Source organism: Bacillus sp. TL12 (genome assembly GCF_022625245.1).
Taxonomy (GTDB): domain Bacteria; phylum Bacillota; class Bacilli; order Bacillales; family Bacillaceae_G; genus Bacillus_A.
The window spans coordinates 1-84,159 of record NZ_JAJJBY010000020.1 but is presented as its reverse complement, the minus strand read 5'-3'; the positions used below and the strand labels follow the sequence as shown (position 1 = coordinate 84,159).

Here is an 84,159-nt window from a genome sequence, read left to right as displayed (position 1 = left end):
CGCAACAACAGTAATAATGGAACCAACGCCGATAATAATTCCGAGCATCGTAAGCGCTGAGCGCAGTTTATGAGCTAGAATAGAAGATAGGGCAATTTTCATACTATCTAGTAAACTCATACCGCACACCTTCTATCTTCTGTAATTTTCCCGTCTCTTAGAACGATGCGGCGCGAAGAATACGCAGCAACTTCCTCTTCATGCGTAACCATAACAATCGTCGTGCCTTCTTCATTTAACTTTGTGAAAATGTCCATAACTTGCTGTCCAGACTTCGTATCAAGGGCACCAGTTGGCTCATCGGCCATAATAAACGTTGGATCATTCGCGATAGAGCGAGCGATAGCCACACGCTGCTTTTGCCCACCTGAAAGTTCACTTGGCAAATGATGCACGCGGTCAGATAATCCAACCTTCCCAAGGGCTTCAAGAGCTCTTTGGCGGCGCTCTGCTTTCTTCACACCGCCATAAATAAGTGGAAGTTCAACGTTTTCCACCGCTGATAAACGTGGTAGTAAATTAAAATGCTGGAATACAAAACCGATATATTCATTACGAATAAGAGCTAGTTTTGCCTCGTCTGCTGTTAAGATATTCACGTCATTTAACATATATTCGCCTTCTGTCGGACGATCTAAACAACCGATAATATTCATAAGCGTTGATTTCCCCGAACCAGATGGTCCCATAATTGAAACAAACTCACCGCTTTGAATCGTTAAACTAATACCATGTAAAATCGGTACCGCGAGTTTCCCTTGATAATATGTTTTATGAATATTGTTTAACGTAATCATTTTTCTTTCACTTCCATTCCGTCATATACATTGTCGGAAGGATTTTTAACCACCTTTTGCCCCACTGTTACGCCTTCAAGAACTTCTGTCCAGTCTCCATCAGTAGAACCTTTTTTCACATTTTGTTTACGCAGTTTTCCTTTTTCTTCTACATAAACAAATGGTTCGCCATCTTTTTCTACAATGCTCTTACTAGGAACAGCAATCATCTTCTTATTTTCTAAGTTTACTTGCAGTGATACATGATAGCCTGGTGATAAACCTTCCTGTCCATCAAGACTTGCTTTATATGTATACTGAGACATGTTTTGTGTTCCCTCAGCACCAGCTCCTTGTGCCATCTCTGCACTTGTCGGGAATTCACTTATTTCTGTAATTTTCCCTGTCCATTTCTTCTTACTATTTGCTTTTGCTGTTGCAGTAAATGTTTGATCCTTTTGAATTTGTGATTTTTGAAGTTCTGTTAATGTCCCTTGAATTTGGAACGGATCTTTAGATGCGATTTGTAAAAATGATTTTCCTTGTCCACCCATTGCTTGCGCTGAACTTTGTGCTGCATCTTTATCTAGCTTTTGTACAACACCAGCGAAATTACTATAAATTGTGAGTTCACCTTGTTTTTTCTGTAACTCTTGGGATTGTAATTGTCCTTTTTCTTTCTCAAGATCAATTGTTTTTTGTCCCATTTCTAATTCACTTACTTGCTCTTCCATAGGATCTGTTACTTCTTTGCCAGCACCACTATCTTTTGCTTTCTTAATCTCTTTCTTTAATGAATCTATTTTCTTTTTCCCTTGATCATAGCGCATAGTTGCCATTTTTTGATCAAGCTCAGCTTGCTTCAGCTGTAAGTTAATTTCTTCATTATCATAAGAGAATAATTTCGTTCCTTTTTCTACCTCTTGCCCTTCTTTTACCGCAATATCCTTCACTTTTCCTTTGGTCGGATCTGCGTAGAAGCTCTCAATATTTCCAGGTTTTACTTGTCCGGAAATCAACTTCGTATTATTGAGTGTACGTTCTGTTACTTTTTCAAAACTAACAGCGTCTCCTTTTGCCGCGCCCTGTTTCTTCCCTTGCACTAAAAAGATATTGACGGCCGCAACAATGACAATTAATGCAATAACCCCAATGATGATCCATTTCTTCTTTTTGTTTGGAGTACGAACGGTATTTGGTAACATATTCTCGCTCCTTTTATATCTTAATATAGTAATTATAGAATTATATAAAACTTTCAGAAAACGATAACTATATAGATCCAAATTAAAAACCGACATAAACCCTTTCTTTTTAGGAGGGAGAGAGCATCCGGACATGCATAGAAGCAATCAGCTCCTTTTTTGTTTTCATAGCCGCAACTAATATGTGGAAAAATCAAAATGGATTTATATATTTTTACATTATTACGCTTTCTTTACAAAGTTTTACACCATCACTTATATTGTAACAAAAATTCCAATGTTTAGAAATATAATGACTTATATTTTAAGCAAGTTTTAAGAAACACAAAAACACACTCATCTCACTAAAAAACCGCCCTACATAAGGCGGTTTCAGTGTTTCTTCCAAGTGCTCAATTTCGTTTCGTCCAAATCATACTCTAACGGAAGAGTTGTGACGTCCTTTCTCATCTCACGCGGAATATTCTTTTCTACCATTTGAAACGCCTCATACTCATCAGTTCGCATTGCTCTTTGAACGATGCCTTCTTGGTTATCACCTTGCTTATCCAACATCCAGCCTGTTTCACTATTTAACTGTTTGCGAAATTCCTCTTTTGCTTCCTCATCTGGAAACATGCTTCCATTCACTTTCAAATATGTCTCCACTCTCATCGGAAGCCACTCTACTTCATAACCATCTACTAAACATATCCCAATCCCTATCGGCGTACTACGAACGACAAAATCAAATGTACAATCTTGCTGTGTGACTGTTGCGGAACAGAATAAAAACGTTTCTACTTCTGATACAAAAATCCCCACTTTCCAGCATCTCCTTTATACATATTAATTTGCCTTGCTCATTTCTGCTGAATTTTAACATTTGTTTTTGAAGATATTGTAAAATAATTGTTAAATTTCTATATATAATGGATCAATAATGCCATTTTCCTTTTTAAACAAACGTTTGATTAAAAAAGAGAACCTATCAATTGATAGATTCTCCTTCCATAAACGATTATGCAATTTTACCTTCAGGACCTTTTCTCTCATGTCCACGTTGAACAATTAATAAGAATAATGTTGATAAAATACCGCCTGCTAATAGTAAGATGAAGCAACCGTCCCACCCAGAGCTATCAACGATAAATCCAATGACTAGGTTTGCTACAAGACTCCCGCCACTGATTAAAGTTTCACTTTATTAGATCACTCCAAAATTTTCATAGAAAATGCGTATTATGCTCCTTTTTCTGCATGTAGATGTGCAGTTTCTTTTTCGTCAAATAGATGCTGAATCACTAGGTTTGATTTGTTTGCTGTTTTCTTCACGAATAAAGGATTGAGAATAACAAGAGATAGAACGTTTGCAGTTAATCCCCAAAAACCTTCATAGACTCCGAAAGAATACCCCGTTGCATATACGGTAAAAGTAGTAACTAAACCGATGATGAGCCCGATAATAGTTGCTTCTTTTGATTGGTTTCTCCAAAACAAACTAATAACGATGGCTGGAAAAATTTGTACCATACCAGATACGCCTAAAAGTTGCAGTGATACAAGGGCAGTTGGGAACAATAATCCAAATAGCAAAGCAAGTCCGATGACAACAAACACCATCAGCCGGTTCACAAGTGTTAAACGACTACCATCTACCTTTGGATTCATAAGATCCCGATAAATGTTATTTGCAAACAAATTGGAAGCACCAATTGCCATGATGGAACAAGGAATTAAAGAAGCTAAAGCAATTGTCGAGTATGCTAATCCTTGCGCTACCCCGCCATAAGAAGTTTGAATGAGATGTAATAAAGCAAAACGTGGGTTTGTATCTTCTGGCAGTACAAGAAATGCAATAAAACCAAGAAAAATAACGAGTATTAATACGATATTGTATAAAGGTAGATACATCGAATTTTTTCGAATGGCATCAGCACTTTTAGCGGTAAATACACCTGTTGCTGCATGTGCCCACATAAATAATGCAAGAGCTGATACGAGAGATGCTGTTATAAACCATACAATCCCTTTTGGTCCTGCATCTGGAATCGTTAACAGTTGTGGTGCCTCAGTGGCAAGTGTATGTATCATAGGATTCCAACCGCCAAAATGGATAATAGGAAGTGAAACAACCATAAATAACATAATGGCCCAAACGAGAATATCTTTAATAATTGCAGTATATGCCGGTCCTTTAATACCGCTAAAGAATGTATAAAGGGCAACAAGAAGAAAAGAAATAATGACGACTACCTTTACATTAATATAACCTGCACCAGCTACTTGAAGCGTATCTTGAATGCCGCTTAATTGTAAATCAATATAAGGAATTAGCATACATACACCGATAATAGCAATGAGTGAAGAGAGAAACTTACTATTAAAGCGTTCTCTCGCATAATCTGCAAGAGTCGTTAATTTATGTACACTTGCAACTTTCCAGAGCTTTGGAAGGAAAAAATAAGCGATAAAATAGGCTAAAACAGAATAAGGAATCGCAAAGAAAGCGATACTGCCACCTTTATATGCAGTACTCGTTAATCCTAAAAATGTATAAGCGGTATATAAATCTGCACCAACTAAAAACCAGACAAGCAGTCCGCCAAATCGTCTGCCTCCCACAGACCATTCTTCTACAGAACTTCGTGCGGATTTATTCCGCCCTGCTAAAAAACCAATTAGAACGACAGTTAGTACAATGAAAGCAGTGATACTTAATGCTGTTATGTTTCCTTTCATTACAGAGAACCTCCTTGTGACTTATGTAGAGAATAAATACCAAATGTACATAATGGTGTTAACACAATCCATAAAAATAACCAAAAGTGCAAAAAAGGCAAGCCAATTATAAATGGCTCAATTCGATTAGCGAAAGGTAATAATACCAACTGTAGAAAAGGAATCGAGAAAAGAATGAAAATTGCGAACTTTTTCAATGTAATAAACCCCCTTTCTTAAAATAATGAATCTAAAAATGAATTTAATGGTCATTATAGCAGTATTAAATTATTAGAACAAGATAAAATTTTAGAATTAACAGAATTTTCTTTATAAAATATTAAAAATGTTATTATATAAAGTGAAACTTTAATCAGTGGGATTTTCTTCATCCCCCACTGATTCTCAGCCCTCACCAATCGGGCTTTTACGGGCAGTTTATCTCCCACCTAACTTCTTTGCTCCCGCCGAATTTTGAGGTGGGAGTATTACTGCCCGTTAATGCGGGATAAAACTGATAGGGATACGTATGAAGCAAAAAATCGCATCGGAATTAGTACGAATGGAGAGGGAGAACAAATTCGAATTTCATCTTATATTATGAAGTGATCAGCTACTAAAATTTTAAACAAACGTTTGATTAAAAAAGAGAACCTATCAATTGATAGATTCTCCTTCTATAGACTATTATGCAATTTTACCTTCAGGACCTTTTCTCTCATGTCCACGTTGAACGATCAATAGGAATAATGTCGATAAAATACCGCCTGCTAATAGTAAGATGAAGCAACCATCCCAACCAGAGCTATCAACGATAAATCCAATAACTAGGTTTGCTGTAAGACTTCCTCCTACATAAGCGAATAGACCACACATACCAACTGTTGTACCTACTGCAAATTTCGGCACTAATTCCATTGCACTTAAACCAATTAGGAACTGAGGTACATAAATTAAACAGCCAATGATAGAAACCGCAATACTCACAACAAGTACGCTAGATGCTTGCCAATATACAAACGTTCCAATAACAACACCTATCATACTAATAACACATAGTGGCATACGTTTTCCCTTAAATAATTTATCACTTAAGAAACCAACGATTAATGAACTTGGAATCGCCATTCCTTCAAAAATAGAGTACGCTGCATGTGACTGTGCTTGCGTAAATCCTTTAACTGTTGTTAAGTAAATCGGTACCCAGTTAATAACACCGAAACGAATTAAGTAAACGAATGCGTTCGCAATACATAAGTACCAAACAAATTTGTTTTTCACTACATATTTCATCAAGATCTCTTTTGGCGACATCTTGTTAGCATTATCTGCTTTTTCAAGATTTTCATAGTCATTACGATATTCATCGATTGGAGGAAGACCAGCTGATTCTGGTGTATCCTTCGCATTAATCCAAACAAGAACAGCAATGACCATCGCAATAATCGCCGGGAAGATAAATACGCCGCCTTGCCAATGGCTTTCACCGAAAATACCTACACCGATACCAACAAGTGGTGGTACAAGCATTCCGCCGACATTATGTGAAATATTCCAAATACCTGTTTTTGTACCGCGTTCTTTCTTCGAGAACCACTTTGTCATAACAATACTACAAGGTGGTGCCCCCATACCTTGTACAATACCGTTCAGTACAAGTAATGTGATAATCATTCCAAATGAATGAGCAAAACCAAAGCATAAGTTTACAAGTCCTGATAAGAATAAACCGACCGCTATAAAGCGCTGGGCGAACGCTTTATCGGATAAATTCCCCATAAAGAATTTACTAAATCCATAAACAATTGCCATTACCGATCCTAGTAATCCAATTTGAGAAGCACTAAAACCGTATTCTTTCATTAAATACGTACTTGATAAAGTAAAGTTACTACGAACTAAATAATACGCTGCATATCCAACCGAAATACCGATTAACACACGAAGACGCAGTAGTCTGTATACTTTATCAATCATATTCGCTGGTAATCTTTCTACCATTGGTGCTGGTTTCAACCAATTAAACATACCATCTCTTCTCCTTTTCTCATTTCTGAGAGAGACGTTGTCTATTCCATATCTCGATGACCCCACTATTTGATATATCCTTATTTGTTCTTCTAACAGGCTGACCTTCTATTTCTTTCTCGTTCTTCGCAAGCATCGTTGGTACGCCAAACGAAACCTTTTCTAAAATATGCCCCGCTTCTTCTGATAAACAATAATTAATAAATAAATCCGCTATAATACCACTCGGTGCATGTTTTAATTTCGAAATCGCATTAACAGATAATCCTGTCTGCGCTGGAACTTTGCTTACAATCGGAAAGCCTTGTTTTTGAAGCATCCGTTGATCTCCCATAAAATTAATACCAATCATATATTCACCGCTTGCAACATACTCTACCGGCATGTAACCATTCATCGTTACTTCTGCCACTTGCCCAGCAAGACTCTTTACATAACCTTTCGCCTCTTCTTCGCCGAACATATCAATAAGCGATTCGAAAAATGTATATGCTGTTCCTGATATATTCGGGTCAGGCATGACAATCTTTCCAGCATACGCAGGGTGTAATAAGTCTTTCCACTCTGATGGATAAAAAAGACCAAGCGGCTCTATCTCCTGCTTCCACCGCTCTTTATTTATAGCGATGGCAAGCTGCTCTACTTCATAGCCATACCAAAAACTATCCCTATCTTTAACAGTTTTTGAAATGCTAGTTGCATGCTTACTTGTAACAGAAATCGATAAGTCCTTTTGCTTCATCATCCGATGTGCATCTACTGTGCCGCCAATGATGATATCCGCCTTCGGGTTTCCCGCTTCCGCTTCTACTCTCCTAAGAATCTCTTCAGTAGAAAGACGAATAAATTCATACGTGCACCCGCGTGGTTTACAAAATGATGATAGAAGTGCTTCACCGACTTCTTCACGCGCTGCTACGTATGCAACAAGATGACGATCTTTTAAATTTGGAAGACCATTTTTATTATATTGAATAGAGGTAGTATCTCGAGAGCAACTAGACATCGCTCCTCCAATTACTAGAAAAAAGAAGAAAAAGGCTATCTTTCTCATGAAACATTCTCCTTTACAAATAACGTTGCTAGGGAGCCTTTCATATACATCACATTCCCATTATTATCGCCAAGATATTGAACGACAAAGTAAGAAGGATATACAGAAATCGTTAAAATATCCTCGCGTTCATTCTTTACATGTTTACCATTTTGATAAGCAGTAATATAAGCGATTGGATTCTTCTGTGATTGCAGCAATTTCTGAATTTCTCCATAGTCCGTAATTTGCTTCGCTTGCCGAATAGAATCAAGTATTGGCGCAAGATTCGTAGTACGCACTACATCGCCTTCTCGCAAGACAACTTCCTTTGCTGATGCAAAGAAATCGCTAATACGCTCTGGCGTATAATATAAGCCCAGCAAATACGTTTGAAATGCGGAAATCATTGGATCCATACCTTGCTTTCCGTATACGTTTGTCCCGTACTGGAACAAGTCACCTACTGCAAAAGTACGCCTATGCCCATTCAAGTACGTTACTTCTCCAGTAAATACTTGTTCGCGTTCCTTCGCTTCTGTTCGCTCTATTCGAATCTTGTCAAAGAATGAAACAATCGCATGTAGACGAACTTCATCTGTTACAACCACTTCTCCCCACTTCTCATGTCTTACTCTCACTTCAGTAGGAAGAGATTCACTTGCTCTTTCTAAAACAACCTGCTTGTCATCCAGAATTGTAACGCGGTTATACAATTGCTTCTCTATTACATAAAACAAAATAAGAGCAGCAATCATACAGAAGACAAACAAGAGAATTTGAAATGATAGCCTTTTCATTTCTGCCTACCTCCACAATAAGAAAACGTTGTTTCGAAAATACCGCATAATTGTTTCATAAATGTATCATTTAACCGCTTTCAAGTTTTTTATATCTTCCATGCGTCTTGGCAGCAAAAATGTAATAGCAATCATCGTTCCCATTTCTTCACTACTTTCAATTCGCATGCTTCCGCCTTGCTTGTTCATAATCTCCTGACAAATAAACAAACCGTATCCATTTCCATAACTAGAAGAGAGTACTTTTCCCTTCGGAGAACGATTCCATTCTGCAAGTATCGCTTCATCCATACCAATCCCATCATCATGGATGAGAACTTTTGCTTCCTCTCCATTTACAACAACATTCATCCTCATTTGCGTCGCATCACTATATTTAATCGCATTATCAAACACATTTAAGAAAATCTGCTTTGTCTTATCAAAATCAGCAACAACATGTGTCTCTGTTAATTCATTCATAACTTCTATCTCATATTGCTGAAGACGAGGCTTCACAATAGAAATTGCTTCTTCCGCAATTTGCTTTATATCTACAATCGTCGGAGAAACTTCAAACGTACTCGTTCCATACTTCGAAGATTGTAACAATTCCTCAACGAGTGATAATAGACGATAACTTTCAATTGAAACATAATGAAGACTTTCCTCTACATCCCGCGAAGACTCCAGTTTCGGAATTAAATCTACATATCCAATAATCGCAGTAAGCGGTGTTTTCAGCTCATGTGTAATGCGGTCTAAGAAATCCTTTTGCTTCTCTTTCTCTTCCTTTAACTGCGTGATATGCAGTTAAATCGCATCAGCCATCGCATTGAAAGACGCTGATAACTGGGCAATTTCGACATACTCATTTAGCTCAATTTTACTTTTATAATCCCCATTTGCGAGCCTTTTTGCCATTTGTCTTAACTGATCAATTGGCTTATGAAGAGATTTCGCTAAACGGATTGCAAAGAAAATCCCGCCCGCTGCTAAACAAATTGATGTTATGAGAAATGTCCAGCTCACATTCATTAAAACTTCTTTCTCATCTTGCAATTCATTAATAAAGCGGATGGCTCCGATGACATCGCTTCCATAATAAACCGGACTCGAAAATAAAAGAAGTGGCGCTGGATCACCATTTTCAAACACATATGCCTTCTTTCCACGTAGTGACTGATCAATATCTACATTCTTATGAAGCAAGGATCCTTTTTCTGTATCAGCAACGACATCCCCATTCTTTCCAATCATCTGCACACGAATATCCATCCGTTTTGCTAAATAAGAAGCAATTAAGAGTGAGTTCGGTCCGAGCGTCTCCATATTCGCTTCCTTCTCTAAATAGTTCATCGTATAAATTTGCGCTTCTACGCTTAACTTCTCTAAAGAACCTGCCGCATTATGATACATATTTTTTTCTAGTGTAATGTAAATTACCGTATAAAGAAGAAACAAAATCGGGATTAATAACCCTACTATACCAAATACCATATTTCGTTTTAACGACATCTTATCACCTTTTAACACTCTAACTTATATCCAACGCCATATATCGTCTTAATACTTTCACCACTTGCCCCAAGCTTCTTCCGAAGGCGCTGCACCATAATATCCACCGCTCTCGTATTTCCCGTGTACTCAAAACCCCACACTTTCTCTAATAGCTCATCACGCATAAACACACGCTGCGGATGTGAAGCAAACAACTGGCATAAATTAAACTCACGATACGTTAAATCAATTTCTTCCCCGTTCACATGCACTTTCCGCTCATTCGGATAAATGACGAGCTCACCAGCCCGAATGATCTTATTATCCTTAGGCACCCCCTGTTTCATTACGCGCCGTGCCATATTCTTCACCCGAAGAATCAGCTCTGCATGATTGAACGGCTTCGTCACATAATCATCCGCACCAAGCTGAAGGCCAAGTAACTTATCATTCATTTGACTCTTCGCTGTTAACATAAGTACAGGAATATCTCGGTCCTTCTCCCTGAATACGCGAAGCAATTCATAACCATCCGTATCCGGAAGCATCACATCTAAAATCAATACATCCGGCTCCTCGGCCCACCTTTGCAAAGCTTCATTCCCATCAGCTGCAGTAAGTACTTCATATCCTTCCATCTCCAGCTGCATACAAATCAAATTTCGAATGCTCGATTCATCATCAACAACAAGTATCTTCATATATACCCTCCTTTCGCAGTACATTTTAGTATAGCAAATATCTCATACAAAAAGAGAGTGTATTGTCGAACATATGTTGAACGACAATACACTCTCTTTTATCAATCATTTTTACTTATCATATCCTTGTGGCTTGCTTTGATGCCAATTCCACGCATGTTCAATAATTGTTTTCACATCTGTATACTCTGGACTCCAGCCTAGCTTTTCTTTTGCTTTTTGAGAAGATGCAACAAGGCGCGCTGGATCTCCCGCTCTTCTTGGCGCAACTTCTGCTGGAATGTCATGATTTGTTACTTCACGAACTGCTTCAACAATTTCTTTTACACTAAATCCGTTACCGTTTCCTAAGTTATAAAAGTCACTGTCCCCGCCATTTTGTAAATCTTTCAGTCCAAGGAAGTGAGCCGCTACTAAATCATCAACATGGATATAGTCACGAATACATGTACCATCTGGTGTATTGTAATCATCACCAAACATCATGATTTTCTCACGTTGTCCTAAAGCAACTTGCAGAACAAGCGGAATTAAATGTGTTTCCGGACGATGATCTTCACCGATAATACCGCTTGGCGTTGCACCAGCTACGTTAAAGTATCTAAAAATCTTATATTTTAAATGAGACGCTTGGCTATACCAATGCAACATTTTTTCAATCGCTAATTTTGTTTCACCATATGTGTTCGTAGGATTTGTTGGTGTTTCTTCTGAAATTAACGCAACATCTACATCTCCATATGTTGCCGCAGTTGATGAGAAGATAAATTTATCAATCTTGAACTCATCCATTACCTCTAGTAAACATAGTGCACCATATACGTTGTTATTATAGTATTGAAGCGGTTTTTCCATGCTCACGCCAACTAAAGAATCCGCTGCAAAATGCATCACCGCGTCAATTGTTTCTTGCTGGAATACGTCTCTTAAGAAACCTTTATCGCGAAGATCGCCTTTATAAAATTTCACGCCTTCTGCAATTGCATCTTCATGACCTGTTTGTAGGTTGTCTACTACGATGACAGATTGTCCTTCATCAACTAACTTTTTCACAGCGTGAGAACCAATATAACCAGCTCCGCCACAAACTAAAATAGAACCCATATTTTCCACCCAACTTTTCATTTTTTTAACCTATAGAATATAGCTTAGCTAGTTTCATTTTATATGGCAAGGAAAATTCCAATTATTTCATGAAACCATCAACAATTGTTATTTCGCTAAAACGGCTAACTTTTCTTCTACCTTCTTCAAGTCCTCGACCGAATCAATTTCAAAACTATCATTGCTATCGATTTCGTACAAATGAACATTTAAATCTTGAATGTTGTCTTTTACAATATTGTCCCAGTATAGTTCAGTGAAATCTTCTTGATTTACTACTTCTTCTAGCTTTTTCACAATATGGACGCCATCTTCTTTCGACCAATACGAAATACCGCATAAGATGTAGTCATCATCACCGTCACCGATTTCAATATCATATACTTTACGATTTTCATCATGCTTAATGATCCATTCATTACGGAAACCTTCTTTCTTCGCACTAAAGTATAAAGATGACTCCGGGTTCTCGATAAAGATATTACGGTGTAAATAAACATCCGCATCCATTACATATGCATCTTGTAAGTATTCGCGAACTAAATACATTGTATAAATGTTGTTATACACATTATATTTGTCATTGTGCACAAGCTTCACATTATACTTATCAATAAGATAATCGAATTTCTCCGCTAAGTAGCCTGTTACGACAATAATTTCTTCCACGCCGACTTCTTGTAAATATTCAATTTGACGCTCTAGCATCGGCTTGCCGTTTACCTCTACTAATGATTTTGGAGTCGTTAACGTTAATGGACGTAAACGAGTTCCCATACCTGCTGCTAATAAAATCGCTCTCACGTTACTTCACCTCTATATTTTTTCGCTTTCATAAACTCAGTTATATCTGCAACTGTTAATATAGCTCCTACAAGGATCGCAATACAACAAATAATTAACTTCCATGAGAAAGGTGCTCCTAATGCTAACATAGAAATGACAACCGCCCATGCCGAATACGTAATGTTAAGCGCCATTGCTTTTGTCGGTCCAATTTCATGAATTGCCTTATAGTAGAACACATAAGAAGCTGTTCCAACTAATGCAACAACGATAATTAAAATAAACTCGCTGCTCATCACAACTTCTCTCGTTAAGGAATGCCCTCGGGCTATAGGTAAAATAACAAGTCCATATGTGACTGCTGAAACAAGCTGGCGAATTTGAAGTGCCTCTTCCGGCGATACTTCTTCATCTTTCATACCGTACGCACAGATTACACATTCTAAGCCCCATCCAACGATACAAATTAGAACGAAAATAAATCCTAACATATAGTTTTCAGATGCGAATCCATCACCTGTAAATCCAAGTACGATAATAAACGCAATACTAATTACAAGTCCAAGCCAATTCCACGAACGAAGGCGGTCTTTCAAAAACACAAATGCAAAAAACGCACCAACCGCTGGATATACAGCTGAAATCGCTGCTGTATAAGAAGCCCCGATATACTTTACAGCTAATACATAAAACGTCATCCCGATCGGTCCACCCATAAGTGCTCCTAATATGACAAACAGTCCACTTCTTGTCTTCAGCTTAGAAAGGGCTGTTTTCAACTGCCCTTTGATTCCCATATATACCATCATCCACAGCGAGGACATAAAGTCATGTAAAAACGTACTTACAAGCGGTGCAAGAAACACAACTTGTTCTGTTGCTAACATCAGTTGCGAAGATAGGATAATTCCAATCAATACCGTATCTACAGCCCAAGCAAAACCAGAAAAGATTCCATAAAATATGCCTTTACTTTGCACTTTTCTCATTGTAATATCCCCCATTACACCTCTAAGAAGAGCTGTAAATTTCCCTTCGCACGATTATAACGATCCAGTCCATATGTCCCAAAGTCGCTTCCTGTAGCTTCTTTAATCTTTGTCCAAGTACTCCATAAGAAATCTTGGAAAATTTTATTTATCAATATTCTTTCCTTATAGGATTCATCTACTTGTCCATTAAAATAGTAATTTAAAAATAACTCCTCATCTTCTGAAGAAAAACCACACTCTAAGCTATGTGCTGCGATATCCCACATCGGATCGTTCATACCGCCATATTCCCAGTCGATTAGGTATATTCTGTCTTCCCCACTCTTAACAAAGTTTTCAGGAACCGTATCATTATGACAAGGAACAAGCGTAACATCCATTGCCTCATACATATCCTTTAATCGCATTACTTTTTCCTTCACTTCTGCATAATCATCAAAGTTAGATCCGTTTACTTTATTTAATAGCCCTTCATAATGCTCTATTTTTTCAAACACATTGAAGGTATTATTCATCTTAGCACCCGAATTGTGTAATTCCTTTAATACATCTGTGGTTAACTTCATATTGTCGATACGTTTTGCCGTTTTCGGATTTAATGTTTCTGCATTTGGAATTAATTCTGCTAATTTCACACCTGTTTCTTCATTAAAGTATAAAAGTTCAGCATCAATTCCTAATTCGCTTGCTAAATTAGCAGTTACCCTTTCATCACGGCGACTAATCATCTCTTCTGTACCACTTCCTGGAATACGCAACACATATTCTGATGTTCCAACACTTACTTTGAAATTCGTATTCGTCATGCCACCAAATGGCTGAATATCTGTAATTTCATCTTTTGAAATAGAAAGTGCTTCTGAAACATATTTTTTAATTTGTCGTTCTTTAAATTCTGCTTCTTTTTTCACTAAGCGAGGATATATTTTATTTTTCACCACTTCATATTGCTTCGGTGTATCAATCTCTGCCCATACAACATCTGGTAACTTTGCATAACCGACATCATACAACCTTGCAGCATCCAGAAGTAAATATTCATAGTTCACATATGGGTTTTGATTATGACGGAACGTCGCTAACATGTTCATGAACACGTCATACGAGATTTTAGAAATCCCAACCATCTCACCATCAATACGGTTTAACTGATGAATGTCTTTTGAAATTTTATAAAGATAGCCATCTTGAATCTCAACAAACGCTTCATCACCAGATCCACTCTCATTTGTAATTAATACACAGTCTGGTTCTGGATGATGTAACACTTGAATAAGAGCCTTCTCTTCGATTAAAATATCATCTTCAATTAATAAGAAATCATCTGTAATAAGCTCCTGAACCTCTGCCAGCGATGCCATTGATCCCGTCCACTTATATTTCGGATTTTCCACAAAGTGCACGTTATGACGGCCTGTCCAACCTTCAAACTGCTCCTTCTTGTAACCAACAACTACCACGATCTTTTCAATCCCATTATTTTTAAGGATTTCTAAACTACGATCTAACAAAAGCTTTTCCCCAACTGTTAACAAACCAGATGGCTTCCCAAACTCATGACGTTTCCCAGCCGCAAGAACAACAGCTTGCGTAACTTTCTTGCTCTCTTTGCGATGAATGCGAAGCTTCTTCCCTTGATACGCAGCTAACTCCTGCTGCATATAATCAAAGCCTTTCTTATACAAATAATAATTCATGTACTTTCCTGACTTTTCGCTATAGATATACTGATTCTTCGTTAAATCATTCATAATATAATTCACTTTACCAACAGATATATTGCACTTCTCCGCAATCTTTTTTTGGTTCATCTGCGGGTTTTGATTGATAACCTCTAACACATTTAAAACTTGTTGCATAGCGTTTCCCTCCATAACCCAATTCATCCGTTCATTTTTTGAACACGTCATCATTTTATCACTTATAGGCGCTAACGTAAATATTTTGTAAACTTAATGTGTACTTTGTAAAGAACATCCCTTATAAATAATATTACGAAAAAACAACATCAATAAACGTATAAGGGACAATATATAAAAAGACGGTGGTTGCGTATCAATTTAGCACTGATGTATACTTATTTATGATGTCAGAATTTGTCGTATTGATTAAAAAAATGGAGGAACTTGATTTGAATGCAACACAATTATCGCCGTTAGAGCAAGCTCAAAAAGTAATGCTGCATATGCTTATAACGATTCATAAAATTTGTAAAGAACATGATATTAAATTTTGGATCACAGACGGTACTTTACTAGGGTCTGTTAGACATAAAGGATTTATCCCCTGGGATGACGATGCAGACCTTGCGATGCTAAGAGAAGACTACGAGAGATTTTTGCACATTATTCCAAACCATCTACCTGAGCCGTATAAACTAGAAACTGAAAAAGTGAACACGCACGGCAAACATAACTGGACAAAAATTCTCTACTTAGATGACTTTGAGTGGGAAGAAAGCGATGGTACACAAAGAAAAGGAATATCAATTGATATTTTCCCATTTGACTACGTTTCTGAATCGGCAACGCCGTTAGAAAAAATTGTACGCAAACTTGCCGCAATCAATTATCCTTCAAAAATAAACGGCCCTGCAGATCTAGCGAGAAGAATTCTAAACAAATCGAAATTCTTTAAACTATATGCAAAAGGCCTAAAAAAAACAGACGCTGTAACATACGGACTGGAAACTGGCTATTACAGATGGCATAACTTCGAGCTTAGTGAAATCTTCCCATTAAAAGAAGGTATTTTCGATGGACACATGTTCCCTGTTCCAAACGATGCAGATCGCTACTTATCGGGAATGTATGGAGACTACATGCAAATACCAGAAGAAAGTAAACAACAAGCTCATATGCAAAATTTAAAGGTGACGAAGAAAAGCATATAAAAGCAGTACAAAAATAAGGCGCTACGTAAAGTATACGTAGCGCCTATTATTTACTATATAAATACCAATATAAAACCCTTCTTTTTAGGTAGGAAAGAGCAGTCAGACCCTTTTCCTGCCCCATGCCATGGAAAAACAAAGAGAGAAAACGAGTAGCAGGTTACCTTTTGTTCTTCTTAGCAACTTATATGTGAAAAATCAAAATGGATTTATGTAAATAACATCAAAGAAGCCTAATTTCCCAAAACAGGGTCATTAGGCTTCTTATTATACTAACTGCTATTTTGTTAACTCTAAATGAGCTTTTAACTTATTAGACAAGTCTTGACGATCTTTATCTGATACAAAGTAGTACCAAACGCCACCTTGCTTACGACCATCACCAGGAATTTGAATCTCTTCTTTCTTATTCATCGCAGCTTTATAATTGCTTTGAAGATCCCACATTTGATCCTGATTTAAATTTGTCTTTACGTTTTGCTCAACTGCTCCTAACATCGTGCCAAGCTTTGTAACGGACGATATATTCGCCCCTTTACTAATAACCGCTTCTAGTACTTGACGCTGACGCATTTGACGACCGAAATCGCCGCGCGGGTCTTCCTTACGCATACGTGTATACTTCAGTGCTTGCTCGCCATTTAAATGGATATTCCCTTTCTCAAATGACATCCCTTCAAGGGTAAATGCTATATCATTATACACATCGATTCCACCAACAGCGTCAACAATATCCTTAAAACCTTCCATATTTACTTCAATATAATAATCCACCGGAATATCTAAGAAATTTTCAACCGTCTTCACAGACATATCAATGCCGCCAAATGCATACGCATGGTTGATTTTATCCTTCTTCCCTTTCCCAACAATCTCCGTATATGTATCACGAGGAATACTTACAATTTTCATCGAACTATCTTTCGGATTTAATGTCAACAACATAATCGAATCCGAACGCCCCTTATCTGCCCCGCGCTCGTCTGCGCCTAATAATAAAATAGACACAGGCTCTTTATTTCCTAACTTCACATCAGTAGATCGTTTCGTAGAATGATCTCGTTCAAGCGGCTTATACACTTTATCGAGTGTTCCCGTAACAGATGAGTACATATAATACGCATAACCGCCTCCCGCGATTAGAAGAACAACAATAATACCAAGTATCCAAAACAGAATTTTCTTCATTATGTAACCTTCTTTCTTGAATCGGCTTTATAGTTTTTTGAGGAATAAAATACTAATTTCATTATACACAGAAACCGCTTTTGAAACCAAATGGTGTATAGAGTAGGATATTCTTTTTACCCAACACAAATAAAGCCCAGTTGCTATATAGACAACCGGACTTTATTTCCTTACCTGTGAATTTCGCCCAAATTAATTCAAACAACATTTTCATTTAAACTACCCAATGTATTGTTCTATGCAAATACTAACAAATATGTAACATTCGCCATATAAAGGTAATATATGGGTGTAATTGGTTTAACCAGTTGATATATCACACATCATTCTGTATGTTTATAATATCTTATTCATAAAAATGTTTCCATAATAAATTCCAATTCTATTTTTCAACAGCGTTTTTAGACTTTAAGTTGAGAAAGTTTCTCCAAAAATCTTCTATATTTTTTAATCAAATGTTTGTTTAAAAAAGAGAATCCATTTATCGACAGATTTACCTTTTTAACAACATAACAGCAAAGTTTCAATTAATTGTTTTATAAATACTATCCAAATACTGTTCATTTCCCTTCTATCATTCTTTCAAAAAAGAAACCAACTGTTTTTATCAACAATTGGCTTCCCTTTGAAATATTAATTTCCTTTTAATTCAAGGTGTTCTCTTAGCTTATTCGATAAGTCTTTACGATCTTGTTCAGACACAAAGTAATACCAAACACCATCTTCTGCTTTGTGCCCATCACCTTTAATTTGAATTTCTTCTTTATTTTGCATTGCGTCTTTATAATTCTTTTGCATATCAAACATTTGATCTTGTGTTAAGTTTGTTTTCACGTTTTTCTCAACCGCCTTTAACACATCACCATAGTTTGCAAGAGAGGAGAAATTCGCTCCTTTACTAATAACAGCTTGTAGTACTTGGCGTTGACGCATTTGACGACCAAAATCTCCACGTGGGTCTTGCTTTCTCATACGTGTATATTTTAGTGCATCTTCACCTGTTAAATGGATATTACCTTTTGCAAAATGTGTACGATCTTGTGTGAATTCTAAATCATTGTTTACATCTACACCACCGACCACATCAACAATGTCCTTAAACCCTTCCATATTTACTTCAATATAATAATCAATTGGCATATTCAAAAAGTTTTCTACTGTATCAACAGACATATTAATACCACCAAATGCATACGCATGGTTAATCTTATCTTTTTTCCCTTTACCAACGATCTCTGTATATGTATCGCGAGGAATGCTTAACAGTTTCATTGATTGTTGTTTCGGATTTAAAGTAATTACCATTAGCGAGTCAGAACGCCCTTGGTCACCTGCACGCTCATCTGCACCCATTAATAGGATGGATACCGGTTTTGAATCTGCTACTTTTACTTCTTCTGTACGTTTCTTCGAATGGTCACGATCTAACGGCTTATGAACTTTATCTAATGTACTTGAGACAGATGAATAAACACTATATGCATAAATACCTGTACCAATTATAAGTACACCTACAATTCCTAAAATCCAAAGTAGGATCTTCTTTTTCATCTCTTCAACCCTCTTTCTATTTATTACACGAGCGATTTTATTGTGAAAAGAAACACTCTATGCATTTCCCCACCTTTTATTGACCCAAAACCATTATACGATATATTTTGATTTTTACTAGTTATCCCCTTAATCTTGTTGTTAATAAAAAGAGACAAATAGTAAGGATTAAAAATAATCCTTGCCATTTGTCCCCTTGAAGTAACATCCTTTTAGTAGATACTGCTTATTCTTTCTTATCACCCAGTGCAAATGTAATTTCAGCTTCACATGCAATTTCACCGTTTACAGTTGCAACTGCTTTTCCTTTTCCGATTGGTCCACGTACACGTGTCATTTCCACTTCTAGGCGAAGCTGATCACCTGGACGAACTTGACGTTTGAAACGGCAATTGTCAATGCCGGCAAAGAATGCAAGGCGACCACGATTTTCCTCTTTCTTAAGTACTGCAACAGCACCAACCTGTGCTAATGCTTCTACAATTAAAACACCTGGCATTACAGGATAATCAGGAAAATGCCCGTTGAAGTACTCTTCGTTTGCCGTTACATTTTTAATTCCAACCGCACGCTTTCCTTCTTCTACCTCTAGAATTTGATCAACAAGTAAAAATGGATAACGATGCGGAATAATTTCTTTTATTTGTTGTATATCTAACATACTATTCTCTCCTTACACGCTAAATTGGTCATACCACTTAGGTTCATGATTTTATTATCCCATTTTGTCTATTATTTGTCATTATAAAAAAACGAAGCATTATTTCTGCTTCGTAACGTTTTTAAAAAATGTATACACTCTTTTCGGCATAATAAAATATTATTATTGCTGACACGGAGGTTGAAAAGAGTGTATACCCAAGTTAGGGAAAGGCAATTAGTATAAAACATTGTTTGCCTTAAGTGTCGTATTCACGACTTATTATAAAGGAGAGAAATAAGAAAGAAAAACCTAATATTTTCCCTTTTTTCTCGTTATTCTTCATAATTACTATCAATTTCTCTTTTTAGCTTACATTATCTTAAATGTTATATTTAGAAATTAAAATTAACAGCACACACAAATACGGCATTCTAAAAGAAAAGCTTCTTTCTACAAGATAAACTGTAATTCAAAAAGGATTAAACTTTAATAAAGAGGAAAATCTTTAAAAGTATATACCTTTTATTTTTTCTTCACAATCGATAAGGATTGAATTTCTGCATGTGTTTGATCAGAACGTGCTGCAATATAATAACTTTTTGATTCATAGAAGTAGTTTTTCTCTGAATCATTACTTATATTTTCTTTACCAAGTAATTCATGCAACTTAGCAATAGACATTGAAATATCTTCGAATACAACTTCTATTACTTTGTCTTGAGAAATAACAAATTTAATATTTCCATCCTTATAAGTTGTTTTCTCCCCTATACTTTGTGATGAAGTCAATGACCGAGGGTATTCTGCCTTGAGTTCATTTAACGTCTTTCCAAAGTATGTAGGAGCTTTTACAAATTCCAATCCGTATACACGCTTTAATAAGGCTGTTACATCATCTAATTTTTCATCAACTATTGCATCATTGCTCGGTGTAAATGGTACGACATACTGTGTATTCATCCATCCAGCTTCACCTGTTGGTAATGCGACTTGTACCCACTCACTACCAGTCTCAGTATTCTTTTTACTATTAGACGCGGTAAAGATTTCTCCAAAGTTAGCTACCGCTAGACGCTCACTGCTTGTACTTGGTTCTTTCCGAATGCTAATACTATTGCTATTTACTATATATTTCTTATCCTTAGACGAATCTTCTTTAGCTTGCTTACTCTCAGTATTACCTTTACTTTGAACAGACTTTTCTATAGTATCATTTCCTTTTTTCATCGGAAGCAATTCTTTATAATAAAATCCTGTTGTGATTATCCCAGCCATAAGAGCTAAGCAAATCCCCATTATTACACCGCTTTTCTTTTTGAACTTGCGACGGTGTGTTTTGAACTCAGAATGGTTCTTTTGAACTTTTGTTGGTTGCTCTTGCAATAAACCATGTTGAAACTGTGAAGTTTGTTCTTCACGCAGCTGCTTTCTCTCTTCAGCAGTCATTTGATTATACTGTTTTAAGAAATCACCATAATGTGTAACTACTTCTTTTATATCTCCATACTCTTTCACTTGACCATAGTGTAGCCAAAGGGCCTTTGTACAAAAACTTTGTACTTGGGACAAAGAATGACTAATAAAGAAAATTGTTTTTCCTTTTTCTTTAAATTCATTCATTTTATCTAAGCATTTTTTTGTAAAAGTTTGATCACCAACAGAAAGTGCTTCATCGATCACCAAAATGTCTGGGTCAATATGAACTGAAATTGCAAATCCAATTCTTGATTTCATTCCGCTTGAATATGTTTTAACAGGCTGATACATAAACTTTCCAATATCAGCAAATTCAATAACCTTAGGCGTAATTTCCTGAATCTGTTCTTTCGTAAGCCCCATCATTAAACCTTTTAGCTCGATATTTTCAATTCCTGTTAATTGGTTATTTAGCCCTGAAGAAATCGCAATTAATGCTGCAGAACCTTTAACATTCACTTTCCCTTTATTAGGAATTGTTACACCTGCAATTAAATTGGATAACGTACTCTTTCCCGAACCATTTAAACCTACAATTCCAACAATTTCTCCTTCTGGCACTTCAAATGATATATTGTTTAAAGCATAATGGTACTCACCATCTTCACTCTTAAAAAATAAATCCTTTAATTTATCAGAAGGCTTGTTGTACATCTTATATTTTTTTGTAACATGCTCGAACTTCACTTTATAATTCATTGAATCATTCACCTTTTATAAGTAGTCAACAAACTGCTTGCGGAACCTTATATGAAACATTGATCCAATCACAAACAAGATAATCGCGATTCCCCAGAAGTATAATGTATATGGTGACCATATAAAGCTAATATCACCGTGCAATAAGGAAAGCCTATACCCTTCTACTACATAGTAAAATGGGTTTACCTTCATTAAGAATGCAAAAATACCACTCATATGCTCACTTGGTTTCCACAATACTGGTGTTAAATAGAATAACATCCTTGTAATGGATTGAATAAATAAATGTATATCTCTTGAAATAGTAGAGATTGTAGAAGTAATAAAAGCCAATGCAATTAAGAAACAAAAAGTAGAAACTATACAATATATCAATCCAACTATACTAAGAAAACTTAGCCCTTTAATAAATAATATAATAATTATTAACACGGCAAGTAAAATTATGTGTGTATATAATTGCGACAATATGACATACGTTGGAATTACACTTAATGGGAAATTCATCTTAGAAACCGTGCTAAGCTTAGCATAAATAGAATTTGACCCCTGTATAATTGAACCGTTAATAAAAAACCACGGGATAATACCACATATCATCCAAACAAAGAAAGGCACCCCCTCTACAGGTGCTCCACCTCGAATACCTAGACCAAATACTAACCAGTAAACTAAGATTTGTGTTAATGGATTTAAAAATACCCATATAACCCCTAACGTACTTGATGCATATTGTTGCTTAATCTCATACGAAGAAAGTCTTCCCATTAAATATAGATTATCTAATTGTTCACGAAAAACACTCTTTATTGCTTTCATACGGTAACCTCATTTTCCTGTAACACCTTGTATAGATTCCCAAAATGAATAATCTTCATACTACTTTTCGGATTTTCTTTTATACAATTACGAGTATCAAAAAGAAATGGCTGTCTCATTTTAGAAGCTAATTTGTTATAATCCATACCGCTAAACTCACTATGATCTGCTAATACAAGAAGTAAATCGGCTGCTTCCACCGCTTCTTCTGCTGGTAATGTTTTAAAGAAATTCGCTTGAATGTATGGATCATGAATTGCAACCGTGTATCCTTGTTCATGCAGTAAATCTAGAATTTCTAGGGCTGGACTTCCCCTCATATCATCTGTGTTTCCTTTATAAGTCACGCCAAACACAGCAACTTTTGGTTTCTCAATTCCTTTAAGTAATTTTCTAACATTCTCTACAACATAGGGGGGCATAGAAATGTTTGTATCTCGGGACATTTGAATAATATTTGTCAGTTCTGGCGCCTTTGCCACAATAAAATATGGATCAACAGCTAAGCAATGACCTCCTACACCCGGGCCTGGCTGATTTAGGTTTACACGGGGATGTTTGTTTGCCATTTCAATAACATCCAATACATTGATTTCGAGTTTATTACATACCTTTGCTAATTCATTTGACAATGCAATATTAACATCTCGAAACGTATTTTCCATTAACTTAGACATCTCTGCTGTTTTTGCATCTGTCTCAACTATTTCACCTTGTACAAACGTTTCATATACCTTTGCACCCATTCGGGCACAATTGGGCGTTATTCCACCTACAATTCTATTATTAAAAACAATTTCCTCCATAATTTTCCCTGGAAGTACTCTTTCTGGACAATGCACTAAATATATATCTTTACCAACTGTAAAACCAGCCTCTTCAACTAAAGGCTTTACATAATCATCCATACTTCGTGGAGCAATTGTTGATTCTACTATTAATACGTTCCCTGGTTTAACGTGAGGAAGAATTTTCTTTACTGCCATCAATACACCAGTCAAATCACATGACTTATACTGATCTTCGTAATTTGGAGTTGGAACAGAAACAATAAAAACATCTGCCGCTTCTGGTGTAAGCGAAGCACGTAGCGTCCCTGCATTTACTGCTTCTTTCACAGCCTCTCCAAGTCCCGGCTCTTCAATATGAATTTCTCCTCGGTTTAATTTGTCTACAACACCTGGATTAATATCAACCCCCACTACTTCAGCGCCATGTTTTGCAAACATGGCGGAAGTAGGGAGACCGATATAACCTAGGCCTATTACGCAGATTTTCACAAATCATCGACTCCCACTAGCAAATTTCACAAGTCTATCACAGTTGCGCCCATCATCATATTTAATATAATGCTTCTTATTAATTTTCTTAAGTCGTCTTTGTTTTACTAAATATGATTCCACAGCATGGATTACATCATCTTCTGAATAAGACACATATCCTGGTAATACATTTTTAATATTTTCTTCAGAAATTGGCGTATTATTTTGGAACAAGTAATTAATAATTGGTTTCTCAAGGTATACAAAATCAAAAGAAATACTTGAATAGTCCGTCAACATCATAGAACTTCTTTCAATTAATTCCCTTACATTTGCTTTATTGAAATCATGAATTTCAATATTTGGTGATGTTTTCAAGCTATTTAAGATACCTGAATTATCCTCTTCTAAAAGTTGACACGTTCTTGGATGTAAACATACATCTAGTATAATATTATTTCTTTCTAACGTTTTTATAAACTTACTATTATGCAATAATGATTGAATTGCTGTAAAATACTTACTTTCCATTAATTGCTCTAGATTTTGGATATTTTTACGCCAAGTAAATGTCATCATGATACGTTTTTCTCTCTCTTTATTTTGTAACGTATCAAATCTAGGAAGCCCACAATTCCAAATCTCTTCACTATTGTAGCCAAAATGATTTTTAATTATTTGTGTTTCTAGATTACTACTTGTCAAAATGTAGTCTGCCAAATCTTTATTGGAATGATATACATTCTCTACTCGTCCAGGGAGAATGATACCATGTTGGATAAATACACGTGTAGCTTTTCTTAAATGCTTAATATTAGATGGTAATAGTATATTTACATTGTCACTACTAAATACATATTTAGCATTCATAGAATAAATAATATGTTTTAAACTATAAAACGGAACAACGCGTCCTAGCTTTTTAACCTTAGCATAATCAGGAGATTTTTTATCGATTAAATAGTATACATTTTTGCTAGGATACTTTTCCCTACAATGCTTGAAGAACCAATATCCAGTATCACCTGCAGAATCCCCTAATTTTTCTCCTACTAACCAAATTTCTTTTTTATGAAGCAATAGGTGTGAAATATCTTCTGTTACTACTCCTAAAAAGAGTTTTAATTTCTTAGATTTACTAATATAATTATTGTTTTTAATTTGCTTCATTGAATACTGCTTTTTTCGCATATTAGAAACTACTCTTCTTTTTAAATACTCCCACTTGCTATTAAATTTTTTGTAATTCAAAGCCAACTTACTTCTGGTCTTAACAATAGGAATAACCTCGAATCTTCCCTTGTCACTTTCCATGAAGTAATTATTTGCTTTATAAATGAATTTATTATTCATACCTCCAAGTGCTATACTCTTTTGAACACCTAAAAAGTCAGTCTCAATAAAAAAGTCATATCCACCAGGTTCAATATTTCCATCAAATTGAATGATAACCTCATATCCACCATGACCATACTTAAAACGAGAAGAAGAAAATTTATTATTATATGCATAGTCTGGTGTAAAACGATATTCTATTTCATTTTTTCGATGTTTCATTACAATAGTATGTTTAATGTCTTTTTTATTCGTTATTGAAATATTGTTAAAATAAGCCAAGCCTCTTAAAACCATTTGGTTATCCATAAATTTGATATCAAGTAAACGATTAACTAGTTTAGTAGATTCAAAAACGTGTGTAATATCAACTAAAATCTCTTTCTTCTTATACATGAAAGAAAAATAAAGATTATCGTTACGCTTTAGAGTTTTAAAAGGAAATTGATCTACATAATCATACATCGTAACCTTATTAAGTAATTGAGATAAGGTTATTAGCTCTCCGTATTTTTCAGTAATTAGAAGTGATAATTTAACATAATTCATAATAGAAAAGATTTTTATTTTTTCTTGATCAAAGCCTTTACTAAATAAAGTATCTTTAATTATTTTCAATGCTTGAACTTGCTCATTTTCCGGATAATCGAGAATATTAGCGATATGCTGGTTTGCTTCCAGCATTCTATAATATTGAATATCATTATGGAACTTTTCTAACCTAGCGATAGAAAAAACATTTTTATTGATAATCTTGTCTACCGCCCCCAATGCTATTTGCAAATCTGATAAATTTTTAAGTGTTTTTTGTTGAGTTGTGGACTCATTATCTGTTTCACGTCTACCACGATAATAGTACACGAAATCCTCAATCAAAATCGTCTTTCTAGAATCAAAAAAGCTTTCAACTGCAAATAAGAAATCTTCTCCATATTTAATATGCTTATTAAAACGAGTTCTTTGAATTAATTCTGATTTATAAAATTTAGCACATGAACTTGGGAATAAATATAAAATTGGATTATGTTTAATATGGGTTTCTTTATACCCCTCAATACTACTTTCATATTTATATCTTTCAGCAAACCTTGGATTTACTTTAGAAGACTCAAAGAATGATTCACCTACAAAAGACATCATTTTACCTACAACTAAATCAGCCTGTTGTTCTTCCGCATATGAATACATTTTCTCACAAGCGTCAAGCCCTAAATAATCATCTCCATCTAAAAATGTAATGTATTTTGCATCAGCTAGACTTATACCTACATTTCTTGGTTCTGATGGACTTCCTGTGTTCTCTAAAAATTGATATGTTATATTTGTATGCTTGCTAGCCATATCTCTAATAATATTTTGTGTCTTATCCTTTGATCCGTCATCTACCACTACAACTTGTACATTTTCTAATGTTTGTTTTAGTACAGATTGAATTGCTTCCTCAATGTAGTTTTCAACATTGTAACTTGCAATAACAACTGCAGCGTTGTAAGTATATTCCTTATCTTGATGTAAACTTTGGATTTCTTCTACAAGCTGTTCAATATACTGCTCATTCTTTTTTGCAGGATTTAAAACCTTGATTAAAGATAGATCAGAATAGTTATTTTTTTCAATACTAATTACTTTAGCATTTGGAACATGTTCTTTTAAATATTTGTAATATTGTCTGAGTTGCCCATTCCACGCTCTAATTTCATTGATATTTCTAAATTCTGTGAATTCCCCATCTTTTAAATATTGTTCTGATAGGTACATTTCATGAATAATTACTCTATTAGCAAAGTAAGTATTTAAAAGTTTTATAAACTCATCACATTGTTTTTGCCAAAGGTTAAAATCAACATTCGAAATAACACTAGAACTACCTTTTATCTCTGAGTATAAATTACTATCTTTTAATAGCCAACTATCTAAAATCATAGTATCTTTATATTTTAACAAATTATATCTTTCATCTAATAAATCTATAATAATATAATCTTTTTTTCTTCCTAGCTCTTCGATATCTTTTACAATTCTTTTATTTAGCTCATTAGCTAAAATAACTTGCTTATTATATACTGCTGGTTGTATTAATTTAGGATTAATATTTAACGCTGGAGACATTACACTTATAACAGAACCTAGTGTATAGTCAATATCCACATAAAACTTTTCATTAGAAGTCATACTTAATATCGTGCCTGTTTCATAACCTAAAGAGATTATATTCATTCCACTCACCTTTCTATCCTTGCTTAACCTATAATTTCTCTCATTTGTTTTTCTAACTCTAAATAATATCTATCATTAAAGTGATACGGAAAGCATCCCCATAAATGTTTTGCATCACAGTAAAAATAACTTTTATCTTTTGGTCTAATTACATTTATTCCTTCAAAGTTTTCTTTGAAATATTGATTATAATGAGCCACTACTTTATTGAAATTACAAATATATTCTTGATTTTCAAACAAATGCATCTGACCGTCTTTAAAATAAGAATTTACCATTTGAACATCATTTAAAATAATTTGCTCTGGACGAAAATACCTTTTCAGTTCCTCGATAAATCTAAGGCAATTTTCTTCCCAAACCTTTGTTAAAGTTGAATCAAATCGGTCTAATACTGTAGCATTAAATTCGTTTTGTAAATTTGATTCCCTATATTCCCAACTCCTTGTAAGATACGTATCGTTATATTTTAAAATATCAAACCGCTCTTCCATGAAATCTATTACTAAATAATCGACTTTCTTAGCTATTTCTTTTAAATCCTTCACAAAAGTTTTATCTAAATCTCTATATAACGACTTTCTTCTAAAGTTACTAGTCAAAGATATCTGTTCTTCTTTATAGGGTAATGATTTCGCTATTAAACTAATAACGCTACTTCTAGCATAATAGTCTATTATTTCATATTTCGGATACCCCTTATGTTCCTCATATACTCTAAAAATATCTCTAGAATCACAGCTACCCAATATGAACATTTTTACCTTTGAATAGGGATTACTATATTGTTCTCGTTTCATAGTAAGGTTATTACACAGGATGTCATGCAAACATTCGTAATAACTAGTACTTAACAGATGCGGTCTTAATAAATATTTATGGTTAGCATCTGCATAGTTCTGATCTATATTTATAACATTAATCCCTTCAAAATTTTCTTTAAAAAATTCATATTTCCCCTTTAAAATTTTATTAAGTTTTCTAATCTCTTCTACATTAGAAAACTCTAATAATCCCCCGTCTTTTTTGTACTTTTCTGCTAAATACATTTCATGAAGGATAATCTTTTTATTAGAAATTAGCTTTTTTAACTCATCTATTAATAATAAGCATGTACTATACCATTCTTCATTAAGCTCATTTGGATAAATTTCATTATCTTTTAAAACTTTCATTAATGAACTATTTTGAACATCATAATTTAAAGTAATAAAACTTCCATCTTCCTTTACCGAACTATACATTTCATCCAAAAAATCTATAATGATATAGTCACTCTCTTTTGCCTTTTGAGATAACCGTTTAAAATATCCTTTTTGCAATTGTTCTAATGCATAGCGATTTAATTCTACTGTAGTTTGCTGCTGTAATCCTTTGATTGGTTTAGACATTAAACTCATTACATTTGTTTTATATATACTATCAATTAAAGATATACCTGGCTTGTTACATAAATCGAATAACAACTGACTTCCTGTTCCAATAGTAATAACTTTCATAATTTTTTTTCCTCTAATCTAGATATTTTTTTTAATATTGCCTCACAATGTAAACGTGTATCTTGTACTAAGTATTTTTTTCTTTTACTTTGGAAGGTGCAAAATGAATTTTCCTCATTAAAATATTGTAATGTGCTTTGAAGAACCATATCTAAATCCATCACCACAGGACCAAATAAATCTTGCTTATGGTCAATCGGCCCTTCATTATAATGCCTAGAATAAAACTCATCATAATCAAACTGATAGAAAATAACGGGTTTATTCATATAAGCAAAATCAAACGAAACAGTAGAATAATCTGTAATTAATAATCGATGTCTTTTTAATAGACTTTGTACTGTTTCTTCCCCTTGCTTAACAACTTTAATTTTTTCATGAAATACAGGCATTTCTGCACCAAATTTTTGAGTCTGGTAATGCGGAAAAAACGTCAATGTCAAATCTTGTTCTTCTAATATTTGATGAAGTTGTTTACTTTGTAAAAATGATATATATGTTTTCCAATACTTAGATTCCATTAATTGTTCTTTCGTTTTAATCCAGCTTCTCCAAGTTGGCATGAGTAAAATTTCATTTCCTTTACTCTCATCTTGCAATGCATCCCAGCGTGCAAGTCCCGTTACAATCACTTCGTCTTCTGCATAACCAAATTCTTTTACAATATGATCCTTTTCAAATTGGGAAGATACAACAAACAAAGAATATCCCATCCTGTTTTTATTTAATACATGATTTACTCGGCTTACGCCTATTACTCCATGTTGAATAAAGATTTTCTTATTTTGCTGCCATTCTGGATAGTACTTTAAAATATGTTTATAAGCATCTGTATACATATTTGCTGTTTCCGAATAACTGTTAATTGTCTTATTACAAACCAGCAAATAGAATGTATGTTTAAAACTCCCAAACTGAATAATATTACCTAGTTCTTTAATGTTTTGATAATCATTACATTGCTTATCAATAATATAAAAGATCGGAATCTCAGGATGTTCTTTTCGAATATAACTAAACAAGTGATACGAGTTGTCTTGTGCCGTATCCTGCCTTTCACCAATTAACCATATTTTCTTTTTACGAAAATATGAACCGAACAATTTATAGGCCATGATTGCAAAGAATGTTGTATAATTCTTTCGTTTAAATAAACCTATATCATAGCGCATTGCGCGTTTTATTTCGCGATATTTATTCATTATTCGCTGTCTATAATTACACTTACGAATGTGAATGGTAGCTTCACTATTTTTATATAGCATTCTAATTTCTAATGGATTTATATTTTGATGCTTTGTATTATTGCGTAACTGTGCTAATAGAACCTTCATTGGTTCTTCAACAACAGTATTCCCTATGCTGAGGCGTATAGATATTTTCCATTCTCCCTCTTCTAACAAATCTTTCACATTGACTTCTATTGTTTCAAACCCCGCATCATTATAATCAATTGTATTGTTAGAAAATAGATATGTTATATCGGTACGTAAGGAGCTTTTTAGTTGAATTATTTTAGTAGTTCCTTTTTTACGAAATACCAATTCTTTTTTTATTCTCTTTGTCGACATATTTTCAATAAAGGCATATCCACTAAGTGTTAGAATTTCTTTACGAAGTTTTATACCCTCGATTCGATGATTCAATATTAACTTACTGACTCGCAACAACGCCTTATATTGAGGGAAGAATTGGTAAAGATAATAATAATAATAATATTGTTCATTTTCATAAACATGTTCTTTACAAATCGATTCATCTTGAATAATAACTAGTAACTTTTCTAATGATACACAGTCATTCTGCTTAATCATTTCTGTCACTAATTGATCACGTATATTTAAATTCTCTGTAATATTTGAAACGCATACGTTTGATAAAAATTCATTTCCCAGCTGAATAACTTGAGAGAGCTGTTCTTTTGAAAAGCTCGAACCTTTTAAAATAATAGAATCAACAAAGAATTTCCATTGTCTTCTCTCAATGAACTGAATATACGAGGTTTTCTGAAGCGTCTCATACAAATTTGTCAGCTTTTTTTGTAATGTAACTAGTTGTTTAAAAAATGAAATGCGTGCTTGCTTAGAAAGATTATTCCCGCCATCTAGCACTCTATAATTAAGAAAAGGAATATCTTTTACAGCGACCTTTTCTGCCACAAGTAAACACCTTTGTGTAAATAATAGATCTTCCCCTACCCATAAATCTTCATCAAAATAGGCCTTATGTTGTCTACACAACTCTCTTTTGAAGATTTTATTGCTAGCAGATGGAGTAAAATGTAATTCTGGGTTCGTTGTAATTTGTCTGATAACCGGCAGCTTTTTATCCAATACTTTTTTCATATATGAAAGCGGCCAACGTCTATACTCATTAAAACAAGTAATATTTGCGATGGCCATATCTGCTTTTTCCTGATTGGCCAGCTCCCATAACTTTTGATACGCTGTTGGATCGACATAATCGTCCGCATCTAAGAATGTAACATATTCCCCTTTCGCTTGTTGAAGCCCAACATTTCGCGCAGCACTTACCCCTGTATTCTTCTGCGTATAGACGGTTAAATGATTATGTTGTTTTTCATACTGCTGTAAAACTGTCACACTACTATCCGTTGATCCATCATCTACAACAATAATCTCAATGTTCTTCAATGTTTGGTCGATAACAGATTCCAGACACTGTTCTAAATACTGTTCTTTATTATAATTCGTAATTACAACACTTAATTTCGTCTCTATCAACAATCATCAACCCCATTTTCTAAACCGTACAATAACGTAAAGAATAGAAGAGCACCTTCTATATCTTTACGTTATTGCAAACTCTTATATATATCTACGAAAATCTTTTTTTCATTTTCCCAATTATAATTTTCACGTGCGGTAAAACAATTTCGTCTCATTTTTTCACGTTCTTCTGGATGATTAAGTAAATAGTTCACACCTTCAGCAATAGAAGCTGGATCATGCGAATCTACACAAATGCCTGTATATTCTTTTTCTACAACCCTTTGAATTTCAGGAAAACTACAAGCAATAACAGGTACTCCGCTCATCATGTACTCAAATAATTTATTAGATGAGGCTGAATAATGATTAAAGCAAACATTATTTAACACCTGAAAACCTAGATAAGCATTTTTAGTATAGTGTAGTAATTCATTGACAGGTACCTTTGGCATAAATTTTACCTTGTTTTCTAACCCTAATTCCATGACCATTTTTTGCAAGTCAGGTTTAATACGTCCATCACCAATAAATACAACAGTCCCCCTTTTAAACATCGGCACTGCTTGTATTAATTTATCTAATCCTCTTCCTGTTTGAATACCACCTTGATATAAAAGTATTGGCTCTCCTACTGGAAGGCCTAACATTTTATGCAAATTAACCGAATCGTTTTGTTCTGGTTGCGTAACGAAAGGATAATTATGGATGACTTTTGGATAAAATCCATACAAATCCTCTGCATATTTTGCACGTGTATGATTTTCCATAATCATTACATCAGTATATTTTAAATAGAATTTTTCCATAATCCCATAAATTTTACTGTTATATCCTGTACGACTTGTCTGCACTTCATGTGAATCATAAATTAGTTTTTTCTTTCTAAATACTTTTGCACACAACCATCCTTGTGGCAACGTATTCAGGTCATTGGAATGATATAAATCATATTTCTTTTTCAAACCATTTTTCACCATTTGACTCAAAATATATGAACGAATAATTAAAGTTCTTATTTTTTTTGCGGAAAATAAAATGGCAAATAACAATAAAACTGATGTAACTATCGGAAACTTCCATAATGCAAAAGCAGCACCTGCAGCAAATAGTAACTTTGTAATCACATTTTTCATAGCAAACTGCTTCACACGATTGACTGCCCCAAACACTTTCTGTAAAGGCAGAAGGCGATTATTTACACGTGTAACTGTAAATCCTTCTTTTCGCATTTCCCACTTCGGCAGGTCACGTTGTTTCCAATCATGAATACATATTAAATCTACTTCATATCCAGCTTCAGCTAATGCAGTACATTCTCTTAAAACACGTGCATCATTTGTGAAGTGGTTCCATACGAACATACAAACTTTCTGCTGTGACATCCTGTTCCTCCATTAAGCTAGTTAGTACTTTGATGTTGTTTTTCCACCTTAAATGTTGAAAAGCATAACCGTGTCCATTCTTTCCTTTCCTTCTTCTCACCACTTCGTTTTCAGCTAAAGTTAAAATATGTTTTCCTAATTCTTCAACTGTACGATCATGTGAGATAATGCCACACTCTGCTTCTGTAATAACTTTCTTTGCATAGCCAGACACGTCTCCAACAATAGGTTTCTGCATACACATATAGTCAATTATTTTTCCTGGTAATACTGTTTGAAATACTTTTTCATCTACTAAGCTAACATACGCAATATGCGCCTTCGCAACTTCTTTCAAAGTGGCACTACGACTTTTTGCCTTAACAATTTCTATGTTAGAAAGGCTTTTTCTCTTAATAACTTCTGCTACTTCATAGCTTTTAAATCCATAACCAATAATTTTGAATTTAATATGCTTGTAATTCTCCAAATGCTCTGCAACGTCAATTAATTTTCTAATATCTTGCGCTAAGCCAATGTTCCCCGTATAAATCACTGTAATGTCCTCTTGCTTCTTATCGTCCATTTCCAGCTGATGTGTTACCATCTTTAATTCTTTCTCTGTTAGTGAATTGGGCATAAAAGATATAATATTCCTTGGAATTCCTTTCAACTCGATATATGGAATAAATCCTTCACTATTTACAATAATTTGATCCGCTGAACGATATAAAAACTTCTCTAAACCGTAAGCAATAGATAACACAAAACGATTTGAGAAAACTCCTACCCCTAACAAAGATTCCGGCCATAAGTCTCGAACATCTAAAATAAGATTAGCCTTTAACCTTTTTTTCGCGAATATACCTGCTAAGCCTATAAAAATAGGGGGTGTTGAAACAAATACATAATCATATTTTTCTTTCATTCCAAAGATAACCATAATAAACCGAAAAGTAATTTCTAAATATAAAAGTAGTCTTCTAATCATGTTATTCGTATACTTTCGTGTTTTCGGCTTAACACGAATTATTTTTTCATTGTCTAAGAACTCCTCATCCCAAAACTCCTGGTTCTTATATAAATTTTGATTTGGATATCGAGGATCCGTTGTAAGAATCGTGACATCATATCCTTCTTCAGTTAGTTCTGAATATATATTTTTAATACGATTCGCAGCACTCCCAATTTCTGGATAGAAATTTTGCGCCACTATCAAAACTTTCTTCATCTTTTCCCCCTTTTCTCCCCGCACCAACTATATACTCTATTCCTAATTAGAAAAATTTGTTAATTTTGTTAATTATATACCGAAAATAATTTGAATCAAATTCACAAACTTAACTTAAAGTTTACAAAGTTAATTTGAAATTTACAAATACTAGAATATCATTAAATCTGACAAATTTGAACTATTATGTCTAATAAATCTACTATTTTTCGACTTAAATAATCCACTTTCTACATTCCTGCATACTAAAATAAAAAAAATAATGGATCATAATGTCGAGACATATCGACTAATTGGATCCATTATTTTCATATTTAAGCTTAATTGCTATTCAAAAATAATCATAACAAAAAATTGTATTTCTAGGGGTATTTCATACGCAACAGAAATATTTTCCAAATAAAATAAAGAGGCCTCCAAAATATGTTACTTCTGGATAACCTCTTCAAATGGTTTTCTATAACTACTTCAACAAACGCTTCGGCAATTTATCAATATTCTCTAACATAATGCCTGTACCAACAGCAACACAATGCATTGGGTTTTCAGCAATTAGTACTGGTACTTTTAATTCTTCTGCTAGAAGCATGTCGATACCGTGTAGTAATGCGCCGCCGCCTGTTAGGATAACGCCGCGGTCAATGATGTCTGCAGATAGTTCTGGTGGCGTACGTTCTAATACACCTTTTGCAGCTTGTACAATGATAGAAGCGTTTTCTTTTAATGCTTCTGTAATTTCTTCTGAACATACTGTGATTGTACGTGGTAAGCCCGTTACCATGTCACGTCCCCGAATTTCAAGTTCTTCACTACGTGCACCTGGGAATACTGTACCGACTTTAATTTTAATGTCTTCTGATGTACGTTCCCCGATTAATAGCTTGTACTTGCGTTTAATATAGTTTAAGATTTCCATATCAAACTTGTCGCCGGCCATTTTGATAGAGGAGGAGGTAACAATATCACCCATTGAAAGTACGGCAATATCTGTTGTACCTCCGCCAATATCAACAACCATATTTCCGCTTGGTTGGAAGATTTCCATACCAGCACCAACAGCAGCTACTTTTGGTTCTTCTTCTAAGAATACTGTTTTACCACCTGAACGTTCAGCGGCTTCACGAATTGCTTTTTGTTCGACAGATGTGATGTTTGTTGGACAACAAATTAAAATGCGAGGTTTTGAAAAGAAGCTCTTCACGTCCAGTTTGTTAATGAAATACTTTAACATTGCTTCTGTAATTTCGAAATCTGCAATTACACCATCTTTAAGCGGACGAATCGCTACAATATTACCAGGTGTACGTCCTACCATACTTCTTGCCTCTTCACCTACCGCTAATACTTTTCCAGTATTGCGATCAATTGCTACAACAGACGGTTCGTTTAAAACGATCCCTTTACCCTTTACATGAATTAATACGTTAGCCGTGCCTAGGTCAATTCCGATATCTCTCGCAAACATTCCTGCTTTTTCCTCCTTGATATTCAAAATCAGGTTGTACCCGAATTCTTTTACACCTAATTCCTGATTTTATCATAATTTTAACGGAAACGTAATATTTGAAAAAATAATTCTTCTGAAAAATGTTCCGTAATGATCAAGGAATGTTTGCCGTATACTGAATTATTGCCGCACGATTTTTTCTATATCTTCTTTTCGATACTTTTGCTTCGTCGCTTCCCCGCCTCTTAGGTGACGAATCGACTTATGATAATCAAGAATTTCTTTCACTTCATTTGCGAGCTCTGCATTAATTTCTGGTAAGCGCTCTGTCAAATCTTTATGAACTGTACTTTTTGATACCCCAAACTCTTTCGCAATTACACGAACTGTTTTTCTTGTCTCCACGATATACTTGCCAATCTTGATAGTTCTCTCTTTGATGTAATCGTGCACACCACTCGCCTCCCTAAATTGGATGTGAGAAGTGTGAAATGAGACTCGCTGCATATGACTAAGAAGTAAATTCGAGTGCTGTTTGTAAGCGTTAAACATTCTGGAATTTATAATGAAATGATTCACGATTTCTCACCTCAAACACTCTCTTTGCATTGGTTTATACCATTGTATTGCCCACATTACTGATATATGCTATAAGTTCGGTATTTTTGCGGACTAAGTTAAGAAAAATTACAATTTTGTGTGAGAAACTATAAAAAAAGAGTGCATAAGAATGATTTCCCAATCATCTCTATACACTCCTTCACTTACAAACATTATTTAATTAACGCTATCTTATTTTTTTACTTCCTCATACTTACCTGAAACTATATCAGCAAATATATCCATATTCATTTGTGGATTCATTACAAAGCTGTTAACTTCCAAGGGTTTACTATCTGGTCTAGCATAACCAGCATTTGTAGTAAATGCTAAATGAAAACCTAATTCTTTTAATAACTTAATTGAATTCTCATCATACGCTCCAAACGGGTAGCAAAAATATTTTGTATTTAAAGCATTTTTACTTAATTCAATATCTTTTTTTACATCAGCGATTGGTTTAGTTACAAAATCAACCTTTCCCTTACTAATTTCATTATGAAGATTATGTGAATGACTCCCAAATTCAAAAGTATCTTTCATCTTCTTAATATCCAATTTGCTAAGAAACTGTAATTGTTTCGCATCAAACTTTTCTTCTTCATTTTTTAATTTAGATGTAATTGGGAATGACGCTGCATGCATTTTATATTTTTTTAGAATTGGATATGCATACACATAATTTGATTTCCAACCATCATCAAAAATGATTAAAACACTTTTATCAGGTAATTTTTTCTTATGTTTTACAAATCCCTCAAATTCTTCTAATGTCAATGTTTTATAACCATTATCGGCTAAATATTTCATTTGTTTTTCAAATGTTTCTACCGATAAAATTGAATCCATATTCTTAAATTTCGGATTTTCATTTTTTTCTTTTTCTTTAAGTAAATGATGGTACATCAAAACAGGTACTTTCTCTTCTTTAGTACCTTTGCTAAAAACAGCAAATACGATTCCACCAATCAACACAATTGCTGCAGCGATAAAAAGAAACAGCTTTTTTGAATTCTTACTCTCTCTAGCTTTCAATCTAAAACTCCTCCTCAAACACAACAAAAAAACGCAGTACTTTCAACATCATACTGCACCTCAAGATTGCTTTTTTATGTAAAAAAAATCACAATTAACATTATACGTGTAAAAATTAGAAATTCCAATAGTTGTATAAAAAGAAAAACACCCCTGCTTTAGGAGCGTCATTCTTCTTGATCACATTCTTCTTCTAACAATTGATGGTGGGGAACTTCTTTCTTACTAGCGATGTAATAATATAAAGTAAATAAAATGAACAACAAAATAAGAGCAATCGACAGAACAAATAAAAACGACATAGAATCCCCTCCTTTTCTTAATATATATTCGAGAATTCTGTCCAATTTCCTTGTTATTGCTATATTTCCTCGAAAAATCAATCATTTTTATATAATAATAAAAAAATCAGTTCCCCTAGTGAGAACTGATTTTTTCATTTTATTATTCTTGTGTAGAAGAAGAGTCGCTAGATGATTCCGTAGAACCATTTGTTGATTTTTCTTCTTTTTGCTGCTTTTCGTCAGCTGGGCTATTTGTTGATTTCTCTTCTTTTTGCTGTTTTTCATCAGCCGAGCTATTTGTCGATTTCTCTTCTTTTTGCTGCTTTTCGTCAGTTGAACCGCTTGTTGATTTCTCTTCTTTTTTACCTTTTTCATCAGCTGAAGTTGATTTTTCTTCTTTTTGTGATTTTTCTTCCGTTTTACCATTTGTTGCTTTTTCATCAACAGAGCCATTTGTCGCTTTCGCTGCTCCTGCCTCTGCTTTTACATCTGTTGCAAGTTTGTTAAGGTAACGCTCTGGATTAACAGCTACATTATCTTTACGTACTTCAAAGTGTACATGGGAACCTGCTTCCTTATTCATTGCGCTTAAACCGGATTTTCCTAATACTTCACCTTGTGCAACCTTTGCACCTTTTTCTACTTTTACACTGCCTAAGCTTTGATAAGTTGTTGCAAGACCATTTCCGTTATCAACTGTTATTACATAACCGAGAAGCGAATCTTTTTCCGCTTTTGTTACTGTACCGCTTAAAGCAGCTGTAACATCGAATTCCTTCCCGTTTTTCGCAGCAATATCAATTCCTTTGTTAGGAGAATATGTGTTGTTATAAAAGACAAGTGCTTGTTCTTGCTCCTCCTCTGTTGCTGCATCCTCATAAAACTTCTTATTCACAACAACATCTACATTCTTTGCAACTGGCATTTTCACAACTTCTGAAGATTTTGTTACAGGTACTGCTGGATTGTCCGTTTGACCATACGGCGTTGCTTGCTCTTTATTAGGCGCTTTCTTTGGATTCGCTGCCTGGAACCATAGAGCAACTGACAAGATTACCGCTGCACATGCAATATATAGTGCAGGAAATACCCACCGTTTTTGAAATAAATGAACTACCTTCCGCGACTTTTTATTATTCCTTCCTCGCATTCTATCATCACCTCAGCAATCATTTTGAACAATATTCATTCATCCTATACAACCTATAACTAATTACTTTTCGACAAAATCTGTAAAAATATGTATAGGAATTGCAAAATTTCCGAGGAAATGATAGAAAAAAGAAAAAACTGAGCGGATTGGCTCAGTTTTTTAGTCTAGTTGTTTCTTTTTGTAGACGAAGAGGCAAACAATAATTGAAATGACTAACCAAATAGAGACATTGATTAGATCTGCCGCAAATGCAGAGAAGCCTTTCCCCTCTACAATACTTACGAACGCTTCAAAAATATGATTAGTCGGTAAATACGATAGTATGTTTTTCAAAATGTCATTTTTTATAACATTACTTAAAACTGGAGTCATGAGCAAAACCATTGCAACCGGTGATGCAATAACAGAAACTTGCACTAAATTTTTAGCTAAAAGAGCAATAATTGTCCCAAATATGATAAACACTAATGTTCCTAATAACATTAACAGAAACATGAACAACATATTCCCTTGTAAAACATCTAATATAAATAAATTAAGAAAACTTATAGCAAACGTTAAAACAATGATTGGTAGTGCTTTTCCAATAATGATTTCAAATGGAGAGGCAGGAGATAGCATAAGCACTCGTAACGTATGTTTCTCCTTCTCTTCCGCAATAAGAGTTGCCTGTGAGATTGTTGTAACCATACATAATATCATGACAATTACAAAGCCTCCCATAAACTCCTTCCCTTGTCCCATTTGCTTATAAAACAACGCCAATCCAAGTGGTAAAATCGCCATTAATAATATTTGTGCGTTATTCTTCAAATCCTGTACCTCTTTCCGTAAAATCGCCGATACACGTCTCATTGAAAATGTCATTATAATCCCCTCCCAGTTACTTCAATAAAGATATCCCCTAAAGTTGGCTCATGCGAATGAATGGATAAAAGCTCACCTTTTCTCATCCATTCTGAAATCCGTTTTGCTCCTAACTCATCTTTTTGCACTGTTTCTTTTTTCTTATTTGTTAAAACCACTTCAATTTTGTCTTTCGCATATTGAAGTCTTAAGTTCTCCGGTGTATCAAGCGCCACAATTTCTCCGCCGCATAAGAAAGCAATACGGTCACAAAGCGTCTCTGCTTCATCCATGTTGTGCGTCGTTAAGAAAATAGTTGTTCCTTCTCTATTTAAGTCTTTTAAGATGTTATGAATGTTTTGGACGTTTACTGGATCAAGCGCTGATGTTGGTTCATCTAAGAAGAGGATATCTGGTTTATGCAGAATTGCTCGTGCTAGTGTAACGCGCTGCTTCATCCCTTTTGATAATTTCTTAACTGGTGTTTTTTTATCATCTAATAAATTCACTTGCGATAGCACTTCATCAATTCGTTCTTTTGGACAATCGTATAAATCGCAAAATAATAGTAAGTTATCATAAATGCTAAGCCTTTCATATAAGCCGCTGTTATCTGTTAAAATACCGATTCGTTTATAATCAATGCTGCCTGGTCCTATAATATCTTTTCCTAGTACCCTTACTCTTCCCACACTATGAAGCAATTGGGAAGTTAAAATTTTCACTGTTGTTGTTTTCCCTGATCCACTCGGCCCAAGAAACCCGAAGATTTCTCCTTGCTTCACCTCAATATTTACATTTCGAAGTGCTGCTTTTTCATGAAAGGTTTTCATTACATCCTTCATTTCGATTGCCAATGTCATTTCGTCATCCCCTTTGTTTTTCTTTTATAGATAAAGTTGGCTTTAGCGACTCGTTTGTCGCCTCCACTTGTTGTGTTCGCTTTTCTTGATTCAATCATATGAAAAACAAAGAGGTTACGCAGTAAAATACCGGTAAAAGGAGTATTTTTACCGGTGAATGAATCCTATTTTCAGCTTAATGAAACATAATTTATAGTCCAATCACGCCTTTTAATTCATCCATTCGACCTTTCGAAAGTGGAATTGAACTTTTTCGTTCATCATCCAAAATTAAGCTAAAGCTATTACGAGTCCAGGTGATTACTTCTCGTACTCGCTGTAAGTTAACAAGGTAAGAACGATGACATCTGAAGAATCCGAATCCTTTTAACCTTTCTTCTAACTCACTTAATGTTAACGCGCATACAAAGTCTCCTTCGCGAACATGAATATGCGTCGTCCCATTTTGCGTTTCAATAAAATGAATTTCCATTGGATCAAGCAAAATGATTTTATCGTTCACTTTCGCCGGAATTCTTTCAAGCTTCATTTGCGGAATCATTTGAACGACGTTTTCTGAATCTATCTCTTCCTCTTCTTCCTGCTCGATTTCTACTTTTTTAACGCCATCTGGATTTAATATATACACATCTTCTGTTAAAGAAAGTGCATCTGATAAAAAGAATGATGTAATAAAGATTGCCTTCCCTTGTTCTTTCATCTTCATAATTGCTTTTCGAATGATAATTGTGCTCTCTATATCTACATTTTGTTCCGGCTCTTCTAAAATAATTAAATCTGGATTATGAATCATGACCCGACCAATATGAAGACGGCGTTTTTCAGAAAAGGATAGCTTTTCGATTTTAACGCTCATTTTATCTAGTAAACCAACATACTGGGCAATTTCTTCTATGCTAATATTCGAGTCATACAATCCGGATAAAAAAGCGAAATATTCTTTCACTTTCAAGCGATTGTACGCTTCATCTTTTAAAAAGCAAAAACCAATACGCGAGTAAACTTGCTTTTGAATCGGCTCCCCATCAAATAAGACGCTTCCTGTCGACGCCTCTTCTTCACCGATTATAATGCGGTGCAAAATTTTCGCCGTATGATTGTTACATTGCAGCACAACACATTGCCCTTTTTCAATTTCGAGCTGAATCGTTTGCAACTGGTTCGTCTTCCCCAATTGTTTTAGCTCCAATAACGCCATGCTTTTTCCTCCAGGTGAGTTTTTTATCTTATTATACCAAACAATTAATGGAAAATTATGATATTTATTCCGAAAATAAAAAGGAGCTAATTTAGCTCCTTTTTGATCAGTTTATATAATGTATTTTATCGAGGTACCGATATGCTACTCCAAACGAGCGGCACACTAAAACAATTTACTTCTGCTTCACCATATAACTTTTCAGCTGATCACGAAGCGCCCTTTTCAGGAATTTCCCGACGGATGTTTTTGGAATCTCTTCCACGAATAAAATGTCATCCGGCATCCACCATTTCGGGAACTGGTCTTCTAATAATGCATAGAGCTCTTCTTGTTCTACTGCTTGTCCTTCTTTTAAGACAACGCAGGCAACAGGACGTTCTTGCCACTTCTCATGCGGAACGGCAACGACAGATGCTTCTAGTACTTTATCATGTGCCATTAAAGCATTTTCTAAATCAACGGAGGAAATCCATTCGCCGCCGCTTTTAATTAAGTCTTTCGTCCGGTCGGCAATTTTGATAAACCCTTCAGGATCGACTGTGACAATATCCCCAGTATGGAGCCAACCGTCTTTCATCGATTCTTCTGTGCGTTCGTCTTTATAATAACTACCGGCAATCCATGGTCCGCGTAGGCACAACTCTCCCATTTCTTCACCGTCCCACTTAATCTCCCCTTCTTGACCAATCACCTTCATTTCAAGACCTGGGAATAAGTAACCTTGTCGGGAGCGTAACTCGTAATATTCTTCTTTCGGTAAATCACGCTGATATGATTTTGGACAGTTAATGACAACAGCTGGGCTCGTTTCGGTCATTCCATATATTTGTCTAAAAGCAATTCCGTAGTTCTCCTCATATGTGCGAATCATACTTCTCGGTGCTGCTGATCCACCTGACCAAATCGTACGAATACTACTAATATCATACGGGTACTTTTCAAGTTCCTGTAATAGACCAATCCAAATTGTTGGTACACCAGCAGTAATTGTCACCTTCTCACGTTCAATAAGCTGTGCCAAAATTTCTGGTGTAAAGTGCGGTCCTGGTAAAACGAGTTTTGTACCGAACCATGTACCAGCAAAAGGAAGTCCCCACGCATTAACATGGAACATCGGAACAACTGGCATACAAGTGTCTACTTCTGATATATTCCCGCCGTCCACAAGTCCGAGCGTATAACTATGAAGTGCAATACTACGGTGTGTATAGACAACGCCTTTCGGTTTTCCTGTCGTTGCGGAAGTGTAGCACATACCTGCAGGTTCTTTTTCATCTAATTCTTTTATGAATGGGAATGTCTCATCACCGTCTTCGAGTAGTTTGTCGTAATGATATACTGGTAATAATGTTGTGTGAGGTAGTTCGTGATCATCTGTCATAATAATAAATGCTTTCACATGAGGAATTTCGTGTTGAATACTCTCTAATACAGGAACCATATCTTCATCAACGAGGATGATTTTATCTTCGGCGTGGTTAATGATATAAGAAATGTGATCTGCTGAAAGCCTTAAGTTAATCGTATGTAACACCGCTCCAAGTCCTGGAATCGCAAAATATGCTTCCAAATGGCGGTGATGGTTCCAAGCGATTGTCCCCACTTTATCTCCCTTTTCAATTCCCATTTTACTTAATACACTAGCTAATCGCCTTGTCCGCTTCGCAACCATTCCGTATGTTAATGTTTGAATACGCGATGCAGTACGCGAAACGACTTCCTTTTTTGAAAAGTACTTCTCTGCTCTCTCCATCATTGCTGGAATGAGGAGTGGTACATCCATCATCATATTTCATGCCCCCTGTAATTATTTTACATATACCTCTGTATTATAACACAGCACAACTAGACAAAAGCCGGTAACATTTCTTTCGTTTTCTACAAAAAATGACATCTTATTATCTAACTTTCTTCCCTTCAAAAAACAAGGAGATATCCAAAAGTAGCTGAATAGCTACTTTTGGATATCTCCCTCTTTCGACTTGAACTACCTTAATAATTGTGTATTAAAATCCTAATCTCCTCTACTATACGTAAACACATCCACAAGCAATATTTTACCGCATGAATTATTTATTACTTGATTTATAATTCATTATGCAAAATTGCATTTTAAAACACATTGATAAAATCGAAAACGCTTACTATAATCAAAGTATCAAGATTTTAAATATTTTAATATTCCAACAAACAGGAGGTAATCGTATGGAAATCGCAATGGCTGTATTAAAGTTTATCGGTGGCGTAATCCCATTAGTACAAGAACTTTTAAAAGCACTAATGTAGTTTAATGACCCTGCAATTATTTGTATGAACAAAATTCAGTAAAGAAAAAAGTCCATCTAGTATGATGGACTTGGTACTACGTCTTATTTTAGTTCCTCGCCATTAACTTTCCTTCATAGTCGTTTAGCGTTTTAATTTCGATACCTTTATAGTAATGAGCAACAATATCTGTATACCCTTTCCCCTCTTTCGCCATTCCATTGGCACCATACTGACTCATGCCAACGCCATGACCGAAACCTTTCGTTGTAACAACAATATTCTGCCCTTGCTGTTTCCACGTAAAGTCTGAAGAACGTAAATCTAATTTTTCCCGCACTTCTTTTCCTGTTAACGTTTTCCCTTGAAACTCTACATCCTTCACCCTTTTTCCTTCTGTACGTTCTTTAATGTTACCGACTTTTCCGTTTTCCAGCACCTTTACGCCAAGACGCTTTTGAAAATCAGCTACAGTAAAAGTTTGCTCCCTCGCAAATTTCGGAGAAGCTTGATCCCAAGGACTGTCTACACTTTTCAAATATGGTAAGTCCTTTCCCCAGTAGTCTGCAGCGTTTTCCGTATAACCATTGCTTGTTGAGAAGAACTGCGCTGTAATTGGATTCCCTTCGTACGTTAAAACTTGTCCGGCTGTTTTAGACACAGCCTCTTCAATCTTCTTCAAATTCTTCTCATAATCCTTGCCCCATGTCTTCTTCAACTCTTCTTTACTTTTATACACTTGATCACGAACCGTATCTGTCACATCTGCATTATTTTTCTTACTTCCGCTTAACATACGCTGCACAATAAACGTCCTCGCCGCCAATGCCTGCGCCTTTAATGCTTCTACTTCAAAGCTCGCATTCATCTCAGAGGCTACTACACCTGTAACATACTCTTCCATCGGCATTGTTTCTATCTTCTTTTGCTGATTACGATATACAGCAACTTGCACAGCGGTATGTACCTTTTTAGGAGCTGGCACATTTTGCACGGCTGGAGGATTTTTGGGCGGCTGACCGACCTTCTCTTTCGCATACGGAATAACAAGTACGGTCGGTACAATAATGACGAGCGCCACTAAGAGCGCCATTGTAATGAAAAGTGGCTTTGATATTTTCATCTTTTTCCCCCGATATGAAATTGGACTCATTTCATTCTTATGGAGAATAGCGAACTTTTAGAACAAACACGGGGACCTCTTCTCAAACAAATGAATTTTCCAAATATTTTTGAAGAAATAGGCATAAGTCACGAATTTTTTGACTATAACAGTAATAGAAAAAAAATCGCCCCTATGTCCAAAGACATAGAGACGATTTCAATTAAGCGTGAAGATCAGAAATTTGTTGTTCTTTCACTTCTTCTACTTTTTCGTTTACACGTTCAATTGTTGCACCTAATGCAGCTAGTTTCTCATGGAAGTTTACATATCCACGATCAAGGTGTTTTAATTCTGTTACACGTGTGTAACCGTCTGATACTAAACCAGCTAGAATTAATGCTGCTGCAGCACGTAAGTCAGTCGCTGCTACTTCTGCACCTTGTAAGTTATTAGGTCCATTCATAATAACAGAACGGCCTTCAATTTTGATGTCTGCGTTCATACGACGGAATTCTTCAACATGCATGAAGCGGTTTTCAAATACCGTTTCTGTGATCATGCTCGTTCCATCAGCATGTAATAACAATGCCATCATTTGTGATTGCATGTCTGTTGGGAAACCAGGATGAGGCATTGTTTTAATATCAACGGCTTTTAGTTTACTTGGGCCGATAACACGTACACCTTCATTTTCCTCGATAACCTTAACACCCATTTCTTCCATCTTCGCTGTAATAGAGCGTAAATGTTCTGGTACAGCATTTTCAATTAAGATGTCTCCACCAGTAATTGCTGCTGCAACCATAAATGTTCCTGCTTCAATGCGGTCAGGAATAATAGAATGGTGTGCACCATATAATTTATCAACGCCTTCGATACGAATCGTTCCAGTTCCAGCTCCGCGTACTTTCGCTCCCATTGCATTTAAGAAGTTAGCTAAGTCAACGATTTCTGGTTCTTTCGCTGCGTTTTCCAGGATTGTTGTCCCTTTTGCTAATGTAGCAGCAGACATAATGTTTTCTGTTGCACCTACGCTTGGGAAGTCTAAGTAAATTTTCGCGCCTTGCAATTGTCCATCTACATAAGCTTCAACAAATCCATTACCAACTTTTACTTTCGCTCCCATTGCTTCAAAGCCTTTTAAATGTTGGTCAATTGGACGTGAACCAATTGCACATCCACCAGGAAGTGCAATACGAGCACGACCATTACGTGCTAATAGTGGTCCCATTACTTGAACGGACGCACGCATTTTTCGTACATATTCAAATGGTGCTTCAATATTTAAATCCTTTGAAGCATCGATTGTTACTTGGTTATTTTCAAATACGACTTCAGCATTTAAATGACGTAATACCTCATTAATTGTGTATACATCAGACAAAACTGGTACTTCAGATAGTACATTCTTTCCATCACTCGCTAATAGGGCTGCAGCGATTATTGGTAATACAGCATTTTTCGCGCCCTCAACACGCACTGTGCCGTTCAACCGCTTTCCGCCACGGACGATGATTTTTTCCAATTTATTCCCCTCCGTGTCCTTTTTTCAATATCTATTCAATACTCAGAAGTTATGATCGGTGTGCCAACCACAATTGTATCTTTGTTGTCTGTAGAACGTATTGCTATTTGCACATTGATTTTCTCTCTATTTGTTGAAAGAGCGTCATTCCACTTTTTATTATATGCCGAGACTGACACAAATGCTCTTTCTTCTATCTCTTCGATCGCTCTTGCTGAAAGATCTTTCAAAACCTGATTGGTTTTATTTTGCAAAACACCTTCAATCTTATCATTCAGTACACCTTGAACACAAGTGTAAATTGTAGGTTTTGTACTAAAAATTTTATCCATTTTTTGAATATTTTTAGGGTCCCATTTCGACCCACTTACTTCAAAGATAATAAAAGTGTTTTCTTTAGTATTTTTCTTACTCCAAGTTACTACTATTCGTTCTTCATGGGAAGAAAATTTTTGGTATGCTGTTGCTTTATATCCGTCATGAGATTGTTCTAATTCCCATTTCTGAATATTCGCTTTTTCTTTCACTTCATTTAACAATTTTTGAAACGTATGTATAGTAGGAATGGTTTTGGTTTCTCGTGCTAACCATGACCACCGCTCTATCTCTGTTCCATTGTTTTCAAGAGCCGCGATCATACTCTCCATCTTCTCTTCGTCACTTACGGGCTTTATCTGTTTATACCCGACCAAGAATACGACAATACTTACGACAACAATAAGAATTGTTTTCAAACTTTTCAAGTTTCATCCCCTCCTATCCCCATTGTTAACGGAGATATGAGGTTCTATACACTTACTTTACTAAATACGTTAAACTCTTCGAATACCCTAAATAATCAAGGAAAAAGTTGCTGACAGATGTCCCGATTGCAATCGTAACCAGAATGAGCAAAATTCTCGTCTGCAATACCTTCCCAGATTTCATCAGGCGTTCGATATGGATACCTTGTAAGGCCCACCACGTAATGGTAATAAACAATAAATGCGAGACAATCGCAATCAGTGCTTGTTGCCCTAAAAGTTGCGCCAAAAAAATCGACTCCTTTTGTTTGGCTTACCATCACTTAGGATGCAAAACGATCCCATATAAATGGAAACCACACTTTTCCACGCCTAAAATAGGCGGTATAAAGTTCTCCCTTCGAAAGAAGCTGAAGAAGGGGGCACTACCGCGGAAACATCTCTATCTTACTAGATCTGCTCCACAATAAAAAGCGTAGAGCGGTGACCCTACACTTTTTATTTTCACTATTGTACCACGTTCCCCGTAAAGAAGAAATCTTTCATGAGTGGAAAATATTCATAAAAGAAATTGTAGCCGATCGCCGGCAAAATCCCGAGTAATACGATTGCAATTGCACAAAAACTAATAACAACTTTCAAATTCATTGGTACGTATACCTGATCTTCTTCACTGCTCTTTCGAAAGAACATTTGCTGCAAAATACGGAAATAATATACAAATGAGATAACGGTTGTGCCCATCATGATTGATGCTAGCACGTAATGAGCTGGGCTAGCTGTAAAGGCACTTAAAAAAATGTTAACCTTTCCGATAAAACCAGCGGTCCCTGGAATTCCCGCTAGAGATAGAATAAAAATGGTCATCGCCGCCGAGAGGAACGGAGAGCGTTTGTATAAACCAGAGAAAATTGTTATATTTTCCTTTCCACTTTGTAAGATTAATCCGTGGATAACTGCAAAAGCTCCTATATTCATCAGCACGTATGCCAACATATAAAACCACATACTATCCATCGTAAATGGCGATAACGCTACAAGTGGAACGAGTAAATATCCAGCATGCGCTATGCCAGAATAGGCAAACAAACGCTTCACGCTGTGTTGCTTTAACGCCACAACATTACCGATAATCATTGTAATTCCAGCTAAAATCGCAATATATACGCTCATATTACTAAATACGGATTGCTCACTTCCATGAATCGGTATACCACCGAATACCATAAGGAACAATCTTATCATCATAATAAATCCGGCGATTTTAGAGATTGTCCCGAGGAAAGCCGTGACAGGTGTCGCGGCACCCTCATATACATCTGGCGCCCACATATGAAACGGAACTGTCGCAATTTTAAAGGATAAACCAACAAACAGAAGCAAGAAAGCAAGTGATACCAAAAGCCTGATGCTTCCATCTACACCTTGCATCAAAACTTCCTGCATCGTAATTATATTAGTCGCACCCGTAATCCCATATAAATAGCTCATTCCAAAGAGCGTAATGGCCGTTCCAATCCCGCCATTAATGACATATTTCATCGCCGCTTCATTCGAAGCACGATTTTTCTTTCGAATCCCTACTAAAATGTACGAAGACAGTGATAACAACTCTAAGCCAATAAAGAGCGTAATAAAATCGACGCTAGACGCCATGAACATCGCCCCGAGAACTGCCATTAAAAATAAGTAATAGTACTCTCCTTTATCTTGAATCGGCTCTTTTTTATCATCGCTCATCGCCATACATAAAACGAGAACAGCTCCAATTAATAGCAACGTTTTAAATCCTTTTGAAAATCCATCTAATACAAACGAACCGCTTAAAATATCACCAGCTGGTTCACTATATAGTGTAATTAACGCGATAAGTGATAACACCGCACTACCAATCGCACCAATCCCTAAATACTTACGATCAAACTTCAGAAATAAATCAAGAAGCGAGAGAAGGATGGCCGCCCCAAGAATGATAAACTCCGGTACCATAAGATGCCAAGATAAGCTAAGTAATGTATTCATATCCATCCTATCTCACCCCCAGTATTTTCACTGTGTATTGTAGTGGCGCCCCTAAAAGTTCTGGCATAACACCGATTGCGATAATACACGTTAGTAAGAGTACAACCGGAACGTATTCCCAGCCGCGGACATCCGGCTTTGTTTCCAATTCCCTCTTTCCAAATGTCACTTGAAGCGTCGCCCTTAAGACATATACCGCGGTTAAAATGATACCGAGTACACCAACTACTGCGATGATCGGCTCCCGTTGAAATAGTCCAAGGAAGGCAAGAAATTCACTAACAAACCCAGACATTCCTGGGAGGCCAAGCGAAGCCATACCTCCTGCTAATAAGAAGCCGCTTAACACCGGAACTTGTTTGGCGAGGCCACCGAGCTTCGTAATATCAGAAGTGTCGAAGCGCCGTTCAATCATACCGAGCAGGAAGAAGAGTAACGCTGCAATTAGGCCGTGGGATACGACTTGAAATAGTGCTCCCTTTATGCCGGGGGCGTTAAGTGCTGCAAGTCCCATTAGCACGATTCCCATATGCGAAATACTTGAGTAAGCAAGTACCTTTCGGAAATCCGTTTGAATCATCGCTAGGAAAGCACCGTACAGTAAATTGATTACTCCTAAAATTGCCATAAACGTTGCAAAGTCGTGAAACTGCTCCGGGAATAGCCCTTTTCCAAAGCGAACGATGCCGTATGCCCCGATTTTGAGCAGAACACCTGCATGGAGCATTACCACCGCAGGATGGGCCTCAACATGCACATTTACCATCCAGCGATGCAAAGGGAATACCGGTAGCTTTATAGCAAAGGCAATCATAAGGGCAATGAATAATCCAATTTGCAATGAATTTGAAATATCGCCTAGGAGCGATGTTTCCGCCCCAGTCAAAATATCTTTTAACGCTGTAATATTTGTTGTACCTGTTTTTGCAAAGAGGATAGAGAAAACGATAAGTAAAATCGCTGATCCAATGCCGTTATAAATCAAATAACTATAGGAAGCTTTTTCACTGTTCAATTTCCCCCACTTTCCGATTAGCAAGAACATCGGTGGTAATGTAATTTCAAAGAAGACAAAGAATAGAAGTAAATTTTCTGCTGCAAAGACGCCGAGCATCCCAATCTCAAGTATTAATAAAAGCATGTAAAAACCTTTTATATTCTTTTGAATGGAGAAGGCAGCAATCGCCGCAAGTGTTGCTAAAAGTGCCGTCAATATCATCATTACAAGAGAAAAACCATCGATGCCAAGCTCGTAATAAATAGAAAACAACTTTTCATCTACGTTCAAAAAGCTTCCAAATTGAATCCACTTCACCTTTTCAGCAAAAATTGTTAAGCTCTTTCCGGAAGCATATGTACCAGCTAAAACAATCGCGATTCCAAGCGGCAGAATTGTTCCGAATAAACCGAGGCCTCGCACTGCACGCACTTCCGTTTTCGGTGTTAACATAAGTAAGAGAATCCCGAGAAGCGGGGAGAAAATGAAGAACGATAATAAGAATGCATTCATTGCCAATACCCCCCTGTATATAACAGAATGACAACTAATGCTGCCAAAGAAACAGCCACCGCAGTTCCGTATACTTGTACGTTTCCGTTTTGAAGTTTAGAACCAGCAGCACTTGCTCCCCTCACAATACCCGCGATTAACTGGGCAATCCCTTCGACAATATATACTTCAAATAAGCGAAGCACATAAGCGATTCCTTTTACGAGCGGGAGCACAGTCACATTATATATTTCATCTACATAATATTTTTCCTTTAAGAGGCTATATAAGACTGTTTCTCTTCCGCCAGCCCAGTCTCTAGAGATAGAGCGTTTCCCATAGATGAGATATGCTAAGAAAATGCCTGCAAAGGAAACGAGTGTCGCAACAATCATAATCCACACCGGACCATGACTTTGCTCTACTTGAAACGGGACATCCTTTGTAAGCCAGTCTCCAAGGAATGTTCCAAACCACGGCGTATTGATGTAGCCCGCCAAAACCGCGAAAACACCCAGGACAATCATTGGAAATGTCATGACGCGAGGAGATTCATGCACATCCTCTTCTTTCTTCGCTTCTCCTGTAAAAACGAGAAAGTATAACCGGAACATGTAGAACGCCGTTAGGAATGCCGCAAGAACCGCAAGGACAAACAACACATAATTGCCGTGCATCCACGCCGCCGCCAAAATTTCATCCTTACTAAAAAACCCTGAAAAAAGCGGAACCCCACTAATCGCTAGCGTACCGATTAAGAAGAGTAGCCCCGTCACTTTCATTTTCTTCTGCAATCCGCCCATTTCATTAATGTTTTGCGTATGCACTGCATGAATCACGCTTCCTGCCGCTAAGAAAAGCAATGCTTTAAAGAAAGCATGTGTCGTTAAATGAAAGACGCCAGCCACGTACCCTGCCGAACCAAGCGCGAGCATCATATAACCGAGCTGACTGACTGTTGAATAGGCAAGAACTCTTTTGATATCCGTTTGTACGAGGCCAATGGACGCGGCAAAGATTGCAGTAAAGGCACCGATAACCGCCACTGTTTGCATCGCCACAGGACTTGCTGAAAATAGCGGAAACATCGTTGCCACTAAGTACACGCCTGCTGCAACCATTGTTGCCGCGTGAATAAGTGCCGACACAGGCGTTGGTCCTTCCATCGCATCTGGTAACCATGTATGAAGCGGAAACTGACCTGATTTCCCCATCGCACCAATAAAGATTAAAATTGCCGTGAGTGTAATCATGCCAGGGGATATATCCCCTGTGTGCATTGCCTTAAAAATAGCACTATACTCAAAACTACCAGCCTGCCAGAAGAGTAAAATCATCCCGATAAATAAACCTACATCTCCAATACGCGTCATAATAAACGCCTTTTTCGCAGCAGCCTTCGCTTCTGCTTTAAAGAAATAAAACCCAATTAGTAAAAATGAACCAAGTCCAACTAATTCCCAAAATATATAGAGCTGTAATAAATTCGTTGAGATAACAAGCCCCAGCATCGCAAATGTAAAGAGCCCTAAATATGCATAAAAGGTGGGAAATCTCTCATCGCCATGCATATACCCTTTTGAATACACGTGCACAAGGAGACTAACGAGTGTCACAATAAAAAGCATTAAAGCATTTAATGCGTTAATCTCAAAACCAAACGAAAGATCTACATCTCCTACCCTCAGCCATAACCACTGATGCTTTACGGTTTCTGATGAAAATCGTTCTATTAATACTACCGCGGCACCCACAAAGGAGAGAAATGTAAGGAAGATTCCAAGTAAGCTACTTCCTTCCCTCAACTTTCCTCCAAACATAATGAGCAAAAAAAACGAGGCAAGTGGGAAAAGCGGTATGAGCCATGCATAATCGATCATTGTTTCCTTCCCCCTTTTCGGTCACAATTAACCTTTCAGCGAATCCATTTCATCTACGTTAACTGTTGCACGCTTGCGATATAACGCAATTAAGATTGCAAGTCCAACTGCCGCTTCAGCTGCCGCAACGGACATCGTAAACAGTGAAAAGATTTGTCCTGTTAAATTCGGAAAAAAGCCTAATTTACTAAAAGCGACTAAATTTAAGTTCGCCGCATTTAACATCAGTTCTATACAAACTAAGACAATGACCGTATTCCGCTTTGTCAAAGCCCCAAATAAACCGATGCAAAACAGAATAATGGCAAGAGCTAAGTAGGCGGAAGCTGGAACACTATTCATCGGAATCCCCCTCCTTCTCATCTTTCTTCGCAAGTACAATCGCCCCAACAAGCGCAACAAGTAAAATAACCGACGTTAATTCAAATGGAATAACATATTTCGAATACAAGAGTGTACCAATTTGAAGTGTATTCTGTTCATGAAGTGGTAAGCTTCCTTGCACATTTCGATTTGTAAAATCTATATTATTAACAGCAAAGTACATCACTGCGCCAAACGCGACTACTGCGAGAAAGATAAGCCATTTCCGAAAACTAAAACTAGATTCATTTTCAGCGTCATGTTTCGTTAACATAATGCCAAAAATCATAATAATCGTAATGGCCCCGGAATAAATTAAAATTTGCGCGACCCCAACAAACTCTGCCGATAAGAGAAAGTACAATCCCGCTATGCTAAGAAACGTAAACACAAGAGCGAGCATCATGTGCATGACTTTCGTTAAGTTCAGCATCAGAATACCGCCGGTAATTGCGGTTAAGGACAATATAAAAAATGCTATCAACTCACCATTCATGCTTTATTCTCCTTTCTGACGTTCTCATCATTTTCATCGAGCCACTGCAAATTTTTAAACAAATCATCACGCGTATACTCCGCCAACTCAAAATTATTTGTCATAACGATTGCCTCGGTTGGACAAACCTCTGTACATAAATCGCAAAGAATACAAATTTCAAAGTTAATATCGTACGTATCAATGATTTTTCCTTTTTTCGTAGGGTCTGGATGCTTCTTCCCAGTTAATTGAATACAGTCAGTGGGGCAAATGTTAGCACATTGGTTACAAACAATACATTTTTCTGGATAAAATTTTTGAATTCCTCGGAAGCGATCTGGGAGTGGTAATGGTTGATTCGGATAATCGTACGTTACTTTTTTCTTACTTAAGTTACTAAGTGTATACTTTAATCCTTTAAATAGTCCTTTCATATCTTACGGGCACCCCTCTCATAGATTAGAAGAATAACTCCTTAATCAATGCCGTTAAGAAAATGTTCGCAAGTGCAATTGGCAATAATACCTTCCAGCCAAACTCCATTAATTGGTCGCCCCTGATACGTGGGAATGTAACGCGGAACCAAATTAAGAGAAAGACTACCACACTAAATTTTAAGGAAAACCATACAGCGCCAGGAATAAAACCAAGGAATATAACTGGATTCCATCCTCCTAGGAAGAGCACCGTAATGAGCGAAGCCATCCCAAAGAAGTACACGTATTCAGAAAGCATAAAGAACGCCCAACGAAACCCTGAATATTCCGTATGATATCCAGAGACGAGTTCTGATTCTGCTTCCGGTAAATCAAACGGTGTCCGGTTGAGCTCGGCAACTGCTGCGATTAAGAAAATAACAAAACCGATTGGCTGCGCGAAAATGTACCAAACCTTTTCTTGCGCCGCTACGATCTCATTTAAATTAAGACTGCCAGCTAATAAAACAACTCCAATCACGCTCATCACAAGCGGAATTTCATAGGAAATCATTTGCGCCGCCGCACGCATCCCACCTAAAAGTGAATATTTATTGTTTGATGCCCATCCCCCGGTCACAACACCAATCGTCGTAATCCCTGATACCGCAATATAGTAAAGGAGCCCTACTCCGATATCCGCAAACTGAAATTTATCCGTAAACGGAATGACCGCGAGTACCATAAAAGCCGGTGCAAATGCAATGATAGGTGCCAATATAAACAGTGGCTTATCTGCGGCCTTTGGAATGCTATCTTCTTTTAATAAAAGCTTTAAAACGTCAGCAACTGTTTGCAGTAAACCGAATCTACCGCCAACCTGGTTGGGACCAATTCGCCCTTGCATAAATCCCATCACTTTTCGCTCTGCTAAAATCCCATATGTAACAAACCCAAGGACGGCAAATAAAAGAAGTACCGCTAGGCCGAAAAAAATGAAAAAATTCGTCCAACTTGCCGATGACTCTAAGAGGCGCTCTATCATCACCCATCAACCTCCCCAAGTACAATATCAACGCCACCTAAAATCGTAATTAAGTTCGCGATATTTTCCCCCTTCAAAAGCTTTGGTAAAATTTGAAGGTTATAAAAAGATGGTCTGCGGAACTTTAGGCGATACGGCTCTTTCTTCCCTTCACTCGCGATATAACATCCAATCTCTCCGCGCGGCGACTCAATGCGGACAAATGCCTCGCCCTTTGGTGCTTTAATAATCTTCGGTACTTTCGCCAATACTGGCCCTTCTGATGGGAATTGCTCGGTCGCCTGCTCAATAATTTTGAGGGATTCCTCAATTTCCTCCATCCGGCAAACGTAACGGTCCCAAGCATCCCCTACACTTCCTACCGGAACATCAAAATCAAAGCGATCATAAATAGAATATGGTTCATCCTTACGAAGATCCCACTTCACACCTGTGCAGCGTAAATTTGCTCCGCTTAGTGAATAAGAAAGTGCATCTTCCGCGCTATATATGCCAACGCCTTTCACACGATTTAAGAAAATTTCATTCCCGCTTACAAGATCGTGATAACCTTTCAATTGCTCTCTCATATACGGAACAAATTCACGAACTTTCTCAATCCAACCATCTGGAGCATCCCACTTTACACCACCTACTCGCATGTAGTTAAACGTTAGCCGTGCACCACAAAGTTCATTTAAAAGATTAATAATCATTTCTCGCTCCCGGAATGCATATAAAAATGGACTAACCGCCCCAATATCAAGAAGATTTGTCCCCCACCAAACGAGGTGACTTGCAACGCGGCCAAGCTCCATCGCAAGTACTCGTAAATATTCAGCTCGCTCTGGAACCTCTAAGTTCATCATTGTCTCAACGGCGTGGCAGATGACATAGTTATTTGTCATCGCTGATAAATAGTCCATTCGATCTGTATAAGGGATAATTTGTGTATATTGCAAACTCTCAGCGATTTTCTCTGTTCCGCGATGCAAATAACCAATGACAGGTGTAGCCTCCTTAATAATCTCTCCATCGATTTTAATCACAAGACGAAATACACCATGCGTACTCGGGTGTTGCGGCCCTACATTTAAAAGTATTTCTTCTGTACGGATCATATTCTCACACCCCTTCATCCAGCGGCTCATAATCTTTACGAAGCGGATGACCAACCCAATCATCTGGCATTAAAATACGTGTTAAATTTGGATGTCCTTCAAAAATAACACCAAGCAGATCATACGCTTCTCGCTCCGGCCAGTCCGCACCGCGCCATAACGGTGCAATCGATGCTACCCGCGGCGCCTCCCTATCCATATTCGCCTTCACTGCGACAGATTGTCTCTTACCATATGAAAATAAGTGAACATACACTTCCATATGTGTAACAAAGTCCGTCGCATGCAACTCCGACATATAATCAAAGGCAAGTCCTTCATGACCTCGCAATAATTCCATTACTTCATAGTAGCTTTCCAGCTTAACAACAAGCGTTGGCACATCCTTTGAAAGTTTATTAATATAATAATCTTCTAATGAATGTTCACCCATTTTCTCCTTAATAATCTCTACATAAGCATCCAAATATGGTTGATTCGGTGATGGTTCCTCTTGCTTCGGCTCTTCTTCTTTCTTGTCTACAGCAATTTTTGCCTTGGCAGCTGCTGCTGCCTTTGCTTTCGCCGCTGCGATTGCCTTCGCCTTTTCATCGTCAGCTGGTGCTCCGCCTTCTTTTTCTTTCTGTTTTGCTAACGCTGCCGCTTTTGCTTTTGCCGCTGCAACAGCTTTTGCCTTCGCTTTCGCTTTTTCCTCTTCCGATACAGTCACGCCCTCTGACGCTTTCTGCTTCGCTAACGCTGTCGCTTTTGCCTTGGCTGCCGCCGCTGCTTTTGCCTTCGCTTTCGCTTTTGCCTCTTCCGATACCGCCACGCCCTCTGACGCTTTTTGCTTCGCTAACGCTGCCGCTTTTGCCTTGGCTGCCGCCGCTGCTTTTGCCTTCGCTTTTGCTTTTTCCTCTTCCGATACCGCCACGCCCTCTGACGCTTTTTGCTTCGCTAACGCTGCTGCTTTTGCTTTGGCTGCCGCCGCTGCTTTTGCCTTCGCTTTCGCTTTTTCCTCTTCCGATACCGCCACACCTTCTGACGCTTTTTGCTTCGCTAACGCTGCCGCTTTTGCTTTGGCTGCCTCTGCGGCGCGGCTTTTTGCTTCCTCTATACTAATCTCACCCTCCTTTGGTAGCGCTTTCTCTTTTTCTTCTTCTTGTACCCCAGTTTCAGACATTTCCGCCTCATGTTTAGCAGCTAGCCGTTTCCGGGCTTCTTCTTTCGCATGTCTTGCGGCCGCTTTTTTCATATCTTCTATCTCTTTATTCGGATCACTCATCTATTCGTCACCTGCTTTCCAGTCTTTGCTTCGTAACGAATCTTCTCTTTTAATTTATTAATCCCATAAATTAAAGCAGCCGGGTTCGGGGGACACCCTGGAATGTACACATCTACCGGTACGATTTGGTCCACTCCTTTCACAACAGCGTACGAGTTCACATATGGACCACCTGCCGTTGCACAGGACCCCATCGCAATAACCCATTTCGGTTCTGGCATTTGATCGTATAAACGACGCACAATTGGTGCCATTTTCTTTGTCACTGTTCCTGAAACAATCATGACATCTGATTGCCTCGGTGATGTCCGAAAAAATGATCCAAACCGGTCTAAATCATAATGGGATGAACCAACTCCCATCATTTCAATCGCACAACATGCCAGTCCAAATGTCATTGGCCATAAAGAATTACTACGCGCCCATCCCTTCACCTGCTCTAATGTTGTAAAAAAGATGTTTCTCTCTAATTCCGCCCGTTCCTGTGGATGTAACTCTTCGAAATTTATAGCCATTGTAACACCTTCTTTTTCCAAGCATACGCCAAACCAACAAGTAACATAATCACAAATATTAACATTTCGACAAGTGCGAACAAACCAAGCTTGTCATACGCAACGGCCCACGGATATAAAAATACGGTTTCCACATCAAAAATGACAAACAATAATGCAAAAATATAATAACGAGCATGAAAACGGACATTTGCATCATGATAAGGTTCAATTCCGCTTTCGTACGTCGTTGCCTTCGCTGCACTTGGTTTATGTGGGCGCAGCAACTTCCCTAACGTAAGAGCCACTATCGGCAGCAATATGCCCAATAGTAAAAAGATCCCAACAATCATATAACTATTTTCATATACGTTCGCCACCCTGAAACCCTCCCCCCCTAAATTAAGAACAAATTCACTTAGTAAACAATATGACTAAGCTGCACTATTTATTATTTTTAAATTTTTCTAAATAATGCGACTATTAATCCCATTATAGCAAACTTCAAATTCCTATGTCGATATATTGGGAAAAAGAAAAACCAAGTAACATAGGATGAAACTTCTCCTCATACTACTTGATTTACAGTCATTTTAACCAGTTTAATACCTACTCAATTCTCCCCTCATTTTTACAATTTGTTATAAATGTGTAAAATAAAATATGGAAACTGCATATGCGTATCAAGCAATTCCCTCAAGAAAATAGAAAAAGACGATTTATACTCGTCTATATCGCGGGTGAATTTAGTGAAAACAAAAAACCATATACATTTAACCATCCTTATAGGATCCTTATTGTTATACCTTATGATTCACTATATAGGGTTACTTTTTTATTCAAAATACTCTATTCCATTTCAAATGATCACAAGCTTAACAACCATTTCGCTCGACATTATAATTTGTAGTTATTTACTCTATTTTTCACGCAATAAAAAAGGGCATTCTTTTAGAATTTGGATATTACTAACAATAGGTTCGATATTTTATTTTATCGGTGATATCATCGTTGCTTATCAACGCTTCATTTTGCATGAATATTATACATTTGTTGATCCGTCTGATGCCTTTTATTTATTATTTTTAATTAGCTACATAGTAGCATTCTTCTATACAGTGATGTATGAAAGTACAACGTGGGAAAAACTCTTTACCTTATGTGATGTTTGCATCATTGTCACGGCTTTATTTACAATATGCTATTACCTTTTTATTTCGAATGTTATTCATACAAATACAATGTCTCCTATAGCTCCATTTGTTTTACTTATGTATCCAATGGCGGATTTAGTATTTGTATTAATAGGAATTAACTTATTATTCCGTCCGCTATCATTGATGTCAAAACAGATTGCTACGCTGCTTAGTAGTGCTCTTATTTTTTATGCCGTTCTAGATTCGGTTTATGCATACATTAAATATGTTAAACCTGAATACTCTATGTTTATTATTGCACCATTTTATCAAGCTTTGTTAATAATGGTTACATTTGCATGTCTCATTCATACAAATGTAACAAAGAAACCTAGCCAAGCATTATTAACACCTAAATCTGGTGAAACAATTCGTTTATCATTACCGTATATATCTGTTATTACACTTATTACTTTTATATTAGTAGAACATACCTTTTCTCCTGTTTTAGTTGTTGGTTTTATCATCACATTTTCCTTCGTATTACTTCGCCACCTGCTAGTACGAAGACAAAATAAAATGCTTTTACTACAACAACTACATTTCAGTCTAGAACTAGAAAAACAAATCGAATTGCGTACAGAAGATTTAGTAGACCAAAAAAATAAATTGTTTCAAAGCAAGCAAATGTTTAAATCTTTATATGAACATCATCCAGATCCGATTTTCACATTAGATTTATACGAAAATTTTTTAAATGTCAATAATGCCGGAACTACATTGCTTGGCTATCAAACAAATGAGCTATTACTAAAGCCTTGCCATTCTCTTTTTTATGAAAAGGACTCCCAAAAAGTAATTGATGCTTTTCGTCATGTAAAACAAGGATATTCTATTTCTTTAGATATACGAGCATACCATAAAAACAGAGACATTTATTATTTACACGTTACAGCTGTTCCTATTGTTTTTAAAGAGGATATTACAGGGATTTATTTAATGATTAAAGACATTACGGAAAGTAAACGGCAACAAAAGCAAATTAACTTCCTAGCATATCATGATACATTAACTGAACTAGCAAATCGCCGTGCTTTCCAGGAATACCTTGAATCTGCCATTATAAGAGCAAAAAAAGAAAAGGGTTCCTTTGCAGTTATGTTTCTTGACTTAGATCGCTTTAAAATTATAAATGATACCCTTGGACATCGGGTAGGAGACCTTCTCTTAATTGCTGTCGCAAAACGATTGCAACAAATTTCGAAACCAAATGTGAAGATAGCACGGCTTGCTGGAGATGAGTTTACACTTCTCATAGAAGACTATGGGGAAGATTATGAAGTACAAAGAATTGCAGATAACATTTTATCGTCGATAAATGAACCATTTGAAATTGAAAATCATCTACTGCAAATCTCACCAAGTATCGGTATCGCTATCTATCCAGAAGATGGTGAAGATGCAATGTCTATTTTGCAGCACGCTGATATGGCGATGTATGAAACAAAACATAAAGGAAAAAATGGCAGCTCTTTTTATACGAAAGAACTATATGAGAAGATGGAGCGAAGAGCTAGAATTGAAAAAGACTTACCGCTTGCTTTAGCAAATCATGAATTCTTTATCGTCTACCAACCACAAATTGATGTCGTCACAAAAAAGATAATTGGTGCAGAGGCGTTAATTCGTTGGCAACATCCGGAACTAGGAATAATCTCTCCGTGCGAGTTCATTCCAATAGCGGAAGAAACGATACAAATGATCCCACTCAGTCACTGGATGTTAAAACAAGCTTGTCAACAACTACAAGCGTGGCATAGATTCGGTTATTGCGATTTAAACATGAGTGTTAATTTATCAGCAAAAGAATTTCAGCAGGATAACTTAATTGATGTAATTCTAAATATATTGCAAGAAACAAACTTAGAACCAAAATTTTTAACACTTGAATTAACGGAACGAATCGCAATGATAGATGAAGAAGAAACTTTATTAAAGCTAAAACAATTAAAAGAATACGGAATTCAAATATCAATCGATGACTTTGGTACAGGCTACTCATCACTTGCCTATCTATCTCTTTACCCAATTGATACATTAAAAATACCAAGAGAATTTACACAAATGGCTGAACATCGTGAAGAAGAAAAAGCGATTGTATCAACGATTCTTTCACTTGCCAATACATTAAAGTTCTCTGTTGTTGCAGAAGGAATTGAAACAAAAGAACAACTCCAATTCTTGCAAAATAATGGTTGTAAATATATGCAAGGCTATTACTTTAGCAAACCATTAAGCGGGAAACAATTCATGAAATTTTTACAAAAAACACCCAGTATGAACAATTGATTTGTGAAGTGACCCAATGAAATAAGACAAGGAAAAAACACCTCTTATACCGTATTTAATTTAAATACGAATATACGGAGGTGTTTCTTTTATGGGAACGAGAAAATCTTATTCAGAAGAAATTAAATGGAAAACAATCGAGCTGAAAAAACAAGGGTACACAAACAAAGAAATTATGGATCAATTAGGAATTAAAAATAAAGCACAGATTAAAACTTGGATGAGGTGGCATCGTGAAGGTGAAACGTATCGTTTTAGTCGCCCTGTAGGAAAACAAAGTACGCTACAAAAGGCTAGTGAAGAAGGCATAACTGAAATAGAGAAACTTCAGATAGAGAATCGAAAATTAAAAATGCAAATAGACATTTTAAAAAAGTACCACGAAATCGAGAGGAGTTGGTTAAAAAAGTAGTTGTAGAATTAGTGGAGTTGATGAAAAATGAGTACTCCATTAAAGAGATATGTATATTAATTGGTATACCTCGTTCTACTTATTATCGATGGAAAAATAAAGCGAAAGATATAAAGGAAGCAAAATTAGAACAGGCTATTTTGACAATTTGTATGACAAATCACTTTCGATATGGACATCGAAAAGTTACTGCTTTATTGAAACGAAAATATAATTATCACTTAAATCGAAAAACCGTACAAAAAATAATGCAAAAGAAAAGTTTACAATGTAGGGTTAAAAGAAAGAGAAGAACCTGGATCAATGGAGAAAGTAGGCTTGTTGTAGAGAATCTCTTAAATCGAAACTTTCAAGCTACCAAACCAAATGAAAAATGGGTTACAGATATTACATATTTGCCATTTGGTACAGAGATGTTGTATTTATCAAGTATTATGGATTTATATAACAATGAAATCATTGCGTATGAAATAAGTAACAGACAAGACGTAACACTCGTCTTAAAAACAGTTGAGAAGGCGATAAAATCACAAAAAGAAGCTGAAATTATACTACATAGTGATCAAGGGGCCGTATATACCTCCTACGCTTTCCAAACGTTATCTAAAGAAAATGGCATTACCACAAGCATGTCCCGTAAAGGAAACTATCATGATAATGCCGTAATAGAATAAGAAAACCTACAAACGATATTATTATATCGATATACCAGTTATTTCATTATACCCCTAAATTTAGGTGCACACTATCTTTCTTCTGATATATTTTGATAAAAATGTGCTGTTGTTGTACTCAAGTATGGAGAAAGCCAAAGAAATCCAAGCCCAAAAGGAATGAGCGCTAGTATCGCCCAACCGATAAAGCTAAGCCATAAAAGGAATAAGTCCATTTTATGCCCTTTCATGATTTCTTTACTTACTTTCATCGCTTGTAAAGCCCCATATTTTGGATGATCAATCATCACGTAATATGTCATTGCATACGAAAAATATGAAATAATAATGACAATAAATGAAATAAATAATAATACAAAAAAGGCAATAGCCGATCCTTCACCAGCGCCTTTCCCCTCTTCCCCTAACAAGCCAACGATAACCATTAGCACCATAGGAATCCAAATTCCAGAATATAAACAGATTAAAATCATCGCTTTTACAGTATTCATCATTCTTTTGAAACCACGAAATCCTTCAAATAAAGCATCTATTGTAGCACCTTGTCTTCTACTAATATTTAGCGATACATTCGTGTAACCATATGATGTAATGCCATATGAACCAAGGCTCACAATTGCCATAAGAGCATAAAGAATAATCACCGTAACAATAAAGCCTGCTGTCGCTGTTTCTCTCTCAAAAAAGTTGATAGAATCACCAACTGATAAAAATAAAATAACAGCAGGAATGATGACAATAAATGTTGCAATTGTTGATATAACATAACTTAAAATGACATATAAAATAGTAGAACCAACACCAAGCCCCCATTTTCCTTTTAACGATTGTAACGCTTCTCGTTTCATTTCACTAATCACTTTCTCATCTCCTCTTTCCTCAAAGCTGTCAAATTACAATTCCTTGCATACTCTACTTCAGGTAGAAATATAATAATTATACCATTTTTGGAAAGTTTTTATGATATATATTAGGCAGAGAGATAAAGTGAAACTTTAATCAGTGGGGTTTTTTTCATCCCCCACTGATTATTAGTTGAACCAATCGGGCTTTTACGGGCAGTTTATCTCCCACCTAACTTCTGTACTCCCGCCGAATTTTGAGGTGGGAATATTACTGCCCGTTAATGCAGGATAAAACGGAAAAACAAAAAAATCCGTAAAGGAATGAACCTTTACGGATTTTTTTATTTCATATCGGAAACGTTCAAACGGTTCACAGCACGTTGTAGTGCCATTTCTGCACGTCTAAAGTCAACATGTGCTTGTTTATCTTGCATACGTTGCTCAGCGCGACGCTTCGCTTCATTTGCACGATGGATATCGATATGGTTTGCTTCCTCAGCAGATGGAGCTAATACTGTTACTTTATCTGGACGAACTTCGATAAAGCCACCGCTTACTGCTACATAATCAGTGTGTCCACCATTTTTCAGACGAACTGCACTAATTTTTAATGGTGCAACAGTTGGAATGTGACCTGGTAAGATCCCCATTTCTCCACTCTCTGCTTTTACACTTACCATTTCTACTTCTTTTTCGTAAACCGGTCCATCAGGAGTTACAATACTGACTGGAAATGTCTTCATAATTCGTCCCTCCTAAGGCCTTACGCCATCATTTTCTTCGCGTTTTCAATAACTTCTTCAATGCTACCAACAAGACGGAATGCATCTTCTGGAAGGTCATCGTATTTACCTTCTAGAATTTCTTTGAAACCACGAACTGTTTCTTTTACAGGTACATAAGAACCTTTTTGACCTGTAAACTGCTCCGCTACGTGGAAGTTTTGTGATAAGAAGAATTGAATGCGACGAGCGCGATGTACAACTAACTTATCTTCTTCAGATAACTCATCCATACCTAAGATAGCGATGATATCTTGAAGTTCTTTATAACGTTGAAGTGTTTGCTGCACTTGACGCGCTACTTCGTAATGCTCGTCTCCTACGATTTCTGGAGAAAGCGCACGAGATGTAGATGCTAATGGATCTACCGCTGGGTAAATACCCATTTGTGTTAAACGACGCTCTAAGTTTGTTGTTGCATCTAAGTGAGCGAACGTTGTAGCTGGTGCTGGGTCAGTGTAGTCATCGGCTGGTACATATACCGCTTGGATAGACGTGATAGACCCTTTATTTGTAGATGTAATACGTTCTTGTAATTGACCCATTTCTGTTGCAAGTGTTGGTTGGTAACCTACCGCAGATGGCATACGACCAAGAAGGGCAGATACTTCAGAACCCGCTTGCGTGAAACGGAAGATGTTATCGATGAACAATAGTACGTCTTGTCCTTGCTCATCACGGAAATGTTCAGCCATTGTTAATCCTGTTAATGCAACACGTTGACGTGCACCAGGTGGCTCGTTCATTTGTCCGAATACCATCGCTGTTTTCTTGATTACGCCAGAATCGCTCATTTCGTGGTATAAGTCGTTACCTTCACGAGTACGCTCACCTACACCAGCGAATACAGAAATACCACCGTGCTCTTGTGCGATGTTGTTAATTAACTCCTGGATTAATACTGTTTTACCTACACCGGCACCACCGAATAGACCGATTTTACCACCTTTAATGTAAGGAGCAAGTAAGTCTACTACTTTAATACCAGTTTCAAGAATTTCTACTTTCGTAGATAACTCTTCGAACGCAGGTGCTTGACGGTGAATTGGATCACGGCGTACATCCGCAGGAACTTCACCATCTAAGTCAATTGCATCACCTAATACGTTAAATACACGACCAAGTGTTGCATCACCAACTGGAACAGAAATTGGTTTACCAGTATCTTCTACTTCTGTACCACGAACAAGTCCATCTGTAGAAGACATCGCAACCGTACGAACTGTGTCATCACCTAAGTGAAGCGCCACTTCTAAAGTTAAGTTAACTGCGTCTTGTTTAATTCTAAGGGCATTGTAGATTTCAGGTAGCTTTCCGCCGTCAAACTTAACGTCTACAACCGGACCCATGATTTGCGTAACGCGCCCTTTATTCATCGGGTTCCCTCCTAGCTTTCTTTAAATTAGCCAGCTTTCTATGAGAGTCGGCTTTCATTTTTTTATTAGTTTAACTTAGGCGGCTCTTCCGAAAGAGCCGCTTCCGCTTTTTATGAATCTAGCTCCAGCGGCTAGAATGCTCGGTGGCTTCGCTTCTTCCTGCGAGGCACAGAACGCCTCTACGTCTGAAGCTCCATCCCCCTCCCATTCTGAACGAGCCGCTTCCGCCTTATATTACTATTCTAACGCTGCCGCTCCACCAACGATTTCTGTAATTTCTTGCGTAATCGCTGCTTGTCGAGCACGGTTGAATGAAAGTGTAAGTGAATCGATAACTTCCATTGCGTTGTCTGTAGCACTCTTCATTGCTGTCATACGCGCTGCGTGTTCACTTGCTTTACCATCTAGTAATGCACCGTACACTAAGCTTTCTGCGTATTGTGGCAATAATACTTTTAAGATATCTTCTTCAGAAGGTTCGAATTCATAAGCTGTCGTCGGTTTGTCAGACGTCACGTCCGTAAGCGGTAAAATTTTATTTTCCGTTACTTCTTGTGAAATTTTACTTACAAAATGGTTGTAGTAAATATACAGTTCATCATAAGCACCATCTGCGAACATCGCAATTGCTCGAGAAGCAAGGTCTTTAATATCTGTAAATGATGGGTGATCGGATAATCCAACTACTTCATCAATGATGTTAAAGCCACGACGTTTTAAATAATCACGTCCTAGTCGTCCAAGCACAATAATTGAATATTGGTTTGAATCCATATTATGACGTTCACGAATTACGTTACTTACCGTACGTAATACGTTACTGTTATAACCACCTGCTAGTCCACGATCAGATGTAATAACGATGTATCCTGTACGTTTTACAGGGCGTGCTGTTAGCATTGGATGATTAATTCCTTTGCTACCTTGCGCAATACTCGCTACTACTTCTTGAATCTTTTCCATATACGGAACGAAAGATTTAGCATTTTGTTCTGCACGGTTTAATTTCGATGCAGATACCATCTCCATCGCTTTCGTAATTTGACTCGTTTTCTTAGTCGAGTTAATTTTCGCTTTTATATCGCGTAAAGATGCCACAGGTTTTCACCACCTTTTTTCCGGAAGTTGGCACGATTAGTAAGAATCACTTTCGTTCATCTTTCTAATCTACGTTGCAAGATCTTCTTGCTCATGATTGAAGGAAAAGAATAGGTGCACCTACTCTTTTCCTTTACATAACCGTCAGCAATCCCTGTAGGAGTTGCCTATTTATATCATCTAGTTTCAGCGGCACGAGCCGCTTCCGCTTTTTATTGTTCAGAAGCTACGAATACTTTCTTAAATCCGTTAATTGCTGCTGCGAATTTGTCGTCATCCGCAAGTTTTTTCGTTGTGCGAATTTCGCTTAATAAGTCAGCTGCATTTGAATCTAACCAAGCATGGAATTCTTCTTCAAAACGAGTGATATCTACTACTGGGATATCATCTAGGAATCCACGTGTTAGAGCGTAAAGAATGATAACTTGTTTCTCTACTCGCAGTGGTTTGTGTAATCCTTGTTTTAATACTTCAACTGTACGAGCACCACGGTTTAATTTCGCTTGTGTTGCTTTATCAAGGTCAGAACCGAACTGAGCGAACGCTTCTAACTCACGGTAAGATGCAAGGTCAAGACGAAGTGTACCTGATACTTTACTCATCGCTTTAATCTGGGCAGATCCACCAACACGAGATACTGAAGTACCTGCATCGATTGCTGGACGTACGCCAGAGAAGAATAAGTCAGATTGTAAGAAGATTTGTCCATCTGTGATAGAGATTACGTTTGTTGGGATGTAAGCTGATACGTCCCCTGCTTGTGTTTCGATGAAAGGTAGAGCCGTTAAAGAACCGCCGCCTTTTGCATCGCTTAATTTTGCTGCACGTTCTAGTAAACGAGAGTGTAAGTAGAATACATCCCCTGGATATGCTTCACGACCTGGAGGACGACGTAATAGTAATGACAGCTCACGGTAAGCAGCTGCTTGTTTTGATAAGTCATCATATACTACTAATACGTGTTTTCCGTTGTACATAAACTCTTCACCCATTGTTACACCAGCATAAGGAGCTAAGTATAATAATGGAGCTGGTTGAGAAGCTGATGCAGTTACAACGATTGTGTACTCTAATGCACCGTACTTACGCAGTGTTTCTACTACGTTACGTACTGTAGATTCTTTTTGTCCAATTGCAACGTAGATACAAATCATATCTTCATCTTTTTGATTAATGATTGTATCAAGTGCAACTGCCGTTTTACCTGTTTGACGGTCACCGATGATTAACTCACGTTGACCACGACCAATTGGTACAAGAGCATCGATCGCTTTAATACCTGTTTGAAGTGGCTCATGAACAGATTTACGATCCATTACACCTGGTGCTGGACTTTCGATTGGACGAGTTTTTGTTGTATTGATTGGGCCTAAACCATCTACTGGTTGACCTAATGGGTTTACAACACGACCAATTAGTTCTTCCCCTACTGGCACTTGCATGATGCGACCAGTACGACGAACTTCGTCACCTTCACGGATTTCTGTGTAAGGTCCTAAAATAATAATACCTACGTTGTTTTCCTCTAAGTTTTGTGCTAGTCCCATAACGCCGTTAGAGAACTCTACAAGTTCACCAGCCATAACGTTATCAAGACCATGAGCACGTGCGATACCGTCACCAACTTGGATAACTGTACCAACATCACTAACTTCGATTTCAGACTGATAGTTCTCGATTTGTTGCTTTATCAGTGCGCTAATTTCTTCAGCTCTGATGCTCATGTGCTTCACCCCTATCTATTCTTCATAAGTTCACGCTGAATACGTGCTAACTTTCCTTGTAAACTACCATCATAAATGCGATTTCCGATGCGTACTTTAATGCCGCCTAGTAAATCTTCATCTACAACATTTTTAATACGAATTGCATCTTTTCCTGTTCTCTTTGCAAATGATTCTGCAATGTTAAGCTTTTCCTCTTCTGATAGAAGACGAACTGAGTATACAGTTGCATCTGCTACGTTACGTTCTTCATTAGCAAGAACGACATATTCATTTGCAATTTCAGGTAGAATTTCAATGCGTTTGTTATCAATTAAAATATATAACGTATTTAAAATTGATTCAGAAACAGAAGAGAATACGTTAGAAAGGAACGTTTTTTTCTGCTCCTTTGAAATGTTTGGTTGTGTTAAAAAGCTATGTAGTTCTCCGTTTTTTACAAAAACGTTTTGTACAAGGCGTAATTCCTCTTCAAACATTTCTAATACGTGTTTTTCTTTTGCAATTTGAAAAAGAGCGACAGCATAACGTTTTGCTACAATCTCATTGCTCATCGCGCTTCTCCTACTTCTTTAATATAATCGCGAATTAATTTCACTTGATCTTCTTCTTTTAATTCTTTTTCAATTACTTTAGAAGCAATTTGAACAGATAAAGAAGCGACTTGTTCTTGCAGAGCAGCAATTGCTTGCTCTTTTTCGCGTTGAATTTCTTGTACTGCAGATGCTTTAATTGATTCTGCTTCTTCTTTAGCAGCAGCAACAATACCATCTTTTTGATCTTCAGCTTGCTTTTTCGCTCTTTCGATTAACTCTTGTGCTTCAACACGTGATTGTTTTAACATTTCACGTTGTTCTTCTACTAACTTCTTCGCCTCTGCATTGTTTTGTTCTGCAGCGTCGATTTCATTAGCAACATGCTCTTCACGTTCCTTCATAATTCCCATTAAAGGACCCCAAGCAAATTTACGTAGCATTACTAATAAAATTAGGAAAACTAGCAATGTATAAGCGATTGTTCCAAATGGAATGGCAGCTCCTAAAATTAAAGTTGGCACAAGGATTCACTCCCTTCGAGATATCTAATTTGACCATATGAAAAAAAAAGACATACATTTCGTTCATAAAGCAATGGCGAAGAAAGTCTAAAAACACTCTTCGCCATCTATGTAAGGGGAGTCTCCCTTATTTGTTCATTACGATGAATGCAATAACTACACCGATGATTGGAAGTGCCTCAACTAATGCAACCCCGATGAACATAATTGTTTGAAGTGCGCCTTTTAATTCTGGTTGACGAGCAACACCCTCGATTGTACGTGATACGATAAGACCGTTACCAATACCTGCACCTAATGCTGATAAACCAATTGCAATTGCAGCTGCGATTACACCTAAACTCATTTAATTTGTCCTCCTTTGTATTATAAAAAAATAGATTTTTTTACTTACTTATTAAAGTATATTAATGGTCATGACTTACTTTATGAGCCATATAAACCATTGTTAACATTGTAAAGATAAACGCTTGGATTGAACCAACGAATACACTGAATCCCATCCACGCTAACATTGGCACAATAGCACCCAATGCTCCAAGTACTGTAGCTCCACCTAATTTAGCAAGTAATCCTAATAAAATCTCACCTGCATAGATGTTACCGAATAGACGAAGACCTAACGTCAATGTGTTAGCAAATTCTTCAATAACCTTTAATGGGAATAAGAATTTCATAGGTTGGAAATAACCTTTTAAGTATTCTTTCGTACCCTTCATCTTAATTCCATAATAATGGGTGAGGGTAACTACCATCACGGCTAATGTTAATGTAACTGCTGGGTCAGACGTTGGCGATCTCCACCATGCAATGTGTTCGCCAGCCTCAGTTGTTGAGTACATGAATGGTAGACCGAGCATGTTTGATACGAAAATAAACATCATAAGCGTAACGCCGAGCGTTAAGAAGCGTCCACCTGTTTTCCAGTCCATCGTACTGTTAATGATCCCTTTCACGAAGTCTAAAATCCATTCAAAGAAGTTTTGCATTCCTGTTGGACGAAGAGCTAAGCTACGAGTCCCGATAACAGCGATTATGAAAACAATAAGTGCTGCAACAGTAACCATCATGACTGAGGATAAATCGAACGTTAAACCTAGAAATTCAACTAATTTACCGTGTTCCACTAGTAATTCACCTCTCTTCCCTGCTCTTATACTCTAAATAAAGAAAATCTATGATCATGACAAGGTATCCTGTCAGCAATCCTACACCTAAGCTCCACATCGCAATTAAATGCTGATATTTCGCTGCAAATAAAATTAATAACCCAATCGTGGCAAACCTCGAATATGTACTAACAGCCGTCGCTTTAAATTTCACGTTTTCTCCATTGGTAACGCGATCTAATAGCTTGTCTGTTCTACGTGCAATGATGCGCAAACTAAGAAAACTGAAAATCGTTCCGATAATCAGCCCAAGAAATACATCCTTGTAAGAGGTAAATCCCCATCCTAGCACTAGAAGCGCAAGCAAGTAGTACATATATTTCTTTTGTCTTTGGACAAGTCCATGTACGTCTATCATCATTGCTCTCCCGAATAGTAATGTCGAATGAGTCGAATCATTGCGTAAATCCCTGTTCCTAACCCTAGCAATAAGCCTATAATGAGAAACAACGGAAACGTTCCAACCTTGCTATCAATCCATTGCCCACCAAAAATCCCAACAAGAATGGAACCGACTAGCTGAGCAAGAATACCTGACATTAAAGCATAAGCTTTTACCGGGTTGCGATCGTTTTTTTGCAAGGATTCATCCCTCCAATATGTAACCCTCATTCACGATGTGTTAATAATAACTCATTTTTTTGTATAAATTCTATACAAAATAAAAAGTTTACTTTTTCGTCACGGAATAGATGCAAATTTGTCACTGAAAGCCCTACCATCTATCCCCGTTGTTAGCATACAATAGGGTATTAGCACTGTCAACGAGAAATCGTAAAAAATCAAAAAATTTGAGTATCAGTAATTTCTTGCCAAAAATGAAAACGTTCCCCTTCTAAATACTGGTGAAAGATATGCAATTTCTAGAATTTTTTCTCTTATAATAGAAGAAAAAGTTCACAAGTTTGTCACGATTACATTTTTACGATATAACGTTTTTCTTCTATAGTATAGTGTTCCATAGAAGTTAGACTTCTATATTATATGTGATATATATGCAAGTTATGTTGTATATACAAAAAATCCCATACACATATAGATTCAGGTCCCCTCCCCTACTCCCCTTATTTACTTATAAAAAAGACGAGCAGGGAATCCCCTCTCGTCTGTTGTCTTACTTCGTTCCAAATAAACGGTCACCAGCATCGCCAAGACCTGGAACAACATAACCATGGTCATTTAATTTCTCATCTAATGCCGCTACATAAATATCAACATCAGGATGTTCTTCTTGTACTACTTTTACTCCTTCTGGGGCAGCTACGATACACATTAATTTAATTTGCTTCGCACCGCGCTTTTTCAGAGAGTTAATTGCTTCAGCCGCAGAACCACCTGTTGCTAACATCGGATCAAGTACGATAAAGTCACGTTCTTCTACATCCGTTGGAAGTTTCACATAGTATTCTACCGGTTGCAATGTTTTTGGATCACGGTATAAACCAACGTGTCCTACTTTTGCTGCTGGAATTAATTTCAGAATTCCATCTACCATTCCTAAGCCTGCACGTAAAATTGGAATTAGACCCAACTTTTTACCAGCGATTACTTTTGTTTTCGCTTTGCTTACAGGTGTTTCAATTTCGATTTCTTCAAGTGGAAGGTCGCGTGTAATTTCAAATGCCATTAAGCTTGCTACTTCATCCACTAATTCACGAAATTCTTTTGTACCTGTATTTTTATCGCGAATATATGTAATCTTATGTTGAATTAACGGGTGATCAAATACATACAGTTTTCCCATGTGAATCTCTCCTTCAGATGATATTCATGCGTGTGTACACGCCGTTTTGCACTATTTACGATTGTAAAGAAAACGCTACTAATATTCAAGGGCAAATTTGGAAAAATATCAAATTCATCATGAACCTACCCAGTATCTTTACCAATTATGGAAATCCTATCCTTCATTATATATCCAAAATTTCTTCACCGTTTGTATACATACTTGAGAGACAATATATGCCCTTCTAACCTATTATTATTTTTTATAAAAAAGCAGCCGTTATTTTTTTATTTAGGCTGCTTTCTTTCTCTACTTTTTAAAATATGAAATTATAACTTTTCTACATGAGAACCAACAAAGAACTGTACATTTGTTGTTCCACCAGAAACATTTTCTCCAGCTGATTTCAACATAGCAATTTAATAAGACTGACCACCATCATCCATTCATTACGTGCGCAAATGTATATGTTTTCCACGAATAATATTACATTATTTTTCCTGTACATAAAGAAAATGTTAAATAAACAATGTTCTAAAAAACTATCTATTAAGAATTTGTGTTTCAAATAAAAAAGAGACTGCTGAAACAATATATGCTTCAGCAGTCTTCATCTCATCTATTATAGATCTGTATACATTGGGAATTTATTTGTTAATGCCTCTACACGCTTCCTTGCTTCTTCTAGTGCAGCTTCATTCTCATGATTTTTTAATGTATGAGCAATGATTGATGCAATTTCATCCATTTCTTCTAATCCGAAGCCACGAGATGTTACTGCTGCTGTACCGATACGTACGCCACTTGTTACAAATGGGCTTGCTGTTTCAAATGGAATTGTGTTCTTGTTCACTGTAATACCAACCTCATCTAATACATGCTCTGCTACTTTACCTGTAATATCTAAGTTACGAACATCAATTAAGATAAGATGGTTGTCTGTTCCACCAGAAACAAGTGTAAGTCCTTCTTTTTGAAGACCTTCCGCTAAACGATTTGCATTATTAATGATGTTTTGTGCATATATTTTAAAGTCATCTTGAAGTGCCTCACCGAATGCAACAGCTTTCGCAGCAATTACGTGCATAAGTGGTCCACCTTGAATACCAGGGAAGATTGATTTATCAATTTGCTTTGCAAATTTTTCTTCACATAAAATCATACCGCCACGTGGGCCACGTAATGTTTTATGTGTTGTTGTTGTAACGAAATGTGCATGTGGCACTGGGTTTGGATGTAAACCTGCTGCAACTAAACCTGCAATATGTGCCATATCTACCATTAAGTATGCACCAACTTCATCCGCGATTTCACGGAATCTCTTGAAATCGATAGCACGAGGGTACGCACTTGCACCTGCAACAATTAGTTTTGGTTTATGTTCTTTCGCTTTTGCTAACACATCATCATAATTGATGCGATGTGATTCAGCATCTACGCCATATTCTACGAAATTATATTGTACCCCACTGAAGTTAACAGGGCTTCCGTGTGTTAAGTGACCACCGTGGGATAAATTCATACCAAGTACTGTATCGCCTTGCTCTAAAATCGTGAAGTATACAGCCATATTCGCTTGTGCACCAGAGTGTGGTTGAACGTTTACATGCTCTGCGCCAAAGATTTCTTTTACGCGATCACGTGCAATATCCTCTACTACGTCTACATGCTCACAACCGCCATAGTAACGTTTACCAGGATACCCTTCCGCATACTTGTTTGTTAAAACAGAACCTTGTGCTTCCATTACAGCTTCACTTACGAAGTTTTCCGAAGCGATTAATTCAATTTTTGAACGTTGTCTCCCTAGTTCTGCTTCAATTGCAGCAAATACCTTTTCATCTTGACGTTTTAAATGATCCACCAAAATCCCCCTTTTCTGAACGAATTACACTGATTCCCGATAGTTTTTTCTTATTTATTAAGAAAAAAACGAAAATTCAAGTTGTAATTCTTTAGAACCTTCATGTTTTCAACTACATTCTAACATGACTTTCTATATCATAAAAGAAAAAAAAGACCGAGTTTGATCTTTTCTTTTTATCTTTGATAAAGTCAGACTACATACCTCTTTATATGAGATACTACATTTCTGTTTCTTCTTCATCCCACTATTCACAAGCTGTAAGCGCTCTCCCTTAAGGTGCAAATGGTAGATAACAAATAACCGCCTATCGATGCACAATTCGTGAAGATCTTTCATCAGTAGGGGATGTCCCCACTGACGAAAGTTTCACTTTATCTTTAGCTACAAGTAACTGTTTCTTCTACTGCCGCATACACAGCACGCGCACCACCAATAAGTTTCGCACGTGTTTTGGCCATCGTTACGTGTGCACTTCCAATCTCTTTTACACTTGTGCGAATTGGAACTGCAACATGTTTTAGATGCATACCAATAAAGGTATCACCGATATCCATACCTGCATCTGCTTTTATAAACTCCACTACTACAGGATCCTTTAGATAGTGATAGGCATATGTTGCTAATGCACCACCGGCTGATCTAACGGGCATAACGGTTACAATTTCAAGTTGATACTTCATTGCCACTTCTCTCTCAACTACTAAAGCACGATTTAAATGTTCACAACATTGGAATGCCAATTCTATACCCGTTTGCGCTTGAAATTGTTTTAGCTCAGAAAAAATCACTTCTGCTACTTCCATCGTTCCCGATGTCCCAATCCTCTCTCCTAGCACTTCGCTCGTACTACAGCCCACTACAAAAATTTGACCGCTTTGCAGTGAAGCTTGCTTTTGAAAATCAGAAAGCGATGTTTGCATTTGCTCTTTCACTTTTACTATTTCCGTCATGACGCCTCTTCCTTTCACAGATTGGTTCAACAAATTAGTATGCCCAATAGAAAATTACTTCGTTTCGTATGTTTTAATTTTCCCTACGCGGTTTTCGTGACGTCCACCTTCATAATCAGTTGTTAGCCAAATTTTTGCGATATCACGTGCTAAACCAGCACCAATTACGCGCTCACCCATCGCTAACATATTTGTATCATTATGTTCTCTTGTTGCTCTTGCACTAAATGTATCGTGAACTAACGCACAACGAATACCGTGTACTTTATTTGCTGCAATTGACATCCCAATACCTGTCCCACAAATTAAAATACCACGGTCTACTTCACCGTTTGCAACCATTTCTGCCGCTGGAAATGCAAAATCAGGATAATCAACAGAACCCGCTTCACATTCACAGCCTAAATCAACATATTCAATATTTAGTTCTTCTAATAAACTTACGATTTCTTTGCGGATATTCATTCCACCGTGATCAGATGCTACTACTACTTTCATTATTTACCCCTCCAAAATTTTAGTGAAACTTCTATCGAGTAGGGTTCTTCAGCCCACTGATAAATGATTGTAAAGTACTTATCCTTACTTGCTCATTCCGAGCAAGATCATCTCCAATATCGTATTATACACGAAACATTAACCTTCTGAATGTCTTTTCAATAAAGTTTGTACAAGTTTTTCCATCTCTACTAATGTCGATTTATAAATAGAGAGAGAACCGCCAAACGGATCTGAAATATCCTTACTTGTACCCTCTACAAATTCATAAAATGTATACACCTTTTTCCCAGCACTCGGATAGTGCCCGAGCACAAGTTGTTTATGGCTTTCTGTCATCGTAAGTACCATATCAGCCCACTCAAGTAATTCTTCTGTAATTTGCTGCGAAGCATGTGCTGCCTTAATTCCCTTTTCGGCTAATGCATCTTTTGCATACAAAGATGCATCACTTCCAGGATTAGCAAAAACACCAGCAGACTTCGCCTCAAAATTCCCTTTCCCATAGTGACGAAGCAACGCCTCTGCCATTGGGCTACGACATGTATTTCCAGTGCAAACAAATAACACTCGCTTCATCCAAGCTCACTCCTTATAGTGAATGTTCTACATTTATCATAACGTACTTAACAATGGAACAAAAGAAATGTGAACATACAAAAGGCGCATTTCTCCTTTATTTTTTCTAAGAGAAATGCGCCTTATCCACATATATGTGAAACCCTAGTTTCAAGTGCCTTAAATATAATAACATACTTGACGGAAACATCCACTGGAAAAGTCCCACCATAAAATAAAATAAGGAATCCATTTCATATAAAGTGGATTCCTTACAAAAAATTATTACTTCATTGTAACTTTCATTACTTCTGTTGAACCTTTTGTAGCTGAAACACCTACAGTTGTATTAATAGATTCAGCTGCATCTGTATTTGTAATAACGATTGGCGTAATTGTGCTTTTTGCTTTTTCGCGAATTAATTCTAAATCGAAAGAAATTAATTTGTCGCCAGCTTTCACAGCTTGTCCTTCCGACACGTGAGCTTCGAAACCTTCGCCTTCCATTTTTACAGTTTCTAAACCAACATGGATTAAGATTTCTGTACCGTTTTTCGCTTTAATTCCAACAGCATGTTTTGTATGGAATAATTGTACGATTTCACCGTCTACTGGTGATACAACTACACCTTCAGTTGGAACGATTGCAACACCGTCACCCATCATACGACCAGCGAATACTGGATCTGGTACTTCCTCAATATTTTTCACTTCTCCAGTTAATGGAGCTACAATTGTTTCTGCATTTGTTTTTGAACCAAGACCAAATAATTTTTTAAACATAGGATAGTCCTCCTTATAATTAGGTTGAAAATGTATAGGGCAATCCCTAGTAATAATTGAGATACATGTAAGACTTCATACTTCAAATATTATATTGTAAAAACGCTTTCGAAAAGAATCACGTTATTACCCATGGACTCTTATTGTATCGCTTTGCAAAATTCCAGTCAATTCAGATTGTCTGAATAACAATTATCAGAATTAACTTCTTTCTTATATTTTCTCTTTTTTCCATCCACTTGTCTAGAGGTCTTTATGACATATTTGTTTTTTATTGTTGATTTGTAAAATTTTCTTCATATTTTTCATGAAAGTAACTTGACTAAAGTAAGTAACTGATTTATTATTACTTACGTAATGTAAGTAAATAACTTTTTGGAGGTTTTATAAATGATGGACATCGGTCTTCTTATTATTCGTCTTATTATCGGAATTACATTCATGGGTCATGGTGCTCAAAAATTATTCGGTTGGTTTGGTGGTCACGGCCTAAAAGGAACAGGCGGATGGATAGAATCAATTGGCTTACGCCCTGGCGTATTTATGGCATTTATGGCTGGTGCAACTGAACTGTTAGGTGGATTCTTATTCGCAGCAGGTATCTTCACTTGGATTGGCGCATTATTTATCGTAGGTACAATGCTAGTTGCAATCTTTACAGTCCATGGCAAAAATGGCTACTGGGTAACACAAAATGGATTTGAATATAACATGATCTTAATCGCAGTTGCAGTTGGTGTTGCATTAACTGGCCCTGGCGCTTACGTTTTACTTTAATTATTTATCTCAATTTCAAGATAGTTATTGAACCACAAATAATGAAGTGTTTTATTTCTAAAACTCAAATACCTAAAAGACCATCAAGTTTTTGCTTGATGGTCTTTTAGTGTTCTTATAGCTTTGATCTATGTAACACTTGCTTAAAATTAAATTTCACGCTAAACACATGCATAATTTTTTATGCACTCATATAAAAAGATATTCTGTAAAATAAGTAAGCCTTTTCTATTGTTTGCATAATTTTGAATAGATTTTTGACCGCTATTTTCGAATCTCTAGTCCTTGTATAAACTAAACAAGTTACTTTATTTTTTCAAAAAAAGAATTAGTTACTGTTCCTACCTGTTCGATTTCTCCTTGTATATGTAGATTTACGGGCAAGTTCTCGAAATTTTCATTCCAATCTTTTTTAAGTTTTTTCCAAGTTTTAGGATCAGCTCGATGAATCGCTTCTCCAAATCCAAATATATCTATTTTATATTTTTTCTGTACTTCTTTTATTGCTGTTTTAAAGAATTCCACCGATTCTTTTTCATAAATCTCCTCTAATTTTTCAATCGATCCCGTTTTTTTTAAATCGATATCGCATGCTACTTCACCGATATTACCTTTCACACGAATATTTAAATCTATCTCAGGCTTTCCATTCTTTATCTTACCCTTCATTTCCGTGTTTGAGTTCATCACTTGATAAACAAATTTTCCTCCTTTTGGACACGATACATTCACAACTGTACTTAACTCATTGTTCGTAATGACATTATATGTCTTGCTTTGTTTCTCATTTAACCACCCAACTAATTTATCCTTTTCAAATACCGCTAAGTTTTGAAAGAGTATTCGGGCAGGAGTATCAATCACTTCTATATTTTGTTTACTGAAAGCTGTTTCTTCATCCGCTTTTACATGTAAGGAGATTCCTGTTAACACTGGTTGTTTCCCATCACTTACCATATCTACAATTAGCTTGTCTAATGTAACGAAACTTGTCGCTGACCATGCTTCTGATGAGGCCTTAAGGGTATTAAACAATTTATTAGCAGGTATTTTTTCTACAGGTGTACGCACCTTCAAAACATCTTCTGCGTTCATTCCCTTAGCTACAGCGATATAAAAATCTGATCGTAGTTCCCAGTCCCTCGAGAGAAGATCTAACGATTTGCCAATTCCTTTTTTCGCTAATGACTCACCAATTACGAGCATCCGAAGGTGTGAAGGATAAATTTTCCGCGGGGAGTCCTTTGTCATTTTTCGGATCGCCTCAAATATGGTTTGCCCTTTCGCCTGATAGATAACTACCGGTGAACGGCCACCACTGCCACCGCCTTTTGTAATAGCTACTTCTCCTGGATTTACCACCTGGGCGGTTACAAGATATTGACCATCCATTGTACGATCTATTCCTAAGGCTAATGTGATAGCCAATTCATTTAATTCACGACGATTCCAGCAGCCTGTAGTAAATAATAGAAATACAAGCAGTATGATAAGCATTGTAAAGTAGCGTTTCATAGATTAAACACCTTTCGAATTTATTTATACATGCTTATATCTAAGAGGAAAGTTTCATTTATTCTGTATTGGATCGGTAGTTCCCCAAAATTGTAACGATGTAAAATCATTTTCACCTTAATAACCCCTCAATAACGTAATACAGCGGCTTATAAATAGCCGTAATCCAATCTAGCGGATTTGGAATATTAATTTTCAAGGCGGTAGCAACGCTTAACGAAGTACCGAAGAATAGAAGAATAGAAAATACCCATAACTCTCCTTTTAATTTTTCTTTTAACAGAAAAGGAACATCGATCGCAATAATGGCAGTGACAATGACAAAGATTCCAGCAACAGCCATCACTTTTGTGTACTCCTTTCTTCCTTTGATTTATTAGAGAATAGGGATATAGAGGCATCTAGTCGTCAAGTCTTTATACCTATCTATACTTATCCCTTTTTGCAAGCTTGAAATTGGTATCACTACTGACGTTATCAATTCCAACTAGACAGGTTTTTCATTTTTAGAATTAATAGCTTTTATGCTCATTTAAACTTTATCTCGGGCGGTTTCGGAGCTGAATTTTGTTCACGTCTAACATTTTTTTGACTAATTAAACGCGGGCGAGAGAACATCCGCCATAGAGGTACTCGAATAAACGTATCTTTAATGTCCTCACGGATAAAAGGACCAAAAGGGCTCATATAAGGAATCCCAAAAGAACGCAAGCTGCACAAGTGAAGAATAAGTGCAATAAACCCAATGAATATCCCGAATAAGCCAAAAGAGGCGGCAAGCACCATCATTGGGAAACGGAGTATCCTAATAGACATAGAAAAGGTAGATGCAGGGAGCACAAAACTTGAAATCGCCGTCACTGCAACAACGATTACCATAGCAACCGATACAATCCCCGCATCAACTGCTGCAGTACCAATCACTAATGTTCCTACAATAGATATCGCTTGTCCAATAGCCTTTGGCATTCGTAAACCGGCTTCTCGCAAAATTTCAAATGCCACTTCCATCATGAGAGCTTCAATGAATGCAGGAAAGGGAACTCCTTCCCGTTGAGCAGCTAAACCGATTAACAGAGGAGTTGGTAACATTTCTTGATGAAACGTAGTGATGGCAATATATAGGGATGGTCCTAGTAGAGCGGTAAAAACACTTAAAAAACGAAGCAAACGAATAAGAGTACTAATGTCTGCACGTTGATAATAATCTTCCGCAGCCTGTACGAAAGAAACGAACAGTGTCGGGACAACTAGAACAATCGGCGTTCCATCCACTACGATAGCAATTCTTCCTTCTAAAAGCTCTGCAGCAATCACATCAGGTCGTTCCGAATGAAATACAGTTGGAAAAGGACTGAACGGTTCATCTTCAATCAATGCCTCAATATAACCACTCTCTAGAACCCCATCGATATCAATTTTATTTAGACGCCTATGCACTTCTTCGACAACTCTATCATTCGCAATCCCATCAATATATACGATCGCCACATCTGTTTGGGTCACTCTTCCAATCTTTTTCGATTCAACCCAAAGATTAGATGCTTTTATTTTTCGGCGGATTAATGCCGTATTGGTACGTAAGCTCTCCGTAAAACTTTCTTTAGGTCCCCGAACGACGGTTTCCGTGCTAGATTCCATGACACCGCGGTCTCTCCAACCACGCATACAGATAGTGAAACCTTGTTCATAGCCATCCAATAGGAAAATAACATCTCCTGATAACAAAGAATTGAATAAAGAACTGAATTCAGTAACATCTTTTATATCTCCAACCGTAAGAATACGATCTTTCAATATTTGTAAAACGTTCTGTTGAGGTGATATGGTTTGATTCTGTTCGATAGGAATATCTAACATGAGCGATTCCAAAATAAAGTTCTGAATGGAATTCGTATCCACCAATCCATCCGTATAGAGAATGCCTGCTTTAATAAATCCCTCTTTACCAATTTGTATTTCTCTAATCACTATATCGCTACTATTCCCAAGCATTTTCTTTACATATTGAATATTTCCTTCGAGGCTCGTTTTTAACAGGACTTTTTTATCTTCCTTATTTTCATCTTCTTGCTCGAATGAGGAGTATATTACACTGTTTTTTCTTTGTTTCTTAAAAAAACGCATACAATTTATCCTCTCTCATAATGTTGATTCATTGCTTATATAAATTTTGAAGCCTATTTCACTTCAACTTCATAGCCGTTATTTGTAATCGAAGGATTTAAAAACACGTTAGTGAATACCTACGAAAACAATCTCTTGATTCACGGTGATTTTTCGCATAACTATTACTCGACCTTGTTCTTTCAAGTTCATTTTTACCAATTAAACTTGAATTATACTTGAACCTCCAATAAGTACGGTATAGCATCCCCATTACCAAAATCTAACAAAATAATTCCCCCTCGAATATCTTCTACTGGATACGGAAATTGTTATGGAACTGTTAAAACCTGACCATACTTATGAAATAACAAAACCTCACCAGATAATGTAAAGTGAAACTTTTACTCAGGATTATTTTTAAAAATTTTCTTTTTAAGAATTCTATTGGGTAGGTATAAACTAATGAGAAAATGGGGTAGGTTCCTATTGTGAAAAATGAAAAGATCAATTCACATCAATTTTTAACTTTAGTAACTTTATTTACAATTGGTACGACTATCTTAATTATTCCAGGAGGATTAGCGGCCGAAGCGAAGCAAGACGCTTGGATTGTATCTCTAGTGGGTACAGGGATAGGAGTTTTTGTAATATGGATATTTAACACTTTAGTTCGTAATTTTCCTAACATGACTATTGTACAAATCAATGAACAATTGTTTGGAAAATGGTTAGGGAAAATAGTATCTCTTTTCTTTGTTTCTATGCCATTACTTTATACTTCTATTCTTTTGATTTATAATGGTAGCTTTTTAAACACGCATATGATGCCTAATACACCCGCCCTGGCCCTTAACCTATTGATGATACTCATTTTGGTAATGGGAGTACGTCTTGGACTCGAAACAATCGCTCGCTCCGCAGAAATATTCATGCCCATTTTCTTTATCCTTTTTATCATTTTAGTCGTCTTTCTTATTCCACAAATCAAGTTTGAAAATATTCAACCTGTATTTGAGGTAGAGACAAAAACGATATTACGAGCATCCTTACACTTGATTACTACATCTTCTGTAAACTCTGTGATTTTATTAATGATTTTTCCTGCCTTAGTTAATCAACCGAAAAAAGCCCGAAAATCGTTTTATATTGGAAATATAATTGGGGGAGTTGTCATTATTATCATCACAATTTTAAGCATTTTGGTTTTAGGTGCCGAAACTACTGCAAGACACAATTATCCAAGCTTTATACTAGCAAGAGAAATAAACGTAGGTGATTTTATCCAACGTATCGAAGGAACAATAGCGATCATGTGGTTTATTACGATCTATTTTAAGATGGCTCTTTATTTTTACGCTTCTGTTTTAGGTATTACACAAATTTTGAATTTGAAATATTATCGCCCATTAGTATTACCTTTAGCGATGATTGTAGGTGTTCTTTCTATTATTATGTATGAAAACGTCGTAAAACAACAAAACTTCGACGCTACAGCGACTATAGCCTATTCGTTGTCAATTGGGCTTTTTTTACCTCTAATCATGTTAATAGTCAGTCTAGTTAGGAGAAAAGGAAAGAAAGAACAAAGAGAATAGTTATTTTCTTTGAAGAGCATCACTGACAAAGCGTGGAAGATGCACATTATGGTCTTGTTATTGAAGCTTGTTTACCGCAGTGTAAAGTTTTCTTCGTGAATTTTACAAAAACCGCCAAAAAATATTTTTAAGCAGGAATTTCCCCTCCTTATCTTGTAAACAAACAAAGAGTATTCATATCGAGGAAGGGAGATTACAAATATGCTTTCGATTAATCCAAATGAACAAACAGAAAAAGATAATTACAAATTATTAACAGGGAGTATTATTCCGCGCCCTGTAGCATTCGTGACTTCTGTAACAAAAGATGGTGTTTTAAACGGAGCTCCATATAGCTATTTTAATATCGTTGCCGCCAATCCGCCGCTCATCTCTGTTTCAGTGCAACGTAAAGGAGGAGAACGCAAAGATACTTCTCGAAATGCCATTGAAAAAGGTGAATTTGTTGTACATATTTCCGATGAATCTTATGTGGAGGCCATCAATGAAACTGCTGCAAACCTTCCTCCAAATCAAAGTGAAATTGAGTTAGCGAAACTAACCCCTATCGAAAGTGATGTCATCTCAGTACCAGGCGTAAAAGAGGCAAATATTCGAATGGAATGCATATTAGAACGCGCTTTCCCACTAGGTGGAACAGAAGACTCTCCAGCATGCGACCTACTAATCGGCCGCGTTGTCCGCTTCCACGTCGCAGAACATTTATATGAAAACGGCAGAATTCATGCAGAAGGACTAAAACCAGTAAGCAGACTCGCAGGACACAACTACGCAAAACTAGGAGAACAATTCGAGCTTGTAAGGCCTATTTAAAGGCGGAGACGGCTTGCTCAGAATCGCAGGGCATTGGAGCTCCCGACTGAGAAGCGCTTTTGGCTTCGACCGAGGGGGCGAAATGACCGGAGATTCTAGCCGTCGGAGCTAGATAGCTCTAAAAGTGGAGACGGCTCGCTCAGAATCGCAGGGCATTGGAAGGCTCGACCACTTCACAACAAAAAAGACCAGCTTTGATATTATCTGATATTATT

General features: G+C 36.7%; 77 protein-coding genes and 3 pseudogenes. 8 read left to right on the top strand and 72 right to left on the bottom strand.

Going from position 1 to position 84,159, the window contains the following annotated elements; all coding sequences use genetic code 11:
* The 16 genes and pseudogenes from LOK41_RS18095 to LOK41_RS18020 form a co-directional block, all read right to left on the bottom strand.
* Window positions 1-120, bottom strand: a pseudogene (locus LOK41_RS18095) (macrolide ABC transporter permease); the annotation flags it as partial.
* Window positions 117-797 carry an ABC transporter ATP-binding protein gene (locus LOK41_RS18090; protein WP_174100416.1) on the bottom strand — a complete coding sequence of 227 codons (681 nt, stop codon included), beginning with the start codon at window positions 795-797 and terminating at the stop codon, window positions 117-119. The gene LOK41_RS18090 and the pseudogene LOK41_RS18095, both read right to left, overlap by 4 nt.
* Window positions 794-1,981, bottom strand: a complete 1,188-nt coding sequence (locus LOK41_RS18085) for an efflux RND transporter periplasmic adaptor subunit (protein ID WP_241817701.1) — start codon at window positions 1,979-1,981, stop codon at window positions 794-796. Before LOK41_RS18085 ends, LOK41_RS18090 begins: the two co-directional genes overlap by 4 nt.
* 372 nt (window positions 1,982-2,353) lie before the next feature.
* Window positions 2,354-2,785, bottom strand: coding sequence for a hypothetical protein (locus tag LOK41_RS18080; protein WP_241817700.1), 432 nt, complete (start codon window positions 2,783-2,785; stop codon window positions 2,354-2,356).
* Between the two features lie 196 nt (window positions 2,786-2,981).
* Window positions 2,982-3,146: pseudogene (locus LOK41_RS18075) on the bottom strand (MFS transporter); the annotation flags it as partial.
* Between the two features lie 56 nt (window positions 3,147-3,202).
* Window positions 3,203-4,702: a sodium:solute symporter family protein gene (locus LOK41_RS18070; protein ID WP_241817699.1), complete on the bottom strand. Its 1,500-nt coding sequence runs from the start codon at window positions 4,700-4,702 to the stop codon at window positions 3,203-3,205.
* Window positions 4,702-4,899, bottom strand: coding sequence for a DUF3311 domain-containing protein (locus tag LOK41_RS18065; RefSeq protein WP_241817698.1), 198 nt, complete (start codon window positions 4,897-4,899; stop codon window positions 4,702-4,704). The genes LOK41_RS18070 and LOK41_RS18065 overlap by 1 nt, the downstream gene beginning before the upstream one ends.
* Window positions 4,900-5,368: 469 nt before the next feature.
* On the bottom strand, window positions 5,369-6,709 hold the full coding sequence (pgtP, locus tag LOK41_RS18060; RefSeq protein ID WP_241817697.1) for an MFS transporter: 1,341 nt from the start codon (window positions 6,707-6,709) through the stop codon (window positions 5,369-5,371).
* A 19-nt stretch (window positions 6,710-6,728) separates the two neighbouring features.
* Window positions 6,729-7,763 carry an ABC transporter substrate-binding protein gene (locus tag LOK41_RS18055; protein WP_241817696.1) on the bottom strand — a complete coding sequence of 345 codons (1,035 nt, stop codon included), beginning with the start codon at window positions 7,761-7,763 and terminating at the stop codon, window positions 6,729-6,731.
* Window positions 7,760-8,542 carry a DUF3919 family protein gene (locus tag LOK41_RS18050; protein ID WP_241817695.1) on the bottom strand — a complete coding sequence of 261 codons (783 nt, stop codon included), beginning with the start codon at window positions 8,540-8,542 and terminating at the stop codon, window positions 7,760-7,762. Before LOK41_RS18050 ends, LOK41_RS18055 begins: the two co-directional genes overlap by 4 nt.
* A 66-nt stretch (window positions 8,543-8,608) precedes the next feature.
* Window positions 8,609-10,039 (bottom strand): annotated as a pseudogene (locus LOK41_RS18045) (HAMP domain-containing sensor histidine kinase).
* Between the two features lie 11 nt (window positions 10,040-10,050).
* A complete protein-coding gene (locus LOK41_RS18040; RefSeq protein ID WP_241817694.1) occupies window positions 10,051-10,722 on the bottom strand; it encodes a response regulator transcription factor in 672 nt (223 codons plus the stop codon).
* A 111-nt stretch (window positions 10,723-10,833) separates the two neighbouring features.
* A complete protein-coding gene (galE, locus tag LOK41_RS18035) occupies window positions 10,834-11,826 on the bottom strand; it encodes a UDP-glucose 4-epimerase GalE (RefSeq protein ID WP_241817693.1) in 993 nt (330 codons plus the stop codon).
* 108 nt (window positions 11,827-11,934) lie between these two features.
* Entirely contained in the window at window positions 11,935-12,630 is a 696-nt protein-coding gene (locus tag LOK41_RS18030) for a sugar phosphate nucleotidyltransferase (protein WP_241817692.1), read from the bottom strand.
* The gene (locus LOK41_RS18025) at window positions 12,627-13,601 is read right to left on the bottom strand and encodes a DMT family transporter (protein ID WP_241817691.1); all 975 of its coding nucleotides are present in this window, start codon (window positions 13,599-13,601) and stop codon (window positions 12,627-12,629) included. Before LOK41_RS18025 ends, LOK41_RS18030 begins: the two co-directional genes overlap by 4 nt.
* Window positions 13,602-13,615: 14 nt before the next feature.
* Complete coding sequence (locus tag LOK41_RS18020) at window positions 13,616-15,463, bottom strand: NTP transferase domain-containing protein (RefSeq protein WP_241817690.1); 1,848 nt, start codon at window positions 15,461-15,463, stop codon at window positions 13,616-13,618.
* Between the two features lie 257 nt (window positions 15,464-15,720).
* Here LOK41_RS18020 and LOK41_RS18015 point away from each other — a divergent pair, with 257 nt between their 5' ends.
* Window positions 15,721-16,497, top strand: a complete 777-nt coding sequence (locus tag LOK41_RS18015) for a LicD family protein (RefSeq protein WP_347269332.1) — start codon at window positions 15,721-15,723, stop codon at window positions 16,495-16,497.
* A gap of 279 nt (window positions 16,498-16,776) precedes the next feature.
* On the opposite strand, the gene tagU (LOK41_RS18010) is transcribed toward LOK41_RS18015, so the two are convergent.
* The 20 genes from tagU (LOK41_RS18010) to LOK41_RS17915 form a co-directional block, all read right to left on the bottom strand.
* Window positions 16,777-17,685 (bottom strand): polyisoprenyl-teichoic acid--peptidoglycan teichoic acid transferase TagU, encoded by a 909-nt coding sequence (tagU, locus tag LOK41_RS18010; protein WP_277818674.1) that lies wholly within the window; start codon window positions 17,683-17,685, stop codon window positions 16,777-16,779.
* 633 nt (window positions 17,686-18,318) lie between these two features.
* Window positions 18,319-19,236: a polyisoprenyl-teichoic acid--peptidoglycan teichoic acid transferase TagU gene (gene tagU / locus LOK41_RS18005; RefSeq protein WP_241817688.1), complete on the bottom strand. Its 918-nt coding sequence runs from the start codon at window positions 19,234-19,236 to the stop codon at window positions 18,319-18,321.
* Between the two features lie 226 nt (window positions 19,237-19,462).
* Window positions 19,463-19,897: a 3-hydroxyacyl-ACP dehydratase FabZ gene (fabZ, locus tag LOK41_RS18000; RefSeq protein WP_000884322.1), complete on the bottom strand. Its 435-nt coding sequence runs from the start codon at window positions 19,895-19,897 to the stop codon at window positions 19,463-19,465.
* A gap of 504 nt (window positions 19,898-20,401) precedes the next feature.
* Window positions 20,402-22,054 carry a teichoic acids export ABC transporter ATP-binding subunit TagH gene (gene tagH / locus LOK41_RS17995; protein WP_241817687.1) on the bottom strand — a complete coding sequence of 551 codons (1,653 nt, stop codon included), beginning with the start codon at window positions 22,052-22,054 and terminating at the stop codon, window positions 20,402-20,404.
* 15 nt (window positions 22,055-22,069) lie between these two features.
* A complete protein-coding gene (locus LOK41_RS17990) occupies window positions 22,070-22,876 on the bottom strand; it encodes an ABC transporter permease (protein WP_174100439.1) in 807 nt (268 codons plus the stop codon).
* Window positions 22,873-24,156: a nucleotide sugar dehydrogenase gene (locus LOK41_RS17985; protein WP_241817686.1), complete on the bottom strand. Its 1,284-nt coding sequence runs from the start codon at window positions 24,154-24,156 to the stop codon at window positions 22,873-22,875. The genes LOK41_RS17990 and LOK41_RS17985 overlap by 4 nt, the downstream gene beginning before the upstream one ends.
* Window positions 24,157-24,159: 3 nt before the next feature.
* Window positions 24,160-27,690 carry a bifunctional glycosyltransferase/CDP-glycerol:glycerophosphate glycerophosphotransferase gene (locus tag LOK41_RS17980; protein WP_241817685.1) on the bottom strand — a complete coding sequence of 1,177 codons (3,531 nt, stop codon included), beginning with the start codon at window positions 27,688-27,690 and terminating at the stop codon, window positions 24,160-24,162.
* A 23-nt stretch (window positions 27,691-27,713) separates the two neighbouring features.
* Complete coding sequence (locus tag LOK41_RS17975; protein ID WP_241817684.1) at window positions 27,714-29,189, bottom strand: DUF6270 domain-containing protein; 1,476 nt, start codon at window positions 29,187-29,189, stop codon at window positions 27,714-27,716.
* Window positions 29,186-31,933: a glycosyltransferase gene (locus LOK41_RS17970; protein ID WP_241817683.1), complete on the bottom strand. Its 2,748-nt coding sequence runs from the start codon at window positions 31,931-31,933 to the stop codon at window positions 29,186-29,188. The genes LOK41_RS17975 and LOK41_RS17970 overlap by 4 nt, the downstream gene beginning before the upstream one ends.
* 71 nt (window positions 31,934-32,004) lie before the next feature.
* Window positions 32,005-33,303: a glycosyltransferase gene (locus LOK41_RS17965; protein WP_241817682.1), complete on the bottom strand. Its 1,299-nt coding sequence runs from the start codon at window positions 33,301-33,303 to the stop codon at window positions 32,005-32,007.
* Complete coding sequence (locus LOK41_RS17960) at window positions 33,254-34,513, bottom strand: glycosyltransferase family 4 protein (protein ID WP_241817681.1); 1,260 nt, start codon at window positions 34,511-34,513, stop codon at window positions 33,254-33,256. The genes LOK41_RS17965 and LOK41_RS17960 overlap by 50 nt, the downstream gene beginning before the upstream one ends.
* Before the next feature lie 463 nt (window positions 34,514-34,976).
* Window positions 34,977-35,978 carry a rod shape-determining protein gene (gene mreB, locus LOK41_RS17955; RefSeq protein WP_174100446.1) on the bottom strand — a complete coding sequence of 334 codons (1,002 nt, stop codon included), beginning with the start codon at window positions 35,976-35,978 and terminating at the stop codon, window positions 34,977-34,979.
* 162 nt (window positions 35,979-36,140) lie between these two features.
* Window positions 36,141-36,413, bottom strand: a complete 273-nt coding sequence (gene spoIIID, locus LOK41_RS17950) for a sporulation transcriptional regulator SpoIIID (protein ID WP_174100447.1) — start codon at window positions 36,411-36,413, stop codon at window positions 36,141-36,143.
* Window positions 36,414-36,752: 339 nt separating this feature from the next.
* The gene (locus tag LOK41_RS17945) at window positions 36,753-37,595 is read right to left on the bottom strand and encodes a polysaccharide deacetylase family protein (protein WP_241817680.1); all 843 of its coding nucleotides are present in this window, start codon (window positions 37,593-37,595) and stop codon (window positions 36,753-36,755) included.
* A gap of 167 nt (window positions 37,596-37,762) precedes the next feature.
* Window positions 37,763-37,897, bottom strand: coding sequence for an ABC transporter ATP-binding protein (locus tag LOK41_RS17940; RefSeq protein WP_174100448.1), 135 nt, complete (start codon window positions 37,895-37,897; stop codon window positions 37,763-37,765).
* A gap of 142 nt (window positions 37,898-38,039) precedes the next feature.
* Complete coding sequence (spoIIQ, locus tag LOK41_RS17935; protein WP_241817679.1) at window positions 38,040-39,029, bottom strand: stage II sporulation protein SpoIIQ; 990 nt, start codon at window positions 39,027-39,029, stop codon at window positions 38,040-38,042.
* Between the two features lie 162 nt (window positions 39,030-39,191).
* A complete protein-coding gene (locus LOK41_RS17930) occupies window positions 39,192-39,899 on the bottom strand; it encodes an ABC transporter permease (RefSeq protein ID WP_241817678.1) in 708 nt (235 codons plus the stop codon).
* Window positions 39,899-40,741 (bottom strand): ABC transporter ATP-binding protein, encoded by an 843-nt coding sequence (locus LOK41_RS17925; protein WP_241817677.1) that lies wholly within the window; start codon window positions 40,739-40,741, stop codon window positions 39,899-39,901. Before LOK41_RS17925 ends, LOK41_RS17930 begins: the two co-directional genes overlap by 1 nt.
* 190 nt (window positions 40,742-40,931) lie before the next feature.
* A complete protein-coding gene (locus LOK41_RS17920; RefSeq protein WP_241817676.1) occupies window positions 40,932-41,939 on the bottom strand; it encodes a LytTR family transcriptional regulator DNA-binding domain-containing protein in 1,008 nt (335 codons plus the stop codon).
* 175 nt (window positions 41,940-42,114) lie between these two features.
* A complete protein-coding gene (locus LOK41_RS17915) occupies window positions 42,115-43,731 on the bottom strand; it encodes a long-chain fatty acid--CoA ligase (protein WP_241817675.1) in 1,617 nt (538 codons plus the stop codon).
* 308 nt (window positions 43,732-44,039) lie between these two features.
* Between LOK41_RS17915 and LOK41_RS17910 the strand changes: the two genes are divergently transcribed.
* Window positions 44,040-44,228, top strand: coding sequence for a hypothetical protein (locus LOK41_RS17910; protein WP_241817674.1), 189 nt, complete (start codon window positions 44,040-44,042; stop codon window positions 44,226-44,228).
* 88 nt (window positions 44,229-44,316) lie between these two features.
* Here the strand turns inward: LOK41_RS17910 and spoIID are convergent, their stop codons facing one another.
* The 15 genes from spoIID to LOK41_RS17835 all read right to left on the bottom strand — a co-directional run bounded on the left by spoIID (window position 44,317) and on the right by LOK41_RS17835 (window position 58,511).
* Complete coding sequence (gene spoIID, locus LOK41_RS17905) at window positions 44,317-45,330, bottom strand: stage II sporulation protein D (protein ID WP_241817673.1); 1,014 nt, start codon at window positions 45,328-45,330, stop codon at window positions 44,317-44,319.
* 202 nt (window positions 45,331-45,532) lie between these two features.
* Window positions 45,533-46,837: a UDP-N-acetylglucosamine 1-carboxyvinyltransferase gene (murA, locus tag LOK41_RS17900; protein ID WP_017153532.1), complete on the bottom strand. Its 1,305-nt coding sequence runs from the start codon at window positions 46,835-46,837 to the stop codon at window positions 45,533-45,535.
* A gap of 35 nt (window positions 46,838-46,872) precedes the next feature.
* Window positions 46,873-47,580 carry a YwmB family TATA-box binding protein gene (locus tag LOK41_RS17895; protein ID WP_241817672.1) on the bottom strand — a complete coding sequence of 236 codons (708 nt, stop codon included), beginning with the start codon at window positions 47,578-47,580 and terminating at the stop codon, window positions 46,873-46,875.
* Between the two features lie 52 nt (window positions 47,581-47,632).
* Window positions 47,633-47,869: a DUF1146 family protein gene (locus LOK41_RS17890; RefSeq protein WP_003202077.1), complete on the bottom strand. Its 237-nt coding sequence runs from the start codon at window positions 47,867-47,869 to the stop codon at window positions 47,633-47,635.
* 218 nt (window positions 47,870-48,087) lie between these two features.
* On the bottom strand, window positions 48,088-49,602 hold the full coding sequence (nuoN, locus tag LOK41_RS17885; RefSeq protein WP_277818676.1) for an NADH-quinone oxidoreductase subunit NuoN: 1,515 nt from the start codon (window positions 49,600-49,602) through the stop codon (window positions 48,088-48,090).
* Between the two features lie 7 nt (window positions 49,603-49,609).
* On the bottom strand, window positions 49,610-51,112 hold the full coding sequence (locus LOK41_RS17880; RefSeq protein WP_241817670.1) for an NADH-quinone oxidoreductase subunit M: 1,503 nt from the start codon (window positions 51,110-51,112) through the stop codon (window positions 49,610-49,612).
* Window positions 51,109-52,971, bottom strand: a complete 1,863-nt coding sequence (nuoL, locus tag LOK41_RS17875) for an NADH-quinone oxidoreductase subunit L (RefSeq protein WP_241817669.1) — start codon at window positions 52,969-52,971, stop codon at window positions 51,109-51,111. The genes LOK41_RS17880 and nuoL overlap by 4 nt, the downstream gene beginning before the upstream one ends.
* Window positions 52,972-52,998: 27 nt before the next feature.
* The gene (nuoK, locus tag LOK41_RS17870) at window positions 52,999-53,313 is read right to left on the bottom strand and encodes an NADH-quinone oxidoreductase subunit NuoK (protein ID WP_174100458.1); all 315 of its coding nucleotides are present in this window, start codon (window positions 53,311-53,313) and stop codon (window positions 52,999-53,001) included.
* Entirely contained in the window at window positions 53,306-53,830 is a 525-nt protein-coding gene (locus LOK41_RS17865; protein WP_241817668.1) for an NADH-quinone oxidoreductase subunit J, read from the bottom strand. Before LOK41_RS17865 ends, nuoK begins: the two co-directional genes overlap by 8 nt.
* Window positions 53,827-54,246: an NADH-quinone oxidoreductase subunit NuoI gene (gene nuoI / locus LOK41_RS17860; RefSeq protein ID WP_017153540.1), complete on the bottom strand. Its 420-nt coding sequence runs from the start codon at window positions 54,244-54,246 to the stop codon at window positions 53,827-53,829. Before nuoI ends, LOK41_RS17865 begins: the two co-directional genes overlap by 4 nt.
* A 25-nt stretch (window positions 54,247-54,271) precedes the next feature.
* On the bottom strand, window positions 54,272-55,273 hold the full coding sequence (gene nuoH / locus LOK41_RS17855; protein ID WP_241817667.1) for an NADH-quinone oxidoreductase subunit NuoH: 1,002 nt from the start codon (window positions 55,271-55,273) through the stop codon (window positions 54,272-54,274).
* Window positions 55,273-56,373, bottom strand: coding sequence for an NADH-quinone oxidoreductase subunit NuoD (gene nuoD, locus LOK41_RS17850; protein WP_241817666.1), 1,101 nt, complete (start codon window positions 56,371-56,373; stop codon window positions 55,273-55,275). The genes nuoH and nuoD overlap by 1 nt, the downstream gene beginning before the upstream one ends.
* Window positions 56,374-56,377: 4 nt before the next feature.
* The gene (locus tag LOK41_RS17845) at window positions 56,378-57,637 is read right to left on the bottom strand and encodes an NADH-quinone oxidoreductase subunit C (protein WP_241817665.1); all 1,260 of its coding nucleotides are present in this window, start codon (window positions 57,635-57,637) and stop codon (window positions 56,378-56,380) included.
* Window positions 57,634-58,152: an NADH-quinone oxidoreductase subunit NuoB gene (gene nuoB / locus LOK41_RS17840; protein WP_017153544.1), complete on the bottom strand. Its 519-nt coding sequence runs from the start codon at window positions 58,150-58,152 to the stop codon at window positions 57,634-57,636. Before nuoB ends, LOK41_RS17845 begins: the two co-directional genes overlap by 4 nt.
* Complete coding sequence (locus LOK41_RS17835) at window positions 58,143-58,511, bottom strand: NADH-quinone oxidoreductase subunit A (protein ID WP_174100462.1); 369 nt, start codon at window positions 58,509-58,511, stop codon at window positions 58,143-58,145. The genes nuoB and LOK41_RS17835 overlap by 10 nt, the downstream gene beginning before the upstream one ends.
* Window positions 58,512-58,940: 429 nt before the next feature.
* Here LOK41_RS17835 and LOK41_RS17830 point away from each other — a divergent pair, with 429 nt between their 5' ends.
* The 3 genes from LOK41_RS17830 (at window position 58,941) to LOK41_RS17820 (ending at window position 62,702) form a co-directional block, all read left to right on the top strand.
* The gene (locus LOK41_RS17830; protein WP_241817664.1) at window positions 58,941-61,616 is read left to right on the top strand and encodes a putative bifunctional diguanylate cyclase/phosphodiesterase; all 2,676 of its coding nucleotides are present in this window, start codon (window positions 58,941-58,943) and stop codon (window positions 61,614-61,616) included.
* A gap of 91 nt (window positions 61,617-61,707) precedes the next feature.
* On the top strand, window positions 61,708-62,028 hold the full coding sequence (locus LOK41_RS17825) for a hypothetical protein (protein WP_241817663.1): 321 nt from the start codon (window positions 61,708-61,710) through the stop codon (window positions 62,026-62,028).
* On the top strand, window positions 62,013-62,702 hold the full coding sequence (locus tag LOK41_RS17820) for an IS3 family transposase (RefSeq protein ID WP_241817662.1): 690 nt from the start codon (window positions 62,013-62,015) through the stop codon (window positions 62,700-62,702). The genes LOK41_RS17825 and LOK41_RS17820 overlap by 16 nt, the downstream gene beginning before the upstream one ends.
* Before the next feature lie 71 nt (window positions 62,703-62,773).
* Here the strand turns inward: LOK41_RS17820 and LOK41_RS17815 are convergent, their stop codons facing one another.
* The 18 genes from LOK41_RS17815 to LOK41_RS17730 form a co-directional block, all read right to left on the bottom strand.
* Window positions 62,774-63,562, bottom strand: a complete 789-nt coding sequence (locus LOK41_RS17815; RefSeq protein WP_241817661.1) for a DUF975 family protein — start codon at window positions 63,560-63,562, stop codon at window positions 62,774-62,776.
* 326 nt (window positions 63,563-63,888) lie between these two features.
* Window positions 63,889-64,290: a F0F1 ATP synthase subunit epsilon gene (gene atpC, locus LOK41_RS17810; RefSeq protein WP_174100465.1), complete on the bottom strand. Its 402-nt coding sequence runs from the start codon at window positions 64,288-64,290 to the stop codon at window positions 63,889-63,891.
* 20 nt (window positions 64,291-64,310) lie between these two features.
* Window positions 64,311-65,705, bottom strand: a complete 1,395-nt coding sequence (atpD, locus tag LOK41_RS17805) for a F0F1 ATP synthase subunit beta (RefSeq protein ID WP_174100466.1) — start codon at window positions 65,703-65,705, stop codon at window positions 64,311-64,313.
* 237 nt (window positions 65,706-65,942) lie between these two features.
* Window positions 65,943-66,803, bottom strand: coding sequence for a F0F1 ATP synthase subunit gamma (gene atpG / locus LOK41_RS17800; protein ID WP_174100467.1), 861 nt, complete (start codon window positions 66,801-66,803; stop codon window positions 65,943-65,945).
* 212 nt (window positions 66,804-67,015) lie between these two features.
* Window positions 67,016-68,527 carry a F0F1 ATP synthase subunit alpha gene (gene atpA, locus LOK41_RS17795; RefSeq protein ID WP_241817660.1) on the bottom strand — a complete coding sequence of 504 codons (1,512 nt, stop codon included), beginning with the start codon at window positions 68,525-68,527 and terminating at the stop codon, window positions 67,016-67,018.
* Between the two features lie 11 nt (window positions 68,528-68,538).
* Complete coding sequence (locus LOK41_RS17790) at window positions 68,539-69,081, bottom strand: F0F1 ATP synthase subunit delta (RefSeq protein WP_000064098.1); 543 nt, start codon at window positions 69,079-69,081, stop codon at window positions 68,539-68,541.
* Window positions 69,078-69,584: a F0F1 ATP synthase subunit B gene (gene atpF, locus LOK41_RS17785; RefSeq protein ID WP_241817659.1), complete on the bottom strand. Its 507-nt coding sequence runs from the start codon at window positions 69,582-69,584 to the stop codon at window positions 69,078-69,080. The genes LOK41_RS17790 and atpF overlap by 4 nt, the downstream gene beginning before the upstream one ends.
* A gap of 127 nt (window positions 69,585-69,711) precedes the next feature.
* The gene (atpE, locus tag LOK41_RS17780; protein WP_000052064.1) at window positions 69,712-69,930 is read right to left on the bottom strand and encodes a F0F1 ATP synthase subunit C; all 219 of its coding nucleotides are present in this window, start codon (window positions 69,928-69,930) and stop codon (window positions 69,712-69,714) included.
* A gap of 61 nt (window positions 69,931-69,991) precedes the next feature.
* The gene (gene atpB, locus LOK41_RS17775; protein ID WP_174100469.1) at window positions 69,992-70,711 is read right to left on the bottom strand and encodes a F0F1 ATP synthase subunit A; all 720 of its coding nucleotides are present in this window, start codon (window positions 70,709-70,711) and stop codon (window positions 69,992-69,994) included.
* A gap of 7 nt (window positions 70,712-70,718) precedes the next feature.
* On the bottom strand, window positions 70,719-71,111 hold the full coding sequence (locus LOK41_RS17770) for an ATP synthase subunit I (RefSeq protein WP_000567602.1): 393 nt from the start codon (window positions 71,109-71,111) through the stop codon (window positions 70,719-70,721).
* Window positions 71,111-71,335, bottom strand: coding sequence for an AtpZ/AtpI family protein (locus LOK41_RS17765; protein WP_001171217.1), 225 nt, complete (start codon window positions 71,333-71,335; stop codon window positions 71,111-71,113). Before LOK41_RS17765 ends, LOK41_RS17770 begins: the two co-directional genes overlap by 1 nt.
* A 26-nt stretch (window positions 71,336-71,361) precedes the next feature.
* Window positions 71,362-71,475 carry a DUF4024 domain-containing protein gene (locus LOK41_RS17760; RefSeq protein WP_174100470.1) on the bottom strand — a complete coding sequence of 38 codons (114 nt, stop codon included), beginning with the start codon at window positions 71,473-71,475 and terminating at the stop codon, window positions 71,362-71,364.
* Between the two features lie 392 nt (window positions 71,476-71,867).
* Window positions 71,868-72,497 carry a uracil phosphoribosyltransferase gene (upp, locus tag LOK41_RS17755; protein ID WP_003202275.1) on the bottom strand — a complete coding sequence of 210 codons (630 nt, stop codon included), beginning with the start codon at window positions 72,495-72,497 and terminating at the stop codon, window positions 71,868-71,870.
* A 604-nt stretch (window positions 72,498-73,101) separates the two neighbouring features.
* On the bottom strand, window positions 73,102-74,343 hold the full coding sequence (glyA, locus tag LOK41_RS17750) for a serine hydroxymethyltransferase (protein ID WP_241817658.1): 1,242 nt from the start codon (window positions 74,341-74,343) through the stop codon (window positions 73,102-73,104).
* Window positions 74,344-74,723: 380 nt separating this feature from the next.
* On the bottom strand, window positions 74,724-75,296 hold the full coding sequence (locus tag LOK41_RS17745) for a TIGR01440 family protein (RefSeq protein ID WP_241817657.1): 573 nt from the start codon (window positions 75,294-75,296) through the stop codon (window positions 74,724-74,726).
* Between the two features lie 54 nt (window positions 75,297-75,350).
* Window positions 75,351-75,794 carry a ribose 5-phosphate isomerase B gene (rpiB, locus tag LOK41_RS17740; RefSeq protein ID WP_174100474.1) on the bottom strand — a complete coding sequence of 148 codons (444 nt, stop codon included), beginning with the start codon at window positions 75,792-75,794 and terminating at the stop codon, window positions 75,351-75,353.
* Between the two features lie 138 nt (window positions 75,795-75,932).
* Entirely contained in the window at window positions 75,933-76,373 is a 441-nt protein-coding gene (locus LOK41_RS17735; protein ID WP_241817656.1) for a low molecular weight protein arginine phosphatase, read from the bottom strand.
* Between the two features lie 264 nt (window positions 76,374-76,637).
* On the bottom strand, window positions 76,638-77,135 hold the full coding sequence (locus LOK41_RS17730) for a PTS sugar transporter subunit IIA (RefSeq protein ID WP_000473658.1): 498 nt from the start codon (window positions 77,133-77,135) through the stop codon (window positions 76,638-76,640).
* 390 nt (window positions 77,136-77,525) lie between these two features.
* Here LOK41_RS17730 and LOK41_RS17725 point away from each other — a divergent pair, with 390 nt between their 5' ends.
* Entirely contained in the window at window positions 77,526-77,912 is a 387-nt protein-coding gene (locus LOK41_RS17725) for a DoxX family protein (protein ID WP_241817655.1), read from the top strand.
* 303 nt (window positions 77,913-78,215) lie between these two features.
* Here LOK41_RS17725 and LOK41_RS17720 read toward each other — a convergent pair whose 3' ends face one another.
* From LOK41_RS17720 to LOK41_RS17710, 3 genes are all read right to left on the bottom strand, one after another.
* Window positions 78,216-79,427, bottom strand: coding sequence for a Ger(x)C family spore germination protein (locus LOK41_RS17720; protein WP_241817654.1), 1,212 nt, complete (start codon window positions 79,425-79,427; stop codon window positions 78,216-78,218).
* A gap of 112 nt (window positions 79,428-79,539) precedes the next feature.
* Window positions 79,540-79,770 (bottom strand): hypothetical protein, encoded by a 231-nt coding sequence (locus LOK41_RS17715; protein WP_174100515.1) that lies wholly within the window; start codon window positions 79,768-79,770, stop codon window positions 79,540-79,542.
* A 185-nt stretch (window positions 79,771-79,955) separates the two neighbouring features.
* Complete coding sequence (locus LOK41_RS17710) at window positions 79,956-81,554, bottom strand: spore germination protein (protein ID WP_241817652.1); 1,599 nt, start codon at window positions 81,552-81,554, stop codon at window positions 79,956-79,958.
* A gap of 470 nt (window positions 81,555-82,024) precedes the next feature.
* Between LOK41_RS17710 and LOK41_RS17705 the strand changes: the two genes are divergently transcribed.
* Both LOK41_RS17705 and LOK41_RS17700 read left to right on the top strand, forming a co-directional pair.
* Window positions 82,025-83,131: a GerAB/ArcD/ProY family transporter gene (locus tag LOK41_RS17705; protein ID WP_241817651.1), complete on the top strand. Its 1,107-nt coding sequence runs from the start codon at window positions 82,025-82,027 to the stop codon at window positions 83,129-83,131.
* A 201-nt stretch (window positions 83,132-83,332) separates the two neighbouring features.
* Complete coding sequence (locus LOK41_RS17700) at window positions 83,333-83,944, top strand: flavin reductase family protein (protein WP_241817650.1); 612 nt, start codon at window positions 83,333-83,335, stop codon at window positions 83,942-83,944.
* The last annotated feature ends 215 nt before the right edge of the window (window positions 83,945-84,159 follow it).

What these genes read in the sequence shown, in the direction of transcription:
- nuoK (WP_174100458.1), bottom strand. Translation starts at nt 53,313, where the DNA reads ATGAATAGTGTTCCAGCTTCCGCCTACTTAGCTCTTGCCATTATTCTG.
- LOK41_RS18025 (WP_241817691.1), bottom strand. Translation starts at nt 13,601, where the DNA reads ATGAGAAAAGTGCAAAGTAAAGGCATATTTTATGGAATCTTTTCTGGT.
- LOK41_RS18090 (WP_174100416.1), bottom strand. Translation starts at nt 797, where the DNA reads ATGATTACGTTAAACAATATTCATAAAACATATTATCAAGGGAAACTC.
- LOK41_RS17730 (WP_000473658.1), bottom strand. Translation starts at nt 77,135, where the DNA reads ATGTTTAAAAAATTATTTGGTCTTGGTTCAAAAACAAATGCAGAAACA.
- LOK41_RS17725 (WP_241817655.1), top strand. Translation starts at nt 77,526, where the DNA reads ATGATGGACATCGGTCTTCTTATTATTCGTCTTATTATCGGAATTACA.
- fabZ (WP_000884322.1), bottom strand. Translation starts at nt 19,897, where the DNA reads ATGTTAGATATACAACAAATAAAAGAAATTATTCCGCATCGTTATCCA.
- rpiB (WP_174100474.1), bottom strand. Translation starts at nt 75,794, where the DNA reads ATGAAAGTAGTAGTAGCATCTGATCACGGTGGAATGAATATCCGCAAA.
- LOK41_RS17770 (WP_000567602.1), bottom strand. Translation starts at nt 71,111, where the DNA reads ATGATAGACGTACATGGACTTGTCCAAAGACAAAAGAAATATATGTAC.
- LOK41_RS17965 (WP_241817682.1), bottom strand. Translation starts at nt 33,303, where the DNA reads ATGTCACAGCAGAAAGTTTGTATGTTCGTATGGAACCACTTCACAAAT.
- galE (WP_241817693.1), bottom strand. Translation starts at nt 11,826, where the DNA reads ATGGGTTCTATTTTAGTTTGTGGCGGAGCTGGTTATATTGGTTCTCAC.
- LOK41_RS17845 (WP_241817665.1), bottom strand. Translation starts at nt 57,637, where the DNA reads ATGAGTGATCCGAATAAAGAGATAGAAGATATGAAAAAAGCGGCCGCA.
- LOK41_RS17980 (WP_241817685.1), bottom strand. Translation starts at nt 27,690, where the DNA reads ATGAATATAATCTCTTTAGGTTATGAAACAGGCACGATATTAAGTATG.
- nuoN (WP_277818676.1), bottom strand. Translation starts at nt 49,602, where the DNA reads ATGAATACATTACTTAGCTTATCTTGGCATCTTATGGTACCGGAGTTT.
- nuoH (WP_241817667.1), bottom strand. Translation starts at nt 55,273, where the DNA reads ATGATAGAGCGCCTCTTAGAGTCATCGGCAAGTTGGACGAATTTTTTC.
- LOK41_RS17760 (WP_174100470.1), bottom strand. Translation starts at nt 71,475, where the DNA reads ATGGTAGGGCTTTCAGTGACAAATTTGCATCTATTCCGTGACGAAAAA.
- LOK41_RS17960 (WP_241817681.1), bottom strand. Translation starts at nt 34,513, where the DNA reads ATGAAGAAAGTTTTGATAGTGGCGCAAAATTTCTATCCAGAAATTGGG.
- LOK41_RS17735 (WP_241817656.1), bottom strand. Translation starts at nt 76,373, where the DNA reads ATGAAGCGAGTGTTATTTGTTTGCACTGGAAATACATGTCGTAGCCCA.
- LOK41_RS18020 (WP_241817690.1), bottom strand. Translation starts at nt 15,463, where the DNA reads ATGCAACAAGTTTTAAATGTGTTAGAGGTTATCAATCAAAACCCGCAG.
- LOK41_RS17975 (WP_241817684.1), bottom strand. Translation starts at nt 29,189, where the DNA reads ATGAAAGTTATTACTATTGGAACAGGAAGTCAGTTGTTATTCGATTTA.
- spoIID (WP_241817673.1), bottom strand. Translation starts at nt 45,330, where the DNA reads ATGAAAATATCAAAGCCACTTTTCATTACAATGGCGCTCTTAGTGGCG.
- LOK41_RS17920 (WP_241817676.1), bottom strand. Translation starts at nt 41,939, where the DNA reads ATGGCGTTATTGGAGCTAAAACAATTGGGGAAGACGAACCAGTTGCAA.
- LOK41_RS17880 (WP_241817670.1), bottom strand. Translation starts at nt 51,112, where the DNA reads ATGAATGCATTCTTATTATCGTTCTTCATTTTCTCCCCGCTTCTCGGG.
- tagU (WP_241817688.1), bottom strand. Translation starts at nt 19,236, where the DNA reads ATGAAAAAGAAGATCCTACTTTGGATTTTAGGAATTGTAGGTGTACTT.
- LOK41_RS17825 (WP_241817663.1), top strand. Translation starts at nt 61,708, where the DNA reads ATGGGAACGAGAAAATCTTATTCAGAAGAAATTAAATGGAAAACAATC.
- atpD (WP_174100466.1), bottom strand. Translation starts at nt 65,705, where the DNA reads ATGAATAAAGGGCGCGTTACGCAAATCATGGGTCCGGTTGTAGACGTT.
- atpC (WP_174100465.1), bottom strand. Translation starts at nt 64,290, where the DNA reads ATGAAGACATTTCCAGTCAGTATTGTAACTCCTGATGGACCGGTTTAC.
- atpE (WP_000052064.1), bottom strand. Translation starts at nt 69,930, where the DNA reads ATGAGTTTAGGTGTAATCGCAGCTGCAATTGCAATTGGTTTATCAGCA.
- pgtP (WP_241817697.1), bottom strand. Translation starts at nt 6,709, where the DNA reads ATGTTTAATTGGTTGAAACCAGCACCAATGGTAGAAAGATTACCAGCG.
- LOK41_RS18070 (WP_241817699.1), bottom strand. Translation starts at nt 4,702, where the DNA reads ATGAAAGGAAACATAACAGCATTAAGTATCACTGCTTTCATTGTACTA.
- LOK41_RS18050 (WP_241817695.1), bottom strand. Translation starts at nt 8,542, where the DNA reads ATGAAAAGGCTATCATTTCAAATTCTCTTGTTTGTCTTCTGTATGATT.
- atpA (WP_241817660.1), bottom strand. Translation starts at nt 68,527, where the DNA reads ATGAGCATCAGAGCTGAAGAAATTAGCGCACTGATAAAGCAACAAATC.
- tagU (WP_277818674.1), bottom strand. Translation starts at nt 17,685, where the DNA reads ATGAAGAAAATTCTGTTTTGGATACTTGGTATTATTGTTGTTCTTCTA.
- LOK41_RS17865 (WP_241817668.1), bottom strand. Translation starts at nt 53,830, where the DNA reads ATGAATGGTGAGTTGATAGCATTTTTTATATTGTCCTTAACCGCAATT.
- LOK41_RS17720 (WP_241817654.1), bottom strand. Translation starts at nt 79,427, where the DNA reads ATGAAACGCTACTTTACAATGCTTATCATACTGCTTGTATTTCTATTA.
- upp (WP_003202275.1), bottom strand. Translation starts at nt 72,497, where the DNA reads ATGGGAAAACTGTATGTATTTGATCACCCGTTAATTCAACATAAGATT.
- LOK41_RS17940 (WP_174100448.1), bottom strand. Translation starts at nt 37,897, where the DNA reads ATGTCGTTTTTATTTGTTCTGTCGATTGCTCTTATTTTGTTGTTCATT.
- LOK41_RS17710 (WP_241817652.1), bottom strand. Translation starts at nt 81,554, where the DNA reads ATGCGTTTTTTTAAGAAACAAAGAAAAAACAGTGTAATATACTCCTCA.
- LOK41_RS18015 (WP_347269332.1), top strand. Translation starts at nt 15,721, where the DNA reads ATGGAGGAACTTGATTTGAATGCAACACAATTATCGCCGTTAGAGCAA.
- LOK41_RS18055 (WP_241817696.1), bottom strand. Translation starts at nt 7,763, where the DNA reads ATGAGAAAGATAGCCTTTTTCTTCTTTTTTCTAGTAATTGGAGGAGCG.
- LOK41_RS17910 (WP_241817674.1), top strand. Translation starts at nt 44,040, where the DNA reads ATGCAAAATTGCATTTTAAAACACATTGATAAAATCGAAAACGCTTAC.
- nuoB (WP_017153544.1), bottom strand. Translation starts at nt 58,152, where the DNA reads ATGGCTATAAATTTCGAAGAGTTACATCCACAGGAACGGGCGGAATTA.
- LOK41_RS17990 (WP_174100439.1), bottom strand. Translation starts at nt 22,876, where the DNA reads ATGAAAGCAATAAAGAGTGTTTTTCGTGAACAATTAGATAATCTATAT.
- LOK41_RS18085 (WP_241817701.1), bottom strand. Translation starts at nt 1,981, where the DNA reads ATGTTACCAAATACCGTTCGTACTCCAAACAAAAAGAAGAAATGGATC.
- LOK41_RS17700 (WP_241817650.1), top strand. Translation starts at nt 83,333, where the DNA reads ATGCTTTCGATTAATCCAAATGAACAAACAGAAAAAGATAATTACAAA.
- LOK41_RS17925 (WP_241817677.1), bottom strand. Translation starts at nt 40,741, where the DNA reads ATGACATTGGCAATCGAAATGAAGGATGTAATGAAAACCTTTCATGAA.
- LOK41_RS17830 (WP_241817664.1), top strand. Translation starts at nt 58,941, where the DNA reads ATGATTCACTATATAGGGTTACTTTTTTATTCAAAATACTCTATTCCA.
- LOK41_RS17715 (WP_174100515.1), bottom strand. Translation starts at nt 79,770, where the DNA reads ATGGCTGTTGCTGGAATCTTTGTCATTGTCACTGCCATTATTGCGATC.
- spoIIQ (WP_241817679.1), bottom strand. Translation starts at nt 39,029, where the DNA reads ATGCGAGGAAGGAATAATAAAAAGTCGCGGAAGGTAGTTCATTTATTT.
- LOK41_RS17745 (WP_241817657.1), bottom strand. Translation starts at nt 75,296, where the DNA reads ATGACGGAAATAGTAAAAGTGAAAGAGCAAATGCAAACATCGCTTTCT.
- LOK41_RS18040 (WP_241817694.1), bottom strand. Translation starts at nt 10,722, where the DNA reads ATGAAGATACTTGTTGTTGATGATGAATCGAGCATTCGAAATTTGATT.
- tagH (WP_241817687.1), bottom strand. Translation starts at nt 22,054, where the DNA reads ATGAATTATAAAGTGAAGTTCGAGCATGTTACAAAAAAATATAAGATG.
- mreB (WP_174100446.1), bottom strand. Translation starts at nt 35,978, where the DNA reads ATGTTTGCGAGAGATATCGGAATTGACCTAGGCACGGCTAACGTATTA.
- nuoD (WP_241817666.1), bottom strand. Translation starts at nt 56,373, where the DNA reads ATGATCCGTACAGAAGAAATACTTTTAAATGTAGGGCCGCAACACCCG.
- nuoI (WP_017153540.1), bottom strand. Translation starts at nt 54,246, where the DNA reads ATGAAAGGACTATTTAAAGGATTAAAGTATACACTTAGTAACTTAAGT.
- LOK41_RS17915 (WP_241817675.1), bottom strand. Translation starts at nt 43,731, where the DNA reads ATGATGATGGATGTACCACTCCTCATTCCAGCAATGATGGAGAGAGCA.
- LOK41_RS17790 (WP_000064098.1), bottom strand. Translation starts at nt 69,081, where the DNA reads ATGAGCAATGAGATTGTAGCAAAACGTTATGCTGTCGCTCTTTTTCAA.
- LOK41_RS17930 (WP_241817678.1), bottom strand. Translation starts at nt 39,899, where the DNA reads ATGACATTTTCAATGAGACGTGTATCGGCGATTTTACGGAAAGAGGTA.
- nuoL (WP_241817669.1), bottom strand. Translation starts at nt 52,971, where the DNA reads ATGATCGATTATGCATGGCTCATACCGCTTTTCCCACTTGCCTCGTTT.